The 113,840-nt window shown below is 68.0% G+C and carries 107 protein-coding genes, 3 rRNA genes and 1 other RNA gene (1 of these 111 cut by a window edge); 24 read left to right on the top strand and 87 right to left on the bottom strand.

The window, feature by feature from the left end; genetic code table 11:
- Window positions 1-289, bottom strand: the beginning of a protein-coding gene (locus tag EDD31_RS13345; protein ID WP_123304584.1) for a DNA gyrase/topoisomerase IV subunit B. The gene continues 1,850 nt to the left of window position 1, outside the view; the window shows 289 of its 2,139 coding nt (coding positions 1-289); the start codon lies at window positions 287-289; its stop codon lies beyond the left edge, outside the window.
- An 86-nt stretch (window positions 290-375) separates the two neighbouring features.
- Between EDD31_RS13345 and EDD31_RS13340 the strand changes: the two genes are divergently transcribed.
- Window positions 376-600 carry a DUF7455 domain-containing protein gene (locus EDD31_RS13340; protein ID WP_123304583.1) on the top strand — a complete coding sequence of 75 codons (225 nt, stop codon included), beginning with the start codon at window positions 376-378 and terminating at the stop codon, window positions 598-600.
- A gap of 108 nt (window positions 601-708) precedes the next feature.
- On the opposite strand, the gene EDD31_RS13335 is transcribed toward EDD31_RS13340, so the two are convergent.
- Window positions 709-1,236, bottom strand: a complete 528-nt coding sequence (locus tag EDD31_RS13335) for a YbhB/YbcL family Raf kinase inhibitor-like protein (RefSeq protein WP_123304582.1) — start codon at window positions 1,234-1,236, stop codon at window positions 709-711.
- 76 nt (window positions 1,237-1,312) lie between these two features.
- Window positions 1,313-2,284 carry an aldo/keto reductase gene (locus EDD31_RS13330; protein WP_123305559.1) on the bottom strand — a complete coding sequence of 324 codons (972 nt, stop codon included), beginning with the start codon at window positions 2,282-2,284 and terminating at the stop codon, window positions 1,313-1,315.
- Here EDD31_RS13330 and EDD31_RS13325 point away from each other — a divergent pair.
- Genes EDD31_RS13325 through EDD31_RS13315 form a run of 3 tightly spaced genes read left to right on the top strand, consistent with a single transcriptional unit; the run spans window position 2,283 to window position 4,895 of the window.
- Entirely contained in the window at window positions 2,283-3,875 is a 1,593-nt protein-coding gene (locus EDD31_RS13325) for an alpha/beta hydrolase (RefSeq protein WP_148058956.1), read from the top strand. The genes EDD31_RS13330 and EDD31_RS13325 overlap by 2 nt on opposite strands.
- A 21-nt stretch (window positions 3,876-3,896) precedes the next feature.
- Window positions 3,897-4,373, top strand: coding sequence for a hypothetical protein (locus tag EDD31_RS13320; protein ID WP_148058955.1), 477 nt, complete (start codon window positions 3,897-3,899; stop codon window positions 4,371-4,373).
- A gap of 51 nt (window positions 4,374-4,424) precedes the next feature.
- Complete coding sequence (locus EDD31_RS13315) at window positions 4,425-4,895, top strand: tRNA (cytidine(34)-2'-O)-methyltransferase (protein WP_123305557.1); 471 nt, start codon at window positions 4,425-4,427, stop codon at window positions 4,893-4,895.
- Here the strand turns inward: EDD31_RS13315 and EDD31_RS13310 are convergent.
- The 5 genes from EDD31_RS13310 to EDD31_RS13290 form a co-directional block, all read right to left on the bottom strand.
- Window positions 4,877-5,743, bottom strand: a complete 867-nt coding sequence (locus tag EDD31_RS13310; protein WP_123304579.1) for a TrmH family RNA methyltransferase — start codon at window positions 5,741-5,743, stop codon at window positions 4,877-4,879. The two genes, EDD31_RS13315 and EDD31_RS13310, sit on opposite strands and share 19 nt — an antisense overlap.
- Window positions 5,744-5,792: 49 nt before the next feature.
- Window positions 5,793-7,037 carry an SPFH domain-containing protein gene (locus EDD31_RS13305; protein WP_123304578.1) on the bottom strand — a complete coding sequence of 415 codons (1,245 nt, stop codon included), beginning with the start codon at window positions 7,035-7,037 and terminating at the stop codon, window positions 5,793-5,795.
- A gap of 57 nt (window positions 7,038-7,094) precedes the next feature.
- On the bottom strand, window positions 7,095-7,565 hold the full coding sequence (locus tag EDD31_RS13300) for an NfeD family protein (protein ID WP_123304577.1): 471 nt from the start codon (window positions 7,563-7,565) through the stop codon (window positions 7,095-7,097).
- A 60-nt stretch (window positions 7,566-7,625) separates the two neighbouring features.
- Entirely contained in the window at window positions 7,626-8,414 is a 789-nt protein-coding gene (locus EDD31_RS13295) for an ABC transporter ATP-binding protein (protein ID WP_123304576.1), read from the bottom strand.
- Between the two features lie 81 nt (window positions 8,415-8,495).
- Window positions 8,496-9,467 carry an IS481 family transposase gene (locus EDD31_RS13290; protein WP_123305383.1) on the bottom strand — a complete coding sequence of 324 codons (972 nt, stop codon included), beginning with the start codon at window positions 9,465-9,467 and terminating at the stop codon, window positions 8,496-8,498.
- A gap of 117 nt (window positions 9,468-9,584) precedes the next feature.
- On the opposite strand from EDD31_RS13290, the gene EDD31_RS13285 reads away from it, so the two are divergent.
- Complete coding sequence (locus EDD31_RS13285) at window positions 9,585-10,394, top strand: hypothetical protein (protein WP_123304575.1); 810 nt, start codon at window positions 9,585-9,587, stop codon at window positions 10,392-10,394.
- 15 nt (window positions 10,395-10,409) lie between these two features.
- Here EDD31_RS13285 and glgA read toward each other — a convergent pair whose 3' ends face one another.
- Window positions 10,410-11,645, bottom strand: a complete 1,236-nt coding sequence (glgA, locus tag EDD31_RS13280) for a glycogen synthase (RefSeq protein WP_123304574.1) — start codon at window positions 11,643-11,645, stop codon at window positions 10,410-10,412.
- A gap of 70 nt (window positions 11,646-11,715) precedes the next feature.
- Between glgA and glgC the strand changes: the two genes are divergently transcribed.
- The gene (gene glgC / locus EDD31_RS13275) at window positions 11,716-12,960 is read left to right on the top strand and encodes a glucose-1-phosphate adenylyltransferase (protein WP_123304573.1); all 1,245 of its coding nucleotides are present in this window, start codon (window positions 11,716-11,718) and stop codon (window positions 12,958-12,960) included.
- Window positions 12,961-12,986: 26 nt separating this feature from the next.
- Window positions 12,987-13,886, top strand: coding sequence for a phosphoserine phosphatase SerB (gene serB, locus EDD31_RS13270; RefSeq protein WP_245991217.1), 900 nt, complete (start codon window positions 12,987-12,989; stop codon window positions 13,884-13,886).
- A gap of 2 nt (window positions 13,887-13,888) precedes the next feature.
- On the opposite strand, the gene EDD31_RS13265 is transcribed toward serB, so the two are convergent.
- Genes EDD31_RS13265 through fabG form a run of 3 tightly spaced genes read right to left on the bottom strand, consistent with a single transcriptional unit; the run spans window position 13,889 to window position 15,933 of the window.
- A complete protein-coding gene (locus EDD31_RS13265) occupies window positions 13,889-14,392 on the bottom strand; it encodes a SixA phosphatase family protein (protein WP_245991215.1) in 504 nt (167 codons plus the stop codon).
- An 8-nt stretch (window positions 14,393-14,400) separates the two neighbouring features.
- Window positions 14,401-15,177 carry an enoyl-ACP reductase FabI gene (fabI, locus tag EDD31_RS13260; RefSeq protein WP_123304571.1) on the bottom strand — a complete coding sequence of 259 codons (777 nt, stop codon included), beginning with the start codon at window positions 15,175-15,177 and terminating at the stop codon, window positions 14,401-14,403.
- A gap of 45 nt (window positions 15,178-15,222) precedes the next feature.
- On the bottom strand, window positions 15,223-15,933 hold the full coding sequence (fabG, locus tag EDD31_RS13255) for a 3-oxoacyl-ACP reductase FabG (protein ID WP_123304570.1): 711 nt from the start codon (window positions 15,931-15,933) through the stop codon (window positions 15,223-15,225).
- 201 nt (window positions 15,934-16,134) lie between these two features.
- On the opposite strand from fabG, the gene EDD31_RS13250 reads away from it, so the two are divergent.
- Window positions 16,135-17,055, top strand: coding sequence for an SURF1 family protein (locus EDD31_RS13250; RefSeq protein WP_123304569.1), 921 nt, complete (start codon window positions 16,135-16,137; stop codon window positions 17,053-17,055).
- A gap of 6 nt (window positions 17,056-17,061) precedes the next feature.
- On the opposite strand, the gene EDD31_RS13245 is transcribed toward EDD31_RS13250, so the two are convergent.
- The 15 genes from EDD31_RS13245 to EDD31_RS13175 form a co-directional block, all read right to left on the bottom strand.
- Entirely contained in the window at window positions 17,062-17,382 is a 321-nt protein-coding gene (locus EDD31_RS13245; RefSeq protein ID WP_123304568.1) for a hypothetical protein, read from the bottom strand.
- 44 nt (window positions 17,383-17,426) lie between these two features.
- Window positions 17,427-17,849 carry a CrcB family protein gene (locus EDD31_RS13240; RefSeq protein ID WP_123304567.1) on the bottom strand — a complete coding sequence of 141 codons (423 nt, stop codon included), beginning with the start codon at window positions 17,847-17,849 and terminating at the stop codon, window positions 17,427-17,429.
- The gene (locus EDD31_RS13235; protein ID WP_245991213.1) at window positions 17,846-18,244 is read right to left on the bottom strand and encodes a fluoride efflux transporter FluC; all 399 of its coding nucleotides are present in this window, start codon (window positions 18,242-18,244) and stop codon (window positions 17,846-17,848) included. Before EDD31_RS13235 ends, EDD31_RS13240 begins: the two co-directional genes overlap by 4 nt.
- Window positions 18,245-18,276: 32 nt before the next feature.
- Complete coding sequence (locus EDD31_RS13230; protein WP_123304566.1) at window positions 18,277-18,642, bottom strand: hypothetical protein; 366 nt, start codon at window positions 18,640-18,642, stop codon at window positions 18,277-18,279.
- Window positions 18,642-19,277 carry a hypothetical protein gene (locus EDD31_RS13225; RefSeq protein WP_123304565.1) on the bottom strand — a complete coding sequence of 212 codons (636 nt, stop codon included), beginning with the start codon at window positions 19,275-19,277 and terminating at the stop codon, window positions 18,642-18,644. Before EDD31_RS13225 ends, EDD31_RS13230 begins: the two co-directional genes overlap by 1 nt.
- A gap of 49 nt (window positions 19,278-19,326) precedes the next feature.
- On the bottom strand, window positions 19,327-20,070 hold the full coding sequence (locus EDD31_RS13220) for a sulfite exporter TauE/SafE family protein (protein ID WP_123304564.1): 744 nt from the start codon (window positions 20,068-20,070) through the stop codon (window positions 19,327-19,329).
- 5 nt (window positions 20,071-20,075) lie between these two features.
- A complete protein-coding gene (locus EDD31_RS13215; RefSeq protein ID WP_123304563.1) occupies window positions 20,076-21,689 on the bottom strand; it encodes an ABC-F family ATP-binding cassette domain-containing protein in 1,614 nt (537 codons plus the stop codon).
- A gap of 6 nt (window positions 21,690-21,695) precedes the next feature.
- A complete protein-coding gene (locus EDD31_RS13210; protein WP_123304562.1) occupies window positions 21,696-22,037 on the bottom strand; it encodes a metal-sulfur cluster assembly factor in 342 nt (113 codons plus the stop codon).
- Window positions 22,034-22,549, bottom strand: a complete 516-nt coding sequence (gene sufU, locus EDD31_RS13205) for a Fe-S cluster assembly sulfur transfer protein SufU (protein ID WP_123304561.1) — start codon at window positions 22,547-22,549, stop codon at window positions 22,034-22,036. The genes EDD31_RS13210 and sufU overlap by 4 nt, the downstream gene beginning before the upstream one ends.
- Window positions 22,542-23,912 (bottom strand): SufS family cysteine desulfurase, encoded by a 1,371-nt coding sequence (locus EDD31_RS13200; RefSeq protein WP_123304560.1) that lies wholly within the window; start codon window positions 23,910-23,912, stop codon window positions 22,542-22,544. The genes sufU and EDD31_RS13200 overlap by 8 nt, the downstream gene beginning before the upstream one ends.
- 4 nt (window positions 23,913-23,916) lie before the next feature.
- On the bottom strand, window positions 23,917-24,675 hold the full coding sequence (gene sufC, locus EDD31_RS13195) for a Fe-S cluster assembly ATPase SufC (protein ID WP_123304559.1): 759 nt from the start codon (window positions 24,673-24,675) through the stop codon (window positions 23,917-23,919).
- A gap of 79 nt (window positions 24,676-24,754) precedes the next feature.
- Window positions 24,755-25,087 (bottom strand): non-heme iron oxygenase ferredoxin subunit, encoded by a 333-nt coding sequence (locus EDD31_RS13190; protein ID WP_123304558.1) that lies wholly within the window; start codon window positions 25,085-25,087, stop codon window positions 24,755-24,757.
- Window positions 25,084-26,307: a Fe-S cluster assembly protein SufD gene (gene sufD, locus EDD31_RS13185; RefSeq protein ID WP_123304557.1), complete on the bottom strand. Its 1,224-nt coding sequence runs from the start codon at window positions 26,305-26,307 to the stop codon at window positions 25,084-25,086. Before sufD ends, EDD31_RS13190 begins: the two co-directional genes overlap by 4 nt.
- On the bottom strand, window positions 26,307-27,755 hold the full coding sequence (sufB, locus tag EDD31_RS13180) for a Fe-S cluster assembly protein SufB (RefSeq protein WP_123304556.1): 1,449 nt from the start codon (window positions 27,753-27,755) through the stop codon (window positions 26,307-26,309). Before sufB ends, sufD begins: the two co-directional genes overlap by 1 nt.
- Entirely contained in the window at window positions 27,752-28,528 is a 777-nt protein-coding gene (locus tag EDD31_RS13175) for a helix-turn-helix transcriptional regulator (RefSeq protein ID WP_245991211.1), read from the bottom strand. The genes sufB and EDD31_RS13175 overlap by 4 nt, the downstream gene beginning before the upstream one ends.
- A 266-nt stretch (window positions 28,529-28,794) precedes the next feature.
- On the opposite strand from EDD31_RS13175, the gene EDD31_RS13170 reads away from it, so the two are divergent.
- Window positions 28,795-29,757, top strand: coding sequence for an ABC transporter ATP-binding protein (locus tag EDD31_RS13170; protein WP_123304554.1), 963 nt, complete (start codon window positions 28,795-28,797; stop codon window positions 29,755-29,757).
- On the top strand, window positions 29,754-30,524 hold the full coding sequence (locus EDD31_RS13165) for an ABC transporter permease (protein WP_123304553.1): 771 nt from the start codon (window positions 29,754-29,756) through the stop codon (window positions 30,522-30,524). The genes EDD31_RS13170 and EDD31_RS13165 overlap by 4 nt, the downstream gene beginning before the upstream one ends.
- Window positions 30,525-30,531: 7 nt before the next feature.
- On the opposite strand, the gene manD is transcribed toward EDD31_RS13165, so the two are convergent.
- From manD to EDD31_RS13150, 3 genes are all read right to left on the bottom strand, one after another.
- Entirely contained in the window at window positions 30,532-31,770 is a 1,239-nt protein-coding gene (gene manD / locus EDD31_RS13160) for a D-mannonate dehydratase ManD (RefSeq protein ID WP_123304552.1), read from the bottom strand.
- A 152-nt stretch (window positions 31,771-31,922) separates the two neighbouring features.
- Window positions 31,923-34,484, bottom strand: a complete 2,562-nt coding sequence (locus EDD31_RS13155) for a glycoside hydrolase family 65 protein (RefSeq protein ID WP_123304551.1) — start codon at window positions 34,482-34,484, stop codon at window positions 31,923-31,925.
- Window positions 34,481-35,224 (bottom strand): HAD family hydrolase, encoded by a 744-nt coding sequence (locus EDD31_RS13150; protein WP_123304550.1) that lies wholly within the window; start codon window positions 35,222-35,224, stop codon window positions 34,481-34,483. The genes EDD31_RS13155 and EDD31_RS13150 overlap by 4 nt, the downstream gene beginning before the upstream one ends.
- 111 nt (window positions 35,225-35,335) lie before the next feature.
- Here EDD31_RS13150 and EDD31_RS13145 point away from each other — a divergent pair, with 111 nt between their 5' ends.
- Window positions 35,336-36,310 (top strand): COX15/CtaA family protein, encoded by a 975-nt coding sequence (locus EDD31_RS13145; protein WP_170163303.1) that lies wholly within the window; start codon window positions 35,336-35,338, stop codon window positions 36,308-36,310.
- Between the two features lie 33 nt (window positions 36,311-36,343).
- Window positions 36,344-37,282, top strand: coding sequence for a PLP-dependent cysteine synthase family protein (locus EDD31_RS13140; protein WP_123304548.1), 939 nt, complete (start codon window positions 36,344-36,346; stop codon window positions 37,280-37,282).
- Between the two features lie 180 nt (window positions 37,283-37,462).
- Here the strand turns inward: EDD31_RS13140 and EDD31_RS13135 are convergent, their stop codons facing one another.
- The 15 genes from EDD31_RS13135 to EDD31_RS13070 form a co-directional block, all read right to left on the bottom strand.
- Window positions 37,463-38,077 (bottom strand): NUDIX domain-containing protein, encoded by a 615-nt coding sequence (locus tag EDD31_RS13135; protein WP_245991208.1) that lies wholly within the window; start codon window positions 38,075-38,077, stop codon window positions 37,463-37,465.
- 55 nt (window positions 38,078-38,132) lie between these two features.
- A complete protein-coding gene (locus EDD31_RS13130) occupies window positions 38,133-39,857 on the bottom strand; it encodes a CTP synthase (protein WP_123304547.1) in 1,725 nt (574 codons plus the stop codon).
- The gene (locus EDD31_RS13125; RefSeq protein WP_123304546.1) at window positions 39,854-40,813 is read right to left on the bottom strand and encodes a copper transporter; all 960 of its coding nucleotides are present in this window, start codon (window positions 40,811-40,813) and stop codon (window positions 39,854-39,856) included. The genes EDD31_RS13130 and EDD31_RS13125 overlap by 4 nt, the downstream gene beginning before the upstream one ends.
- On the bottom strand, window positions 40,810-41,997 hold the full coding sequence (steA, locus tag EDD31_RS13120) for a putative cytokinetic ring protein SteA (protein ID WP_123304545.1): 1,188 nt from the start codon (window positions 41,995-41,997) through the stop codon (window positions 40,810-40,812). The genes EDD31_RS13125 and steA overlap by 4 nt, the downstream gene beginning before the upstream one ends.
- A 4-nt stretch (window positions 41,998-42,001) precedes the next feature.
- Window positions 42,002-43,735 (bottom strand): DNA repair protein RecN, encoded by a 1,734-nt coding sequence (gene recN, locus EDD31_RS13115; protein WP_123304544.1) that lies wholly within the window; start codon window positions 43,733-43,735, stop codon window positions 42,002-42,004.
- Window positions 43,732-44,568 (bottom strand): NAD kinase, encoded by an 837-nt coding sequence (locus tag EDD31_RS13110; RefSeq protein ID WP_123304543.1) that lies wholly within the window; start codon window positions 44,566-44,568, stop codon window positions 43,732-43,734. The genes recN and EDD31_RS13110 overlap by 4 nt, the downstream gene beginning before the upstream one ends.
- Window positions 44,565-45,386: a TlyA family RNA methyltransferase gene (locus EDD31_RS13105; RefSeq protein WP_123304542.1), complete on the bottom strand. Its 822-nt coding sequence runs from the start codon at window positions 45,384-45,386 to the stop codon at window positions 44,565-44,567. Before EDD31_RS13105 ends, EDD31_RS13110 begins: the two co-directional genes overlap by 4 nt.
- A 9-nt stretch (window positions 45,387-45,395) precedes the next feature.
- Window positions 45,396-45,548: a hypothetical protein gene (locus tag EDD31_RS14820; protein ID WP_170163129.1), complete on the bottom strand. Its 153-nt coding sequence runs from the start codon at window positions 45,546-45,548 to the stop codon at window positions 45,396-45,398.
- A gap of 10 nt (window positions 45,549-45,558) precedes the next feature.
- A complete protein-coding gene (locus EDD31_RS13100; protein ID WP_123304541.1) occupies window positions 45,559-46,623 on the bottom strand; it encodes an HAD-IIA family hydrolase in 1,065 nt (354 codons plus the stop codon).
- Window positions 46,620-47,339: a hypothetical protein gene (locus EDD31_RS13095; protein ID WP_123304540.1), complete on the bottom strand. Its 720-nt coding sequence runs from the start codon at window positions 47,337-47,339 to the stop codon at window positions 46,620-46,622. The genes EDD31_RS13100 and EDD31_RS13095 overlap by 4 nt, the downstream gene beginning before the upstream one ends.
- Before the next feature lie 530 nt (window positions 47,340-47,869).
- Window positions 47,870-47,988 (bottom strand): 5S ribosomal RNA (rrf, locus tag EDD31_RS13090).
- Between the two features lie 211 nt (window positions 47,989-48,199).
- A 23S ribosomal RNA gene (locus EDD31_RS13085) occupies window positions 48,200-51,327 on the bottom strand.
- 392 nt (window positions 51,328-51,719) lie between these two features.
- A 16S ribosomal RNA gene (locus EDD31_RS13080) occupies window positions 51,720-53,250 on the bottom strand.
- Together the 16S, 23S and 5S rRNA genes form the textbook arrangement of a ribosomal RNA operon.
- 559 nt (window positions 53,251-53,809) lie before the next feature.
- Entirely contained in the window at window positions 53,810-55,072 is a 1,263-nt protein-coding gene (tyrS, locus tag EDD31_RS13075) for a tyrosine--tRNA ligase (protein WP_123304539.1), read from the bottom strand.
- Window positions 55,073-55,145: 73 nt separating this feature from the next.
- Complete coding sequence (locus EDD31_RS13070; protein WP_123304538.1) at window positions 55,146-56,378, bottom strand: arginine deiminase; 1,233 nt, start codon at window positions 56,376-56,378, stop codon at window positions 55,146-55,148.
- A gap of 112 nt (window positions 56,379-56,490) precedes the next feature.
- Here EDD31_RS13070 and argH point away from each other — a divergent pair, with 112 nt between their 5' ends.
- Together argH and EDD31_RS13060 are read left to right on the top strand one after the other, a co-directional pair.
- Complete coding sequence (gene argH, locus EDD31_RS13065; protein ID WP_123304537.1) at window positions 56,491-57,984, top strand: argininosuccinate lyase; 1,494 nt, start codon at window positions 56,491-56,493, stop codon at window positions 57,982-57,984.
- Window positions 57,981-58,601 (top strand): DNA-3-methyladenine glycosylase, encoded by a 621-nt coding sequence (locus tag EDD31_RS13060; protein ID WP_123304536.1) that lies wholly within the window; start codon window positions 57,981-57,983, stop codon window positions 58,599-58,601. The genes argH and EDD31_RS13060 overlap by 4 nt, the downstream gene beginning before the upstream one ends.
- Before the next feature lie 53 nt (window positions 58,602-58,654).
- Here the strand turns inward: EDD31_RS13060 and EDD31_RS13055 are convergent, their stop codons facing one another.
- The 4 genes from EDD31_RS13055 to EDD31_RS13040 are packed head-to-tail and all read right to left on the bottom strand — an operon-like array spanning window position 58,655 to window position 63,683.
- Window positions 58,655-59,590, bottom strand: coding sequence for a carbohydrate ABC transporter permease (locus EDD31_RS13055; RefSeq protein ID WP_123304535.1), 936 nt, complete (start codon window positions 59,588-59,590; stop codon window positions 58,655-58,657).
- Window positions 59,587-60,696 (bottom strand): carbohydrate ABC transporter permease, encoded by a 1,110-nt coding sequence (locus tag EDD31_RS13050; RefSeq protein WP_123304534.1) that lies wholly within the window; start codon window positions 60,694-60,696, stop codon window positions 59,587-59,589. The genes EDD31_RS13055 and EDD31_RS13050 overlap by 4 nt, the downstream gene beginning before the upstream one ends.
- A gap of 25 nt (window positions 60,697-60,721) precedes the next feature.
- Window positions 60,722-62,011, bottom strand: coding sequence for an ABC transporter substrate-binding protein (locus EDD31_RS13045; RefSeq protein ID WP_123304533.1), 1,290 nt, complete (start codon window positions 62,009-62,011; stop codon window positions 60,722-60,724).
- Between the two features lie 31 nt (window positions 62,012-62,042).
- Window positions 62,043-63,683: a GH39 family glycosyl hydrolase gene (locus EDD31_RS13040; RefSeq protein WP_123304532.1), complete on the bottom strand. Its 1,641-nt coding sequence runs from the start codon at window positions 63,681-63,683 to the stop codon at window positions 62,043-62,045.
- Between the two features lie 168 nt (window positions 63,684-63,851).
- Between EDD31_RS13040 and EDD31_RS13035 the strand changes: the two genes are divergently transcribed.
- On the top strand, window positions 63,852-64,889 hold the full coding sequence (locus EDD31_RS13035) for a LacI family DNA-binding transcriptional regulator (protein ID WP_211336127.1): 1,038 nt from the start codon (window positions 63,852-63,854) through the stop codon (window positions 64,887-64,889).
- A gap of 7 nt (window positions 64,890-64,896) precedes the next feature.
- Here EDD31_RS13035 and argF read toward each other — a convergent pair whose 3' ends face one another.
- Genes argF through argC form a run of 7 tightly spaced genes read right to left on the bottom strand, consistent with a single transcriptional unit; the run spans window position 64,897 to window position 72,178 of the window.
- Window positions 64,897-65,943, bottom strand: a complete 1,047-nt coding sequence (argF, locus tag EDD31_RS13030) for an ornithine carbamoyltransferase (protein ID WP_425453716.1) — start codon at window positions 65,941-65,943, stop codon at window positions 64,897-64,899.
- Window positions 65,940-67,154 (bottom strand): argininosuccinate synthase, encoded by a 1,215-nt coding sequence (locus EDD31_RS13025; RefSeq protein ID WP_123304531.1) that lies wholly within the window; start codon window positions 67,152-67,154, stop codon window positions 65,940-65,942. Before EDD31_RS13025 ends, argF begins: the two co-directional genes overlap by 4 nt.
- 30 nt (window positions 67,155-67,184) lie before the next feature.
- The gene (gene argR, locus EDD31_RS13020) at window positions 67,185-67,712 is read right to left on the bottom strand and encodes an arginine repressor (protein ID WP_123304530.1); all 528 of its coding nucleotides are present in this window, start codon (window positions 67,710-67,712) and stop codon (window positions 67,185-67,187) included.
- A complete protein-coding gene (locus EDD31_RS13015; protein WP_123304529.1) occupies window positions 67,709-68,932 on the bottom strand; it encodes an acetylornithine transaminase in 1,224 nt (407 codons plus the stop codon). The genes argR and EDD31_RS13015 overlap by 4 nt, the downstream gene beginning before the upstream one ends.
- The gene (gene argB, locus EDD31_RS13010; RefSeq protein WP_123304528.1) at window positions 68,929-69,864 is read right to left on the bottom strand and encodes an acetylglutamate kinase; all 936 of its coding nucleotides are present in this window, start codon (window positions 69,862-69,864) and stop codon (window positions 68,929-68,931) included. Before argB ends, EDD31_RS13015 begins: the two co-directional genes overlap by 4 nt.
- Entirely contained in the window at window positions 69,861-71,090 is a 1,230-nt protein-coding gene (gene argJ / locus EDD31_RS13005; protein ID WP_245991206.1) for a bifunctional glutamate N-acetyltransferase/amino-acid acetyltransferase ArgJ, read from the bottom strand. Before argJ ends, argB begins: the two co-directional genes overlap by 4 nt.
- Window positions 71,087-72,178 (bottom strand): N-acetyl-gamma-glutamyl-phosphate reductase, encoded by a 1,092-nt coding sequence (argC, locus tag EDD31_RS13000; protein ID WP_245991356.1) that lies wholly within the window; start codon window positions 72,176-72,178, stop codon window positions 71,087-71,089. Before argC ends, argJ begins: the two co-directional genes overlap by 4 nt.
- A 144-nt stretch (window positions 72,179-72,322) precedes the next feature.
- On the opposite strand from argC, the gene EDD31_RS12995 reads away from it, so the two are divergent.
- Window positions 72,323-73,054 carry a D-Ala-D-Ala carboxypeptidase family metallohydrolase gene (locus EDD31_RS12995; protein ID WP_123304526.1) on the top strand — a complete coding sequence of 244 codons (732 nt, stop codon included), beginning with the start codon at window positions 72,323-72,325 and terminating at the stop codon, window positions 73,052-73,054.
- Window positions 73,055-73,061: 7 nt separating this feature from the next.
- Here EDD31_RS12995 and EDD31_RS12990 read toward each other — a convergent pair whose 3' ends face one another.
- The 4 genes from EDD31_RS12990 to EDD31_RS12975 all read right to left on the bottom strand — a co-directional run bounded on the left by EDD31_RS12990 (window position 73,062) and on the right by EDD31_RS12975 (window position 78,263).
- Window positions 73,062-73,877 (bottom strand): SDR family NAD(P)-dependent oxidoreductase, encoded by an 816-nt coding sequence (locus EDD31_RS12990; protein ID WP_123304525.1) that lies wholly within the window; start codon window positions 73,875-73,877, stop codon window positions 73,062-73,064.
- A complete protein-coding gene (gene pheT / locus EDD31_RS12985; protein ID WP_123304524.1) occupies window positions 73,870-76,515 on the bottom strand; it encodes a phenylalanine--tRNA ligase subunit beta in 2,646 nt (881 codons plus the stop codon). Before pheT ends, EDD31_RS12990 begins: the two co-directional genes overlap by 8 nt.
- Before the next feature lies 1 nt (window position 76,516).
- A complete protein-coding gene (pheS, locus tag EDD31_RS12980) occupies window positions 76,517-77,608 on the bottom strand; it encodes a phenylalanine--tRNA ligase subunit alpha (protein WP_123304523.1) in 1,092 nt (363 codons plus the stop codon).
- A gap of 166 nt (window positions 77,609-77,774) precedes the next feature.
- Window positions 77,775-78,263 carry a DUF6328 family protein gene (locus EDD31_RS12975; RefSeq protein WP_123304522.1) on the bottom strand — a complete coding sequence of 163 codons (489 nt, stop codon included), beginning with the start codon at window positions 78,261-78,263 and terminating at the stop codon, window positions 77,775-77,777.
- A gap of 146 nt (window positions 78,264-78,409) precedes the next feature.
- Here EDD31_RS12975 and EDD31_RS12970 point away from each other — a divergent pair, with 146 nt between their 5' ends.
- Window positions 78,410-78,796 (top strand): helix-turn-helix domain-containing protein, encoded by a 387-nt coding sequence (locus EDD31_RS12970; protein WP_123304521.1) that lies wholly within the window; start codon window positions 78,410-78,412, stop codon window positions 78,794-78,796.
- Here the strand turns inward: EDD31_RS12970 and EDD31_RS12965 are convergent.
- The 13 genes from EDD31_RS12965 to EDD31_RS12905 all read right to left on the bottom strand — a co-directional run bounded on the left by EDD31_RS12965 (window position 78,693) and on the right by EDD31_RS12905 (window position 89,682).
- On the bottom strand, window positions 78,693-79,370 hold the full coding sequence (locus EDD31_RS12965) for a ClpP family protease (protein WP_123304520.1): 678 nt from the start codon (window positions 79,368-79,370) through the stop codon (window positions 78,693-78,695). The genes EDD31_RS12970 and EDD31_RS12965 overlap by 104 nt on opposite strands.
- Window positions 79,367-79,981, bottom strand: coding sequence for a ClpP family protease (locus EDD31_RS12960; RefSeq protein WP_123304519.1), 615 nt, complete (start codon window positions 79,979-79,981; stop codon window positions 79,367-79,369). The genes EDD31_RS12965 and EDD31_RS12960 overlap by 4 nt, the downstream gene beginning before the upstream one ends.
- Before the next feature lie 109 nt (window positions 79,982-80,090).
- The gene (locus tag EDD31_RS12955) at window positions 80,091-80,972 is read right to left on the bottom strand and encodes a TrmH family RNA methyltransferase (RefSeq protein WP_123304518.1); all 882 of its coding nucleotides are present in this window, start codon (window positions 80,970-80,972) and stop codon (window positions 80,091-80,093) included.
- Window positions 80,973-81,025: 53 nt separating this feature from the next.
- Window positions 81,026-81,406, bottom strand: a complete 381-nt coding sequence (gene rplT, locus EDD31_RS12950) for a 50S ribosomal protein L20 (protein ID WP_123304517.1) — start codon at window positions 81,404-81,406, stop codon at window positions 81,026-81,028.
- Window positions 81,407-81,446: 40 nt separating this feature from the next.
- Window positions 81,447-81,641 (bottom strand): 50S ribosomal protein L35, encoded by a 195-nt coding sequence (gene rpmI, locus EDD31_RS12945; RefSeq protein WP_123304516.1) that lies wholly within the window; start codon window positions 81,639-81,641, stop codon window positions 81,447-81,449.
- 87 nt (window positions 81,642-81,728) lie between these two features.
- Entirely contained in the window at window positions 81,729-82,382 is a 654-nt protein-coding gene (infC, locus tag EDD31_RS12940; RefSeq protein WP_245991204.1) for a translation initiation factor IF-3, read from the bottom strand.
- Window positions 82,383-82,661: 279 nt separating this feature from the next.
- A complete protein-coding gene (locus EDD31_RS12935; protein WP_123304515.1) occupies window positions 82,662-84,851 on the bottom strand; it encodes an NAD(+) synthase in 2,190 nt (729 codons plus the stop codon).
- 85 nt (window positions 84,852-84,936) lie between these two features.
- The gene (locus EDD31_RS12930) at window positions 84,937-85,743 is read right to left on the bottom strand and encodes an SseB family protein (RefSeq protein WP_123304514.1); all 807 of its coding nucleotides are present in this window, start codon (window positions 85,741-85,743) and stop codon (window positions 84,937-84,939) included.
- Entirely contained in the window at window positions 85,740-86,489 is a 750-nt protein-coding gene (priA, locus tag EDD31_RS12925; RefSeq protein WP_123305542.1) for a bifunctional 1-(5-phosphoribosyl)-5-((5-phosphoribosylamino)methylideneamino)imidazole-4-carboxamide isomerase/phosphoribosylanthranilate isomerase PriA, read from the bottom strand. The genes EDD31_RS12930 and priA overlap by 4 nt, the downstream gene beginning before the upstream one ends.
- A 38-nt stretch (window positions 86,490-86,527) precedes the next feature.
- A complete protein-coding gene (gene hisH / locus EDD31_RS12920) occupies window positions 86,528-87,214 on the bottom strand; it encodes an imidazole glycerol phosphate synthase subunit HisH (protein WP_123304513.1) in 687 nt (228 codons plus the stop codon).
- Entirely contained in the window at window positions 87,204-87,923 is a 720-nt protein-coding gene (locus tag EDD31_RS12915) for a hypothetical protein (protein ID WP_123304512.1), read from the bottom strand. Before EDD31_RS12915 ends, hisH begins: the two co-directional genes overlap by 11 nt.
- Window positions 87,920-88,528, bottom strand: coding sequence for an imidazoleglycerol-phosphate dehydratase HisB (gene hisB, locus EDD31_RS12910; RefSeq protein ID WP_123304511.1), 609 nt, complete (start codon window positions 88,526-88,528; stop codon window positions 87,920-87,922). Before hisB ends, EDD31_RS12915 begins: the two co-directional genes overlap by 4 nt.
- On the bottom strand, window positions 88,525-89,682 hold the full coding sequence (locus EDD31_RS12905; RefSeq protein ID WP_123304510.1) for a histidinol-phosphate transaminase: 1,158 nt from the start codon (window positions 89,680-89,682) through the stop codon (window positions 88,525-88,527). The genes hisB and EDD31_RS12905 overlap by 4 nt, the downstream gene beginning before the upstream one ends.
- Window positions 89,683-89,795: 113 nt before the next feature.
- On the opposite strand from EDD31_RS12905, the gene EDD31_RS12900 reads away from it, so the two are divergent.
- The gene (locus EDD31_RS12900; RefSeq protein WP_123304509.1) at window positions 89,796-92,081 is read left to right on the top strand and encodes a RecQ family ATP-dependent DNA helicase; all 2,286 of its coding nucleotides are present in this window, start codon (window positions 89,796-89,798) and stop codon (window positions 92,079-92,081) included.
- Between the two features lie 214 nt (window positions 92,082-92,295).
- Complete coding sequence (locus EDD31_RS12890) at window positions 92,296-92,718, top strand: YccF domain-containing protein (RefSeq protein ID WP_123304508.1); 423 nt, start codon at window positions 92,296-92,298, stop codon at window positions 92,716-92,718.
- Between the two features lie 192 nt (window positions 92,719-92,910).
- Here the strand turns inward: EDD31_RS12890 and EDD31_RS12885 are convergent, their stop codons facing one another.
- The 4 genes from EDD31_RS12885 to EDD31_RS12865 all read right to left on the bottom strand — a co-directional run bounded on the left by EDD31_RS12885 (window position 92,911) and on the right by EDD31_RS12865 (window position 97,249).
- Window positions 92,911-93,540, bottom strand: a complete 630-nt coding sequence (locus tag EDD31_RS12885; RefSeq protein ID WP_148058953.1) for a hypothetical protein — start codon at window positions 93,538-93,540, stop codon at window positions 92,911-92,913.
- Between the two features lie 668 nt (window positions 93,541-94,208).
- Window positions 94,209-95,567 (bottom strand): histidinol dehydrogenase, encoded by a 1,359-nt coding sequence (hisD, locus tag EDD31_RS12875; protein WP_123304505.1) that lies wholly within the window; start codon window positions 95,565-95,567, stop codon window positions 94,209-94,211.
- A gap of 193 nt (window positions 95,568-95,760) precedes the next feature.
- A complete protein-coding gene (locus EDD31_RS12870; protein WP_123304504.1) occupies window positions 95,761-96,618 on the bottom strand; it encodes a hypothetical protein in 858 nt (285 codons plus the stop codon).
- A gap of 100 nt (window positions 96,619-96,718) precedes the next feature.
- Window positions 96,719-97,249 carry an RNA polymerase sigma factor gene (locus EDD31_RS12865; protein WP_170163302.1) on the bottom strand — a complete coding sequence of 177 codons (531 nt, stop codon included), beginning with the start codon at window positions 97,247-97,249 and terminating at the stop codon, window positions 96,719-96,721.
- A gap of 158 nt (window positions 97,250-97,407) precedes the next feature.
- Here EDD31_RS12865 and rnpB point away from each other — a divergent pair.
- Together rnpB and EDD31_RS12855 are read left to right on the top strand one after the other, a co-directional pair.
- Window positions 97,408-97,790, top strand: an RNA gene (gene rnpB, locus EDD31_RS12860) — RNase P RNA component class A.
- A 21-nt stretch (window positions 97,791-97,811) separates the two neighbouring features.
- On the top strand, window positions 97,812-98,630 hold the full coding sequence (locus tag EDD31_RS12855) for a YaaA family protein (RefSeq protein WP_123304503.1): 819 nt from the start codon (window positions 97,812-97,814) through the stop codon (window positions 98,628-98,630).
- An 18-nt stretch (window positions 98,631-98,648) separates the two neighbouring features.
- Here the strand turns inward: EDD31_RS12855 and EDD31_RS12850 are convergent, their stop codons facing one another.
- The 3 genes from EDD31_RS12850 to EDD31_RS12840 form a co-directional block, all read right to left on the bottom strand.
- Window positions 98,649-99,404, bottom strand: coding sequence for a zinc ribbon domain-containing protein (locus EDD31_RS12850; RefSeq protein ID WP_123304502.1), 756 nt, complete (start codon window positions 99,402-99,404; stop codon window positions 98,649-98,651).
- The gene (locus tag EDD31_RS12845) at window positions 99,401-100,234 is read right to left on the bottom strand and encodes a Nif3-like dinuclear metal center hexameric protein (protein ID WP_123304501.1); all 834 of its coding nucleotides are present in this window, start codon (window positions 100,232-100,234) and stop codon (window positions 99,401-99,403) included. Before EDD31_RS12845 ends, EDD31_RS12850 begins: the two co-directional genes overlap by 4 nt.
- Before the next feature lie 84 nt (window positions 100,235-100,318).
- A complete protein-coding gene (locus EDD31_RS12840; protein ID WP_123304500.1) occupies window positions 100,319-102,016 on the bottom strand; it encodes a S8/S53 family peptidase in 1,698 nt (565 codons plus the stop codon).
- Between the two features lie 342 nt (window positions 102,017-102,358).
- Between EDD31_RS12840 and EDD31_RS12835 the strand changes: the two genes are divergently transcribed.
- A complete protein-coding gene (locus tag EDD31_RS12835; protein WP_123304499.1) occupies window positions 102,359-103,090 on the top strand; it encodes a response regulator transcription factor in 732 nt (243 codons plus the stop codon).
- Window positions 103,087-105,345: a sensor histidine kinase gene (locus tag EDD31_RS12830; RefSeq protein WP_123304498.1), complete on the top strand. Its 2,259-nt coding sequence runs from the start codon at window positions 103,087-103,089 to the stop codon at window positions 105,343-105,345. The genes EDD31_RS12835 and EDD31_RS12830 overlap by 4 nt, the downstream gene beginning before the upstream one ends.
- Window positions 105,346-105,384: 39 nt before the next feature.
- On the opposite strand, the gene EDD31_RS12825 is transcribed toward EDD31_RS12830, so the two are convergent.
- Complete coding sequence (locus EDD31_RS12825; RefSeq protein ID WP_245991202.1) at window positions 105,385-106,332, bottom strand: NAD(P)/FAD-dependent oxidoreductase; 948 nt, start codon at window positions 106,330-106,332, stop codon at window positions 105,385-105,387.
- A 73-nt stretch (window positions 106,333-106,405) separates the two neighbouring features.
- On the opposite strand from EDD31_RS12825, the gene EDD31_RS12820 reads away from it, so the two are divergent.
- Window positions 106,406-106,954: a helix-turn-helix domain-containing protein gene (locus EDD31_RS12820; protein ID WP_123304496.1), complete on the top strand. Its 549-nt coding sequence runs from the start codon at window positions 106,406-106,408 to the stop codon at window positions 106,952-106,954.
- Between the two features lie 148 nt (window positions 106,955-107,102).
- Here the strand turns inward: EDD31_RS12820 and EDD31_RS12815 are convergent, their stop codons facing one another.
- From EDD31_RS12815 to EDD31_RS12790, 6 genes are read right to left on the bottom strand one after another with little or no spacing between them, the layout of a single operon-like run.
- Entirely contained in the window at window positions 107,103-107,867 is a 765-nt protein-coding gene (locus EDD31_RS12815) for an SDR family NAD(P)-dependent oxidoreductase (RefSeq protein ID WP_123304495.1), read from the bottom strand.
- A 14-nt stretch (window positions 107,868-107,881) separates the two neighbouring features.
- Complete coding sequence (locus tag EDD31_RS12810; protein WP_123304494.1) at window positions 107,882-109,324, bottom strand: ABC transporter substrate-binding protein; 1,443 nt, start codon at window positions 109,322-109,324, stop codon at window positions 107,882-107,884.
- A 36-nt stretch (window positions 109,325-109,360) separates the two neighbouring features.
- Window positions 109,361-110,257, bottom strand: a complete 897-nt coding sequence (locus EDD31_RS12805; RefSeq protein WP_123304493.1) for a carbohydrate ABC transporter permease — start codon at window positions 110,255-110,257, stop codon at window positions 109,361-109,363.
- Between the two features lie 8 nt (window positions 110,258-110,265).
- Complete coding sequence (locus EDD31_RS12800; protein WP_123304492.1) at window positions 110,266-111,237, bottom strand: carbohydrate ABC transporter permease; 972 nt, start codon at window positions 111,235-111,237, stop codon at window positions 110,266-110,268.
- 21 nt (window positions 111,238-111,258) lie between these two features.
- Entirely contained in the window at window positions 111,259-112,098 is an 840-nt protein-coding gene (locus EDD31_RS12795; protein ID WP_123304491.1) for an aldo/keto reductase, read from the bottom strand.
- Window positions 112,095-113,822 carry a GH39 family glycosyl hydrolase gene (locus EDD31_RS12790; RefSeq protein WP_245991200.1) on the bottom strand — a complete coding sequence of 576 codons (1,728 nt, stop codon included), beginning with the start codon at window positions 113,820-113,822 and terminating at the stop codon, window positions 112,095-112,097. Before EDD31_RS12790 ends, EDD31_RS12795 begins: the two co-directional genes overlap by 4 nt.
- Window positions 113,823-113,840 lie beyond the last annotated feature (18 nt).

Raw genomic sequence — 113,840 nt, 5'->3', positions numbered from 1 at the left:
CGACACCCGAGAGGCCCACGGACTCAACCGTGTCCACCGGGATGCCTCGACCGTCATCGCGCACTTCCACCGACCCGTCCGGGTGCAGGATGATCCGCACCTCCTGGGCGTGCCCTTCCAGCGCCTCGTCGACGGCGTTGTCGATGATCTCCCACAGGCAGTGCATGAGTCCGCGGGAATCGGTGGAGCCGATGTACATTCCGGGCCGCTTGCGGACCGCCTCCAGGCCTTCGAGAACCGAGAGATGGCGGGCGGTGTAGCTGTCTGCGCGCGTGGTGGGTACTGACACGTAGCGATGGTAGGCGCCGGCCAGGCGCTACGCCGGGAGCGAACCGCCGGGCTTGCGCAAGCGGGGCGCGGGGCCGGGGTGGTTGTATGGGGCCCGTGACCACAGCGACTGAAGCCCCCACCATGACCGCCCAGGACCGTTGCGATGCGTGCGGCGCGCAGGCATACGTGCGGGTCCAGCTCGAGGCCGGCGAGTTGCTCTTCTGCGCACACCACGCGCGCCGGCACTCCGAGGCCCTGCAGAAGGTCGCCACCGACATTCACGACGAGACCGAACGGCTGCACGCCGAGGAACGTCCCACCGAGGACTAGATCACCCGATCTCCCTCACCCTGCGGGCCCGTTCCGCGCGGTGCCAAGACCACCACAGGCCGCCCTCCTCGCGGGAGGACGGCCTGTGGTGTGTTCGCCGCTGTACGTTCAGCGCTGGAAGGTGCCGGTCAGCGTGGCGCGCGCAATGGAGTGGAAGGCGCACAGGAAGTGCGCCTTCGCGGGCGTGTCATCCTCCGAGAGTTCCAAGGTCTCTGTGTCCAGAGCGTGAACGGCGAACACGTAGCGGTGGGCTCGGTCGCCCTGCGGGGGCGCGGAGCCGACGTAGGAGTGGGCGCCGCCGTCATTGCGCAGATGGAAGGCCGCACCGGGCAACATCAGATCGGACTCGCCCTCGCCGGCCTCCAATGAGGTGACATCCGCCGAGAGGTCGACCACCGTCCAGTGCCAGAACCCCGAGGGCGTGGGTGCGTCCGGGTCGAAACACGAGAGCACGAAGCCCTTGGTCTCGGCCGGGAAACCCGACCAGGAGAGCTGCGGCGAGCGGTTCTCACCGTCCTGCGACAGTTCCACCGGCAGGGCATCGCCCTCCGTGAAGTCCGCCGAGCTGAGCGAGAACCCCGGCAGGGCGGGAAGCTTGTCGTAGGGATGCTGGGCTTCGGGTCGTTCGAGGCTCACTGGCTGTCCTTTCCGGATCGGATGACCGACACCCTCACGCTACGCGGCCTCCTCGCCGCCGCCACCGCGCCACGCGTCACAGCGATGAGGTCCGCGGTGCGAAGATCTCGTCCAGGGCGGCTTCGTCCTCGGCCGTGGGTGTCCAGGAGACAGCCGCGGCATTCTGGCGCACCTGCTCCGGGCTCGTGGCACCGGCGATCACCGAGGCCACCTCCGGGCGGGAGGCGAGCCAGGAGAAGGCGACCTCGACCTCCGTCAGGTCGCGCTGATGGGCGAAATCACCGAAGTCACGAAGTCGGGTCATCAGGTCCTCGTTCTCCAGCATCTCCGTCCGGCTGCGAGTGAGCCGCGAGCCTTCTGGCGCCGTGCCGTGGGAGTACTTCCCGGTCAGCAGACCGTTCGCGAGCGGGAAGAAGGGCAGCAGCCCCAGCCCGTAGCGCTCACAAGCTGGAACAACCTCCTCCTCCACGCGGCGTTCGGCCAGGCTGTAGTGGTTCTGTGCCGAGATGAAGGGCGTGGCTCCGGTCTCAGCCGCGGTGTGCGCAGCCTCGGCGATCTGCCAGCCGGCAAAGTTCGAGTGGCCCACGTAGCGCACTTTCCCGGAGCGGACCAGGTCATCCAGGGCTGACAGCGTCTCCTCAATCGGGGTGAGCGAATCGGGCCGATGAATCTGATAGAGATCGATGTACTCGGTACCGAGCCGCCGCAGCGAGGCCTCGGCCGCCTTGACGATGTACCGCCGCGAACCGCGCGCGGCAAAGTCCTCGCCGTTCGCGCCCTTCATGTCCATCCCGAACTTGGTGGCCAGCACCACCTCGTCCCGGCGACCGGCCAGGGCTCGGCCGAGCAGTTCCTCGCTCAGACCGGGCCGGCCGCCGTAGACGTCCGCGACATCGAAGAGGGTGATGCCCGCCTCGATCGCGGCGTGCACGACGGCGGCCGCTCCCTCGGCGGACTCGGTGGCGGTTCCGGGCCGGCCCAGGTTGTTGCACCCGAGTCCGACGGTCGAGACGGCGAGGCCGGACTGGCCGAGGCGAACAGTGTCCATGACCTCGAGCATAATCGGCGGCCTCAGCTCCCGCTCCCCTGGGCCCACGGGCGCACCGGCGTGGGCCCAGCGGCCCTGGTGGTCCGAAGCGTCCCACGGCATCATGGCCGGGAGGACCGCACTCTGGGGGGATCACGTGGGACGCCAGCAACACGCCATCGCACCGCATGGTGCTCGCACGGCCGCGTTGCGGTCCGAGCGCGGCGCCGCCGGCATCGAGACCATGGGCATCGTGGTCGTCGCCGCGATCCTGCTCGCCGTGGTGGTCGCCGCGGCGTCGCCGTGGGGAAGCTCGATCGCCTCGGGCATCGACGCCGCGATCTGTCGAGTCACGCAAGGCGAATGCTCGGGCAGCGAAGGAGAGGAGGCCGTCTCCGACAGCGGGCCCGCCGCCGAGCCCGCTGGCAGCGGGACCGAGCCCACGCCTCAGGAGCGTCTCGCCGAGATCGCGGACATGGACGGCGAGGAACTCGCCGACTACCTGGAGCGGTTGCCCGCGCATGAGCGGGAGGCACTGCTCGAGGCGGCCCGCCGGACTCAGCTCGACAACAGTGTGTCCCAGGACGAGCGCGTCGGCGCGGCTCAACTGCTGATCGCCGAGGCCGCGCCACAGGTGCGCGCCTCGGCGGACGATTACGGCATCTGGGAGGAGTGGGCCACGGTCATGAGCGATCCCGGCCAGGCCCAGCGCCGCCAGGAACTCGAGAGACTCATCGCCGAGGCGCCGGACGGGTCACTGCTGGCGGATCTACGCGACGGCAGCATCCACTTCAACGCCGAGCCCACACCGGAGCAGTTCGATCGCGCGGTCGCCCGCGCCGAGGAGGGCCGCTTCGCCCAGGAGATCGCCGGCAACTTCGCCGGCTGGCTGGGCACCGACCGCAACTTCGTCCATTTTGAGGTGGACCTCGAGAACCAATCCATCCGGGCCGCCGAGCTGACCGGCGGGAATCTGGACACCGCCGAGCACGTGGCCGTCACGATTCCTGGCACTCTGATGGGTGATGGCATGGGCGAATACATCGACGGCTACACCCGTGGCCACGGCAACGCGCTGTACAACAGCTTGAGCGACATCGGCGTCGACAATACGGCCGTGATCTCCTGCGTCTGTTACGACCCCCCGCGAGGCCTGGTGAACGCCGTCAGCGGCTCGCACGCCGAGACCAGTGATCTCGCCGCCGTCGTCGACGCCCTACCGAGCGGGAACTCCCCCGATCTGCACATCCTCGGCCACTCCTACGGCGGCGTGGCGGTCGGCCATGACGTGGTGAATCACGGGCTCGAGGCCGCCAACCTCATCTGCCTGGGTTGTCCGGGCTTCGGCGGCGGCGTCACCGGCCCCGGTGATCTCCCGGGCGCCGCGACTGTCTGGGGCATCCGGCATCCGCAGGATCCCATCCAGGTGTCCGTGGGTGTCCACGGCACCCAGCCGGAGGCTCCCCGATTCGGGGGCGAGAGCTACGACTACGGTTCCGGCTGGGGCTGGAGCCCCGGTTCACACAGCACCTACTACACGGACGCCGTCTCGGTGCAGAACCTCGCGTACATCGTCTCGGGCCAGGAGGACCTGGTCACCGGACGGCGCTGAGGCACCGATAGAGTGATCACGATGCGCAGACAGCAGCAGTGGGTCCTCGCCCTCGCCACCATCACTGTGCTGGGCGCCTGTCAGAGCGGTGACCTGCCCACCGGCGCCGCCACCCTCGACGAGGCGGTGGCCGAGGCGAACGATCTCATCACGGACCTCATCGGCGCCGTCCCGGCCGAGCTCGTCCAGGAGAACGACCCCATCTACTCCCCGTGCCTCGTGGATGACGGACCGCGCGAGGAGACCGCACAGGTCTCCCAGCGCGTCAGTTTCGCAGCCGAGGACGCAGAACGCGTCCTCACCGACGCTCAGGAGTACCTCGCAGAGCGCGGGACGCAGGGGCTGCAGGTGACGGGCGCCGAGACCGACACTCCGCTCCTGGTCGGCGTCTTCGGGGACCAGGCCTGGCAGGTGGCGGTGCGGATGAACCGCGGAGCCGGGGTGGGCGGAGTGCTGGTCAATACGCCGTGCCTGCCCCACGGAGACCGCGAGGACTGATCGCCGGTGGGTGGCTGAGGCGCGGGTAGTCCGGGTCGGCAACCTGCGATGATGGGCGACGTGTTCCACGTCGTCTTCTACGAGCCACGCATCCCGCCGAACACCGGCAACACCATCCGGACCACCGCCTGCACCGGGACCAGCTTGCATCTGGTCGAACCGCTGGGTTTCCAGATGACCGATGCGCACTTGCGCCGTGCCGGCCTGGACTATCACGACCTCGCCCACGTCGAGATCCATCCCGATCTGGATACCGCGCTCGAAGCGCTGCCGGGCCGAGTCTTCGCCTTCACCGGGCATGCCTCGACCTTCTTCACCGAGATCAGCTACGAACCGGGTGACGCCCTGCTCTTCGGTCCGGAGCCCGACGGTCTACCCGAGCACGTCATGAGCCATCCGCGCATCACACAACGACTGCGCATCCCCATGCGCCCGGGAGTGCGCTCGCTCAACCTCGCGAACTCGGCAGCACTGGCCACCTACGAGGCCTGGCGCCAGCACGACTACGCCGGTGGCGTCTGACCTGTCACCCGGGTGGCCCAGAAGGCGACGGCGCTCGCGGCGGCGACGTTGAGCGAATCGACCTCGCCGGACATCGGGATCCGCACGGCGATGTCCGCAGCGTCGACCGTGCCCCGCTTGAGGCCGTCGCCCTCTGTTCCGAGCACCAGTGCCACACGCGAGCCTGGCCCGGCCACGCTCTGCGCGAACGCGTCGAGATCGACGGCGTCCTCCCGTAGCGCCAGAGCCGCGACAGTGAAACCCAGACCCTGCAGGGCGCTCACACCTGCGGGCCACTCGGGCACGCGGGTCCACGGCACCTGGAAGACCGTGCCCATCGAGACCCGCACCGCGCGCCGGTAGAGCGGGTCGGCGCAGCTCGGCGAGACCAGCACGGCATCCACACCCAGAGCGGCTGCGGATCGGAAGACGGCCCCGACGTTCGTGTGATCCACGATGTCCTCCAGCACCGCGACGCGGCGTGCGCCGGCTCCCCCGCGCGCGGCACCCAGGATCTTGGACATCGGCGCCAGATGCGGCCGGTGCATGGCCGCCAGCGCCCCGCGGTGCAGGTGGAAGCCGGTGATGGCCTCGAGTACCGGCTCCTCCGCCACGTAGACCGGCGTTGCTCCCCCGTCGGCGCTCCCGCACGAGGCTGCGATCGCCGGCTCCATGACCGGGAGCCAGCGCGGCGCCATGAGGAAGGAGCGTGGGCGGTGACCGGCGGCGATGGCGCGCATGATCACCTGCGTCGACTCGGCCATGTACAGGCCCTGCTCCGGCTCGAGCCGCGTGCGCAAGCGGACATCGGTCAGACGGGTGTAATCGGCCAGCTCCTCGGCCCGGGCATCGGTCACCGACACGATCATGGCCGGCTCCCCTGCGGGAACCGGCCATGGTCGCTGGTTGAGTTCAGGCTCACTGAGGCGGCTGCCCGGGCTCGCCACCGTCGCCCTGCTGCTCCCCGGCCGGGGGACCGAAGCGCGTGGCGTCCTCGGCCTCCGGCACGGGCGGCACGGCAGACTCCGCCTGCGGTGCGGCGCCGCCGGCCTCGCGCTTCTTCACGCGCGAGGAACTGGTCCGGTCACTGGCCTTCTCCGCGACGTCGGCAGCATCTTGCGCCTCGCCCTGGGCTCGCTTGAGCGCCGCGTCGGGGTCCTCCAGTGTGGCCTCGGCCAGCGCGGTGGCCATCGCCGGGCTCTCGTGCTCGCCGAACTCCACATTGGGGTGCTCGTAGTCCCCCCCGGAGTCACCGGAATCCCCGAAGGAACTGTTCGAGGAGCCCCCGCCGAAGCCCTGGGTGATGCCGTTCAGGGCTGCGGTGAACTCGGTGGGCACGATCCACATCTTCGAGGATTCACCATTGGCGATCTCAGGAAGCTTCTGCAGGTATTGGTACGCGAGCAGACGCGGGTCGGGCTTGCCGCGGTGAATGGCGTCGAAGACCTGCAGGATGGCCCGGGACTCACCCTGGGCACGCAGAATGGCCGCCTGCGCCTCACCTTCGGCGGTCAGGATCGCGGCCTGCTTCTCACCCTCAGCCGTGAGGATCTGGGACTGCTTGACACCTTCGGCGGTGAGGATCGCAGCACGCCGGTCGCGCTCGGCGCGCATCTGCTGCTCCATCGAGCCCTGGATGCTCTGCGGCGGGTCGATGGACTTCAGCTCCACGCGGTTCACGCGGATGCCCCAGCGGCCGGTGGCCTCATCGAGCACGCCACGGAGCTGACCGTTGATCTGGTCACGGCTGGTCAGGGTCTGCTCGAGGTCCATCGAGCCGATGACGTTACGCAGCGTGGTCACCGTGAGCTGTTCGATACCGGTGATGTAGTTGGCGATCTCGTACGTCGCGGCCTTGGGGTCGGTGACCTGGAAGTACAGCACCGTGTCGATGCTCACCACCAGGTTGTCCGAGGTGATCACCGGCTGCGGTGGGAAGGAGACGACCTGCTCACGCAGGTCGACGCCGGCGCGCACCTTGTCCACGAAAGGAATCAGGACGTGCAGGCCGGCGTGGAAAGTGGTCTGGTAGCGGCCGAGACGTTCCACGATCAGTGCCACGGTCTGCGGGACGATCCGCACAGCGCGCCAGATCGTGACCGCCGCAAAGATGACAAGCAGGATGGCGACGATCGTAAGAACCGGCCCTCCGATTCCGTTCATAGGTCCTCGCTTCTTGGTTGGACCACCCCGGAGCCACGACGGTGCGCGGCGAGGTGATCAGTAGGTGGGGTACGGGTTCTGGGGATCGTTCGGTGAGGCGGGCAAGGGCTTGACGATGGCAGTGGCACCATCAATGGCGGCCACCACCACGGTGCTGCCCGGGGCAAGCGGCGGCCCGGGCTCTTCCATGCGCGCCGACCAGATCTCGCCGGCGAGCTTGACCCGGCCATCGATTCCGGTGACCTCTGCCTCCACGATGGCCTGGCGGCCGGCCAGGGCGTCCACATTGGTGTTGGTGCGCGGCACGGTCCGCTCCACCCAGCCCTTGACGTAGGGGCGCGCACCCCAGAGCAGCAGCATCGACACCAGTGCCACCGTGGCGAACTGCGCCCAGAGCGGGGCGTCGAAGGCCGCCAGCAGGGCACCGGCCAGGGCCCCGATCGCGAGCATGAAGAAGACGTAGGACAGCGTCAGCATCTCGATGACGCCGAAGATCAGCGCGGCGCCGATCCACCACAACCAACCCATGGACCCGTCCCCCTCTCAGTGATCTGTCTCTCAGGGCAGCTTAACCCGGCCGGATAGCGCTCAGCGCACAGCAGCGCGAGCCGTGTAGCGACCACGATGCCGCTCGACCTCGAGCTCCAGCCCGAAGGCGTTCGAGAGATGTTGCGGGGTGAGCACGTCACCGAGCTCACCGGCCGTGACCACTTCACCATCGCGCAAGAGCAGGCCGTGCGTAAAGCCGGGAGGGATCTCCTCCACATGGTGCGTCACCATGACGCTCACCGGAGAGCGGGCGTCGCCGGCCAACTCGCTCAAGGCGGCCATCAGTTCTTCGCGGCCACCGAGATCCAGTCCGGCGGCAGGTTCGTCGAGCAGGAGCAGTTCCGGATCGGGCATGAGTGCGCGCGCCACCTGAACGCGCTGGCGTTCACCGGAGGACAAGGTGCCATAGGTGCGCTGTGCGAGGTGGGCGACGCCGAAGGCGTGCAGCAGTGCCTCGGCCCGCTCGATGTCCTCGCTGTCGTACTCCTCGCGCCACCGGCCGGTCTGGCCGTAGGACGCGGTCAACACGATGTCGAGAGCCCGTTCGCCCGGCGGGAGACGATCCGCCAAGGCGGCCGAGGTGAGGCCCACGAGCGTGCGCAGGTCTGCGAGGTCGGTGCGACCGAGCTGTTCACCGACCACCGTCACGGTGCCGGAGGTGGGGTGCATGCGACCGGCAGCCAGCTGGACCACTGTGGTCTTCCCGGCACCGTTCGGGCCCAAGATCACCCAGCGTTCACCGTCGTCCACCGACCAGTCCACGTGGTCGAGGATGGTGGTTCCGCCGCGGCGGACGAAGACGTCATCGAACTCGAGCACTTCACCCATGCCTCGACTCTATCGTCCGGCGGCCCACCCCATGACGGCGGGCGCACACAACCCCGTCCGCCTCCTAGGTGTACCCGGTCATCACGTTGGTGACAGGCGGCTGATCGGGGGCTTGCCTCCGAGTGAGCTATGGCGGCGTTCAGTGTTGTAGTGCTCGAGCCAGGGTGCAAGGGCGGCGGATCGGGAGGTGCTGGTGGTGAAGTTCTGCCGGTAGGCCCACTCGGTGGCGAGGGTGCGGTTGAGTCGTTCTACCTTCCCGTTCTGCCAGGGGCAGTGAGGCTTGATGAACTTCTGCGTGGCTCCTAGCTCGGCGCAGGCCTGCTTGACGTCGTTGGAGTGCCGGTAGGCGAACGCGTTGTCCGTCATGACGCGCTCGATCCTGGTGATGCCCTTTGCGGCGAAGTAGGCCGCAGCCCGTCTGAGGAATCCGGCGCAGGTGGCGCCCTTCTCGTCGGGCAGGATCTCGCAGTAGGCCAGCCGGGAGTGATCGTCCACCAGTGAGTGGACGTAGTCGTAGCCGATCTTGCCGCGTCTCATCTTCGCCGCCTGGGTCGCGGCGCGGCCGTTGGCGCGCCAGCCGCCGCCGTCGGGGATCCTGCCGAGCTTCTTGACGTCCATGTGGACCAGCTCGCCGGGGCGCTGGCGCTCGTAGCGGGTTGCGGTGTGTTTCGAGGAGCGGATCACCTCGCCGGTCATGGGGTCGCACTCACGCAGGTAGGGCACGCGGTGGCGGCGCAGGATGCGTGACACCGTCCGTGGCGCGACGCCGACTTTGGGGCTCAGCACGTCAGGGCCCTGGCGATGCTCGGCCCGAGCGGTGAGCACCGTCTGCTCGACCTCTTGCGGCGTCTTGGTCGGCATCGTGTGCGGCCGCGAGGAGCGGGTCTGAAGCCCTGGCTCGCCCTCGGTGGCGTACCGGTCGATCCAGGTCTTGACGCATTTGCGTGAGACGCCCATGGCGGCGGCGATGTGGGCTTGCTTCCAGCCGGCCTGGTAGCGCTGGACGATCAGCAGGCGGCCGTGGACGGTGAGACGGGCACTACGGTGGGACACGAGAACCTCTGGGTTGGAGTGGGCCTTCGACAAGCCACATCCCACCCGGAGGTTCTCCATCGTTCAAACCACCACGCTGCTACCAACCTCATGACCGGGTACACCTAGGCTGGCGTCATGTCCGCCGGCACACCCTCTCTGGAGCTACCCCTCTCCGTGCTCGTGGCCCTCTGGCTTCCCACCGTGCGGGACGAGGTCTCCGCGCGCCGCGCTGCCGAGAGCATCCGCGCGGGCGAGCATCCGCCACGAGTCCATCACAGCCATGGAAGCGAGTTCCCGGAGACCTCCGACAGCACCCAGGCTCTTGCCACAATGCTGCACGCGCTTGCCCCGGCTCAGCAGGTGGCGGCGGTACTCCCCCGACCGGGAGACCTGATGGGCTCGCCCGCGACCTGCTCCGCGGACCTCCTCGAGGCCGGGGAGGGCGTCGTGGTTCTCGGCGCAGCAGGTGCCGAAGCCCGGGTGGCCATACCCCATATCGAGGTCTTCGGCAGTGCGCTGGAGAGCGGGGAGATTGTGCACTGGCGATTCCACCGCCTCCATGCGGAGCCCGCCAGCGCGAGCCGGATCCTCGGGGGCATCGAATCTGTTGCTCATGCTCGTCGTGAGATCACGCGTGCTCTCACCGACGCGGTGGAGATTCTCGAGGCTCTCGATGTGGCCCGTGAGCGGCCCGACCTCGCGGACGATGTCCTCGACCTGTCCCTGGCGCACCTCGATGCGCAACTGATGCCACCGGATCTGGACACCCGGACCCTCGATCTGCTTGAACGCTCGGCCCGGCTCCTCGGGATCGTCGAACTCGCCCAGAGCGACACGGGTGCTGCCGTGACGGCCGTGAGCATCGACACCCGGGCGGGAGCGCTCGGGGAGATCGCCCGCCAAGCCCGCCACGCACTGGCTGCCGCCAGCGCGCACCGCGTCTAACCGGACCCGCGCGAACTAGCCCAGGACCGCGCGGTAGACCTCCAGCGTGCGCTCTGCGACTGCTTGCCACGAGAAGTGGTCCTCCACCCGGCGGCGCGACGCCCGACCCATTTGTTCGGCAGTGGCGGTGTCGGCGACAACCTCGGTCAGCGCCTGAGCGAGGTCGGCTTCGAAACGATCCGGGTCCGTCGGGGTACCGGTGCCATCGGTGTGCTGCTCGATCGGCACCAGCAACCCAGTGACGCCGTCCTCGACCACCTCGGGAATGCCTCCGGTGGCCGTGCCCACCACGGGCAGGCCCACCGCCATCGCCTCGAGGTTCACGATGCCCAACGGCTCGTAGACCGAGGGGCACACGAACACGGTGGCGGCGTCCAGCACCGCAACGAGTTCGTGCCGTGGCAGCATCTCGTCGATCCACAGCACCGGTGCCGTGCGCACCTGGCGGAGCTCCTCAACCAGCCCGGTGACTTCCTGGGCGATCTCCGGGGTGTCCGGGGCGCCCGCGCACAACACGAGCTGCACATCGTCTGGCAGGAGCCGAGCAGCGCGCAGGAGGTGCGGTAGGCCCTTCTGACGCGTGATCCGCCCGACGAAGACCACGGTCGGCCGGTCCGGGGCGATGTCGAGGCGCTGCACGGTCGCGGCGGACGCCTCGCGCTCGTCCTCGCGAGGCGCCCGCCACCCGTCGAGGTCGATGCCGTTGTGGACCACGTGCACGCGCGCCGGGTCGAGGTCGTAGGACCGCAGAATATCCGCGCGCATCCCAGCGGAGACGGCGATGATGCCGTCGGCGTGAGCGTAGGACGTGGCCTCAGCCCAGCTGGAGACTCGGTAGCCGCCGCCGAGTTGCTCGGCCTTCCAGGGCCGCAACGGTTCGAGGGAGTGTGCGGTGAGCACGTGGGGAGCTCCGGTGAGCTGAGCGCTGAGGTGCCCCGCGAGGTTGGCATACCAGGTGTGGGAGTGGATGAGGAGGTCGTCGCTGCCCAGCTCGGCCACGTCTGCGGCTATCGCGAGATCGACACCGAGCGTGCGCAGCGCGGCGTTCGCCGAGGCCAGCTCCGGCGGTGCGGCGTATCCGCTCACTGGCACCTCGCCCTCCGGCAGGTCACCGCGCGGCCCGTCGAAGGCCCGGACATGGACGTCGACTCCAGGAAGGCCGTGGAGCACCCTCGCGAGTTCGGACACATGGACGCCGGCTCCGCCGTAGATGTGTGGCGGGTACTCCCGCGACAGCATTTCCACCCTCATGGGCCTCAGCATGCCAGGCCCACTCGCCCTCGGCGAGCCTTCCGTGTGATCCAGGTAATAGAGTGTGCGCATGGCAGCACCACGAGTACTCGCGATCGTCTTAGCCGGCGGAGAAGGCAAGCGGCTGATGCCCTTGACGATGGACCGCGCCAAGCCCGCCGTCACCTTCGGTGGCATCTACCGGCTCATCGACTTTGCCCTGTCCAACATCGTGAACTCCGGGTATCTGCGGATCGTGGCGCTCACGCAGTACAAGTCCCACAGCCTGAACCGCCACATCTCCACCACCTGGCGCATGTCCACCCTGCTGGGCAACTACGTCACCCCGGTACCGGCCCAGCAGCGGCGCGGCAAGAACTGGTTCCTGGGTTCGGCTGACGCGATCTACCAGTCGCTCAACCTGATCGACGACGAGCGCCCCGACGTCGTGGTGATCGTGGGTGCCGACAACATCTACCGCATGGACTTCTCCCAGATGGTGCAGCAGCACATGGACTCGGGGTTGCCTCTGACCGTCGCGGGGATCCGCCAGCCACTGGAGGAGGCCGACCAGTTCGGCGTCATCCAGCCGGACAAGCACGACCCGCAGCGCATCGGTGAGTTCCTGGAGAAGCCCACGGATGCCGTGGGCATCCCTGACTCGCCCCACGAGGTGCTCGCCTCGATGGGCAACTACGTCTTCGACACCGCAGCGCTGGTCGACGCGGTCACCAATGACGCCGCCGACTCCTCCTCCAGCCACGACATGGGCGGCTCGATCGTCCCGCGTTTCGTGGAGGCCGGGCTCGCCGGCCTGTACGACTTCACCTTCAACGACGTCCCCGGCTCCACCGACCGTGACCGCAACTACTGGCGCGACGTCGGCACGGTGGACGCCTACTACGACGCCACCCTCGATCTCATCTCCGTCAATCCGGTCTTCAACCTCTACAACGACCTCTGGCCGCTGCACACGGGCTACACCGGCCTCGCGCCGGCCAAGTTCGTGCACTCCGAAGAACGCCGCCTCGGTCACGCCCTCGATTCACTGATCTCCCCGGGGGTGATCGTCTCCGGCGGTGAGGTGAACCATTCGGTTGTCTCACCCTTCTGCCGCGTGAACTCCTGGTCCACCGTCCACGAGTCCGTGCTCTTCGACGGTGTCGAGGTCGGCCGTAACGCCACCGTGCGCAAGGCGATCCTGGACAAGCACGTCATCGTCGAGCCCGGCGCTCAGGTGGGCATGAACGAGGAACACGACCGCGCCCGCGGTTACTGGGTCACCCCCGGCGGGGTGACCGTGGTGCCCAAGGGCTGGGTCGTGCGCGGCGACTGAGCCACGTCCACCTAGGCTGGGCGCTTGTGACCTCGCTTCGACTGAGCCTGATCTCCCCGCGCCCGCTCCCGGAGACACTGGCCGCGCACGCCTACGACCTCATGAGCGAGGTCGTCTCTGGCGATCTCCAGCACTCGTCGTCGAACACCGACTTCTCCGCGATGGCCATCAGTGGCCAGGCACGCCCTGGCGTGGACCTGGACACGCTCCGCGCCGAACTGCGCTCGCCCGCCATCGCGGTCGGCGTCGATGCCGCCGTTGTCTCCGGAGAGCTGGCGACAGCTCCGCCGTCGCTGGTGATCACGGACGTGGATTCCACCCTGATCACCGCCGAGGTGATCGAACTGCTTGCTGAGCATGCGGGAAGGCGGGCCGAGGTGGCGGAGGTGACCGAGCGAGCGATGCGCGGGGAACTTGACTTCGCCGCAAGCCTGCGTGAGCGCGTGGCGGCCCTCGCCGGCCTGCCCGTGCGCACGGTCGACCAGGTGCGCGCCGCGGTCCAGCTGATGCCGGGGGCACGTGAACTCCTCAGCGCGGTGCGGGCCACGGGCGGGCGTTTCGGTGTGGTCTCAGGTGGCTTCATGGAGCTCCTCGAGCCCTTGGCCGCCGAGCTCGGCATCGATCATGTGGCGGCCAACCGCCTCGAGGTCGCCGACGGCGTGCTGACCGGCCGGGTACGCGGCCCGATCGTGGACCGGGCCGCCAAGGCGGAGTACCTGCGCGCCTGGGCACAGGCCGATGGCATTCCCGTGGCGCGCACCATGGCCATCGGCGATGGCGCCAATGATCTCGACATGCTGCATGCTGCCGGTCTCGGCGTGGCGTTCTGCGCCAAGCCCGTTGTCGTGGCCCAGGCACCGGCAGCGGTGACCTTCCCGCGGCTCGATGCCGCGCTTGCCTTCACTGGCGCTGTCTCCGGCACCTGAGCTCAGACTCCGGCGCGCAGCACCTGGGTCATCGTGGCTCCGCCACGGTCCAGCTCCGCCCACGGCGCCTGCACCTCCAGGATGCAGGCGGTCGCGGTGGGCACACCCAGCGCGACCTGGGAGCCGAGCTGGTCCCGCCCACCGTGCAGATGTAAGGCCGTGGCCGAGATCGTCGGCTCATGCCCCACCACCAGCACGTGGCCCGCGCGCGGGTCTACCCCCCGGATCGCCTTGACCACGTTCTCGACGTCGGCTTCGTAGAGATCATCGAGGAACTCGTGTGCTCCGACATCGACCTGCTGTGCCAGCAACCGGAAGGTCTCCCGGGTGCGCAGGGCCGTCGAGACCAGAGCGAGATCGAAGTCCCCCAGACCGTCCTTGAGGCTCTGACCGATCACCGTGGCCTGGTCGCGCCCGCGCGTGGCCAGTGCCCGGGCGGCATCATCCAACGCGCCACGGGGTTCGGCCTTGGCGTGGCGGAGGAGGACCAGGCGGCGCTGGGTCACTCTCGACCTCATACGCCCATTGCGTGCACGCCGCCGTCGACGTGGACGATCTCGGCCGTGGTCTTGGGGAACCAGTCCGAGCACAGGGCCACCACGGCGCGGGCCGTGGGATCGGCGTCGCTGACCTCCCATCCCAGGGGCGCACGCTCCCCCCAGCCACCCTCGACCTGTTCGAAGCCGGGAATCGAGGTCGCCGCCGTGGTCTTCACCGGCCCGGCGGAGACGAGGTTCACCCGGATGCCGTCCGGGCCGAGGTCACGTGCGAGATAACGAGCCGTCGACTCGAAGGCGGCCTTGGCCACGCCCATCCAGTCGTACACCGGCCAGGCGAAGCTCGCGTCGAAGGTCAGTCCCACCAGTGCTGAGCCCTCACCCATGAGCGGCTTGGCAGCCACGGCGAGGGCCTTGAGCGAGTAGGCCGAGATCTGGATGGCGGTGGCGACGTCCTCCCACTCCCCCGCCAGGAAGTTTCCACCCATCACCGACTGCGGTGCGAAGCCCACCGAGTGCACCACACCGTCGAGCCTCTCCCCCTCACCGAGGTGCTCGCTGACGCGTCCAGCAAGCGCGTCGAGGTCCTCGGCCGAGGTGACGTCGAGCTGCACCACCGGCGCCGCATCAGGAAGGCGACGAGCAGTGATCTCGGTGAGCCGGAACTGGCGGCCGAAGGACGTCAGGATGACGCGCGCCCCCTGTTCCTGCGCCAGACGCGCCACGTGGAAGGCGATCGAGTTGTCCTTGAGCACGCCGGTGACGAGCAGTGTCTTTCCCTCGAGCAGTCCCATGGGTCTCCTTGCAGGTCGGTGGCGCGAGAGCGCCGCTGGATGGGGTCAGTGGCCCATACCGAGGCCGCCATCAACGGGGATGACAGCGCCGGAAATGTAGGCGGCCGCGGGTGAGGCGAGGAACTCCACAGCACCGGCAACGTCATCGACGCCACCGAACCGGCCTGCGGGGATAGCAGCGAGGTAGGCCTCCTGCTGCTTGTCGGGCAGCGCCTGAGTCATGGCGGTGTCGATGAACCCGGGAGCCACGACGTTGGCCGTGATACCCCGGCCGCCGAGTTCCCGGGTGATGGAGCGGGCCATACCGACTAGCCCGGACTTCGAGGCCGAGTAGTTCACCTGGCCGGGCCCGCCGTACAGGCCCACCACCGAGGAGATGAAGATGAGGCGACCACGACGGGCGCGGATCATGGCCTTCGAGGCGCGGCGCGCCACCTTGAAGGCGCCGGCGAGGTTGGTGTCGATCACGGTCTCGAAGTCATCGTCGCTCATGCGCATCAGCAGCTGGTCGCGTGTCACTCCGGCATTGGCGATGACCACCTCGACGGGACCGTGTGCTGCCTCGACCTCACTGAAGGCCGCGTCCACCGCCTGGGTGTCACGGACGTCGGCGGTGACGCCGAGCACGCCCTCGGGGAGATCGCCGGAGCGATAGATCGTGGCGACCTTGTCGCCGGCGGCAAGGAATCTCTCGGCGATCGCCCGGCCGATGCCTCGGTTGGCTCCGGTGACCAGTACGCTGCGGGCCTCGCTCACCTGTGTCTCCTTCGAGTCGTCATCACTGCTGCCTCGGGTTCTGGCTCTGCCGCGCAGGGCAAAGCCGAGCCTGGCACCGCACGTCACCCAGAGGACACTCCGCGGAAACCGTAGCCGACTCTAGTGCCGCGGCGGAAACGCGTGCTGTGCAGCACAACGCGCGACCAGCAGTAGCCGGCGGCGCGCGCGTACCCTAGCGAGGTGAGTGCTGCCGGCCGCGAAGGTTCTCGATACGCCTTCCTCATCTCGCGCCGCTGGGCCGGCCTGAGCGCGCTGATTGCCGGCTTCGTCGCGCTGAGCGTCGTGCTCGGATTCTGGCAGTGGGACCGGTTCGAGACCCGGCTGGCCGACGCCAGGAACGTCGAGGAGGCCTTCGATGCCGCTCCCGCCACGCTCGAGGAACTCTTCGGCCCGGACTTCACGGTCGCCACGGCCAATGAGTGGCGCCCGGTGGAGCTGACCGGCCGCTACCTGGATGAGGCGGACGGGCTCGCGCACCACACGGTCCTGCTGCGCAACCGCCCCGTGGACGGCACCGCAGCTGTCCACCTGATCGCGATGTTCGAAGCCGAACACCCGGACGGCCGGATGCTGATCCCGGTGAACCGCGGGTGGCTGGCGGATGCGAGTGTGGACTCACCACATTCACTGCCGGCGCCGCCCGCCGGGCCCGCACAGGTGGTGGTGCGCCTGCGCCCTGCTGAGCCACCACGGGTCCAGGAGCGCCCGGAAGGGCAGATCTACGCCTTGGATCCTGAGGGTGTGCTGGAGGCCCTCGGCGCCACCGATACCGCGACCGATGCCATCGTGCTCCATGGCTACGGCATCGCGGTCTCCGAGAGCCCGGAAGCAGGCGTTCAGCTCGGCACCGTGGACCGGCCTGCGGCGCGCTGGGGACTGAATCTCTCGTATGCCATCCAGTGGTGGATCTTTGCTGCGGGAGCGCTCGTGGCACTGGTGGTGCTCGCGCGCAGAGAGGCCGCAGAGCGCGCCGCCGAGCAGGATCCCGGAGCCGGGGACTCCGGCCTCCCGGGCTCGATGCGAACCGCGCGGGCGCCGAAGCGTCGGTGCAGCGCCGAAGAAGAAGAGGACGCGCTGATCGACGCCCAGCTGAACAGCTGAGGCGCGCTACTTCTTGGCGGCGCGCACCACGCCGCGAAGCGCTCGTCCGGTGACCCACACCAGAGGGATCGCCACGGCGACCAGGGCGACCGTGTTCGGCTCGAAATGCACCGCTCCGTGGCGCTGCACATAGGCACCCAGGGGCACCGACAGCCCGCCGCCACCGCCCCCCTCATGGAGTTCCCCAGCCGAACCGCCACCAAATCCGGTGATGCTCACCGCCACTGGCGTCACCTCATCGGCCGCCAGGCGCTGCGGTTCGCCGATCGTGTTCTTCACCCCGAGGGTGCTCACGAGCTTGCCTAGTTGAAGTGCGAAGTCAGCCACACCGCCACGCTAGTGCCTCGAGTGCACGTGGAGTGACACCCGCCTCAGACGAACCACATGCCGAGAAGGAGACCGAGCACCCCGGCGAGGAAGCCAAGGACGAGCTGGATGGTCAGCGCACTGAAGGCTCGCCCGGGGCGCCGGTTCCGCAGTTCGTCGGCCACGCTCACCATGAGGGTGCCGAAGGTGGTCAATCCCCCGCACAGGCCTCCGGCCACCATGAGAGGCACGACCGCCGGGAGGATCGGGGCGGCACCGAAGGCCAGGCCGGCGATGAAGGAACCCACGCAGTTCACCGCCAGCACGGCGTGATCGATCAGCCGTACTCGTGTCACCATCGTGCGGTCCGCACGTGCCCGGCGCCCGGCCTGCCAGCTGACCACGCTCCACCGCATGACGGCGCCGAGCGCACCGGCGACGGCCGCCAGGACGATAGCCACGAGGTCACCACCGGACAAGGCGATCATGAGGCACCTCGTGACTGGCCGAGGCTTCCGAGAACCAGCCCGCCCAGAGCCGCGGCGATGCCGAGGACTACTGAGAGACCGAGTTCGGCTCCCGCTTCGAGCAGCCTCCCGGCGAGGAGGTGACCGCCGGCGTCCATCGCCAATGCGGAGAACGAGGTGAAGGAGCCCAGCAGCCCGGCACCGAGGCCGGCACGCAACCATTCCGGGCGTTCGGGACGGCTGAGCACTCGGCCGGTGACGAGCCCGAGGATGAAGGATCCGAGCACGTTGGCGACCAGGGTGGACAGTGCCAGGGGCCCTCCGGTGGGAAGAGCGAGATCCAGACCCAGGCGCAGGCTGGTTCCGAGTACCCCACCAAGGAAGACGGCGGCGATGGTGAGGAGCATGGTGATCATGGTGCCAGGCCAGCGCGGCTGGCCGGACCGCGTCACCGGAGCATCATCCCGGCGAGCACGGCGATCAGTGCTGCCCACACGTAGCTCGCCAGGGTTCCGATGATGAATCGCTCGGCAGCCGGCCCACGTTGGTCGGCATCGGTGGCGCGCAGTTCGGGATAGCGGCCGAGACCCTTGATGGCGATGATCACCGCCACGGCCTCGGGCACTCCGCCCAGGATGGCGCCGGTGATGGCGACACGTTCCAGGATGCCGATCCACGTGCCACCGCGCAGCAGTCCGGGCAGCGCCGGGTCGGGCTCGATCACGCGCAGGAGCAGTGCCACCACCGCCCAGCCGGCCAGCGCCGAGACCAGAAGAGCTCCGACCACCACGGCGGTATTGAGCAGCAGGTCCATCACCTCTCCTCCTCGTTCTGCACGGATGCCGGCCCGGCGGCGGTCGTCACGAGTGCTGCGGCCACCGGCCGCGCGCGACGTTCTTCCTCGATCATGGCCGCGCGGACCCGCTGGCTGACCGCCTGCTCGGAGATCTTCAGTGCGCCCGCTGCCTCGCGTCGGCTGCGGCCCGCGCTCAAGAGATCGGCCACCTCCCAGCCCCCCGCGGTACGGCGTCTGAGCACCGAGGCGAGCAACTGCAGGATCGCTGTGGCCTGCGTGGCGGACTCACGGTTGCTCCCGTAGACCACCAGAGGGACTGGCTCCGTGCGCGTCTTGGCGCGCTCCACGGCATGGCGCGCATGGAGGAACGCCGGGCCAGTGCTGGCGCGCGCCGTCTCTGCGAGCGGCTCCTCCACTGCGCCCGCACCGATGCCGATCGCCCACTCGCCGGAGCGGCACAGCCACAGGGCGAGATCAACCGCCGCCTCGGCGGTGCCCAGCAGAGCCTGGACCTCATCACCTACTGTGCGTTCCATCGGGAGGACCACTGACCGCTGCGCCTCATCGCTCCACTGGGCAAAGCTCTGCAGCAGACCGTCGACCAAATCTGGCCTGCCGGTGCTGCCACGCTGATCGGCGGTCACCACGAACATGGTGCAAGGCTATGCCCTTGATACTCGAAGATCAAGGTCCAAACCTTGACTACTGTAGCAGCGCCACGATGCCAGTCGCCAGCGACAACAACGCCCCGATGACCGCGATACCCACCACGATACGACTCGCTGTCAGTGTGGACAGACGCCGCCCGACTCGTCTGCCGATCCGTAGGCCTCCGAGCGTCAAGGGCAGACAGGCCAGCCACCCCCACCAGGGCAGGGTGGGGAACTCCTCCCGGGAGAAGAGCAGCTTGGAACCGAGCCCACAGATCGACAGCGTGATCCACACCGGCTGCACCGAGGCGGCGAAGGCGCGCGGATCCCAGCCGGAGAGCACCTGATAGAAGGCCATGGCCGGTCCACCAACGCCGGCGAGTACCGTGCCCGCTCCCGCTCCGACGCCGGTGAGAATCCGCACCGCCGGCCCGTCGGCTCGTCGCCCCAGACGGGAGAGGAAGACCGCCAGGGTCAAGCCCGCTAGCACCAGGCAGGAGACGATGATGTACAAGGGCCCGCCGGGAGAGCGCGCGGCGATCCAGCTCGCCAGCGGCATCACGAGCACCGCAGCGGGGATCAGCAGCGTCAGCCGCCGCCATTCGATCCTGCGCCAGACACTGGCGAGCATCACCGCGGAGATGCAGCCGGCGAGGACATTGGTGAGCATCACCCCGCCGTGCGGTCCCAGCATCACCACCAGGAAGGGCGCCATCATCATGGCGGCACCCATCCCGGTGATCCGCTGCAGCACGGAAGCGAGCAGCACCAGCACCAGAATGGCCAGCGCCGTCATCACACTCACGCCATGGACACCAGGTCGCGGTAGGAGTCGTTCCAGAGATCCTCGTCCGCATCGGGCAGGAGCAGCACGCGCTCCGGGTCGAGAGCATCTACTGCGCCCTCGTCGTGCGTCACCAGCACCACGGCGCCCTTAAAGGTGCGCAGGGCGCCGAGAATCTCCTCCCGCGACGCCGGGTCGAGGTTGTTCGTCGGCTCGTCCAGCAGCAGCACATTCGCCGACGAGACCACCAGGACCGCCAGGGCCAGGCGGGTCTTCTCCCCGCCGGAGAGCACACGCGCCGGCTTATCGGCGTCATCACCGGAAAAAAGGAAGGAGCCGAGCACCGAACGCACCCGCGTATCATCCAGATCCGGCGCCGCCGTGCGCAGGTTCTCCACCACCGTGCGATTGAGGTCGAGGGTCTCGTGCTCCTGGGCGTAGTACCCGATCTTCAGGCCGTGCCCGGGCAGGATCTGGCCGGAGTCCGCCTCCTCGACATGCCCCAGAATGCGCAGAAGCGTGGTCTTCCCGGCACCGTTGAGCCCGAGGATGACCACGCGTGAGCCGCGGTCGATGGCCAGATCCACCCCGGAGAACACCTCGAGCGAGCCGTAGGACTTCGACAGTCCTTCGGCCATCAGCGGAGTCTTGCCGCACGGCGCAGGATCTGGGAAGCGCAGATTGGCCACCCGATCGGTCTGCCGTTCCCCCTCGAGGCCGGAGACCATGCGATCGGCACGCTTGAGCATGTTCTGCGCCGCCACGGCCTTGCTGGCCTTGGCACGCATCTTCTCCGCCTGCTTGCGCAGCGTGTCGGCCTTCTTCTCCGCGTTGGCTCGCTCGCGGCGGCGGCGGCGCTCATCGGTCTCACGCTGGGTCTGGTAGCGGTCCCAGTCCAATGCGTAGACATCGAGGCTGGCGCGGTTCGCGTCGAGATACCACACGTGGTTCACCACCTCACGCAGCAGCTCCACGTCGTGGGAGATGACCACCAGGCCCCCGGTGTAGCTGCGCAGGTACTCCCGCAGCCACACGATCGAGTCGTGGTCCAGGTGGTTGGTGGGCTCATCGAGCAGCAGGGTCTCCGCGCCGGAGAAGAGAATGCGCGCCAGCTCGACCCGGCGGCGCTGACCACCCGAGAGCGTCTCGAGCGGCTGATCGAGCACCCGGGTGGGCAGGGAGAGATTGGAGGTGATCGTCGCTGCCTCGGAATCGGCCGCCCAGCCGCCCAGGGCATCGAACTCCGCGTCCAGGCGGGCGTAGCGATCCATTGCCTTGGCCTGCTTGTCGCCGATCTCCTTGGCCATGGCCTCCTCGGCCTTCCGGATCCGCTGGCGCAGGGTGTCCAGGCCACGAGCGGAGAGCACACGGTCGCGCGCGGTGACGTGCAGGTCGCCGGTGCGCGGGTCCTGCGGCAGGTAGCCGATCTCGCCCGACCGGGTGATCTGTCCCGTGTGGTGGACCACCGAGGCGGTGGCGTCCTGGCCGGAGAGCAACTTGGTCAGCGTCGTCTTACCTGCGCCGTTGCGCCCCACCAAACCGATGCGCATGCCGGTGTCGATACGGAAGGAGGCCTCAGAGAGCAGCTCCCGGGCACCGATGCGGAGGGAGAGTTGGGATGCGGTGATCACCTGCGATCAGACGTTGAAGCCGATAGCACGCAGCTGCTCACGCCCGATGGGGGTGATCTTCTCCGGTCCCCACGGCGGCATCCAGACCCAGTTGATCCTGGCGCTGGCCACCAGACCCTCGAGGGCCTGGTTGGTCTGGTCTTCGATGACGTCAGTCAGCGGACAGGCTGCCGAGGTGAGCGTCATGTCGATGACCGCCTCGTTGTTCTGGTCGACGGTGACGCCGTAGACCAGCCCGAGGTCGACCACATTGATACCGAGTTCGGGGTCGATGACGTCGCGCATCGCCTCCTCGACATCCGCGGCCGTGGTCGGTGAGGGGCTGTGCGGACTCTGTGTCTCGCTCATTGGTCCTCTTCCTGGAGTGCGCCGCTGGTCGCGGCGCCGTCGTGGTTCGTAGCGGGTGTGGTCAGTGCGTGGGCGAGGGCGTCGCGGAGCGCCATCCAGCCGAGCAGCGCACACTTGATACGGGCAGGGTAGCGCGCCACACCCACGAAGGCGGTGGCGTCCTGCAAAGCATCCTGCTTGGCCGGCTCGAGCTCCTGACCGCGTCCGTGCATGAGCTCACGGAAGGTCTCCCCCAGCTCCTCACTGCGGGCGACATCCTGACCAGCCACGAGATCGTGGAGCACCGAGAGTGAAGCCTGGGAGATCGAGCATCCTCGTCCCATCCAGCCGAGCTCGGCCAGCCTGGCCACCGATCCGTCCCACTCGAGGCGAACCCGCAGGCGCACCTCGTCTCCGCAGGTGGGATTGACCTGGAAGGACTCCGCCGAGTAGGGCTCGATCTCACCGTGGCCGTGCCGTGCCCGGGAGTGGTCGAGAATCACCTGTTGGTAGAGCTGCTGCAGATCAGACATGACTGCCTCCGAAGAACTCACGGACCCGGTGCAGTCCGGCAATGAAGCTCTCGACCTCCGCGGCACTGGTGTAGAGACCGGCCGACGCCCTGGCCGAGGAGTGCGCACCCAGTGCGCGGTGCACCGGCTGGGCACAGTGATGGCCCACGCGCACCGCAATGCCGTCGTCGTCGAGGACCTGACCCACATCGTGCGGGTGGATGCCCTCCACCTCGAAGGCCACCACGGCCAGTCGCTCGCGGGTGTCGGCGGGACCAAGCACCCGCACGCCGGGCACCGAAGCCACCCCATCGAGCAACAGCCCGGTGAGCTCTGCCTCATGCGCCGCGAGGCGATCCATCCCGAGCTCGGCAAGGTAACCCACCGCTGCGGCGAAGCCCACAGCCTGAGCCACCATCTGCGTGCCGGCCTCGAAGCGCTGCGGGGGCGCGGCGAAGGTCGTGGATTCCATGGTCACGGTCTCGACCATTGAACCACCCATGAGCACCGGCGGCATCGCAGCGAGAAGCTCGCGCCGTCCGTAGAGCGCACCGACACCAGTGGGCCCGAGCATCTTGTGCGCCGAGACTGCGGCGAAGTCCACGTCCAGGGCCGTCAGGTCCAGCGGCAGGTGCGCTGCTGACTGGCAGGCGTCGAGCACCACGAGGGCAGGAGCGGAACTTCCTGCCGTCGCCTCGCGTGCCCGGCGCACGACCTCGGTCACGGGCGAGATCGCGCCGGTGACGTTGGAGGCGTGGGTGAGCGCCACGATGCGCGTTCGTTCGGTGATGACAGAGAAGCTGGCCGGATCGAGCCGTCCGTCGTCGGTCACCGTGATCCAGCGCAGGCGGGCGCCGGTTCGCGCAGCCAGCTCCTGCCAGGGCACGAGGTTGGCGTGGTGCTCGGCCTCGGTGATGACGATCTCATCGCCCTCGGCCAAGGTGAACCGCTCCCTGGCGAGGTCGGCACCCCGCCCCAAGCGCGCATCGAGTGTGGCGTTCAGGAACCCATAGGCCACCAGGTTCAGCGCCTCCGTGGCGTTCTTGGTCCAGACCAGTTCGTCGGCACCCACCCCGACGAAGGCCGCCACCGCAGCGCGGGCCGACTCGAAGGCCTCGGTCGCCTCCTCGGCCACCTGGTGCGCCCCGCGATGGACACCAGCGTTGCATCGCTCGTAGAAGTCCTGCTCGGCTTCCCACACGCAGGCCGGCTTCTGGGCCGTGGCGGCCGTGTCGAGGTAGACCAGGGGCCGGCCGTCTCGCACCGTGCGCTGCAGCAGGGGGAAGTCGGCGCGCACGGCCGCCAGCTCCGCCGCGGTCAGTGGCACGCCCGTGGGCTGCACTGGAGCGACGGAGCCGGTAGCCGATGCGGTGGAGGAGGTCATCGGCTCAGGCGCTGACCGGGGCGTACTTGTCGTAGCCCTCAGCCTCGAGCGTGGCCGCCAGCTCGGGGCCACCGCTCTCGGCCACGCGTCCGCCGATGAAGACGTGCACGTGGTCGGGCTTGATGTAGTTGAGGATCCGCGTGTAGTGCGTGATCAGCACGACGCCGAGCCCGGTGTCCTGGTGGACCCGGTTCACGCCGTCCGAGACCACGCGCAGAGCGTCCACGTCCAGGCCGGAGTCGGTCTCGTCCAGCACCGCGAACTTCGGCTGCAGGAGCTCCATCTGCAGGATCTCGTGCCGCTTCTTCTCACCACCGGAGAAACCGTGGTTGACGTCGCGCTGGGCGAAGTCGGGATCCATGCGGAGCTTGTCCATGGCGGTCTTGACGTCACCCACCCACTGGCGCAGCGGCGGAGCCTCACCGGTCAGGGCGGTCTTCGCGGTGCGCAGGAAGTTCGAGACGCTCACGCCGGGGACCTCGACCGGGTACTGCATGGCCAGGAACAAGCCGGCCTGGGCGCGCTCGTCGGCGGACATCTCCACCACGTTCTCACCGTCGACGAGAATCTCGCCCTCAGTGATCTGGTACTTGGGGTGGCCGGCCACCGCATAGGCCAGCGTGGACTTGCCGGAGCCATTGGGGCCCATGATGGCGTGGATCTCACCCGAAGCAATCGTCAGGTCGACGCCGTGCAGGATCGACTTCGGGCCGTCGGTGGTTTCCACCGACACATGGAGGTTCTTGATTTCGAGGGTGGACATCCTCTTGGTCTCTTCTCTCTCGCTGTGGGGTATGAGCTGGGCCCGCGCAGCGGGCCCGGTATTCACGGGGCAGGACAGGTCAGTCAGTACCGTCGACATCGACCAAGACGTTCTGGCCGTCGATGGTGACGGGATAGACCGGCACCGGCTGGGTGGCGGGCAACGCCGTCGGGCGTCCGCTGGCAAGGTCGAAAGCCGAGCCGTGCAGCCAGCACTCGATGGTGCTGCCCTCCACCTCGCCTTCGGACAGGCTCACCTGGCCGTGGGAACAGATGTCGGAGACGGCATGGAACGTGCCATCCTCGGCTCGCACGAGGGCGAGGGCGACGAGGGCGCCGTCCGGGCCGTCGAGCTCGAGGCGCATCGCCTCGCCGGGCTCGAGGTCGGTGACGTCGGCGACGTGCTGCATCATGAGGCGGGCAGTTCCTTCTCCAGTTCGGCTTCGATGGCGCCGAGCAGACGCTCGACCACCACGGGGACCCCGATCTGGTTGATGAGCTCGGCGAAGAAGCCGCGAACGACCAGGCGGCGGGCCTCGATCTCGGGGATGCCGCGCGAGCGGAGGTAGAAGAGCTGCTCGTCGTCGAAGCGGCCGGTGGCCGAGGCGTGGCCGGCCCCCTCGATCTCGCCGGTCTCGATCTCCAGGTTCGGGACCGAATCGGCACGCGCGCCCTCGGTGAGCAGGAGGTTGCGGTTGAGCTCGTAGGTGTCTGTGCCCTCGGCTTCCTTCCGGATGAGCACGTCACCGACCCACACCGCGTGCGCTCCGGCGCCCTGCAGCGCGCCCTTGTAGGTCACGTTAGAGGTGCAGTGCGGAACGGCATGATCCACGAACAGCCGGTGTTCCTGATGCTGGCCGGCATCGGTGAAGTAGAGGCCGATCATCTCGACCTCACCACCAGGAGCGGTGAACTCGGCATCCGGCGTCACGCGCACGACGTCGCCGCCGAGCGTGACCACGATGTGCTTGAGCTTGGCATCGCGCCCGATCTTGGCCCGGTGCGAGGCCACGTGCACGGCGCCTTCGGACCAGTCCTGGATCGAGACCACGGTGAGCTTCGCTCCGTCGCGGACGTCGATCTCCACGGTCTGCGTCAGGTGCGCGCCCCCGCGATGATCCAGCAACACGAGGGACTCGCTCAGTTCCTCAGCCACCACGAGCACGTGCTGCGCGGCCGGGGCGCCAGTGGAGGCGTCCTGGCTGCCGGTGAGGTTCAGCGTGGTGGGTGTGCTGGTGTCCGAGACGTGGTTCTTCGGCACAGTGACCACCGTGGCCTCGGAGAAGCCCGCCCAGGCGGCGGCCGCCGCACGGTCGCCGGGTGCACCGGCGGCGCCGAGACGAGCGTCGTCACGTGGTACGGATTCCACGGTGACAGCCTCGTGCGTGTCCGCGGTGACGTCCGGGGCCGCACCGCCCAGCTCGCCGGCGAAGATCTGCTGCAGCCGGTCAACCGGGGTGAAGCGCCAGTCCTCCTCGCGTCCGTTCGGCACGGCGAAGTCGGCCAGCTCGAAGGAGGTGGCGCGATCGGCGCGCGAGCCGGAGGGAACGTCGCCGTGAGTGTGGGCGTCATCCGCGGTGGCGCGGGTGTGGTCGGTCATCAGACCGGATTCGGTATTGGTGGTGGCGGTCATCAGCCGACAGAACCTTCCATCTGCAGTTCAATGAGGCGGTTGAGTTCGAGCGCGTACTCCATGGGGAGCTCGCGCGCGATGGGCTCGACGAAACCGCGCACGATCATGGCCATCGCTTCGGTCTCGTCCATCCCGCGGGACATGAGGTAGAAGAGCTGGTCCTCGGAGACCTTCGAGACGGTCGCCTCGTGCCCCATCTCCACATCGTCGACGCGCACATCCACGTACGGGTACGTGTCCGAGCGGGAGATGGTGTCGACCAGCAGAGCGTCACACAGCACGTTGGACTTCGAGTGCGCGGCGCCCTCAAGGACCTGGACCAGGCCGCGGTAGGAGGCTCGACCACCCGAGCGGGCCACCGACTTCGAGACGATGGAGCTGGAGGTGTGCGGCGCCATGTGCACCATCTTGGAGCCGGTGTCCTGGTGCTGACCCTCGCCGGCGAAGGCGATGGACAGGGTCTCGCCACGGGCGTGCTCGCCCATCAGGTAGACAGCCGGGTACTTCATGGTGACCTTGGAGCCGATGTTCCCGTCGACCCACTCCATCGTGCCGCCGGCGTCGACCGTGGCGCGCTTGGTGACCAGGTTGTACACGTTGTTCGACCAGTTCTGGATGGTCGTGTACCGCACGCGCGCATCCTTCTTCACCACGATCTCCACCACGGCGGAGTGCAGGGAGTCGGACTTGTAGATCGGCGCGGTGCAGCCCTCGACGTAGTGCACGTACGAGCCCTCGTCGGCGATGATCAGGGTGCGCTCGAACTGGCCCATGTTCTCGGTGTTGATCCGGAAGTAGGCCTGCAGCGGGATCTCCACGTGGACGCCCTTGGGGACGTAGACGAAGGAGCCACCCGACCACACAGCGGTGTTCAGGGCCGCGAACTTGTTGTCACCGGAGGGGATCACCGTGCCGAAGTACTCCTCGAAGATCTCGGGGTACTCACGCAGCGCGGTGTCGGTGTCGAGGAAGAGCACGCCCTGGCGCTCGAGCTCCTCGTTGATCTGGTGGTAGACCACCTCGGACTCGTACTGCGCGGCCACTCCGGCCACGAGCCGTTCCTTCTCGGCCTCGGGGATGCCGAGCTTGTCGTAGGTGTTCTTGATGTCTTCGGGCAGGTCTTCCCACGAGGTGGCCTGCTTCTCCGAGGCGCGCACGAAGTACTTGATCTGGTCGAAGTCGATTCCGGAGAGGTCAGCGCCCCACGACGGCATCGGCTTCTTGCCGAAGAGGTTCAGCGCGCGCATCCGGCGCTTGTACATCCACTCCGGCTCGTCCTTCAGTGCGGAGATCTCGGAGACGACGTCCTCGCTCAGACCACGCCTGGCGGTGGCGCCGGCGATGTCGGGGTCGGCCCAGCCGTAGCTGTAATTGCCGGTCGAGGCGATGATCTCGTCCTGGGTCATGGGCTCCGACGCGCCCTTGACCTCCTGGGTCGGTGACGTCATGAATTTCCTTCCTCTGCGTCGCTCAAGAGCGACGTACTGGGCTGCTTCGCTCGAATGGTCGTGGATGCGGCTCCCGGCCGCAGTCCCGGGACGGCGAGCGGGATGTGCGTGGTGCACACGTGTCCGCCTGCCGCCAGGGTGGAGAGTCGCTGGACGTGGACGTCCAGCAACTGGGAGAAGGCTTGGGCCTCGGCCTCGCACAACTGCGGGAACTGGCTGGCCACGTCCTGGACCGGGCAGTGCCCCTGGCAGAGCTGCAGGGCGATGGCCTGGCTTCCGATGCTGCGGGTGGTCGCCGCGTAGCCGTCCGCCGTGAGCGCCTCAGCGAGTGCCTCCACGCGGGCGGCCCGGGAGTCTCCCGCCTGCTCGACCACGGGCCGGTAGCGCCGCTCGAGCTCCTTGACGCGATCGGCGGCGAAGGCCTCCATCGCAGACTCGCCACCGATGTGCTGCAAGAAATCCAGCACGTGAGTGGCGAGATCGGAGTAGGAGTCGGTCAACCCAGCACGGCCGGCATCAGTCGCCACGTAGTAACGCGCCGGGCGACCGCGGCGCCGCGCGCCCCGGCCGGCGGGCTCGTGCACCACGATCTGGCCTGCCTCTTCGAGGTAGCCCAGATGGCGGCGCACCGCGGCCGGGGTCAGGTCGAGATTCTTGGCGAGCATCGCTGCCGAGACCGGGCCGCGTTCCACGATGAGCTCCAGCACCCGTTCGCGTGTGGACGCTTCGACGTCATGGACGGGCTGGCCGACCATGGCTGGCCTCGTGGACATCGCACACCCCTCCTCGGCTGGGATCGAACGGATTTCGCTGCTCGGCGGCCGATGCTGATTTACGCAACAACCTGTGATCCAATTGTCTGCCTCGCACGATGCTGGCGCAAGCAAGGCGAGGCTAACCTCTCTGGAACTATTCCAGTTTAGCCCGAGTATCCGCTCAGCCGTGCCGCTCGAAGTGGCCGCCGAGACACGCACCACAGTCCACGCACCGCGCACTGAGGCACCCGGTTCGCACTCCGGCGGCGTCTACGCTGACTCACGTGCCAGCTCCCGCCAGTGACCAGCCCGCCCTGCGGGCGCGCGAACTCCGGAAGAGCTATGGCGGCCGCGACGTCGTGCGCGGGCTGAGCTTCTCGGCTCTCCCGGGAGCCGTCACAGCGATCCTGGGACCCAACGGCGCCGGCAAGACCACCACCATCGAGTGTTGCGAGGGCTTGCGCCGTCCGGACGCCGGCACCATCGAGGTGCTGGGCGAGAGCGTGGGCCCGCGCGGTTACCCGCTGGGCCTGCGCCACCGCGTGGGCGTCATGCTGCAGGACGGCGGACTCCCCATGGCGCCGAAGGCCGGGTCCGTCCTGCAGCACTTCGCCCGGCTGCACGACGAGCCGGCGCGTCCCGAGGAGTTGCTCGAACGCCTGGGGATTACCGCAGTGGCCGGCACCTCGGTCCGCCGGCTCTCGGGTGGGCAACGCCAGCGCCTCGCGCTCGCGACAGCACTGATCGGCCGGCCAGAACTCGTCTTCCTCGATGAGCCCTCGGCCGGCCTGGACCCGCAGTCGCGCCTGGCCACCTGGGATCTCCTCCGTGAGCAGCGAACAGCCGGAGTGACCATGCTGCTGACCACGCACCTCATGAGCGAGGCCGAAGAGCTGGCCGACCACGTGGTCATCGTTGACGACGGCGCCGTGGTCGCCGAGGGGACGCCGGCCGAGCTCACCGGCGAGGACGAGGTGCGAGTGACCGCGGCGGCAGACCATCCGGATCCCGCGGGTGTTGTGGCGGCGCTCAGCGCTCGACTCGGAGACTCCTTCACGATCGTGGCCCGTGCGGACCACGTGGCGCTGCTCGGTGGCACACCGGACGCCCGCACCCTCGGGGCGATCGGGAGTGCTCTGGACGAGGTCGGATACGGCACGGCCTCCGTTGTCAGCCACCGGCGGAGTCTGGAGGACGTCTTCCTCGAGCTCACCGGGCGGCGCCTGCGCGAGGAGAGCACCCCATGAATCAGGCGCAAGGAAGCACCACCGCCGCCCACTCCCCCGGCTGGCGGCGCGTACTCGCCCAGACGCGGTTCGAGACCGCGGCAGTGATGCGCAACGGCGAGCAGTTGCTCCTCACGGTCATCCTGCCGGTGATCGCCCTGGTGGTGATGACGAAGACGAGCTTCATCCCCCTGCCTGAGCCCCGCCCCGCGGCAGCCCTGGCCGGGGCGCTGGCCCTGGCGGTCGCCGCCCAGTTCACCTCGCAGGCCATCTCGCTGGCCTTCGACCGGCGCTGGGGCGTCCTCCGGCTCCTGGCCACCACTCCGCTGGGCGCGCGAGGGCTGCTGACCGGTCGGCTCGGCGCCGTCCTGGGTGTTCTCACCGTCCAGGTCCTCGTCCTCGTCCTGGCCGCCGTGGCGCTGGGTTGGCGCCCCGGCAGCGTCGATCTCCTGCTGGTGGCAGGGGCCGCCCTCCTGCTTCTGCTCGGAGCCGCAGCCTTCGTGGCGCTGGCCTTCGCCATGGGTGGGGCGCTGCGCACTGAGGCGGTGCTGGCCGGCGCGAACCTGCTGTGGATTCTGCTCGCCGCCGGCGGTGGCCTGGTGGTGCCGGCCGACTCTCTGCCCCAGCCTGCCGACACCCTGGTGCGCCTGCTCCCCTCCGGCGCGCTGGGCGAGGGTCTGCGCAGCGCCGTCACGGGCAGCGGGCTGGATCTCTTCGCCCTTGCGGTCCTGACGATCTGGGTAGCAGTCGGCACCCGGCTGGCGACCCGGGTCTTCCGCTGGGACTAACCGCGCCTCACCAGTCGTGGACGGTGCCGTCGGCCAGGCGGTTGAAGGGCAGATAAGCGCGCTGGTAGGGATACCTGCCCGCCGCATCCGCATCGAGTTCCACGCCCAAGCCCGGCTCGTTCCCGGGGTGCAGCATGCCGTCGGTCCAGGTGAAGGACTGCCGGAAGACCTCGTTGGTCTTCTCCCCGTGCTTCATGTACTCCAGGATCCCGAAGTTGTGGATCGCCAGGCTCAGGTGCATCTGCGCGGCCATGCCGACGGGCGAGATGTCGGTGGGGCCGTGCATGCCGGACTTGATCTGGTACTGCGCGGCGTAGTCGAGCACCTTCTTCAGGTGCGAGATACCACCGGTGTGCGTGACGGCCGAGCGTACGTAGTCGATGAGCTGCTCGCGGATGATCTGCTGGTAGTCCCACACGGAGTTGAAGATCTCCCCGATCGCCAGGGGCGTGGTGGTGTGCTGGCGCACCAGGCGCAGCGCCTCCTGGTTCTCCGCCGGAGTGCAGTCCTCGAGCCAGAAGAGGTCGAAGGGCTCCAGGGACTTGCCCAGCCTGGCGGCCTGGATCGGGCTCATGCGGTGGTGACCGTCGTGCAGCAGCGGGACCTCGGGGCCGAACTCAGAGCGCACCGCCTCGAAGACCGTGGGCAGATGGCGCAGATAGCTGCGTGTATCCCAGTCCTCCAGGGAAGGCAGGTCACCGCGCTGGGCGGGCTCGTAGTCGTAGCGGACCCCGGAGTTCGCCTCGTAGGTGGCGTTCGAGGCGATGCCATAGATCGACTTCAGCCCGGGCACGCCGGTCTGCACCCGGATGGCTTGGTAACCCTGCTCCTGGTAGCTGCGGATGGAATCGAAGAGCTCGGGCAGCTCTTTGCCCGAGGCGTGCCCGTAGGCCAGCAGGCCTTCCCGCGAGGCGCCGCCGAGGAGCTGATAGACGGGCATTCCGGTGGCCTTGCCCTTGATGTCCCACAGGGCGGTGTCCACCGCGGCGATGGCCGCCATCGTCACCGGACCGCGGCGCCAGTAGGCACTGCGGTAGAGGAACTGCCAGGTGTCCTCGATGCGGTGGGCGTCACGGCCGAGCAGCAAGGGCACCACGTGCTCCTCGAGGTAGGCGACCACGGCGAGTTCACGCCCATTGAGCGTGGCATCTCCCAGACCGGTCAATCCGTCGTCGGTGGTGAGCTTCAACGTGACGAAGTTGCGGTCCGGGCTGGTCACGATGACCTCGGCCTTGTCGATGCGCATGTGCGCCGCCTCCTTGTAATGAGTGGATGGTGTTCAGACTAGGCGATGCGGAAGCGCTTTCGCATCAACCGCGTCCACCATGCCGTCGGGGAGACGACGACGGGCGGCGCCAATGCGGTGCCGCCCGTCGTGATGCTGCTCAGTCGTGCTGTTCAGTCGTAGAACTCGTCACTGCGTGCCTCGTCCACATGCTCATCCGAGCGCGCCTCGGGCACCGTCGCGCGGACCATCGTGCCGTCCTCACGGCGCAGTCCTTCGAGGTCGCGCACGCCGGGAGCACCGATGAGTCGCGGGCCCTGGTCGCCCAGGGGTACGGTCACCGGCTCGGCAGCCGTGACGGTCACTTCCTCGCCACGCACCTCGAGCGTGATCGCCGAGTCCGGCGCGTCCTCGTGTTCGATGCTGAGGGTGATCTCCTCCTGGCGCAGGTCCACCCGCAGCCGAGCGCCATCGATCGTCAGCCGGTAGGTCAGGCCCTCCCAGAGCTCCGGCAACCGGGGGTCAATCGTCAGATGACCGCTGGAGTCACGCACGCCGCCGAAACCGAAGACGAGAGCAGACCAGATGCCACCGGTGGAGGCCACATGCACGCCGTCCGCAGCGTTGGCGTGCAGGTCGGCCAGGTCCACGTACAGCGAATGGCCGAAGTGCTCCAGCGCCAGCTCCTGGTAGCCCACCTCGGCGGCCATGATCGACTGCACTACTCCGGAGAGCGTGGAGTCACCGGTGGTCAGCGGATCGTAGTAGTCGAAGTCGGCGCGCTTCTCCTCCGGGGTGAACTCGTGGCCCTGGAGGAAGAGCGCGAGGACCACGTCGGCCTGCTTGAGCACCTGGAAGCGGTAGATCACCAGCGGGTGGTAGTAGAGCAGCAGGGGCCGGCGCTCCGCCGGCGTGTTCTCCAGGTCCCACATCTCCTTCTCGAGGAACATGGCGTCCTGCGGGTGGATGCCGACCCGCTCGTCGAAGGGGATGTGCATGCCTTCGGCCGCCAGGGCCCAGCCGTCGACCTCCGCAGTGGACAAGTTCAGGCGCTTGACCAGGGCGCGGTGCGCCCCCGGGTCCTTCTCGGCGAGAGCTCGCACCGATTCGGCCCCGGCGCGCAAGTTAAAGCGCGCCATGACGTTGGTATAGAGGTTGTCGTTGACCACGGTGGTGTACTCATCCGGACCGGTCACCCCGTGGATGTGGAAGGTGCCTTGGCCCGGGCGCCCACGCCAGAAGCCCAGATCGGCCCACAGCCTCGCCGTCTGGACGAGCACGTCGATGCCCTCACGGGCGAGGAAGTCCTCGTCCCCCGTGGCCGTGACGTACTGCCGCAGCGCATACGCGATATCGGCGTCGATGTGGTACTGCGCGGTTCCGGCGGCGTAGTAGGCCGAGGCTTCCTCACCGTTGATCGTGCGCCAGGGGAAGAGCGCACCGGTCTGGTTGAGCTCCCCCGCACGGCGGATCGCTGCCTCGAGCATCTGATACCGGAAGCGCAGGGCATTGCGCGCGGCCCTCGGCATGGTGTACGTGAGGAAGGGCAGCACGTAGACCTCGGCGTCCCAGAAGTAGTGCCCGCTGTATCCGGAGCCGCTCACTCCCTTGGCGGGAATGCCGCTGCCCTCGGCGCGCGCCGCTGCCTGCGCGATCTGGAACAGGTTCCAGCGCACGGCCTGCTGGGTGGCGCTCTGCCCGTGGACGACGACGTCGCTGCGCTCCCAGAAAGAGGTCAGCCAGTCGCGTTGGGCGTCGAAGTACCCGTCGACTCCATCGGTCACCACCCGGTTCAGCGTGCCGTAGCACCGGTCCTGCAGTTCACGGGTGGGCACCCCGCGCGAGGTGTGATAGCTGACCACCTTGGTGAGCTTGATCGGCACACCCTGGCGCGCCCGGATGCGGTACACGTGCTTGGCGAGATCCGGCTCGATGTGCCCGGTAACGTGCACCTCGTTCTCAGTCTCCATCTGGTGATCCGCGGCCACGGCCAGCGTCATGCCGGAGTTCCGGCACTGGTAGCCCAGCAGGTACCGGCCGCCGTCGGCGTCCTGGCGGCGTGGCACCAGGACCCGGTCCTCGAAGGCTTTCGCCCGGCGCGGATCGAAACCGGCACCCAGGGCCTCGTCCTTGACGTCGTACTCGTCGCCGCCGTCCTGGCGGTTGAGGATCTGGCTGGAGATCGTCACCGGGGCGTCGGCGTCCAGCATGGTGACCTCATAGGTCATGATCGCCAGGTGACGCTCCGGGATGGAGACCATGCGGCGGGTGGAGATCCGTACGCGCTTGCCCGAGGGAGTACGCCAGTCGATCTCGCGCCGCAGCACTCCATCTCGGTAGTCGATGCTGCGCTCGTAGTGCAGCAGATCGGCCACCGGGAGCAGGAGCGGCTCATCATCGACATAGAGCCGGATGATCTTGGCGTCCGGCACGTTCACGATCGTCTGACCCACCCGCGCGAAGCCGTAGGCCTCCTCGGCGTGCTGGATCGGCCAGGTCTCGTGGAAGCCATTGATGAAGGTGCCGTGCGCGTGCGACTCGCGGCCCTCTTCGACATTGCCCCGCATGCCGAGGTACCCGTTACCCACCGCGAAGAGCGTCTCGGTCGTGCCCTGGTCCTCGCTGGAGAACTGCCTCTCGCGGAGAACCCACTCATCAACGGGGAAGCGCTCTCGGTCCAGGAAGGTGGGCAGGCCGGACTCGTCCCGCCCGGAGTGGCGCGTCGGCAAGCTCATGCCTGGGCCTCCTCGTCCAGCAGTTCGGCCAGATCGGTCACCACGAGATCGGCACCGGCGTCCAGTAGCGTCTGTGCGCCCACGCCACGGTCCACGCCCACGGTGGAGGCAAAGCTGCCGGCAGCGCCGGCCCGAACGCCGGAGACAGCATCCTCAATGACCACGGACTTCTCGTCCGGGACGCCGAGCTGCTTGGCCGCATAGGAGAAGGTGTCGGGCTCGGGCTTGCCGGGCAGGCCCAGCTCAGCGGCCACGGCGCCATCGATGACGACCTCGAAGCGGTCGTCGATGCCAGCGGCACGGAGCACGGCGGGTGCGTTCTTCGAGGACGAGACCACGGCCACGGCCACTCCTCGTGCGATGAGGGAGTCCACCAAGCGCACCGATCCCGGATAGGGCGTGACACCCTCAGCCTCGAGGACCGCGGAGAACTCGGCGTTCTTGCGATTCCCCAGACCGCAGATCGTCTCGGCCTCCGCGCTGTCGGAGGGCTCGCCTTCATCCAGGGTGATCCCCCGCGAGCTCAGCAGCGTGCGAACACCCTCGTACCGGGGCCGGCCGTCAATGTGGGCGAAGTAGTCCTCGTCGGTGTACGGATCGACGCCACGGGCATCGAGGTAGGGCGTGAACAACCGCGACCAGGCACGCATGTGCACCTCGGCCGTGGGCGTCAGCACCCCATCGAGATCAAAGAGGACAGCGTCGACACCGCGAAGAGCCGACGGCGCGGGAGTGGTCATGAAGCTCCTCGAGAGAGGGTGGGCTGGGCGCTCGATAAACGTAGTGGCCAGAAGGCGGAGAGGGAAACCGCAGACTCACCTACGACGGGGCGTAGGACGTAGTCTGTGGGGGTGCAGAAGACGGATCGGCTCACCTGGCGGCTGGCGCTCGCCAATCTCGTGGCTCAGATCGCCATCATCGTCACCGGCGGCGCAGTGCGCCTCACCGGCTCCGGACTGGGCTGCCCGGAGTGGCCGCTGTGCGAGCCTGGATCGTTGATACCGCGCGAGATGAGCTCGATCCACCCCTACGTGGAGTTCGGGAACCGGCTCATGTCCCCCGTGCTCCTGGTGATCACGGTCGCGCTGATCTGGGCCTTCTATCGACGGCCGCCGATGAGGTCACGCCCCCTGCGGCTCAAGCGCCTGCCCTGGCTCGTGCTCGCCGGCATCGCTGTCCAGGCTGTGATCGGTGGCATCTCAGTCTGGACGGATTTGCACTCCACCATCGTGGGCGTGCACATGCTGATCTCCTTGGTGCTGGTCGCCTTCTCGATGTATCTCATGTACCGGCTCGCCTCGCCCGACACGAGGCCGCAGGCACTGCTGAGCAGCGCGAGGCGGTTCCTGCCCTGGGCCCTGGCCGCACTCATCACCGCCGTGGTGGTGCTGGGCACCGTGGTCACCGGGGCGGGCCCGCACTCCGGCGACGCCGAGGCCGGGCACATCTACGACATCGACCCCGTGCTGGCCGCTCGGCTGCATGCGGTCAGCGTCTGGGTCTTCCTCGCGGTGGTGGTCCTCGTCGCCGCAGTGCTCTTCGGTCGCCAGCGCCCGGATCCGCGCCTGAGCGGTGCGCGGCGTGCCTGGTGGTGGGTACTGGCCGCCACCGTCTTCAACGGTGCTGTGGGCTACGTCCAGCATGCGACCGGGCTGCCCGAGCTGTTGGTCGGCCTGCACATGCTCGGTTCTGGCCTGATTGTCGCGGCCACCACCTGGTTGTGCGCGGCGCTGTACTACCGCCCCGAGCACGTTGGCACCACCGGTGAGACGACCGTGCGGGAGCGGCGCGACGCCCACGATGTGGCGATTCAGCACCGTCACTGACGCAAGCCTGGCCGCGGCCGTAGTCTCACTGACATGGCACGCATCTACTCGGACCTCACCGAGCTCGTGGGGAACACGCCCCTGCTCGAGATCAAGCGACTCACCGACCGGCCCCTGCATGGCCGCTTGCTGGCCAAGCTCGAGTTCTACAATCCGGCGTCCTCGGTCAAGGACCGCACCGCGCTGGCCATTGTGCGGGCGGCGGAGAAGGACGGCCGGCTGAAGCCCGGCGGCACGATCCTCGAGGCCACCAGCGGGAACACGGGCGTGGCCTTCGCATGGATCGGGGCCATCCTGGGCTACCGGGTCATGATCGTGATGCCGGACGACGTCTCCACCGAGCGGTACTCGCTCATGCGTGCCCTGGGAGCCGAGGTGCGGTTCACCCCCGGCGCCGAGGGCATGGCCGGCGCGAACCAACTGGCCAACCGGCTCGTGGAAGAGGACCCCTCCCTCTTCCTCTCCGGCCAAGGCGGTAACGCCGCGAACCCCGCAGTGCACGAACGCACCACCGGCCCCGAGATCTGGCAGGACACCGAGGGCCTCGCTGACGTCCTGGTCGGCACCACCGGTACGGGCGGCACCATCTCCGGCACGGGGCGCTTCCTGAAGGGCAAGAAGCCAGGCTTCGAGGTGTACGGCGTGGAGCCGGCCGAGGCCGCGGTGCTCAGCGGACAGGAGTGGCACCCGCACAAGATCCAGGGCATCACCGGAGGAAACGGCGTGCCGCCTGTGACGGACCTGGACGTGATCGACGGGATGCTCACGGTCCCTCAAGACGAGGCGATCGCCATGGCCCGCCACGCCTTCCGCGCCGAGGGACTGATCGTGGGGATCTCCTCAGGTGCCTCGCTCCACGCCGGCCTACAGCTCGCCACCGACGAACGCTATGCCGGGAAGACCATCGTCGCCATCGTCTGCGACACCGGGGAGCGCTATATCTCCAGCGAGCTCTTCGACCACGTGCGCTGACACCCCGGTGCCTCCCCTGGGCCCCTCCTCTGAGCCCTTGCTCTGTGCCCTTCCCCTGAGCCCTTGCTCTGGGCCCCTCCTCTGGGGCTGACTGCCGCCTGAGTCAGCCGATGCCGCGCGCGCACGCGGCAGTATCGGCACCACGCGGCAGTCAGCGACCGGCACCTTCGGCCGGAGAGGTCACTGCAGCCAGGTGGCCTCGACCGAGCGCAGTCCTGCCCACTTCTTGCTCCGCGCCGAGGCCGCGGCCAGGATCCCGATGACGGCAGACGGATTGTGGATGCGACCGGCGTGTACGGCCGCCACCGCCTCATCGAGCGGAACCCAGCAGGAGATCATTTCTGCCTCCTCCTCAACTCGCGTGTGCCGCTCCGGCTCGGGTACCTCGGCCACCTCGCGGGCGAGGTAGATCCGCAGTGACTCGTTCGAGGCTCCCGGTGAGGTGAAGTAATCGGTGAGCACATCCCAGCGCGACGCGGTGAGATCAGCCTCTTCGGCGAGTTCGCGCTGGGCAGCGGCCAGTGGGGCCTCCCCCGCCACGTCAAGAAGCCCGGCCGGCACCTCCCACAGCGCGGCGCGGACCGGATGGCGATACTGCCGGATCAGCAGCACCTCCGGCGCGCCCGATGGCTCGCGCAACGCGACGATCGCGACCGCCCCGGGATGATCGACGAAGTCGCGGCGGATCACGACATCGTCGTCCAGGCGGACCTCCTCGCGCACCAGATCGAAGATCGCGCTCTGGTAGAGGCGCTCGGAGGTGAGCACCTCACGTTCGAGCTTGGCGTCCGTCACCTGGGCCCGGCACCTGGTGCCCGCGGTGCCATCCCCCCTCACGCTCACCACAGGCCTAGTCGTCGAGATCGAGCAGACGCGTGGAACGCTGACGGTCCAAGGCGGCGCCCACCAGGCCGGCGAAGAGCGGATGTGCGCGGGTCGGCCGTGACTTGAACTCCGGGTGTGCCTGGGTGCCCACGTAGTACGGGTGCTGCTCACGATCGAACTCCACGTACTCCACCAACGAGGAGTCCGGAGAGCGACCCGAGATCCGCAGTCCAGCCCCGTGCAGCGCGTCACGGTAGGCGTTGTTCACCTCATAGCGGTGGCGGTGACGCTCGCTGACCCGGGTGGCTCCGCCGTAGATCTCGGAGATCAAGGAGCCCTCCTCGAGCACCGCGTCGTAGCGGCCCAGGCGCATCGTGCCGCCCAGATCGCCACCACCGCCGACGATGGCAAGCTGCTCGGCCATGGTCGCCACCACCGGGTCGGGCGTCTCAGGATGGAACTCCGAGGAGCTGGCCTGCTCCAGGCCCAGCAGGGTCCGGGCGGCCTCGATCACCATCGCCTGCAGGCCGAGGCAGATGCCCAGGGTCGGGATCTGGTTCTCGCGGGCGTGACGCAGTGCCCCGAGCTTGCCGTCGATGCCGCGCACGCCGAAGCCACCGGGCACCAGGACACCGTCGATATCGGCCAGGGCCTTGCGGGCGCCCTCGGGGGTCTCGCAGTCATCCGAGGCAACCCAGCGGATGTGCACCTTCACCCGGTGGTGGAAGCCGCCGGCGCGCAGCGCCTCGGTGACCGAGAGGTAGGCATCCGGAAGATCCACATACTTGCCCACCAGCGCGATCTCGACCTCGGCCTTGGGGTGGCGGACGCGCTGCAGCAGGGCGTCCCACTCGGTCCAGTCGACATCGCGGAAACTCATCCCCAAGCGCCGCACCACGTAGGCATCGAGCCCTTCCCGGTGGAGTACCGCAGGGATCTCGTAGATGGAGGAAGCGTCCGCAGCGGTGACCACGGCCTCCCGGTCGACGTCGCACATCGCGGCGATCTTGTGCTTGACACCTTCGGGGAGTTCACGGTCCGAACGGCACACCACCGCATCGGGCTGGATGCCGATGGAGCGCAGCGCGGCCACGGAATGCTGCGTCGGCTTGGTCTTCAGCTCGCCGGCTGCGCCGAGGTAGGGCACCAGCGAGACATGCAGGAAGAAGACGTTGTCCCGACCGATGTCTTGACGGACCTGCCGGGCGGCCTCGAGGAAGGGCTGGGACTCGATGTCACCGACCGTGCCGCCGATCTCGGTGATGATGACGTCGGGCGCTTCCTCGCCGTCGGCCGGTTCGGCCTGGGCCCGCATACGGGCCTTGATCTCGTCGGTGATGTGCGGGATGACCTGGACGGTGTCACCGAGATACTCGCCGCGGCGTTCCTTGGCGATCACCGTGGAGTAGACCTGCCCGGTGGTGGCGTTGGCCTTGCCGGAGAGCTCGGCGTCCAGGAAGCGCTCATAGTGGCCGATGTCGAGGTCGGTCTCCGCGCCGTCCTCGGTGACGAAGACCTCGCCGTGCTGGAACGGGTTCATCGTTCCCGGATCGACATTGATGTACGGGTCGAGCTTCTGCATCACCACCCGCAAGCCCCGAGAACGGAGAAGACGACCCAGGCTCGAGGCGCTGAGGCCCTTGCCGAGCGAAGATGCCACTCCACCAGTCACGAAGATCTGGCGGGGTACTGATGCCTGGTTCCCGGGCAGCCGGGTCGAAGATGTGACCACGGATTTTGAGGCTATCACTCGTCAGCCTCCGGCAGGCCATCAACGAGAAACTCGGGCAGCGGGCGCTCTGCGTCGTCCCTCACGCCGTAGTGACCACCCTCGCCCTGGGCTTCCGCGGCCACGGCCAGCGGGACCGTCACGCTTGCTGTCATCACACCGAGCGAATCGACAGTGCTCAGCGCGCCGCCGAGCTCGTCACGGACCGCGGTGACTGGATCGTGCTCTCCGCTACCGAGACCGGCGAACACCACATCGGTCACCTCAGCCGCACCCTGAGCGAGAAGAACGTAGGCGCGCAGCACATCCGCAGCGGTCTCGTCCTCACCCGGCGTGGGGTCACTCGAGCCAATGAGCACCACGGCTTCCGCCGGTGCCTCAGGAGCCTCACCCACGTCAATCAGTGGTGTGCCGGCGCCTTCGAGGAGCTCGAGGAGGACCTCGGCGTCCTCGCTGAGTTCCTCCGCGCCGTCCGGGTCGGTCAGGGCCGCGGCCAGCGCGCTGCCCAGGACGAGACTGGAGCCGGCATCGTCCGCGGGCTCCGGATCGATGTACCCGGCGAGCTGCCCGGCCAGGGACTGCCGGAAGGAGTGGACCTGTGGGTCCGACCAGGACTCCGTGAGGCTCACTTCCGCGGTGACCGATGCGCCGGCGAGTTCCAGGTGCTCGCGAATGCTCTCGACATCACCCGGCAGCGCCTCAGGGAGCAGGACCAGCGCCACCCGCTGGTTGCTGAGGGTGCCGGGGAGCAGCGCCCCGGAAGCCTCGGTGAGGAAGGTGTCGCGCTCGGCCAGGAGCTCCTCGGCGTCGGCGAGCTCGGCGCGGAGTTGCTCCCGGTCGGCGCGGAGCTCCTCCGTCTGACCGGTCAGGGTCTGCTCGACGACGTCACGCAGTGGACCGGCGCCCAGCACCAGGCCCACCGTGAGTGCGAGGAAGACGGCGATCAGGGAAACCAGGTGGTAACGGAAGTCGATCATGTCGAACCTTCGGACTCGGTGGACTGGTCGGGCCAGTCGATCAATGACGTCAGCAGTGGTGCCGCGCCTGTGGCCAGGGCGGCCCCGGCGAGGGCCAGGAGGGCGGCCACAATCAGCATCAGGATCGCGGCGGTGGAGATCCGCGGCTTGACCAGATGCGCCGCGGCGGAGGCCGGCACCACCACGCCCCCGGCACGCAGCCGGGTGAGGAAGGTCGAGGCAGTCTCGGCCAAGCCTGCGTCGAGGAGCTCATCGAGGGTGTGAGCGGCTCCAGCGATGACGATGGTCTGCGCGCCGGCGTCCGCGGCCAGCAGAATCGCCGCGTCCAGCGCGGTGCCGTGAGCGGGAAGCACGTGGTGGTCGAGGCCCAGCGCCTTGACACGCTCGCGGCCCGGGATGTCCTCCCCCTGGGAGAGCAGCACCACGTCACCCGCGCGCTTCAGTGCTTCGACGGAGACGCCGCCCAGGTCACCGAGCGCCACATCCGGGCGCCTGCGTGTGGCGTGGAGCACCTCGGCTCCGTCGTCCACCCCGATCACCACGGGCCGGTGCTCACGCTCATAGCGTTGGAGTTCCCGCAGCTCTCGGGCGCCACCCACGCCGCCGGCGACGATCAGCACAGGACGACCAGCCAGGCGTGTGGTGAGTGACGGGAGGTCATCTGCCACGGGCTCCACACGGAGCAGCACATCCTGGTCGCGATGCAGGTAGTCGGCCACCGTGGCTGCGAAGGCATCGAGCCGGGTCGCGGTACCGCTCTGCGCCCGGGTGAGCGATTCCTGAACAGACTCCGGAGTCTGCACCGTGCCCTCGGCGACGAGCGCGCCGCTGGAGTCGCGCACCTCTGCGCCCAGCAGCGTGAGCTCATGACCGTCCTTGACAGCCATGATGTCGCGGCCGAGATCGTCGATGAGGGGGATCCCCGCGTCGACCAGGATGCGCGCTCCCTGATGTGGGTAGCGGCCGGTGAGCGTGGGCGAGGCATTCAGCACCGCTCCTGGCTTCCGGGCAAGCAGAGCCTGAGCGGTCTCGCGGTCGAGATCTTCCTGGTCGATGACCGCGATGTCGCCCGGCTTCAGCGTGGCGTGGAGGTCACGCGTCCGAGCATCGACGCGAGCCGGGCCGCGGAGGGCGGATTCACGGCGCGCGCGTCGTCCCTGGCGGCGACTGGGGTCTGGTGGCACGGGCTCATGCTCGCACGCGGGCCTGCTCGATCAGCTCAGCGGCATGCCGGAGTGCCGTGTCGGATTCCTCATGCCCGGAGAGCATCCGGGCCAGTTCTCGCACCCGATCCTCCTCCTCGACCGCCCGCACCTCCGTGACGGTCTCGTGGTCGTCGGAGTGTTTCGCCACCACCAGGTGACGCTCGGCGAAGGCGGCGACCTGGGCGAGGTGAGTGACCACGACCACCTGGACGGTCTCGGCGAGCCGGGCGAGTCGGCGACCGACCTCCACAGCGGCGCGCCCGCCCACGCCCGCATCGACTTCGTCGAAGACGAAGGTGGCGCGTTCCTCGCTTCCGGCGCCCGCGTGGCTGGATGATGCCGGGCCGCCGGACAGGCGAGTGCTCTGAGCGAGGGCCACCTCCAGGGCGAGCATGACCCGGGAGAGCTCACCGCCGGAAGCGCCCTGGCCGAGGGGGCGCGGCGGCGCGCCGGGGTGGGCGCTGAGCAGAAGCTCCACATCCTCGCCGCCATGCGGGCCGGGCGTCTCCCGAGGGGTCAGCTGGACAGTGAGGTGCGCACCTCCCATGGCGAGGCCGTGCAACTCGGCATCCACGGCCGCTTCGAGCCGCTGAGCGATGGCTTCACGCGATGCCGTGAGTTCGGCGGCCGCGGACTGCAGCTGCTGCTGCGCCAGCGCTGCGGCAGCCTGGAGGCGCTCTGCGGTGTCCTCCGGGGCCTCGAGGTCGGTCAGCCGGGGGCGCGCCTCCTCGGCCCAGGCCAAGGCGGCATCCACGCTGCCGTGGCTGCGTGCGAGGTCCGCGAGGGCCGCGCGGCGCTGATGCACCTGCGCGAGCCGCTCCGGATCGGCGTCGAGGTCCGCGAGGTAGCTGCCGAGTTCTGCGGCGACATCCGAGACCAGGTAGGAGGCCTCGCCGAGTCGCTCGGCCCATCCCGCCAGGGCGGGGTCATGGACGGCGGCCTGGTCGAGGCTGCGCCGCGCGCGCCCGAGCAGGCCGGTGACCGTGGCGGCCTCGTCCTCGCCGGTACTCAGGGCGTGCGCCTGCGCAGCGGCCTCGCGCAGGTCCTCCACGTTCGTTCGGCGCATGGCTTCGGCGCGCAATGCGTCGTCTTCCCCAGGTTCAGGAGACAGCGCCTCAATGCGGTCGAGTTCGGCGCGCAAGGTGGCGGCTTCGGCCTCGCGTGCTCCGACAGTCTCCTGCCAGGTGGCGAGCTCCTCCTCGGCATGGCGCGCCACCCGGAAGGCCGTACGGAAGGCCTCGAGCAGGGCGGCGTGCTCGGGGCCGCCAGCCTCATCGACCACGGTGCGCTGCCGCGCCGGGGACCGCAGGCGACCCTGATCTGCCTGACCATGGACGGTGACCAGTTCGGCGCCGATCTCCCGCAGGACGGCGCGCGGCACGGTGCGGCCTCCCAGGTGTGCGCGCGCACGACCGGTCGAGGGCAGCACCCGGGTGATGATGAGGACGCCGTCCTCGACGCTGGCACCTGCCTCGGCTGCGCGCGCGGCCGCAGGGCCTTCAGCCGCCACGCTCAGCTCCCCTTCCACCACGGCGCGCTCGGCACCGCGACGGATGAGAGCAGGCTCGCCCGCGGCGCCGAGCAGCATGGCAAGGGAGGAAAGGACCATCGTCTTTCCTGCGCCGGTCTCTCCGGTGATGACGGTCAGCCCCGGGCTCAGCTCGAGATCGGCGGCAGCGATGACGCCAAGGTTCTCGATGTGCAGGCGTTCGATCATGCGCGCCGCCCGCGCCAGCCGGTCACCGGGAGGTCGAACTTGGCCACCAGACGGCCAGAGAACGGAGTTCGGTTCAAGCGGGCCAACCGCACCGGCTGACTCCCCCGGCGCACGATGAGCCGGGAACCGGCCGGGACCTCGAAGCGACGACGGCCGTCGCACCACAACACGGCGTCCGCGGCAGGTGCTGCGAGCAGTTCGACCTCGAGCGTGGAGGCGGGCCCGACGACCATGGGGCGAGCGAAGAGCGCGTGCGCCGCGAGCGGAACCATGAGCATCGCCTCGACGTCGGGCCACACGATCGGCCCCCCTCCCGAGAAGGCGTAGGCGGTGGAGCCGGTGGGTGTGGCAAGGATCAGCCCGTCGCAACCGAAGCTCGAGAGTGCCGAGCCGTCCACGCCGATGGTGATCTCCACCATCCGGCCCTGTTCGCCCTTCTCCATGGCGGCCTCGTTCAACGCCCATCCCTGATTGACACTGCCGTCAGGGGCCACCACGCTCACCTCGAGCGTCATGCGCTCCTCAACGTGATAGTCACGATCGACCGCGCGCCGGACCACATCGGGGAGCGCCTCCGGTTCCGCCTCGGCGAGGAAGCCCACATGCCCGAGGTTCACCCCGAGCAGTGGCACGCCCCGGTCATGGGCGAACTCAGCCGCACCAAGAATGGTGCCGTCACCGCCGAGGACCATGACGAGTTCGACGTCGTCCTCGGTCGCGACGTCGTGGATGACCTCGATGCCCTGTTCGGTGAGTGCGGCAGTGACACTCTCGGCAGCGTGGACGGCAGCGGGGCGAGAGAAGTGGGAGACCACGAGGATGCGACGCGTCATGACGTGATCTCCCTGCTGGTGGCGTGCTCGATGGCGGCGCTGAGCTCCGCCTCATCCAGTGCGCGGGGATGATCGCGGCGCATGGCGAGGAAGTACTCGACGTTTCCGGCCGGACCGGGGAGCGGTGAGGGCGTGACCGCCCACACCCCCAGCCCCATGGCCGCCGCGGCCGTGGCGACGGTGCGGATCGCGCCGGCGCGCAGGTCCGGTTCGCGGACCACGCCGCCGGGCCCGACCCGGTCCTTGCCGACCTCGAACTGCGGCTTGACCATGAGGAAGAGGTCGGCGTCCGGAGCAGCCGTCGCCACCAGAGCGGGCAGGACGAGGGTCAGTGAGATGAAAGAGAGGTCGCCGACGACAAGCTCGGGCGGCGCACCAACCTGATCGGCGCTCAGGGTGCGCACATTGGTTCGCTCCAGCACCGTCACGCGTGGGTCGGTGCGCAGGCGCCAGGCGAGCTGGCCATAGCCGACGTCCACCGCAATCACCTCGCTGGCGCCTCGGCGGAGCAGTACGTCGGTGAAACCCCCCGTGGAGGCGCCAGCGTCCAGGCACCGGCGCCCGCGGACCGTGGGCGCGTCGTCCCCCAGTGCGTCCAGGGCACCCGCGAGCTTGTGCGCACCGCGCGAGACGTAGTCATCGGCGGCGTCCTCGCGTACCTGCAGCGCCTGGGCCGGGTTCACCTGCCGTGCGGGCTTCGTCACGGCTTGCCCATCGAGCAGTACCTGACCCGCCGTGAGGAGTTCGGCCGCGTGGGCGCGGGAGCGGGCCATCCCGCGCCGGACGAGTTCCGCGTCGATCCTGGTGAGGCGAGCCACGTGTGCCTCCTAGTTCTCGGTCTCGCGCAGTCGCTGGGCAAGGTGATCGTGGATCTCCTCGAAAGCCTGGGCGCGTTCCGCCAGGGGCAGCTCGGCGATGTGGTCGAGCTGTCGGAGGGGGCCCTCGGCTGAGGGCTCCCGGGGCTCTGGAATCGCTGACACGCTGGCCAGGCTATCGCGGAGCGGAGATGCGCAGCTCAGGCAGCGCGGCTGAGTCGATCGGTGCGCCCGCATCGGCGGCCGACCAGGCGGCTGATGCCAGGCAGCGGTAGTCATCCATTGTCAGATCCGCGGACTCCAGCGGGAGATCGGAGCCGTCGGAACGGAGCTCGAGCGCGCCGTTCACCGAGCGGGCGGCTGATCCCCCACAAGTCCACCAGCCGGCCTCCTCCCGGGGTGCCGGATGGGGTCCGCTGAGAGCGCGGAGATCGGTTCCGAGATAGCTGGGCCGATGATCCGGCGGAGCGAGGAGCACGGCGCGCGCACGGTCCACGCCGGTCAGCACGTGCAGCGCCGGGAATCCTGCCGCCCGTGCGCCCGCGATATCGGTGTCGAGCCGGTCACCGCACACCACCGGGTTGCGGCCCCCCACTCGTTGCAGTGCCTGATGGAAGATCCCGGGAGCGGGCTTTCCTGCGGTGCGCGGGGTCACGCCGGTCGCATTGACCACCGCGGCCACCAGGGAGCCATTGCCGATCATCAAGCCCCGCTCTCGCGGAACGGTGGCATCGAGATTCGGCGCAAAGTACGTGGCGCCGGCCCGGACCGCCAGTGCCGCCTCGGACAACTCAGGCCACCCGATGTCGAGGGCGAGTCCCTGGACGACGGCCGCCGGATGATCCTCCGCGCTGTCCACCACCGTCAAGCCGGTCTCGGAGGTCGCTTCCCGGAGGCCGGGCCCACCGACCACAAGCACTCGGCTTCCGGCAGGAAGCTCCTCGCTCATCAAGCCGGCAATGGCCAGCGCCGAGGTGGTCACCTCACCGGCGCGGGCGGGAATGCCGACCGCCTGAAGCTCGTCTGCGACGGCCGCCGGTGAACGCGAGGCGTTGTTCGTGAGGTATCCGTGACGCACGCCCGTCGCGCTGAGGTCGGTCAGCGCCGCAGCCGCGTGTGGAACGGCACTGTGGCCCAGCAGGAGCACGCCGTCGATATCGAACAGGGCGACATCGTGGGCCTCGGCCAGTGGCGCCACGCTCTCCAGTAGTGCCGCAGGTGCGCCGTCAGATCCGGTCACCGGATATCGTCCTCGTCCTCGGATTCGAGGAAGACGATCTCGTCCTCAGAGGCAGCAGTGGCCGCCGGCTGCTGCGGGCGCACAGCCTTGGCCTCCTCGGTGCGGCCGAGCTCCTCGAGTCGGTCCGCGCGCACACCGTGGAATCGGTCGAGCTGCTCCGCGTTCAGGGCCTTGGTGCGGATCCGGTCCAGCAGCGCGAGACCGGCCTCTGAGGCGCCACGGTCGGCATGCGCACCACTGGCGATGAGAATGAGCTCCAGCCGCGTCTCGAGATCGAGGGTGGAGGTGTCGGTGTCCTTGATGACGTCGAGGGCGTCATCCGGGCGTTGCAGCCCGCGCAGACAGTCCGCCTCGAGGTGGCGTAGGTCCTGGCGCCCGCTCATGCGGCGAAGAGCCCGCAGTTCCCGCAACGCCTCGGCGAAACGCCCGGTGCGGTAGGCGGCGATACCCACCGCCTCACGGACCACGTCGACACGCGCTGCCCGGGAGAAGGCGGCCTTCGCATGGGTGTACGCCGCTTCCGGCTCTTCATCGAGCAACTGGCCTGCCATGACGAGGTGCCGGGCCGTGGCTTCGGCGTTTCCCTCCCCCAGCCCGCGCAACGCACGCTGCACCTCACGGTCGAGCATGGACGCCGTGATCTCGTCCGGGATCTCCGGCCCGGGATCGCGGCGCGGGCGATCATCCTGGCGCCGATCATCCTGGCGACCGCGCACCTGCGCCGGACGCTCGCCGCGTTCGCTACCGGACCCACCGGATCCGCGAGAGCCCGCGCCTGGGGTGCGCCATGAGTCGGGCCGCCTCGACGGCTGGTACCCGCGCCTGTCACCTGAGCGGCGTTCGTTGTTCATGCGGGACGGTCCTCTCACTGTTCAGAAATCCGACTGCACGATCGACACCCCGGCAGCTTCCCTCCATCGTAGTCAGGTGAGCAGACCGCTCATGGCGGAGCCTGACCAGAACTACCGGTTCAGGCTCTCCTCGAGACGTGACAGCGCCAGGTCCCGAGAAACCGGAGAACTCCGGCAGGACAGCAGCCTGGCGATAGGACGAGGGAGCTCCAACCCGCCCCGCGGGCTCGCCGGCGCTCGACAGAACACGGATACCCGTACAAGGCGCCGCCGCGGAGACACTCATGTACGCGTCAAAGCGACACATTTGACCACAATCGTGTGTCGTCACCAAGAATGTGCCTGGGAATGGCGAGAGCCCCGACCGTGGGGTCGGGGCTCTCGCTGTAAGTGAAGTTCGGCGGCGTCCTGCTCTCCCACACCGTCTCCAGTGCAGTACCATCGGCGCTGAGGGGCTTAACTACCAGGTTCGGAATGGATACTGGGTGTTTCCCGCCTCGCTATGACCACCGAAACAGATTTCGGGCTTTTTTGGCCGCTACGGCTGTCAACTCCGTGTCAACACTTCACCTGGGCGTCCGGGCCACGTGGTGTGTGTGTGGTCTGGATGCTTGGTGTGTGTTGTCGGTGTTGTGCCGGGGTGTGTTGCCCGGGAACCGTACAGTGGACGCGTGCGTTTTTCGCAGATTCGTTCTCGTTAGTGTTGCCTTACCACAATGGGTGTTGGTGGTAAGTCTTCGGCCAATTAGTACCGGTCAGCTCCACACCTTGCGGTGCTTCCACATCCGGCCTATCAACCCAGTGGTCTGCTGGGGGCCTCTCCCCACAATGTGGGATGGAAACCTCATCTTGAAGCAGGCTTCCCGCTTAGATGCTTTCAGCGGTTATCCCTTCCGAACGTAGCCAACCAGCCACGCACCTGGCGGTACGACTGGCACACCAGAGGTTCGTCCGTCCCGGTCCTCTCGTACTAGGGACAGCCCTTCTCAAGTTTCCTGCGCGCGCAGCGGATAGGGACCGAACTGTCTCACGACGTTCTAAACCCAGCTCGCGTGCCGCTTTAATGGGCGAACAGCCCAACCCTTGGGACCAACTCCAGCCCCAGGATGCGACGAGCCGACATCGAGGTGCCAAACCATCCCGTCGATATGGACTCTTGGGGAAGATCAGCCTGTTATCCCCGGGGTACCTTTTATCCGTTGAGCGACCACGCTTCCACAAGCCATGGCCGGATCACTAGTTCCGACTTTCGTCCCTGCTCGACCCGTCAGTCTCGCAGTCAAGCTCCCTTGTGCACTTGCACTCGACACCTGATTGCCAACCAGGCTGAGGGAACCTTTGAGCGCCTCCGTTACTCTTTGGGAGGCAACCGCCCCAGTTAAACTACCCACCAGGCACTGTCCCTGAACCAGATCATGGTCCGAGGTTAGATGCGCAATACGACCAGAGTGGTATTTCAACGATGACTCCACACCCGCTGGCGCGGATGCTTCACAGTCTCCCACCTATCCTACACAAGCCGCATCGAGCACCAATACCAAGCTATAGTAAAGGTCCCGGGGTCTTTCCGTCCTGCTGCGCGAAACGAGCATCTTTACTCGTACTGCAATTTCGCCGAGTTCGTGGTGGAGACAGCGGAGAAGTCGTTACGCCATTCGTGCAGGTCGGAACTTACCCGACAAGGAATTTCGCTACCTTAGGATGGTTATAGTTACCACCGCCGTTTACTGGGGCTTAAATTCACCGCTTCGCCAACCAAAGGCTGGCTAACAGGTCCTCTTAACCTTCCAGCACCGGGCAGGCGTCAGTCCGTATACATCGTCTTGCGACTTCGCACGGACCTGTGTTTTTAGTAAACAGTCGCTTCTCCCTGGTCTCTGCGGCCTACACACCCTAGCCCGTATAGGGCTTCAAGTGGTAGGCCCCCCTTCTCCCGAAGTTACGGGGGCATTTTGCCGAGTTCCTTCACCACGATTCTCTCGATCGCCTTGGCATACTCTGCCTGACCACCTGTGTCGGTTTGGGGTACGGGCGGCTAGGACCTCGCGTCGAGGCTTTTCTCGGCAGCATAGGATCACCCTGCTTCCACCATCAAGTGGTGTCACCATCGGGTCTGACCCTCGTGATCCGCGGATTTGCCTACGGATCGGGCTGCTCCCTTGGACGTACCAAGCCACTAGGTACGCGGTGGCTACCTGTCTGCGTCACCCCTCACGCTTACCTACTACCGGTTCGGGTCCCACGCTCACCAACCACCAGTCTCCCGAAGGAGACAACGGCGGCTGGATCGGGTGGTTAGCATCACCGGGCTCGGTATGGGCGGTCCTTCGCCGGTACGGGAATATCAACCCGTTGTCCATCGACTACGCCTGTCGGCCTCGCCTTAGGTCCCGACTTACCCAGGGCGGATGAGCCTGGCCCTGGAACCCTTGGTCAATCGGCGGACGGGATTCTCACCCGTCATTCGCTACTCATGCCTGCATTCTCACTCGTGCCGTCTCCACCACTAGCTCACGCTGCGGCTTCTTCGTCGGCACGACGCTCCCCTACCCAACCACACCCCTGCACACAACCCCTCAAGGAGGTCGCACGAGGGTATCGCATGGTTGCCACGGCTTCGGCGGTGTGCTTGAGCCCCGCTAAATTGTCGGCGCGGAATCACTTGACCAGTGAGCTATTACGCACTCTTTCAAGGGTGGCTGCTTCTAAGCCAACCTCCTGGTTGTCTTCGCAACTCCACATCCTTTCCCACTTAGCACACGCTTAGGGGCCTTAGCCGGTGATCTGGGCTGTTTCCCTCTCGACTACGAACCTTATCGCCCGCAGTCTCACTGCCACGCTCTACCCTGCTGGCATTCGGAGTTTGGTTGACGTCAGTAACCGGGTTGGGCCCATCGGCCATCCAGTAGCTCTACCTCCAGCAGGAAACACGCGACGCTGCACCTAAATGCATTTCGGGGAGAACCAGCTATCACGGAGTTTGATTGGCCTTTCACCCCTACCCACAGTTCATCCCCTCAGTTTTCAACCTAAGTGGGTTCGGTCCTCCACACGCTCTTACACGTGCTTCAACCTGACCATGGGTAGATCACTCCGCTTCGGGTCTAGAACGCGCGACTCAATCGCCCTCTTCGGACTCGCTTTCGCTACGGCTTCCCCACACGGGTTAACCTCGCCACGCGCCACTAACTCGCAGGCTCATTCTTCAAAAGGCACGCCATCACCCCAACTAGGGAGGCTCTGACGGATTGTAAGCGCACGGTTTCAGGTACTATTTCACTCCCCTCCCGGGGTACTTTTCACCTTTCCCTCACGGTACTTGTCCGCTATCGGTCACCAGGTAGTATTTAGGCTTACACAGTGGTCTGTGCAGATTCACACCGGATTTCACGGGCCCGGTGCTACTCGGGTGCCCCACCAAAGGCGCGCGCGATGTTTCGTCTACGGGACTATCACCCACTACGGTCCAGCTTCCCAGCCAGTTCGACTACACCACGACACATCACCTCACCGATCTCGGCAGAGATCAGTCGATAAGGTCCCACAACCCCGCACACGCAACGCCTGCCGGCTTGTCCACGCATACGGTTTAGCCTGATCCGCTTTCGCTCGCCACTACTCACGGAATATCTCTTCCTGCGGGTACTGAGATGTTTCACTTCCCCGCGTTCCCTCTACACACCCTATACATTCAGATGCGAGTGACCCCACATGACTGAGGCCGGGTTCCCCCATTCGGACACCCTCGGATCACAGCTCGTTTGCCAGCTCCCCGAGGCTTATCGCAGGCTACAACGTCCTTCTTCGGCTCCTGGTGCCAAGGCATCCACCGAACGCTCTTAATAACTTACAACCAAGACAAAAAAATCGAAAAGAATCAGCTAAAACTCGAAACAAAACACACAAACCAAAGGCTCATGTCAATTTTTGTTTCAGATGCTCGCGTCCACTGTACAGTTCTCAAACAACACACCAACACCGTCCCCCACCACCACAACGGCAGCAAGGACCCGGGCGGCCTCACGAAGAAACCCCCAACACCCCACCAGCCCCCCATCAGAGAGACCGTCGAAGCGCCAGGCCTGTTCCCTCAGGACCCAACAGCATGCCATCCCACCACCCACCAGTCATACAAACCGGCAGACAACAGGAACGCTTCTTTGATGTTCCACCCATGAGCACCACCACAACTCACAACCCGCATCATGCAGGCCGCTACCACGTGGTGTATCAAATGCTCCTTAGAAAGGAGGTGATCCAGCCGCACCTTCCGGTACGGCTACCTTGTTACGACTTCGTCCCAATCGCCAGTCCCACCTTCGACCACTCCCCCCGGAAGAACCGGTTGGGCCATGAGCTTCGGGTGTTACCGACTTTCGTGACGTGACGGGCGGTGTGTACAAGGCCCGAGAACGTATTCACCGCAGCGTTGCTGATCTGCGATTACTAGCGACTCCGACTTCACAGGGTCGAGTTGCAGACCCTGATCCGAACTGAGACCGGCTTTTTGGGATTCGCTCCACCTCGCGGTATCGCAGCCCTTTGTACCGGCCATTGTAGCATGCGTGAAGCCCAAGACATAAGGGGCATGATGATTTGACGTCATCCCCACCTTCCTCCGAGTTGACCCCGGCAGTCTCCCATGAGTCCCCACCACTACGTGCTGGCAACACAGGACAAGGGTTGCGCTCGTTGCGGGACTTAACCCAACATCTCACGACACGAGCTGACGACAACCATGCACCACCTGTAACCCGGCCCGTAAAGGCACACCCATCTCTGAATGCTTCCAGGTTATGTCAAGCCTTGGTAAGGTTCTTCGCGTTGCATCGAATTAATCCGCATGCTCCGCCGCTTGTGCGGGCCCCCGTCAATTCCTTTGAGTTTTAGCCTTGCGGCCGTACTCCCCAGGCGGGGCACTTAATGCGTTAGCTACGGCGCGGACTCCGTGGAAACAGACCCCACACCTAGTGCCCAACGTTTACGGCATGGACTACCAGGGTATCTAATCCTGTTCGCTCCCCATGCTTTCGCTCCTCAGCGTCAGTAACGGCCCAGAGACCTGCCTTCGCCATCGGTGTTCCTCCTGATATCTGCGCATTCCACCGCTACACCAGGAATTCCAGTCTCCCCTACCGCACTCTAGCCTGCCCGTACCCACTGCAGGCCCGGGGTTGAGCCCCGGGTTTTCACAGCAGACGCGACAAGCCGCCTACGAGCTCTTTACGCCCAATAATTCCGGACAACGCTTGCGCCCTACGTATTACCGCGGCTGCTGGCACGTAGTTAGCCGGCGCTTCTTCTGCAGGTACCCTCACCCGAAGGCTTGTTCCCTACTGAAAGAGGTTTACAACCCGAAGGCCGTCATCCCTCACGCGGCGTCGCTGCATCAGGCTTGCGCCCATTGTGCAATATTCCCCACTGCTGCCTCCCGTAGGAGTCTGGGCCGTGTCTCAGTCCCAGTGTGGCCGGACACCCTCTCAGGCCGGCTACCCGTCGTCGCCTTGGTAGGCCTTCACCCCACCAACAAGCTGATAGGCCGCGAGCCCATCCCCAACCGCATCAAGCTTTCCACCCACACACCATGCGGAGGTAGGTCGTATCCGGTATTAGACGCCGTTTCCAGCGCTTATCCCGAAGTCAGGGGCAGGTTACTCACGTGTTACTCACCCGTTCGCCACTAATCCACCCAGCAAGCTGGGCATCATCGTTCGACTTGCATGTGTTAAGCACGCCGCCAGCGTTCGTCCTGAGCCAGGATCAAACTCTCCGAATAATAAAACACCACAAACCCCCAAAAGAGAGCCTGCGCATCTTCAATACGAAGAACAAACCCAGCTCAACACACCACACCCGAAACGAGGCCGGGCACGGCGCATCAAACCAAAAAACACGAACACCCACCAAAGCAGATGAACGCGCACAAAAAATTGGCATCAAAAAAACTTGGCACACTGTTGAGTTCTCAAGAAACAGACACACACCGATGCACCAGGGTTTAACCCTGGCACATCCGGGGAAGTCTTCCAGCGTCTGAGCAAGGCCGACATCCTGCCGGTTCTCAGTCCTGGGGTGTTCGCTCGGGACCGTCCTGGAGCATCTCAGCTCTTGTCCGTGCCTCCCTGGCGACAAGGAAGACATTACGGCTCGGCACCCACGCCGTCAACTCCAGGTCCGAGACCCTTTCTCGCCTCTGTGGGCGCTTCTCGATGCTCTGACCTGCGGCGATACCCCCAGACGCAGCATGTGATGCTCTGCGGCGGGCGCACGTCACGTTGTTGAGACGTGACGCACAGCGGGCGCCCCGGAGGGCTCGCGGCGCCCGCTGGCCACGTCTACTGCACCGCCACGACCGCGAGATTCCGCCGTCCTTTGCGCAGGAGCGCAACGTTGCCCGGGAGAACATCCTCTGCGGCGAGGATCCGCTCGTCATCCTCGACCTTCTCGTTGTTGAGGTACACACCGCCGGAGCCCAGGGTCCGCTTGGCGGCATTGCGTCCCTTCTCCAACCCGGTGGCCACCAGCAAGTCCGCCACCGCGCTCTGCCCGACAGTGCCCGGTGCCGACGGGAGCTCGGCCACCGCATCACCCAGCGTGGTGGCGTCGAGCTCGCGGAGCTCCTCCCGTCCGAAGAGCGCCTGGGAGGCCTGCCGAACTCTCTCGGTGGCCTCGGCGCCATGCACCAGCGTGGTGACGTCCTCAGCGAGTGCGCGCTGCGCGGCTCGTGCCTGGGGACGGTCCACCACCGCCTGCTCGAGTTCGGCGATCTCCCCTCGGCTCCGGAACGTGAAGACCTTGAGGTAGCGCACCACGTCTGCGTCGTCGGTGTTGAGCCAGAACTGGTAGAAGGCGTACGGACTCATCATGTCCGGCGCGAGCCAGACCGCACCGCCCTCGGTCTTGCCGAACTTGGTCCCGTCCGCCTTGGTGATCAACGGTGTGGTGAGGGCATGAGCGGCGTGGCCATCCGCCTTGCGGATCAGCTCGACGCCCGCGAGGAGATTGCCCCACTGGTCGTTGCCCCCGGTCTGCAGCGTGCAGTCCTTCCGGCGATGCAGTTCCAGGTAGTCCATCCCTTGCAGCACCTGGTAGCTGAACTCGGTGAAGGAGATGCCCTCGGCTGAGCTCAGACGCCGAGCGACGATGTCCTTGGAGAGCATGGTCCCCAGGCGAAAGTGCTTGCCGACCTCGCGCAGGAAGTCGATGGTCGAGAGGCTCTCGGTCCAGTCGAGGTTGTTGACCAGTTCCGCTGCCGCTGGGCCCTCGAAGTCGAGGAAGCGTTCGATCTGGCCGCGCAGGCGCTCGGTCCACTCGGCCACCGTCTCCCGGCTGTTCAGGGTCCGCTCCCCGGACTCCCTCGGGTCGCCGATCATCCCGGTAGCACCACCGACCAGGGCCAGCGGCCGGTGTCCCGCGTTCTGGAGGTGACGCATGAGGACGAGCTGGACGAGGTGACCGTGGTGCAGGCTCGGAGCGGTGGGGTCGAAGCCGGCGTAGTAAGTGACCGGCCCCTGGGTGAGCGCCTCACGTAACGCATCGATGTCGGTGGACTGGGCTACCAGTCCCCGCCATTGGAGCTCGTCGAGAATGTCAGTCACTACTCGGTCCTTTCCTCCGGGGCCCGGGGTGGGCCGCAGACTAGTGTGCCGCGCATCGACGGCAGCCGGGCACTCATGTCGCATCGCGTACCACCGGGCAGCTCATACAACGTGGGCCGCCACGGCCTCGGCCCAGCTCCGCGCCGGGCATCTCGATGACCTCGATGCCGGACTCGCGCAGGTAGGCGTTCGAGGTGGGAGTGCGGTCGTAGGTGATCACCGCGCCCGGCGCGATCGCCAGGGCGTTGCACCCGTCGTCCCACTGTTCGCGTGCCGCGGAGTGCACATCCTGCTGCGCGGTCAGGATGCGCAGCCCGTCCACCCCCAGGGCATCCGCAATGGCATGGTGCGCGCGCCCCGGTCGGTGATCGGCGATGTCGAGCTCGACCTGCTCGCCGCTGCCGCGCGGGGTGATCGTGTAGGACGGCAGATCCCCCAGGCCGGCGTACTCGATGAAGGATCGTTCATCGACCATCGTCATGACCGTGTCGAGATGCATGAACTCGCGGGCACCCGGCAAGTGCAGAGCAACCATGCGGTCGGCCGATCCGGCCGCGAAGAGTCGCTGGGCTAGACGTTCCACACCCTGCGGTGTCGTGCGCTCGCTCATGCCCACCAGGACGGCGCCGTCGCCGAGCACCAGCACGTCCCCGCCCTCGACGGTCGCCGCAGCGTCGTCCAGCGCATCCGACCATCGCTGGAAGGCGCGACCGGCAAAGCGCGGATGCCATCGGTAGATCGCCTCGTAGGTATAGGCCTCCCGGATGCGCGCCGGCATCCGCATCGAGTTCACCGCGACGCCGTCGTAGACCCAGCAGGAGGCATCGCGGGTGAAGAGGTGGTTGGGCAGTGGGGCGAGCACCAGGTGATCCATGCCGAGGGTGTGCAGCACCACCGACGGCGGTTCGTCGGTGAGCTCGAGCAGTTCACGCTTGGTCAGCCCTCCGATGATCAGCTCCGCGAGAGCTGCATCGTCCATCCGGTCCGCCACCTCGCGCAGGACTGGAGCCAGCGCAGGGCCATGGATCCGCTCATCGGTGGCGCGGTCAATGAGGAAGGACCGAGCTTCGGCGTGGGAGAGCGTTTCGCGCAGCAGCTGGTCCAGGTGCAACACCGTCACGCCGTGCTCGACCAGCGCGCCGGAGAAACGGTCGTGTTCCTCCTGAGCGCGGTGCACCCAGATCAGGTCGTCGAAGAGCAGATCGTCTTTGGTCTGCGGGGTCAGGCGCAGCAACTCCACGCCCGGGCGGTGCACGATGACCTCGCGGAGGCGGCCCACCTCCGAGCCAACAAAGGGGTTCGGCATGCCGCCAGCCTGCCATGACCCTGGCCACATCCCTGAGCGCACACCGCCCCGGACGTCAGTTCTCCCCCGCCTGGGTTGGCTGACGGGGCCCTGGACACGGCAAGATCAGAGCATGACGACACCCGCAGCCGACGGCACCACCGCATCAGCGAACCTCAGCCTCTGGGGCGGGCGGTTCTCCGGCGGGCCCGCCGACGCACTCACCGAGCTCTCGCGTTCGACGCACTTCGACTGGCGCCTGGCGCAGTACGACGTCGCCGGCTCCCGGGCGCACGCGCGAGTGCTCCACCGCGCCGGCCTCCTGAGCGAGGCGGAGCTCGACGGCATGATCGCCGCGCTCGACCGGCTCTCAGCGGATGTGGCCTCCGGGGAGTTCGCTCCTCAGCCCCAGGACGAGGACGTGCACACCGCCCTGGAGCGCGGGCTGATCGACCGGGCTGGCCCTGATCTGGGTGGGAAGCTACGGGCAGGTCGCTCACGCAATGACCAGATCGCCACGCTGGTGCGGATGTATCTGCGCGACCAGGCCCTGCGCATCGCGGGCGGGGTGCTCGACGTGGTCGAGGCCCTGTGCGAGCAGGCGGCTGCCCATCCCGAGGCCGCAATGCCCGGGCGCACCCACCTGCAGCACGCCCAGCCGGTGTTGCTGGGCCATCATCTGCTGGCCCACGCCTGGCCCCTGTTGCGCGACGTCGATCGGCTCCGTGACTGGGACGCCCGCGCAGCGCTCTCCCCCTACGGCTCCGGAGCACTGGCCGGCTCGTCATTGGGGCTGGACCCGGCGGTCGTGGCTGAGGAACTCGGGTTCGATGGGCCGGTGCCCAACTCGATCGACGGCACCGCCGCGCGAGACGTGGTGGTTGAGTTCGGTTTCGTGACCGCGATGATCGCCGTCGACCTCTCCCGGATCTCCGAGGAGATCATCCTGTGGGCTACCAAGGAGTTCGGGTTCGTCACCCTCGACGATGCCTTCTCCACGGGCAGTTCGATCATGCCGCAGAAGAAGAACCCCGATGTCGCTGAGCTGGCCCGCGGCAAAGCCGGTCGTCTGATCGGCGACCTCACCGGACTGCTCGCCACGCTCAAAGGCCTCCCCCTGGCGTACAACCGGGATCTGCAGGAGGACAAGGAGCCGGTCTTCGACGCCTGTGACACGCTCGAGGTCTTGTTGCCGGCGGTTGCCGGCATGGTGGCCACGCTGACCTTCCACCCGGAGCGGATGGCCGAACTCGCTCCGCAGGGCTTCTCCCTGGCCACCGACATCGCCGAGTGGTTGGTGCGTGAAGGCGTGCCCTTCCGCGAGGCCCACGAGGTCGCCGGGGAATGCGTGCGGCAGTGCGAGGCCCAGGGCAAGGAGCTGCACGAGCTCACCGACTCCGAGCTCGCCTCCATCTCCCCCGCGCTGAGCCCGCAGGTGCGCGAGGTGCTGACCGTCAGCGGCTCGCTGGCATCGCGCGACGCCGTGGGCGGCACCGCCCCCGTTCGGGTGGCCGAGCAGCTCGAGCAGGCCCGGACGGAGCTGGAGCGCTGGCGTGCCGGCATCGCCGCCATGCGTCCGCGCGCCGGTGGCGCCGGAGTCAGCGACGTGGACGACGCTGCGGAATGACCCTGGCCGGCGCCCTCGCCCGGGAGGCCGTGGAGGTTGCTCCGCGACTGCTCGGAGCACTGTTCCGGGTGCGGAGCGAGGACGGTGAGGTCGCGGTACGGATCACCGAGACCGAGGCCTACGCCGGCGCGGGTGATCCCGGCTCCCACGCCTCGCGGGGCATGACGCCCCGCACCGCCACGATGTTCGGGCCGCCGGGCACCCTCTATGTCTACTTCAGCTACGGGATGCACTGGTGCACGAACGTCGTCTGCGCGCCCGACGGCGTCGCCTCGGCGGTGCTGCTGCGCGGCGCCGAGGTGATCGCGGGGCACGAGCTCGCCCGGTCGCGCCGTGCCGCGGCGCGCACCGACCGCGACCTGGCCCGCGGACCGGCGCGATTGAGTCAGGCGCTGGGCCTCGGCGGCTCGGACGACGCTCTCGCCCTGACCGCAGGTGGCCGGGCGGAGTTGGAGCTCACCGGGCGCCCCGTGCCTGCCAGCGAGATCCGCACCGGGCCGCGCGTGGGTGTCTCCGGCCCCGGTGGTGAGGGCGATCGCTTCCCGTGGCGCTTCTGGCTCGATGGCGAGCCGACCGTCTCGGTCTATCGCCCGGCCGTGACGCGCGGGCGCCGCTGAGCGCACGTCCCCGTGCGCCCAGAACTGACCGCTCGCCACAGCATGGGCATGACTCAGCCCTTCACGGCGCCTGACATCACCCCCGAGACCAGTTGCTTGCCGAGGAAGACGAAGACGATCAGCAGGGGCAGGGCGATCAGCAGCACGCCGGACATGACCAGCGCGTGGTCGGCCGTGAAGGCACCCCGGAGCTGCGGGACCACCAACGGCAAGGTCATCTGGGAGCGCAGCACCACCGATGGCCAGAAGAAGTTGTTCCAGGAGCCGACGAAGGTGAACAGCGCCAGCGTGGCCGCTGCGGGCCGTGCGGCTGGCATCGCGATGGACCAGAAGGTGCGGAACATCGATGCTCCGTCCACGCGGGCCGCCTCGACGAGTTCGTAAGGCAGCGCCTCGGTCAGGTACTGGGTCATCCAGAACACTCCGAAGGCGATGACCAGGTTCGGCACGATGAGCGCGGTCAGCGTGTCGATCCAGCCGAAGGTGTCCATCATGATGAACATCGGCACGGTGCCGAGCTGCATGGGGATCGCCATCGTCGCGATGACGAATACGTAGAGCGGCCGGCGCCCGCGGAAGGTGAGTTTCGAGAACGAGTAGCCCGCCAGGGTGGAGAAGAACACCGTCGCCGCTGAGACCACTACCGCCACCACGACCGAGTTGAGGAAGGCACCCCAGAAGTCCAGCTGGTGGTGCCGGATGATCTCTCCCAGGTTGTGGAGCAACTGGGGCCCGGGCACCCACCGGGGTATCGGCGACTGCGCGATCTCCAGACGCGTGGACGAGCCCAGCAACGCGGTGTAATACAGCGGGAAGACCGAGACCATCACCACGATCCCGAGGAAGAGGTAGGTCAACCAGCCGGGCCGCCGGTGGGCGGGATCGTGAGACGGCGAACGCTGCTTGATGGGACGCCCGGCCGCGGCGCGCTTCTGTGCGTAGCGCTTGGCGCCCTTGCCGGCGAGGTTCTCGATCAGTGCTGTGCTCATCGGTCCGAGTCCTTTGACGGCGTGGGTTCCTCCGGGTCACGCCTGGTCCGCACCAGGCTGGGGACACCGGCCTCCGCGGCGGCACGAGCGGAGGCATCGGCGGAGGCCTGCGCCTGCGCAATGACGGCCTTCGTCACCGAAGCCGGGACCTGAGGAGGCCCGGATCGGCTGGAGGCGATGGACCGGGTGAGTGCGAAGTTGATCAGGGTGAACACCACGATCACGAGCGCGAACAGCCAGGCGACGGCCGCAGCATGACCCATCCGGTCCGGCCAGTCACCGAAGCCGAGGTTGAAGAGGTAGAGCACCGTCGTCAGCCACTGGTCGTTCGACCCGCCGGTGCCGGTGCCGTCGTACATGCGCGCCTCATCGAAGATCTGCAGCCCCCCGATCGTCATGGTCAGGACCACGAAGATCATGGTGGGGCGGATGCCGGGGATCGTGACGGAGATGAACTGCCGCAGCCGACCGCCCCCGTCGATGGTCGCCGCTTCGTAGAGCTCCCGGGGAACAGCCTGCATGGCAGCCAGGAAGATCAGGGCGTTGTACCCCGTCCAACGGAAGGTCACCATCGTCGCGATCGCCACGTGCGAGAGCAGCCGATCCTGGAAGAAGGGCGAGTTCACGTCTGCGAACAGCCCGAGGTCCTGAATCAAGGGTGTGATCAGGCCGAACTGACCGAAGACCTGACCGAAGATGAGCGCCGTGGCCACGGGCATCACCACGAAAGGCACCAGCACGCTCATCCGCCAGAAGGTCCTGGCCCGCAGGTTCTGATCCAGGAAGGCCGCGATCGCCAATGCGAGGACGAGTTGCGGGACCATCGACAACAGGAAGATGGAGAAGGTGTTCTGCAGTGACGTCCAGAACGCCGGTTGCTCGAGAACCCACCGGAAGTTGTCCAGCCCCACGAAGTCCCCGCGCCCGAGGCGGCGGTGCCAGGAGTGCATCGCGACGACAACATTGAACGCGATGGGAAAGAAGCCGAAGATCGCGAAACTGATGAAGAACGGTGAGATGTACAGGTAGGGCGAGAGTCTGATGTCCCAGCGGGACGATCGACCTGCCAGGCCGATCCGACGCGGTGGGCGGGTGGTGGTGTCCATGGGAGGTGCCTCGTCTGGACCCGCGTCAGTCCGTGGGCAGGCCCAGGCTGTCGAAGTTCGCGACTACGGACTCCCACGCCTGCTCCGGTGTCTGGCTGCCGTCCTCCACCCGCAGGATCCCGTCAGTCACGAGCGTCTGGATGCCGGCGAAGTTCACTCCGCGATAACCACCCGCTGCGGCGTCCCCGGCCTCAGCGGCGAGCTGCCCGTAGATGCCGCCCACCTCTTGATCGTTGAAGAACGGGTTGGCGGTCTCGGAGACTGCCGGATCGTCCATGGCCTCCAGTTGGGAGGGGAACTGGCCGTTCTCGTGGAACATCGCGACCGCGGCCTCGGCGGACGTCAAGTGGGCGGCCAGCTGGATGGCCTGCTCGACGTGGTCCCCGGTGGCCGGCACCGACACGAAGGATCCACCCCAGTTGCCGCCGCCTTCGGGAAAGACATCGGCGATCATCCATCCCTCGATCCCTGCGGCGTTCTCCGCGATGATGCCCGTCATCCACGCCGGAGTGATCACGGTCGCCCACTGCTGCGCCTGGAAGCCGGCGCCCCAGTCGGCGTGGCCGATGGGGATACCTGCCGATGCCTGCCCCTGAGCCTCCTCGGCGAAGCGCATGAAGATCTCGCGGATCGGCTCGTTCTCGCTCATGGGGATGGCGTTGCCGGTGTCCGGGTCCTCAAATGCCGCGGGGAGGAGGTTGATCGCGGCCTGCATCGGCGTGGTCATCGAGTCGGTCCAGTAGGCATCGGAGGCCTCGGTGAACTGCCGTCCGGCCTCCAGGAAGGACTCCCAGGTCGCGTCCCGACCTCCGACGAACTCGGCGAAGCCCTCCGGATCCGACGGGAGTCCTGCCTCCTCCATCAGCTCGGAGTCGAAGGCGATGGCCAAGGGACCGATGTCCGTGCCGTAGCCCTTGATCTCATCCTCGACGCTGCCCTGGGTGACCTTCCAGTCCACCCACCGTCCCTCGACCTCAGGGAGCGTGGCCCAGTCTTCGGGGACAGCCATCATCTCGGTCCACCAGTCCAACTCCACCAGGTGGACGTCCGAGAGGCCGGCACCATCGGATGCCAGTCCGTTGCGCAGCACGGTCTGCGCGGAGGCGCCATCAGGGAAGGAGTTCACCTCGACGGTGATCCCCGTCTCCTCCGCGAAGCTCTCCAGGAGTTCTTCGGGGATGTCCATCCACGCAGCAACGGTCAGGACATCGGGGTTGTCCTCAGCGCCGGGCTCACCGGAGGTACTGCAGGCGGCAAGCACAAGCGTGGTGACGGCGGCGAGGGCGGCGGTCCCGGTAGTACGAACGTGCCTCATCGTTGAGGTCCTTTCAGGAGTGTTTCCGGATTCAGTGGGTTGATTCCTGGGCGATCGAGGCGACTGCCCAGGGCGAAAGCACGAGGTCAATCTCCAGCACGCCGTGATCCGATGCGGTCAGGAGACGACGATCGAGCCGGTCGGCGATCTCGCGCAGCTCAGCGGTCTGTTCGCGTGAGAGATTCAGGGGTGAGCCCATCTGGTACCAGGCCTCGGCGACGTTGCCGTGCTCCCAGTCGAGGACCTCGAGCTCGAAGCTGGCCCCCGGCGGCAAGCCCTCGACGGTGTGCCGGACCCGGAGCTCAGGACCGATCTCGGACAGTGCCCGGGCATCACCGTAGGTCCGTTGGGAGGCCAGTCCTTCCGAGCCCATGTCGGCCGGATAGTTGTAGAAGATCGCTGAGACAGCACCGGTGCTGGACGAAGCGGTGATCGCACCGTGCGGCAGCTCGGCGAGAAGACGGTCGCCCAGGCGGTTGAGCATCGCCATCGCGTGGAAGGTCGGCTTGTGCAGGCCCTGTTCGTTCACGAAGCCGAAGCCCCCGTGGAAGGGGCCGATTCCCCCGCCACCCTCCTCGAAGACGTCCGTGAAGGTCCAGTAGGCGATCGAGTCGGCCAGCGGAGCGCCCCGGAGGAAGGCCCGCACGATGTACGGCGCCGCGAACAGGGTGTCGTGCATCGCGTCCCGGCTGGACGGCGAGGTCGACCACTCCGTGATGTGCAGGCCGGCGTCGGGGTACGGGCTGTTCTCGATGACCGTGCGCATCACCTCGAGATCGCGGTGGGTGGCGTCCTTCTGGCGGGTGATGGCCCTGACCTTGTTCAGGGAACTGGCAGCGAAGTCCGTCGGATAGAGATGGGTGGAGAAGAAGTCGATCGGCACCTCACGCTGGGCGCAGTACTCGATGAACTCGTGGATCCACACTGGCCGCCAGTCGAGCTCATCGGGTGACTCCGTCTCGGCGGTTGAGGACTCATGCGCAGGGTCGTGGTACTCCCCGGCGTATCGGTCATCCGGCACGAACACACTGGTGGACGGTCCGCCCACCGCGAGGCTCGGGTCGACCGACTTGATGGCCCGAGCGGTCGCCTCATAGAGCTCGAAATACTCGGTCCGGGTGCCGGTCCAGAAATGGGGAACGAGGTTCGGTTCGTTCCACACCTCGAAGGGCCACTGCCGCACCTCCTCGATCCCGTAGCGCTCCACCCAGTGCACGACCGTGGTGGTCACCAGTTCGACCCAGCGCCCCATGTCCGTCGGGGGACTGCAGTGCGCCTTCCACCAGAACAGCGTCTCGGTCTGAGTCGCCAGAGCGCGGGGCATGAAGCCCAGTTCCACGAAGGGCCGTGCCCCGGCATCGAGGATCGCATCGAAGACTTTGTCGACGTAGGCGAAGGTGTACACCGGTTCCGGTAGCGGCTCCGGTGGAGCGAAGCCCCCGCCGTCCTCGACCCGGTAGACGAACATGTCATCGTGGAACAGGCCATGGAACCGGACGAACCGCACGCCCAGGACGTCGACCGCCTCGCGGAACTGCGCCTGCCAGTCGGCCCGCAGCGCCTCGTTGGCCCGCCCGGCGCCCACGCACTCGTTCCAGACGTGCCGCAACGCGAGATCGGTCGGAGGCCGCCCATCGATCATGAGGGTGGGCAACGACGAATCGCGTGGCATGCGGAGCTCCTTTGGTCTGCTGTTCGCGCTCGACGACCGTACTCGAAATAGTTTCGCACCGATCGCGCTGCGTTTAGATTAGGACAGCAGCACTATCCGCGCAATAGGCATTCTCGCCGGCTTCTTTCGCCACCGCGCAGCCGAAATAGTTTCGGGGTACTATGGAGTATGGAACGAACACGCGCCCGGCGAGCAACCCTGGCGGACGTCGCCGCCGCCGCCGGCGTCTCGAAGGCCACAGTGTCCAAGGCACTCAACGGTCGTGACGACGTCGCCGGTGACACCCGAGAGCGAGTGCTCGAGGCCGTCGCGGCACTCGACTACAAGCCAACGACCTCCCACGGCCCACCTCCACAGCGCAGCGCGCTGGCCGTGGTCTTCGACATCCCTGCCTCGCCCTACATCCTCAGCGTGCTCCAGGGCGTGCTGGCCGCCGCGACCGGTGAGGACCTCGACCTGCTCACCCGCCTCGCTCCCGACCGTGCGCGCCGGACCCAGCGCCGTGTTGCTCGCCAGTGGATGTCGGATCAGCATGCCGGCGGCGTGACCGGCGTGATCGGCTTGACCTTGTCCGAGCCCGACGCGCTCCTGGATGCCGCTGCCGAGGCAGAGATCCCCTTCGTCATGGTTGATCCGGTGGACACCTCTCACCGGCGCATGGTCAGCGTGGGCTCGTCCAACTGGGCCGGTGCCCGGGAGGCGGCCGACCACCTCATCGCCCTCGGCCACCACCGGATCGCCTGGATCGGCGGGCCGGAAGCTTCCGACGCCGCCCGAGACCGCTTCTACGGTTTCAACGCCGCCCTGGACGCCGCAGGCCTCACGGTCGACCCCTCATTGGTGCGCGTCGGCCAGTTCGATGTGGCCACCGGCTCTCGCTACGCCCGCGAGCTGCTCGAGGCGCCCCACCCGCCGACCGCGATCATGGCGGCCGACGACGAACTCGCCGTCGGCGTACTCGCCACCGCTCACGAGCTCGGTGTCCCTGTGCCGGAACGCCTGAGTGTGACCGGGTTCGATGACACCCCACAAGCAGCCTGGACCACGCCACCGCTGACTACGGTGCACCAGCACCTCAGCGACATGGGGCGGATGGCCGTGCAGGCGGTGACCGACATGGCCGCTGGCAAGGCTCCGGCCTCGCGCCATGTCGAGCTCGCCACCACCATGACCATTCGAGGGAGCACCGGCCCCGCGCCCACCTGAGGCGTACTCAGGACAGGAGCGCGACCAGGACCGCCTTGATGGTGTGCATGCGATTCTCAGCCTGGCCGAAGACCACGGAGGCCTCGGACTCGAAGACTTCGTCGGTGACCTCCAGCCCTTCGAGACCGAAGCGCTGGTAGATCTCACGGCCCACCGCGGTCTGGAGGTCGTGGAAGGCCGGCAGGCAGTGCATGAAACGGACGTCCTTGCCGGTGGCGGCCATCAACTCCGCGTTGACCTGATAGTCGCGCAGCAGCCCCACGCGCTCGTCCCAGGCCTCCTGCTTCTCCCCCATCGACACCCAGATGTCGGTGGAGAGGAAATCCGCACCCCGGACCCCGCGCGCGATCTCGTCGGTGACCGTCACGCGGGCGCCGGTCTGTGCGGCGATCTGCTCGGCGGTGGCCACCACCTCGGGCGCGGGCTGTAGTCCGCTCGGTGCCACGACGCGGATGTCCATCCCCAGCAGCGCACCGGAGACCAGGATCGAATGCCCGGTGTTGTTCCGGGCATCGCCCACGTATGCATGGGTGAGTTCACCGAAGGGCACCGCGGAACCGCTGGGCCCACGTGGCGCGTGCTCGCGCATGGTCAAGGCATCGGCGAGCATCTGCGTGGGATGCCAGTCATCGGTCAGCCCGTTCATCACCGGCACGCCCGCGTGCTCGGCGAGCAGCTCCACGTTGCGGTGCGCCGCACCGCGGTACTCGATGGCGTCATACATGCGCCCCAGCACTCGCGCGGTGTCCGCGATGGACTCCTTGTGCCCGATCTGTGAACCAGCCGGGTCGAGGTAGGTGGTCTGCGCCCCCTGGTGGAAGGCCGCGACCTCGAAGGCTGCGCGGGTCCGGGTGGAGGTCTTCTCGAAGATCAGCGCGATGGTCTTGCCGCCCAGGCGCGCGATCTCCGAGCCCGAAGCGCGCTCAGCCTTCAAAGCCTCTGCGAGGTCGACCAGGCCCACCCACTCCTGGGGGGTGAAGTCCGCTTCCTTGAGGAAGTGCCGGCCCCGCAGTCCCAGCGATGCGGGATCGGGCACTGCCGCGGCCGGCGTCACGACGCGTTCTCACGCGCCGCGGCGAGCTTGGCCGGCAGGCCGTAGATGTCGATGAAGCCGCGCGCGCTGGACTGGTCGAAGCTGTCGCCCGTGTCGTAGGTGGCGAGGTTGAAGTCGTAGAGGCTGGAGTCCGAGCGACGCCCGGTGACGACGGCGCGTCCGCCATGCAGCACCAAGCGGATCTCGCCGGTGACGTGGCGCTGAGTGTCCTCGATGAAGGCATCGAGGGAATCCTTGAGCGGGGAGAACCACTGGCCGTCGTAGACCAGCTCGGTCCAGCGCTGACCCACGGTCTTCTTGAAACGGGCCTGCTCCCGCTCGATGGTGACGTTCTCCAGTTCCTGGTGTGCGGCAATCAGCGCCATGGCACCGGGCGCCTCGTAGATCTCGCGAGACTTGATGCCCACCAGCCGGTCCTCGACGATGTCGATGCGACCCACGCCCTGAGCACCCGCGCGCCGGTTCATCTCCTCCACGGCTCCCAGGGGGGTCACGGACATGCCGTCGATGGCCACCGGCACTCCGCGCTCGAAGGCGATGACGACCTCATCGGCGGGCGGCGGGAAGGTGGGGTCGTCGGTGTAGCTGTAGACATCCTTGGTCGGGCCGTTCCAGATGTCCTCGAGGAATCCGGTCTCCACTGCGCGCCCCCACACGTTCTGGTCGATGGAGAAGGGGTTCGACTTGGTGGTCTCGATCGGCAGGTTGTGCCGGTCCGCGTAATCGATGGCCTTGTCCCGGGTGAGGGCGAGGTCGCGGACCGGTGCGATGCAGGTCAGCTCCGGGGCCAAGGAGGTGATGCCCACCTCGAAGCGCACCTGGTCGTTGCCCTTGCCGGTGCACCCGTGGGCCACGGTGGTGGCCCCGAACTGCTTGGCGGCGGTCACAAGGTGCTTGACGATCACCGGCCGCGAGAGCGCGGAGACCAGCGGGTAGGCGTCCATGTACAAGGCGTTGGCCTTCAGGGCCGGCACGCAGTACTCGCTGGCGAACTCCTCACGGGCGTCAGCCACGTAGGCCTCGACGGCGCCGCAGTCCAGGGCGCGCTGACGGATGACCTCGAGGTCCTCGCCGCCCTGGCCGACATCCACGGCCACCGCGATGACCTCGGCGCCGGTCGCCTCGGCGATCCAGCCGATGGCCACGGAGGTGTCGAGGCCTCCGGAGTAGGCCAGGACGACCCGTTCCCGCGTGGTGTTCTGCTCGCTCATGTTGCTCCTGTCTGGGTCAGAGAACGCCGGTCAGCCGGCGAGGTCGATCAATCGGGTGGTGAGCCGCTCCGCGGTAGCGTCATCACGAGTGATGACGAGCACCGTGTCGTCTCCGGCGATACACCCGAGCACCTCGGGCAGCACCGCATGGTCAAGAGCTGAGGCCAGGATGTGCGCGGCACCCGGCGGCGTGCGCAGGACGACCAGATTCTGGGCGGCCTCGGCGGTGACCAGCACTTCGGCGCACCACCGTTGCAGTCGAGCACCGAGTTCCTCCACCCCTGCCGGTGACGTGGTCTCGTTCCCGCCGCCCTCGACCGGCAGTGCGTAGATCGCGGCGCCCTCCGGGCCGCGCACCTTGTGCGCCCGCAGTTCGTCGAGGTCACGGGAGATCGTCGACTGCGTGGCGTGCAGCCCGCGCTCGGCCAGCGCCTCACTCAGTTCGGCTTGGGAGCGCACGGCACGGTGGGTCAGGATCTCCGCGATCAGCGCATGCCGGGCCGTCTTTGTTCCCGCGGTGCGCGCCCCCACGGCCGCGGCGGACTCCGGGGCGCTCATCCCGTCACCCCGGCGGCACGAAGCGCAGCCGGCAGTGCCTGCAGCACGGTGTCCGCCTGCTCGGCATCCAGAATGAGCGGCGGGGCGAAGCGCAGCGCGGACTCGGTGGGGGCATTGACGACGAAGCCCGCCTCGAGCATCGCGGCCACAGCAGCCTTGGCCTGCGGGGCGGCGAGCTCGGCAGCCAGGAGCAGTCCGGCTCCACGAACCTCGGTGACGCCCTCGATCTCGGCGAGACCGGCACTGAGCTGACGGCCGACCTGCCACACCTGGTCCAGGAGGTCCTCGGTTTCCAGGGTGCGCAGAACCGCCAGGCCGGCGGCGGCCGAGACCGGGTTCCCGCCGAAGGTCGTGCCGTGCTGACCTGGCGCCAGCGCGGTGCCCGGCCCCTCACCCAGGGCGACCACCGCCCCGATAGGCAGGCCGCCACCCAGGCCCTTGGCGAGAGTGACCACATCCGGGACCACCTGCTCAGCGCCGGTGATCGCGCCCTGGTGGTGACCCATCCACTCACCGGTACGGCCGATACCGGTCTGGACCTCGTCGAGCACGAGGAGGGCGCCCGCCTCGGTAGTCAGATGCCGCGCCGCACTGAGATAGCCGGGCGGCAGCGGCCGCACACCTGCTTCACCCTGGATCGGTTCCAGGAAGAGCGCGGCCACATCGTCGCCCAGTGCTGCCTCCAGGGATTCGAGGTCACCGAAGGGCAGGTGCTCGATCTGCGGCACGAGCGGTTCGAAGGGTTCGCGTTGCGCGTGCTTCCAGGTCAGCGACATCGCCCCGTAGGTCCGGCCGTGGAAGGCGCCCTCGAGAGCCAGCACACGCCGCCTGCCTGGCCCACCGTGCCGTCGTGCCAGCTTGAGCGCTCCTTCATTGGCTTCCGCCCCGGAGTTGGCGAAGAAGACCTTTGAGCCATGGGGCGCTCCTCCGGGCGTCACGAGGCGCAGGATCTCCTCGGCGAGACGCACCTGGGGAGGAGTGGAGAAGAAGTTGGAGACATGACCGAGTTCGCCGAGCTGGCCGGTGACGGCGTGCAGCACCGCCGGGTGCGCGTGGCCGAGGGCGTTGACGGCGATGCCGGCAAGCAGGTCGAGGTAGCGCCGTCCCTCGGCGTCCCAGACGTAGGCTCCCTCTCCCTTGACCAGAACGCGCTGCGGGTCCCCGAAGACGTTCATCAGCGCGGAGCGGTGACGCTCCATCCACGCATCGGCGGAGGTCATGTGTTCTCCTCGCTCTCGGCGGTCCGGGGTTCTTCCAGTGTGACCAGGGTGCCCACGCCGGCGTCGGTGAAGATCTCCAGGAGCATGGAGTGCTCCTGCCGGCCATCGATGACGTGGGCCTGGGCGACGCCATCGCGCACCGCCTGCAAGCAGGCGGCCATCTTGGGCACCATGCCGGACTCCAGGCTTGGCAGCAGCGTGGCCAGCCGCTCCGAACCGATGTGCGAGACCAGCGAGCTCCGGTCGGGCCATGCAGCGTAGAGGCCCTCGACGTCGGTGAGCATCACGAGCTTGGTGGCTCCGAGAGCGCTGGCCAGCGCCGCCGCAGCGGTATCAGCATTGACGTTGAGGACTTCGGTGGGTTCCTCGGCATCGACCGCGATGGTCGAGACCACCGGGATGCGCCCGGCGTCGAGCAGATCCATCACAGCGGTCGGATCCACGGCCGCCACGTCGCCGACGTGACCGAGGTCAATGGCCTCGCCCTGGGCGTCGAGTCGGCGCCGCGTGGCCTGGAAGAGGCGCCCATCCTCCCCGGAAAGTCCCACGGCGTGGGCGACGTCAGCATTGAGCAGGGAGACCAGTTCGCGCTGCACCTGACCGGTGAGCACCATGCGCACCACCTCCATCGCCTCCTTGGTGGTGACCCGGAGCCCGGCGCGGAACTCGGTGGTGATCGCCAGACGCTGCAGCATGGCTGAGATCTGCGGTCCTCCGCCGTGCACCACCACGGGGCGCAGTCCGACCTGGTGGAGAAAGAGCACATCGGCGGCGAAGGCGCGCTTGAGCCGCTCGTCGACCATCGCGTTGCCGCCGTACTTGATGACCACGCGGGTCCCGGCAAAACGACGCAGCCACGGGAGCGCCTGGATCAGGACCTCCGCCTTGCTGTGGGCGGGCAGCCCGGCGACGGACAGGGAGTGTTCGCTCATGTGGAGTACGCGCTGTTCTCGTGGACGTAGTCGTGCGTGAGGTCGTTGGTCCACACCGTGGCGGTAGCGTCGCCGGCGTGCAGGTCCACCTGGATGCTCACCTCACGTGCCGCAGCGAGATCCACGAGAGAGCGGTCCTCCCCCACGCCCCCGGCCCGGCACACCAGCACCCCGTTCACCGAGACATCGACCTCGTGGGGCTCGTACGGGGCGATCTCTGCGGGGACAGTCCCAGCCGAGGCCAGGATGCGGCCCCAGTTCGGGTCGTTGCCGAAGATCGCGGTCTTGACCAGATTGGAGCGCGTGATCGCCCGTGCCACCGCCAGGGCAGCTGTCTCGCTGCTCGCACCTCGCACCTCGACGGCGATGTCGTGGCTGGCGCCCTCGGCATCAGTGAGGAGCTGCTGGGACAGGCTCGAACAGACCTCGGTCAGGGCGGCGGTGAACTCCTCGGCACCGGGAGCGATCCCGGAGGCACCCGAGGCCAGCAGGATGACGGTGTCATTGGTGGACATGCACCCGTCGGAGTCGATGCGGTCGAAGGTGCGCGACGTCGCTGCCTGGAGAGCTTCACGAGCGACGTCCGGAGTGAGCACGGCATCGGTGGTGATCACGGAGAGCATGGTGGCCATGGCCGGAGCGAGCATGCCCGCACCCTTGGCCATGCCGCCCACGGTCCAGGCGGAGCCGCCCGCGGTTCGCGTCACGGCGGCCTGTTTCGCCACCGTGTCGGTGGTCATGATGGCCACGGCAGCGTCGTGTCCCGCACCAGGGTCGAGAGCGGCGACGGCCTGATCCAGCCCGGGCAGAAGCGCGGCCATATCGAGCTGCTCACCGATGAGGCCGGTGGAACAGACGAGTACGTCGATGGGACCGATCTCCTCCCCGGCCGCGGTCAGCAGCGTCGCAGTCCGCTCGGCCGTGGTGTGCGTGTTCTGGAAGCCCGGCGCACCGGTGCAGGCGTTCGCGCCACCCGAGTTCAGCACGACGGCGCGGGCCTGCCCATCCGCCACCGCCTGGCGGGTCCAGAGCACCGGCGCAGCTTGGATGCGGTTCGTGGTCAGCACAGCGGCTGCGACGTGCTCGGGGCCGTCGTTGACGACCAATGCAAGGTCGGGCGCACCGGAGGTCTTCAGACCTGCGGTGACTCCTGCGGCACGAAAACCTGCGGCGGCGGTCACCCCGGTCGGGTGGTCCTGCGCGGCCATCTCGGGCGGGTGACTCATGGCGCGACTCCTGTGGTCGGCAGGCCGGTGGTCTCGGGGAGCCCGAGGGCCAGGTTCATGGACTGGATGGCCGCACCGGCGGTGCCCTTACCGAGGTTGTCCAACGCGCACATGGCCACCACGCGGCCGTGGGCACCGCCGGCCCCGGAATCCAGGGCCACCTGCACGGTCGCACGGTTCGTGCCCGAGACCGCCGCCGTACTCGGCCATGTGCCAGCAGGAAGCAGATCGACAAAGGGCTCGTGCTCCCAGTGCTCGGTCCAGACCTGGCGCACCAGATTTGCGTCCCCGACGGTCAGCGGCGCCGTCACGGTGGCCAGGATTCCCCGCGACACCGGCGCCAGCATCGGTGTGAACGAGATCCGCGGAGCGATCGCACTGTTGCTCGCACTGCGCAGGTTCTGAGCGATCTCCGGGATGTGCCGGTGCGTGCCGCCCACGCCGTAGGGCTGGAGGTTTCCGGCGGCCTCGGAAGCGAGGAGGTGCGGCTTGAGGGACTTGCCTGCTCCGGAATAGCCGACCGCCAGTGCCGCCACGATGTCGCCCGGATCGATGATCTCTGCCGCGACACCCGGCTGCAGGGCAAGGGTGACGGCGGTGGCATTGCAACCAGGGACAGCGATGCGCCGCGCGCCGCGCAGATCCTCCCGTTGCCGGTGGGCGGCCTCTGGGCTCCCCGTGAGGAGCTCGGGCATGCCGTAGGGCCAGGTGCCCGCGTGGTCACTGCCGTAGAACCGCTGCCAGTCCTCTGCCGAGATCAACCGGTGGTCCGCGCCACAGTCGATGATCAGCGGCCCAGCCCCCTCGGCATGAGCACTCAGGGCATCCGCGAGTTCGCCGGAGGCGCCGTGGGGCAGGGCAAGGACCACCACATCGTGGCCCGCGAGGGTGCCGGCGCTGGTGGGTTCGATCACCCGGTCTGCCAAGGCGGGCAGGTGCGGCTGGTGCACCCCGAGCCGGTCACCGGCGCTGGAGTGTGCCGTCAGAGCTCCGATCCTCACGTCGGGATGATTGAGCAGGAGACGCAGGACCTCGCCCCCGGCATATCCGGAGGCGCCGGCGACAGCAACAGAGAAGCTCACTCGCATAACCATACAGGCACTCGCATACTCTGGATACACCGAGGCGAGGAGGTCAGGCGGCACCCCTCCGTTTGACAGCCCTGCGAGGTTCCATGAGGCTCAGGGCACCGGCACTCAGAGACCGACATCACAATCCAGGGGGGATTGACCATGACCGATCTGACTCGCCGCACCGTCATCGGTGCCGCACTCGCCACGCCCGTTCTCGGCGTCGTGACGGCCGGGCTTGCCGCACCGGCCTACGCTGCGGGATACACCTGGAGCCGTACGCTCCGCCAAGGAAACTCCGGTGAGGACGTGCGTCAGCTGCAGATCCGCGTGGCGGGACGGACGAACAGCACCACCCGCCTCGCCATCGATGGCTCCTTCGGCCCTGCCACCCACAGCGCCGTGCGAAACTTCCAGAGCGCCTATGGTCTCGGCGTTGACGGTGTCGCAGGCCCGCAGACCTTCGGCCGCATCTACGACATGCAGAGTTCGGACAACTCGCCACGCAACTTCACCTTCAGTGAGATGACCGGCTCCGGCCAGTGGTCGGGCGGCAACACCTCGGCCGCCACTGCCCGGGCGAACGCACTGATCGTCATGTGGCAACTGCAGGCGCTGCGTGACGCGATGGGAAACAACCCTCTGGTGGTGACCTCCGGCTTCCGCACCATCTCCGGGAACGCCGCGGTGGGCGGTTCGACCAACTCCCGGCACACCTACGGCGACGCCGCCGACCTCGTCTCGCCGGCCTACAGCTTCTGTCAGATCGCCCGGGCGGCACGTTCGCGCGGCTTCTCCTGCATCCTCGGTCCGGGTTTCCCCGGGCACGACGACCACATTCACGTCGACCGCGGCTCCACCACGATCTCCGCGCCGAACTGCTCGGGGTTCTGAGCGGGCGCTACTTCTCGGGCCAGTCCGCCGCCCGCAGTCGTCGCACGTGGTCCTGGAGTACCTCGGCACCCCGGCCGAGCTGGAAGCGCAGCGAGGCCGGGGTGTCGGTGCCAGCGCGCACATAGCGCCCAGAGAGTTCATCGATGCCGCCGCGCGCGATCATGACTGCGAGCTCCACGACCTCCGCCACATCGTTCCATTCCGTGCGGTCGGCGTGCATCGCGGTACCCGAGGTCATGTCGGTACGGACCACGCCCGGGGCGAGCTCGAAGATCCGCAGTCCGCGCGGGTATCCGGCCTCATGGATCGAGCCGCCCAGGCGGAAGAGTGCGGTCTTGGAGGTGTAGTAGGCGCTGGAGGCTGCCGTGTCGCGCACGGCAGCGCCGGAGGACAGGTCGATGATGCGGCCGCCGCCACGAGCGAGCATGCCTGGGATGATCGCGCGATCGAGCAGGAAGGGCCCGAGCACGTTCGTCTCCATGATGGCCCACCACTCCTGCGGGTCCGCTTCCCACGGTGGCACCTCGGCGTCGAAGCGGCCGGCGTTGTTGACGAGCAGGTCGACCGGTCCGATGCCCGCTTCGATCGTGGCCACCGCCGCACTCAGCGCAGAGGCGTCGGTGACATCGGCCGGAGCGGCCACCGCCGTGCGCCCCAGCGCGCGGATCTCACCGGCGACCTCCTCCAGCCGGACGGCGTCGCGGGCCAGCAGGCCGACATTGAGCCCGGCACGGGCCAGCCCGAGGGCCAGCTCGCGTCCGATCCCCCGGGAGGCGCCAGTGATCAGCGCAGTGCGCGCTGCTGGGGGGTGCTTCTCAGCCACGGAGCACCGCCCCGACGCGCTCGGCCGCCGAGGCCACCACGCGCTCTCGCACCGCGGCAGTCTCCTCGGCCGTCAGGGTGCGGTCCGAGGCGCGGAGGCGCAGGCTGAAGGCCAGTGACTTCTTGCCCGCGGCCAGCTGAGCACCGGTGTAGACGTCGAAGAGCCCGATCTCCTCGGCAAGCTCCCCCGCTCCCTCGCGCACGGCCGCGAAGACCTCGGCAGCGGGGACGCTCTCATCGACCACCAGTGCTACGTCCTCTTTGGCCGGCGGGAAACTCGAGACGGCACGCGCTGGGGGCGGGGTTGTCGCCATCGCCCCGAGCAGGGCGGACAGGTCCATGTCGAAGGCGCAGGAACGTGCAGGGAGCTCCAGCCGGGCCACGACCTGGGGGTGGAGTTCACCGGCATGACCCACAATCCCCTCGTGACCGGCGACGCGGAGCTCCGCGCAGCGTCCCGGATGCCACGGTGCGTGACCCCCCTCCGGTCGTCGCAGCTCGAGTTCCAGCCCGAGGGTGGCGGCAACGGTTTGGGCCGCCTCGATTGCGTCTGCCCAGTCTGCGGTGCGCCCGGTCTGCGGCAGCTCCGCGACGCCATCGGGCAGGCGGCGCCCGGTGAGGACGCCTGCGATGTGCCATGGCTGGGCCGGCACCGCGCGAGCCAGAGCCTCGAGCTCACCGGCGCTGGGCCGCTGATCCGTGCCGGGCGAGGGCGCTGCCTGAATCCCGGCCGGGTGGGTAACCAGTCCCATCTCGAACAGGGCGAGATCGCTACTGCCCGGCCGGCCCGAGCCACGGGCCACATTGAGCCGCGCGGTCGGCAGCAGCGTGTCCAGCAGTGAGGTGCGCAGCGCTGGGGCGTCCTCGGCGAAGGGGTTGGCCAGGCGGAGGGTGATGCGCCGTGGGTCGGCGGACGGGATCAGCATGCGGTCGTGGACGTCGCCGATGAAGGGGTAGCTGAGCACCTCCACGTACCCGGATTCGGCCAGGGCGCGGGCGACGTCGCGCCGGCCACGCTGCTCCGGGGTGAGCCCGCGCCCGCCCGGGGCCTTGGGCAGGATCGAGGCGATGGCGTCGTAGCCGGTGATCCGGGCGACCTCTTCGACGAGGTGCGCCGGGCCGGTGAGGTCGGGCCGCCAGCTCGGCGGAGTCACGCTCACCGCAGCGGTGGCGTCATCCGTGCTGGCTTGAGGCGCCTCGGCCACGGTACAGCCGATGGTCTCCAGCACGGCGAGGGCATCCTCGCGGCTGTGCGCCACGCCGGTGAGTCGCACGACCTCGGCCGGGTCGAAAAGGATCGGGGCCGGGAGCGCCTCCGCGCTGTGACCGAGGTCGCCGACCGCTGGGTCGGCGGTGCCACCGCCGTGCGCGACGAGCAGGTCGACTACGCGCTGGGCGGCCACGGCCTGCAGCCTGGGATCCACGCCGCGCTCGAAGCGCTTGGCGGCTTCCGAGGGCAACTTGTGCCGGCGTGCGGACCTCGCGATGGAGACGGGCGCAAAGTGGGCGGACTCGATGAGCACGTCGGTGGTGGAGCGCGACACCTCGGTCTCGGCTCCTCCCATCACTCCGGCCAGGCCGAGGGGCCGTGCTGCGTGCCCGCCGCGGGAATCGGTGATCAGCAGGTCCTCGGGGTGGAGGGCGCGCTCGACATCATCGATGGTGGTCAGCTTCTCACCGGCCTGCGCGCGCCGGACCACGATCGGAGCGGTCAGTGCACCGAGGTCGTAGGCGTGCAGCGGCTGGCCGAGATCGAGCATGACGTAGTTGGTGACGTCCACCGCCAGCGAGATGGGCCGCATGCCGGCCTGCACCAGCCGGGCGCGCAACCACGCCGGGCTGGATGCTGTGGGGTCGATGCCGCGCACGATGCGCGTGACGAAGCGGTCACAGCCGGGTGAGGTCAGGCCGGAGGACGCCGGGACGCTGTCGTGAACCTCGACGGCGAAAGCGTCCTCAGTGGCGCTTGGCAAGCGAAGCGAGAGGTTCTCCTCCACGCCGGGGTCGGTGAAGGCCTGCCCGGTGGCGTGGCTGTACTCCCGGGCCACACCACGCATGGAGAAGCAGTAGCCGCGGTCGGGGGTCACATTGATCTCCAGGACCTCCTCCCCCAGGCCGAGCAGATCCAGCGCGCTGGTACCGGGACCGGGAACAGCCTCGGAGCCGAGGTACTGCTCGAGGACCAGGATGCCGTCGTGATCCTCTCCCAGGCCGAGTTCTTTCGCGGAGCAGATCATGCCGTCCGAGATGTGACCGTAGGTCTTGCGCGCCGCGATCGGGAAGGGGCCGGGCAGGACAGTCCCCGGCAGAGCCACGACGACGTGATCGCCGGGGCCGAAATTGTGCGCACCGCACACAATGCCGCGCGAGGCGACCTCGGCACTCTCCGAGCCTTCGCCGGGTGCATCGTTGTGCTCGCCGACGTCCACCCGGCAGTAGTTGATCGTCTTGCCGTTGGAGTGCTCCTCCTTCACGGCGTTCAGGACCCGCCCCACCACGAGCGGCCCGGTGACGACGGGAGGGAGGATCTGCTCCTCCTCCAGCCCCACGCGCACCAGGGTGGCGGCCAGCTGCTCGGCCGTGGTGTCCTCCGGGACGGCGACGTGGTCGCGCAGCCAGGACATCGGGACGAAAGGCATGTCAGTTCCCCCTGCCGGTGGTGCCGAATTGCGAGGAGAAGCGCACGTCTCCTTCGATGATGTCGTGCATGTCGGCGATGCCGTGGCGGAGCATCAGGGCGCGCTCGGTACCCACGCCGAAGGCGAAGCCGGTGACCTTCTCCGGATCCAGGCCGGCGGCGGCGAGCACGCGGGGGTTGACCATGCCGCAGCCACCCCACTCGATCCAGCCCGCCCCACCCTTCTTCTGGGGGAACCACAGGTCCATCTCAGCGCTGGGCTCGGTGAAGGGGAAGAAGCTGGGCCGCAGCCGGGTACGCGCCTCGGGCCCGAAGAGGGCGCGCGCGAAGTGATCGAGGGTGCCCTTGAGGTGGGCCATGGTCAGGCCCTCATCCACGGCGAGCCCCTCGACCTGGTGGAAGACGGGCGTGTGCGTGGCGTCGAGGGCGTCGTTGCGGAAGACCTTGCCCGGGCAGGCGATGTACAGCGGCGCGCCGCGGGAAAGCATCGAGCGCAACTGGACGGGTGAGGTATGCGTGCGGAGCAGCAGTCCCGGGGTCGCCGCGCTGAGCTCAGCGTCCGTGGCGCCGGTGGTCACACCCTCGGCATAGAAGGTGTCGGCCATCTGGCGGGCCGGGTGGTCCGGGCCCTGGTTGAGGGCATCGAAGTTGTACCACTCGTGCTCCACCTCCGGGCCTTCGGCGATCTCCCAGCCAAGTCCGACGAAGAAGTCGGAGACCTCCTCCATCAGCGTGGACAGGGGGTGCCGTGCGCCACGCGGGCGGCGCGGTGAGGCGGTGGTGACGTCCACCGTCTCCTCACGCAGCACGCGCTCCGCCTCGGCCGCCTCGAGCTCGGCCTGGCGCGCGGCGATCGCCTGATTGAGCCGGCCACGAGAGCTGCCGACGAGCTTGCCCGCGGCGGCCTTGTCCTGCTTGTCCAGGGAGCCGATGGCCCGGTTCGCCAGGGCCAGCGGACTGCGATCACCGGCATGGGTCAGCCGGGCGGCCTTCAGCTCGTCCAGGCTGTTCGCCGCGGACACGGCGTCCACAGCGCGCGCCAGCGCAGCGGCGACGCCGTCTTCATCGAGGGGGTGCAGATCAGTGGAGGACATTCCTACCTTCCAGGCGGCTCAGCTGGCAGGCCACAGGGCACTGCCGGGGATCGAGTCTAGTTCGCTGCCCGCCCGGGCTCGCAGGATGTCTCAGGCTCGCTGCATAAGGCCCTGGGCGGGCCTGATAAATCGGCTCTCACGGCCGGCGAGTCGCTGGATCACGAGGTCACTCTAACGGGTCGCTCCGGCCAATGCGCCAGGGCAGGCCGAGCCAGAGCGCCAGCAGCAACACCGTGCAGGCCGCGGCAGCGATCCAGGTGGCCGGCTCCCCCAGCACGATGTCGAAGACGAAAGTCGTCGTTCCGATAACCACGAGTGCGAGCGTGATCAGGCCAACCCGGGTCAGCCGATCGGCGACCCGCACCATCTCCGGCTTGCGTCCGCGCTGAAAGAGGAACCGGTGCAGACTCACCGGCGCCACCATGAGCGCAGTGGTGAGGACTGCCAGGCCCACCAGCACGAGGTAGTGGGTCTCCTGCCGGGAACTGAGATCGGCAAATCGCGGCTGGAAGGGCAGGGTGAGGAGAAAGGCAGTGAGGATCTGGGTGCCGGTCTGGGTGACCCGCAGTTCCTGGGCGAGTTCGTTCCAGTTCCGATCGGCGCGTTGCACCGCGGTCTCGTCGCGGCCGGGTACAGGCTTGCTCGCGGTGGCCATAGGGCTATCGTCCCCCGGCAGCGTCGCTCACGCATCGCGCCACGTCCCGCCAGTGCAGGCCGCCGTGGTCACCGTCCGGCTGGGCCGTTCCTCTGCTCTCAGCAGAACTCCCTCGGGGGCGTGCCCTCGTGTGGTGGGCTTGCGGTATGTCGATCCTGACCTTCCGCCGGATGACCCGCCGCGAACGCTTGTGGCGGGAGGTTCTGGGTGAGCAGTTGCGCGAGCGTCGCCGCGATCAGGGCCGCACGTTGACGGACACCGCACGGGCGGCCGGCCTCTCTCCCCAGTACCTCTCCGAGATCGAGCGCGGGCGCAAGGAGCCCTCGAGCGAGGTGGTCGCAGCGGTGGCGGAGGCCCTCGGAACCACGCTGCTTGAACTCACCGGCCAGGTCACCGAGCAGCTGCGGCGCGACGCCGCGGCAGCCACGCTCACCTCACTGTCCTCGGCGCCTCGCCACGCGGCGCATCGCCAGCGCCCAGCGTCGGCTCCGAGCCTTGGCTCCGGCGAGGTCCAGCTGAGCCTCGCGGCCTGAGGACCTCATCGACCAGGCCGTAGTCACGAGCCGCCAACGCGCTGAAGACCCGATGCCGGTCAGTGTCCCGGCGCAGGTCATCCAGTGGCCGGCCCGTGTGCTCGGAGAGGATTTCCTCGAGCTCGGCGCGCAGCCGGATCACCTCATCGGCATGCAGGATCAGGTCCGGAATGGTGCCGCGCCCCTGGATCGCCGGCTGGTGCAGGATGACCCGCGTGTGCGGCAGCACCGCCCGCTGACCGGGTGCGCCGCCGGCCAGCAGGACGGCCCCCGCAGCGAAGGCCTGGCCCACGCAGGTGGTCGCCACGGGAGCCTGGATGTACTGCATGGTGTCGTAGATGGCCAGTGTGGCCGCGGGATCTCCGCCCTCACAGTTGATGTAGAGGTTCACCGGGCTCTCCGGTGACTGCGACTCCAGATGCAGCAGCTGGGCGATGATCGTGTTCGCCACTCCGGCGTCGATGGCCGTGCCGAGGTAGACGATCCGTTCGGAGAGCAACTGGGAGTACACGTCCATCATGCGCTCGCCCCGAGGGTGAGCAGCAATGACGTGGGGGATCGGATACGCGCTCATGAGAGCACCCCCAAACCGGCGGCCCGGCGCCGTGGTGACGGCACGAGCTGAGTGAGATCCGGGGCCAGGTGGTCGATGAAGCCGTAGTCCCGGGCCTCCTCGGCGGTGAACCAGCGATCGTGCAGCGAATCCTCGAAGACCCGCTCGGGCTCCTGCCCGGTGTCCTGCGCGATGAGCCGCAGGACCGTGTCACGGGTGTGGCGCAGGTCGCCGGCTTGGACCTCGACCTCGACGGCGCTGCCACCGATGCCGGCGGAACCCTGATGCATGAGGATGCGGGCGTGCGGCAGGGCGAAGCGCTTGCCGGGAGTGCCCGCCGACAGCAGGAACTGACCGGCGCTGCAGGCCAATCCGAGAGCCACTGTCGCGACGTCGCAGGGGAGCATCTTCATGGCATCGCGGATGGCGAGCATCGCGGGCACGGAGCCGCCAGGTGAGTGGATCCATAGAGTGATGCCGGTCCGGGGATCCTCCGCGGACAGCAGGAGCAGGCGGGCGAGCAGCTCGGCACCGTTGGCGTCATCAAGCGGGCCGTCGAGGAGCAGCACTCGGCGGTGGGCGAGCTCGTCGCGCAGGCGAGGATTGAGCTGGGAAGCGTCGTCATCGGTCATGCCCTGAGCCTGACTGGCCTCCGGGCCACGAGCGCCCCGGCGCTGCTGAGAGCAGATCTGCTCTCAGCAGCGATCTCTCAGCACGGCTGGGCCTGACGCCACACCGCGTTCAGCGCTGTGCTCGCGCTGAGGCGTAGAGGCATAGGGCGGCTGCCGTGGCGAGGTTCAGCGACTCGGCCTGACCGTGGATGGGGATGCGGATGGCGGCATCGGCCAGGGCGAGCTGCTCGGCATTCAGTCCGCGGGCCTCGTGCCCGAAGAGCCATGCCGTCGGCGCGGTCAGGGCCGGGCCGGCGGTCTCGAGCATCGCGACCTCATCGGCCACCGAGCCGACCAGGGCCGGGGCACTCCCCTGTGCTGCGGCGGCGTCCAGGAGTTCATCGAGGTCATGATCCCCCTGGCCATCGGCCGCGAGCACCTGCAGGCCGCGCTCGTGCACCGCCGCGATGGCCGCGGACAGAGTCACCCCCGTGAGCACAGGAAGGTGGAAGCTCGATCCGGCGCCGGCGCGGACCACCTTGGGATTGGTCACGTCGACCGACCCGTTGCAGAACACCACGGCGTCCGCGCCAGCGGCGTCTGCGGCGCGAATCAGCGTGCCGGCATTGCCCGGATCGGTGACCTCAGCACAGATGGCAAGGAGACGCGGCGGTCGAGAGGGCAGTTCGGCCAAAGCCTCGAGGCCGCGATGCTGGGGGATCTCTGCCACCGCGAGGATCTCCTGCGCGTCCGGGCTCATGGCACGGAGCACTTCAGGGCTAGCGAGGTGGACGTACAGGCCGGACTCATCGGCTGCCTGCGGGATCTCGGGATACCGATTAGCAGCACCCTCGGTGAGGTAGACGTCGCGCACCGAGCTCGCGGCGTACTGCACTGCCTCACGAACGGCCTGCGGGCCTTCGACGAGATATCGGCCCTGCCTGGCACGCGCAGAGCGCCCGGAGAGTCCGGCCACCCGCCGCACCCTGTCGGCGCGGGGGTTGGTCAGCATCTCCGGGCGCTCCTCTCGAGACCGGTCAACGACCGGCCAGTCCCACTTCTGCGTCAGGCAGCGGGAGCGTTGACGTCGTCGGGCAGAGCCTTCTTCGCGGTCGCGACCAGCGCCTTGAAGGCCTCCGGCTCGTTGACGGCCAGCTCGGCCAGCATGCGACGGTCGACCTCGACCTCAGCGGCCTTCAGGCCCTGGATGAGGCGGTTGTAGGTCATGCCCTCGGCGCGGGCCGCCGCATTGATGCGCTGGATCCACAGCTTGCGGAACTCACCCTTGCGGGCCCGGCGGTCGCGGTAGGCGTAGGTGAACGAGTGCGTCACCTGCTCCTTGGCCTTGCGGTACAGCCTCGAGCGCTGACCCCGGTAGCCGGCGGCGCGCTCGAGGGTCGTGCGGCGCTTCTTCTGGGCGTTAACTGCCCGCTTGACGCGTGCCACGATTCATCTCCTTCAGTCGTTCAGGTTGGGTGCGCGTCGGTTACTTGCCGAGCAGGCGCTTGATCTTCTTCACGTCAACCGGAGCGACGTCCTGGTCCTGGGCCAAGCGGCGGGTCCGGCGGCTCGACTTGTGCTCGAGCAGGTGACGGCGGTTGGCCTGTTCCCGGCGCAGCTTGCCGCTACCAGTCAGCTTGAACCGCTTCTTCGCACCGGAGTGCGTCTTGTTCTTCGGCATATCAGCCTCGTCTCTCAATCTGCACGCGCGCGGACGCGTGCGTCGTCCTTCCCGGGTCTGACGCCCCGGGTCGTCTGTGGGGGCCGATCAGGCCTCGCTGGGGGCCTTGCCTTCTGCCTTGGCTGCGTGCTTCTCAGCCCGGCGGGCAGCTCGCTCGTCCTCACGGCGCTTGCGCTGCTCGCTCGTGGCCTCGGACTTCTTGCGGGTGGGGGCCACCACCATGGTCATGTTCCGGCCATCCTGACGCGGCGAGGACTCGACGGTACCGAGCTCGGCGATGTCCTCAGCCAGGCGCTGCAGCAGTCGCATGCCCATCTCGGGGCGGGACTGCTCACGACCACGGAACATGATCATGACCTTGACCTTGTCGCCGCCCTTGAGGAAACGCTCGACGTGACCCTTCTTGGTCTCGTAGTCGTGGTCGTCGATCTTCAGCCGGAAACGGATCTCCTTGAGTTGCGTGTTCGCCTGCTTACGGCGGGCGTCACGCTCCTTCACGGCGGACTCATACTTGAACTTGCCGTAGTCCATGAGCTTGGCCACGGGTGGGCGCGCCTCGGGCGCGACCTCCACGAGGTCGAGGTCGGCTTCCTGCGCGAGGCGCAGGGCGTCCTCAACCCGGACCACGCCGACCTGTTCGCCGCCGGGCCCGACCAGCCGGACTTCCGGTACGCGGATCCGGTCATTGATACGGGGTTCGCTGATGCTGAGCTCCTTCGTCCTTCGTGTTCCCCAGGCCACCGCACACACGAAGAAGGCCTCCGCCGTGCAATCGCACGCGGAGGCCTCAAACGGTCAGTGAAGCGACGGGACTCAACCCGCCACCACAACAGCACCACACCGGAGCGTCGTGCTGCTTGACCAGAACCCGGCCCCGTGAGGAACCCAGGTGGGAGAGACTCCGCTTGCGTGCTGGATCCTCGAGGTCACCAGCCGGTCGGACATCAGGTTACCACTGCCCTACCATCCACGTCCCGGTGGTGCTGCGCCGAGTATTCGTGGCGCTGGTCTCACCGGAGGTCAGCTCGCCCCGACGTCGCGGCCGGCGTCGTCGGTCTGTGGGACGCCGTCGCTGTCGGTGGCGTCCTCGAGCCCGAGCTCGGTCGCGAGAGAGTCGAGCTCCTTCAGCCAGGCGCGTGCGGTGCCGTCGGACGGGGCGCGCCACTCGCCGCGGGGGGACAACGCACCACCGGCCATGACCTTGGGACCATTGGGAATCGCCGAGCGCTTGAACTGACTGAAACCGAAGAAGCGGTCGAGGAAGACGCGCTCCCACGTCACGATGGTGGACAGCTCGTAGGAGTAGCGGCCCTCCTCGGGGAATCCGGGTGGCCAGGAACCCGAGTCGGCATCGCGCCATGCATGGTGGGCGAGGAAGGCGATTTTGGCGGGCCGGAAGCCGAAGCGCAGCACGTAGTAGAGGATGAAGTCGTGCAGCGAGTAGGGACCGATGGCGTCCTCGGTGGACTGCACCTCTTCCTCTTCGCCGGCGGGCACCAGTTCCGGGGTGATGCGCGTGTCGAGCACGTCGCGCAGCACCTCCGCGGCGTTCTCGTCGACCTCTCCGGAGGAGATGACCCAGCGCACCAGGTGCTGGATGAGGGTCTTCGGCACCCCGGTGTTCACCGCGTAGTGCGACATCTGGTCTCCGACACCGTAGGTGCACCATCCCAGTGCCATCTCCGAGAGATCCCCGGTGCCCACCACGATGCCGCCGCGGTCATTGGCCAGGCGGAAGAGGTAGTCGGTGCGCAGCCCGGCCTGCACGTTCTCGAAGGTCACGTCGTAGACCGGCTCCCCGCCGGCGAAGGGGTGCCCGATCTGGGTGAGCATCTCCTCGGCTGCCGGCCGGATGTCGATCTCCTCGAAGCTGATGCCAAGAGCCTTGCCCAGCGCGTGAGCGTTGGAGCGGGTGCGCTCGCCGGTAGCGAAGCCGGGGAGGGTGAACCCGAGGATGTCGCTGCGTGGCCGCCCGAGGCGGTCCATGGCGCGCACGGCCACCAGCAATGCGTGCGTGGAGTCCAACCCGCCGGAGACGCCGATCACGAGCTTGGGCTCACCGATGGCCTGCATGCGCTGGGCCAGAGCGGTGACCTGGATGGCGAAGGCCTCGTAGCAGTCCTGGTCGAGCTGGGCCTCGGAGTTGGGCACGAAGGGGAAGCGGTCGATCGCGCGGCGCAGGCCGACGTCCGTGACGGGCGGCTCGACCTCGACCATCAGGCGGCGGTAGTGCCCCTCGGAGGTCGTGTCGCCCCGGGAATGGTGATGCTGCTCCACCGAGCGGGCGTTGTCGTCGAAGGTGCCCATGCGCTGGCGCTCCTGGCGGAGCAGGTCGAGATCGACATCGGCCACCGAGCGGCGGGGCCCGTCGGGGAAGCGGTCGGTCTCAGCGAGCAGCACGCCGTTCTCGTAGATCATGGTCTGCCCGTCCCAGGAGAGGTCATTGCTCGACTCCCCCTGCCCGGCAGCGGCGTAGAGGTAGGCGGCCAGGCAGCGTGAGGACGCAGACTTCGCGAGGAGGTGCCGCTCCGCGGCACGGCCCACGGTGATCGGCGAGCCGGAGAGGTTGACCAGCACCGTGGCCCCGGCCAGTGCCGCCTGGGCACTCGGTGGCACCGGAACCCACATGTCCTCGCAGATCTCAACATGGATGGTCAGGCCGGGAACGTCGACCGCCTCCGTCAGCAGATCGACGCCGAAGGGCACCTCGAGAGGCCCGAGATCTTCGTCCGAACTGCCACGGCCTGGCCGCCTGGGTGCGCCGACGGTGATCCACTGGCCTCGGATGCCGGCACCCGAGGCGAAGTGCCGGGCTTCGTAAAACTCCCGGTAGGTGGGCATCATCTGTTTCGGGACCACGCCGAGGATCTCGCCCCGGTGGATGAGCACCGCGCAGTTGTAGAGCCGATGCCGCCAGCGCAGCGGCGCACCAACCACGATCACCGGGAGGAGGTCGGCCGAGGCCCGGGCGATCGCCGACAGCGCCGCTCCGGTGGCCTCGAGCACGGCGTCCTGCAAGAACAGGTCGTCGATCGCGTAGCCGGTCAGGCACAGCTCCGGGAAGACAGCGAGGGCCACTCCCTCCTCGTGGCATGCGCGCACCTCGGTGATGACCGCGTCGGCGTTGGTGGCGGGATCAGCGATGGCGACCGGGATGGTGCAGGAGGCCACGCGGGCGAAACCATGGGAGTAGACCGACTCGAAGCTCATGCGCCGAGTCTGTCAGGTGAGCGGCGTGCTCTCATCCGGAGGACGACGCGCCGGGCGTGGCCCAGCGCGACCGAGCAGCCCTGCGCTATCCGGCCATGACCTGCGGGGCCAGCTCCAGCGAGTCCGACCGCTCCCGGATGAGCGCATCGTTGCTCAGTGCCTGGGAGGCCGCATTCAGCACCTCACGCAAACGCTCGGGGGTGACGTCGGCGCGCACCGCGAGCCGGATGCGCAGTTCGGATCGGTCACCCGGCTCGGTCCGCAGGCCGACAAGTTCGGTCAGTCCGCGCAGTGCCTGCGTGGCCGCGTGTGTGACCTCGGGATCCTCCCAGGACGGTGTCCACGGCTGCTGACGGGCAATGGCCCACACGGCCGGTCGCGGCACCAGCACGGTCAGCTCGTTGCCCGGGTCGAGGACGAGCAAGGAGTCCGACTCCTGAACCGCCGCCAGCGCAGCGCGTGCGCCCTCAACCGGGACCGGGCGGGCGGTGGCATCCCAGGCCTGGAGCGCGTCCACCGAGGAGAAGACCGGCACGGCCGACCGCCCATCCGGGGTGCGGACCGAGACCAGGTTGGCCGAGGCCATCGCGTCCCCTGAGCGGTCACCGAGCCGGAACGTGTCCGCGGCGTGCGGCTTGGGGTTGCCGTGCTCGTCGGTGCCGGGATGCTCGTGGGCAACGATCGGGGCGAGCACTCGCGTCTCCCGCAGCGCGGCGACGACTGCCACGACGCGCTGCGGGCGGCTCTCCAGGGCGAGCGCCGCCGCCATCGCGGGCTGGATAGCGCCGTCATCGCCGGAGAAGGGGTTGGGCTTGAGATGCCGGCCGGCCCAGGGCTGCCCTGCGGAATCCGCCCGGTGCTCGGGGCCGGGGCCGCGGTGCTGTTCGGTCACGGGCGTCCCGCGAGGTCGAGCGCCTCGACGAGCGTGAAGTTCCCGGCGTACAGCGCCTTGCCAACGATGGCCCCCTCCACGCCCTCGCCCGTGAGCTCACGGAGCGCGGCGATGTCGTCCAGGGAGGAGATGCCGCCGGAGGCGACGACCGGGGCATCGGTACGGGCGCACATCAGCCGGAGCAGGTCCACATTGGGGCCCTGCAGGGTGCCGTCCTTGGTGACGTCGGTGACCACGTATCGCGCGCAGCCGTCGGCTTCGAGCCGCTCGAGGACCTGCCAGAGGTTGCCGCCTTCGCGGGTCCATCCTCGGGCAGCCAGGGTCTCGCCGCGCACGTCGAGGCCGACCGCGATCCGCTCGCCGTACTGGGCGATGGCTCGTGAGGTCCATGCGGGATCCTCCAGGGCTGCGGTCCCGAGGTTGACTCGTACGGCACCGGTCTCCAGCGCTCGTTCCAATGAGGCGTCGTCGCGGATCCCACCGGAGAGCTCGACCTTGACGCCGAGTTCGGCCACGATGCGCGCGAGGAGATCATGGTTGGAGCCACGGCCGAAGGCGGCGTCGAGGTCGACCAGGTGGATCCACTCGGCACCCTGTTCCACCCAGGCTGCTGCCGCATCCGCAGGATCGCCGTAGGAGGTCTCTGAGCCGGCCTCGCCCTGCACCAGGCGCACCGCCTGCCCATCGACGACGTCGACCGCGGGCAGCAGCTCGAGGCGGGGTGCGGATGGGTCAGTGGTGGTCATGCGCTCTCTCTCATCGGGGATGGTCATGTTCTCGGAGTTCACAGGCTCTGGACCCAGTTGCCCAGCAACCGGGCTCCGGCATCGCCAGACTTCTCCGGGTGGAACTGGGTGGCTGCGAGCGGGCCGTTCTCCACGGCCGCCACGAAGCGACCGCCATGCTCGGCCCAGGTCACCAGCGGCGGTGTCAGACGGGGGTTGTTCAGACTGGCGGCGGGGTCGGACTGCACGGCGTAGGAGTGCACGAAGTAGAAGCGTTCGCCGGACAGCCCCTCAAAGAGCACCGAGCCCTGCGGGGCCTCCACGGGGGACCATCCCATGTGCGGGACGACAGGCGCGTCGAGGCGCGTCACCTCACCGGGCCACTCCCCCAGCCCCGGCGTGCGCACCGGCTCGGCGTGCTCGGGCGTCTCGCGACGTCCTCCGTTCTCGGTGCCGGCCTCGAACAGGATCTGCAGGCCCACGCAGATGCCCAGCACCGGGCGCCCGCCGGCCAGTCGCCGCTCGATGAGTTGATCGCCGCGCACCGAGCGCAGCGCCGTCATGACCGCAGCGAAGGCTCCCACGCCCGGCACGACCAGACCGTCTGCCGCCATCGCGGCGCCGTGATCGGCAGTCAGTTCGACCTCGGCTCCCACGCGCTCCAGAGCCCGGACCACGGAACGGACGTTACCCGAGCCGTAGTCGAGAACCACGACCTTCTTGGCGGGCTGAGAATCAGTCGCCATCCTGCTGGCCTCCCTCGGATCTCTTGCCGCGCCCACGCATCAGGCGCCCGAGCACGCCCAGGGCCTTGCGGCGCGGCAGTTCGCCGGAGCGAAGGCGGCCCGGGACGTCACCGGGGCGCGCGCGACCCAGGATCAGGTCCTCGACCACTTGATCGGCGCCGGCGAGGATCAGGCCGGCCGGCACGTCCTCGGTCTCCCCCTCGACGGCTTTGCCTTCCGGCACGCTGTAGCGGCGCGCGGTGAGTTGCCCGGAGAGTCCGGTCTCGATGCCCACGTCATTGGCCAGATCGCCGCAGATGAGCACCACGTCGTGGCGGACCACGCGAACCAGATCGCGCGCGAGGGTCTCTGCTGCCGGCGGGAAGCCTTCGTTGTGACCGCCGAGCAGTTCAGCGATGTCCCAGTCGCCGTCGCTGGCAGCCTTCTGGGGGGTGACTTCGAGGACGACGACGGCGCCGGTGCGTGCGGGCACGATCTCGACGTCGAGGCCGGCCACGGAGCACAGCGCGCCGAGAGCTTCCGCTGAGGCCACGGGCGTGAGGATCAGCGCCAGCCGGCCCGGCTCCTGGGCCGCGCCGGAGGCCGGCGCCTCTGTCGAGGTGGGACCCTCGGCATTCAAGGCGGCGATCATGCGCTCGACCTCGGCCTCGGTCAGCGGGTTCTCTCCCTCAGCACCCTGCTCGCGCGGGGCATCGCCGGAGCTGGTCACAGGGCGCCCTTGGTGGAGGGCACACCCTCCACCCGCGCATCGGGCTCGATGGCGGCTCGGAGGGCTCGTGCGAGTGCCTTGAACTGTGCTTCCACGATGTGGTGGGGGTCGCGCCCGGCGAGCACCCGGACGTGCAGACAGATCCCCGCGTGGTGGGCGATGGACTCGAAGACGTGGCGAGTCAGCGAGCCGGTGAAGTGCCCGCCGATGAGGTGGAAGGCCTGCCCTTCGGGTTCGCCGCTGTGCACCAGGTAGGGCCGGCCGGAGACGTCCACGACCGCCTGGGCCAGTGCCTCATCGAGAGGCACCAGGGCGTCGCCGAAGCGGGAGATGCCCGCCTTGTCGCCCAGAGCCTGCCTGAGCGCCTGGCCGAGGCAGATGGCCACGTCCTCCACGGTGTGGTGGGCGTCGATGTGCGTGTCACCGGTGGCGCGCACCGTCAGGTCGATCAGGGAGTGCTTGGCCAGAGCCGTGAGCATGTGGTCGTAGAAGGGCACCGTGGTGGAGATCTCGGGGCGCCCGGCGCCATCGAGGTTCAGTTCGACGGTGACGTCCGACTCCGACGTCGTGCGCGTGATGCGCGCTGTGCGGTCCGTGTTGCTCACCGGGGATCAACCTCCTGTAACGCGGCTGTGAATGCCGCCATTTCCTGCGGTGTGCCGACCGACACGCGCAACCAGCCCGCTGGTCCAGTCTCCCGGATCAGCACGCCACGTTCCAGCAGACCATTCCACACCGCGTGGCGGTCCTCGAACATCCCGAAGAGTACGAAGTTCGCATCCGAGTCGGCGACGGCGTGCCCACGCGCGCGCAGCCACTCCACCAGATCGTCCCGCTCCTGACGCAGCGAGGCCACCTGGGCGATGAACTCCTCGCGATGCCGCAGCGCGGCCAGTGCCGCCGCTTGGGTGACGGCCGAGAGGTGGTAGGGCAGCCGCACGACGCGCAGGTGCTCGACCAGCGCCGGTGCAGCTGCCAGGTACCCCAGGCGCAGTCCGGCCATGCCGAAGGCCTTGGACATGGTGCGGCTGACTGTCAGGTGCGGGTGCTCATGGAGGAGCGTCAGGGCGCTCGCCACCCCGGCGCGACGGAACTCGCCGTAGGCCTCGTCGACCACGACGACGGAATCGGTGTGCCCGCCATCGGGCCCGGCCGGTCCTGATCCGCGCGCGGCATCGAGCACCGCTACCACGGTCTCCAGTGGCAGGGCTGTGCCCGTGGGGTTGTTGGGGCTGGTCAGGACGATGAGCGCGGGGTGGTGCCGGCGGATCAGGTCCGCGGCGTGTGCGGGATCGAGGGTGAAGTCGGCGCTACGCCGGCCCGTGACCCAGGTGGTGTGGGTATCCCGGGCGTACTCGGGGTACATCGAGTAGGTGGGGTCGAAGGAGATCGCGGTGCGGCCCGGCCCGCCGTAGGCCTGGAAGAGGTGGAGCATCACCTCGTTCGACCCGTTGGCGGCCCAGATCTGCTCGGCCGGCACCCGCACGCCGGACTCGATGCGCAGGTACTCGGAGAGCTCGGCGCGCAGTTCGGCGAACTCACGGTCCGGGTAGCGATTCAGTCCGGTGGCGGCCTTGGCCACGGACTCGGCAATGTCCGAGACCACCTCTTCTGAAGGTGAGTGCGGGTTCTCGTTGACGTTGAGTAGCACGGGCACGTCGAGCTGGGGGGCGCCGTAGGGGTGCAATCCCTCCAGGCCTGGGCGGAGAGGGAGCCGGGCCTCGGGACCGGGCCCGCTGGCGTCGACGTCGCTGGTCACGCGGCCAGTTTAGTGATCGCGTGCGTGCGCGGTTGCCCGGCCCACGGATCGGGCATGTGGCCTCGGCTACGCGTCGGCGCTCCAGCGTCGGTGGCGCGTGAGACGGTGACGCCATGACTGACACCGTAGCGACCGCATCCGCCGGCTCTCTGCGCGAGCAGGCCGAGGCTGCCCTGCGAGCCCTGGTGGGCCATGACGCAGCGCAGCTTCGCGAGGATCAGTGGCGGGCCATCGAGGCCCTCGTGGCCCAACACCGGCGTGCGCTGGTGGTGGAACGCACGGGCTGGGGGAAGTCTGCGGTGTACTTCGTGGCGACGGCGCTGCTGCGTTCCGGCGCTGCCGGCCACCGGGCCGGCCCCACCGTCATCGTCTCTCCCTTGCTGGCGCTGATGCGCGATCAGATCGCGGCCGCCACCCGGGCGGGCATCCGGGCGGTGACGATCAACTCCGCGAACGTGACTGAATGGGAGGCCGTTCATGCCGGCATCGCCGCCGGTGAGGTGGACGTGCTGCTGTGTTCTCCGGAGCGACTGAACAACCCCGCCTTCCGGGACGAGGTGCTCCCCCGGCTGGCGGCCAGCGCCGGGCTCGTGGTGGTGGACGAGGCGCACTGCATTTCCGATTGGGGTCACGATTTCCGGCCGGATTACCGTCGCATCCGCACGCTGCTCGCTGAGCTGCCCGCGGGCATCCCGGTGCTGGCCACCACCGCGACGGCGAACGCCCGGGTGAGCGCCGACGTTGCCGAGCAACTCGGACTCGGGGCGGGGCCGGTCGCAGACGCCCACTCTCCGGGCGCGGATCCGGGCAGTAGCAACGGCGTCCTGGTGCTGCGCGGGAGCTTGGACCGGGACTCCCTGCACCTGGCGGTGGTGCGCCTGCGCGACCAGGTGGCGCGGGTGGCCTGGTTGGGGAGCCAGCTCTCCCGCTGGCAGGGATCGGGAATCATCTACTCCCTCACGGTGGCCTCGGCCGAGACAGTCGCCGCTCAGCTGCGCGAGGCGGGGCATGAGGTGGCCGCGTACACCGGCCGCACCGACCCGGCCGAACGGGAGCGGCTCGAGGCTGATCTCAAGGAGAATCGCGTCAAGGCTCTGGTGGCCACTTCCGCTCTGGGGATGGGCTTCGACAAGCCGGATCTCGCTTTTGTGGTGCATCTCGGCGCGCCGTCCTCGCCCATTGCCTACTACCAGCAGGTGGGACGGGCCGGCCGTGGTGTCGACCGCGCCGACGTGGTGCTGCTGCCGGGCGCGGAGGATCAGGACATCTGGGCGTACTTCGGGTCCATGGGCTTCCCGCCGGAGCTGGAGGTTCGCCGCACCCTCGACGCGCTCGCGCAGCACGGCACGATGTCGACCGCGGCACTGGAGACCCAGGTGAATCTGCGCCGCACCCGGCTCGAGACCATGCTCAAGGTTCTCGATGTGGACGGCGCCGTGCGGCGCGTGCGGGGAGGCTGGGAGAGCACCGGGCAGGAGTGGCATTACGACCAGGAGCGCTACGACCGGGTGGCGCGCGCACGCGAAGCCGAACAGCGTTCCATGCTCGAGTACGTGGCCCTCGAGGATGCCTGCCGAATGGCCTTCCTGCGCGGACTGCTCGATGATCCCGAGTTGCCGCAGGGGTGGCGTTGCGGGCGATGCGATCGCTGCGGCGGCATGGAGCTGGATCGTGAGGTCGAAGCCGGTGCCCTCGAGCAAGCACGGGCCGCACTGTATCGCCCCGGTGTGGAGATCGCGGTCCGCCGGCAGTGGCCATCGGGGATGGGCGCACTGGGCGTGGAACTCTCCGGCAAGATCCCGGAGAGCGAACGCGCCGAGGCCGGCCGCGCGGTGGCGCGCATGGATGGCCTGGGCTGGTCTTCGGCGCTACGCGAGCTCTTCGAAGCCCGGTACGCCGAGGATCACCAGGGCGCGGATGCCAGTCCTGTCCTGGACAGCGCGGACGCAGTGGCACGCGGAGGCCGAGACGGTCTCGTTCCCCCGGCGCTGCGCGGCGCGGTCAAGGAGGTGCTCGGCTCCTGGCAGGCAGGTCGCATCGACGGCGTGGTGATGGTGGCGTCTGCCAACCGGTCGCGGCTAGTCGAGCACCTGGCCCGCGGTGTCGCTCAGGTTCTCGGGGTTCCGCTGGTGGGGGCGATCGGCCCCAAGACCGACGCGGGTAGCGGTGAGGCGACTCCCCCGTCGCGGCATGACGTCAACTCCGCCCAGCGCTTGGCCGCGGTGAGCCGCCGACTCGGCCTCCAGCTGAGCGAGGGTGCTGCTGACGGGCTGCCCGGGCGGCGTGTGCTGTTGATCGATGACTACACAGACTCTGGATGGACGCTGACCGTCAGCGCACGCCTCCTGCGTCACGCGGGAGCCGATGCGGTGTTGCCCTTCGTGTTGGCCCAGAGGTAGCGGCCCCGAGGCGACTCGTTCCAGCGGGTCGCGCCAGGGCCAGCAGGGCCAGCAGGGCCAGCAGGGCCAGCAGGGCCAGCAGGGCCAGCAGGGCCAGCAGGGCCAGCAGGGCCAGCACGATGTTGCCGCGCGCGGCCCGTGCCACGAGGCTCAGGAGGGCTGGCTGGAGTGCACATCCCGCGGACGCTCACACGATTCGTGCCAGACTCTGCCCGTGCGCGCCATCCTGAACATCATCTGGCTGGTTTTCGGCGGCTTCTGGCTTGCTCTCGGCTACTTCCTCTTCGGCCTTCTCGCCTGCCTCTTGATCATCACAATTCCGCTCGGTGTGGCCTCCATGCGCATGGCCAGCTACGCGTTGTGGCCCTTTGGGCGCACGGTGATCCGCCGTCGCCGCGTCGATAGTGTCTCCACGGTGGCCAATGTGATCTGGGTCGTGATCGCAGGCGTCTGGCTCGCCATCGGCCACCTCGTCACCGCCGCCGCCCAGGCCGTCACGATCATTGGCATCCCCCTGGCGATCGCGAACATCAAGATGATCCCGGTGACGATCTTCCCGTTCGGTAAGGACATCGTGAGCACGCGCTACCTCCCCCAGGGCACCTCCGTCGCCCATCAGGTCGACCTGCGACCCTGAGGGATCCCTCACCGCGCGTCTAAGCCCCATGACCGGACCCGCACCACGCTGACTGCCGCCTGAGTCCGTCACTGCCGCGCGCGCGGGCGGCGGTGTCTGCATGAGGTGGCAGTCAGCAACATGGGAAGCCTGAGCCAATCCGGATGGCTGGTTCGGAGGCTTCAGCTGGTCCAGGCAAACGTGGCGCTCCTGTCACCGTGAACGGGCTCGACCCGTCGCGGCTTCGATTCTGCGACGCACCAAGGCGACGTCGCCAAGGGAGCGCGCATCGAACCGGACTATCTCGTATCCCAGGTCCCGGATCGCGTGTTCGCGGTCCTTCTCCCTGCGGAGTGTGCGCGCAGCCGCCTTCCCATCGTCATCGAGGTACTTCGAGAGACCGTCAACCTCGACGACGACCATGCCGCCCTTGAGGCGTAGATCGACGCGGGCAACGAACACGCCTTGCGGGGTCATCAGTTCAGGTTGCGGCTCGACCGGGTAGCCAAGTTGTTCGAGCAAGACCCGAGCTCGAGATTCTTGCGGCGACTCCGCCCGTCCATCGGAGTGCTCGACCGCCGCCTCGGCAGCGCGGACTCCGCGGTGCCCACCCAGTCGTCGAAGCCAGCGCCACGCCTCGTCCTTGGTCGCGACACCCTGATGCAACACCGCATCGAGTGCGGCCACTCCCGCCGTCAAGCCATGCACCTGGGCGACCCCGACGGCGGCAAGCGCCGGAGGCACACACATCACGCCGTCGACCTTCTCGGTGCGGAGTCCCTCGAGCCGCTGGTGCAGGATGAACCCGCGCCGACAACGCGGCGGTCCACCGTCGGTTCGCATCATATGAACTCGGCGCGGTGATGCGAGCAACGGCAGCCCGTGAACCGCAGCCGCTGACGAATGGCTCAGCGCAGGCCCCTCTGGCTCATCTGCCCTGTTCTCCATGTGAGCCAGGACTGCCCGCGAGCGAAGCGCGTGCTTGCGCTCAGGCTTCGCTGCGGTCCAGAGCTGGAGAGTGGTGAAGACCCCTGGCACGACGCGCACCAGAGTGCGGGACCCGACGAGAGCATTGAGGTCGTGACGGCTCAGCCCTTGCCGCCTCGCTTGCGCCACGGAAAGGAGGCCAGCGTGATCGAGAAGCGGCGCATACTCGTCGGTGCTCTCGCGCCGGTCCCGATCCAGCGCATCCGTTGAGATAGACATGCCAGGAGGATGCCGCTTCCCGCCCGCCCGGCACGCGGTCGAGCGAAACTCTGTGGAGAACCCGGTTTCGTCCACACCCCGCCCCGTTCCCTTCGGCATTACATCGTGACGACCGCCCCGACGACCGCGGACGCCCTCCACACGACCGCGGACGCCCTCCACGCTGACTGCCGCCGATACCCGCTATTGCCGCCCGCACGCGCGGCATCATCAGCATCGAACGGCAGTCAGCGGGCGGGCGGGCGCGTACAGCGCGCGAGTGGGCACAAGGAGCGAGCGGAGGCGCGCCGGGGCAGCACTCGCCTCTACTCGAAGCGGGCGTTCACCGATTGCGCGTGGGCGGGCAGGTCTTCCGAATGCGCCAGGGCCGTGAGCGGAGCCGCCAAGGTCTTCAGGGCGCGCTCGCCATACTCGACCTGCTGCACCGACTTGATGAAAGCCATCACGCCGAGCCCACTGGCGAACCGCGCTGTGCCACCGGTGGGAAGCACGTGGTTGGAGCCAGCCAGGTAGTCCCCGAGCGGAACCGGGGAGTACGGGCCGACGAAGATCGCCCCGGCATTGCGGATCCGTCCCGCGACGGCGGCAGCATCAGCCGTCTGGATCTCCAGGTGCTCGGCACCGTAGGCATCAGCCACCTCGATGGCACGGTCGATGCTCTCGACCAGCACGGAGGCAGACTGCGGTCCGGAGAGCGCCTGGCGTATCCGCTCGGCGTGGGCGGCATGGGGCACCCGCGCCGCGATCTCAGTGTCGACCGCGTCTGCCAGTTCCACCGAATCGGTGATGAGCACAGAGGCGGCGTGGGGGTCGTGCTCGGCCTGGGAGATGAGGTCCGTCGCTACGTAGGCCGGGTTCGCGTGGGCATCGGCGATGACGGCGATCTCGGTGGTGCCGGCCTCGGAGTCGATGCCGACGGTGCCCATCACGGCGCGTTTGGCCGCCGCGACATAGATGTTGCCGGGCCCGGTGATGACGTCCACCGGCTCGCACAGCTGGCCGGTGCGTGTCCCGGCGCTGCCCGCCAGCGCCGCGCGATCCTCCTCGCTAGAGGCAGCAGCGCCGTAAGCGAACATCGCCACCGCCTGCGCCCCGCCGACGGCGTAGACCTCATCGATGCCGAGGAGACCGCAAGCGGCCAAGACCACCGGCTCCGGCAGTCCCCCATTACTCTGTTGCGGTGGTGAGGCCACAGCCAGCTCTTCCACCCCGGCCACCTGTGCGGCCACCACGTTCATCGCCACCGATGAGGGATACACCGCCAGTCCGCCGGGGGCGTAGAGACCCACTCGGCGTACCGGGACCCATCGCTGACGTACGACGCCGCCGGGCATGATCTCGGTGGCACGATCCTCGGGAAGCTGGGCCGTGTGGCCGGCGCGCAGGTGGGCGATCAGTCGCTCCAGGGCATCACGGACCTCCGGGGCGAGGCTGTCGACGGCTTCGTGGATCGCAGCGATCGGCACTCGAAGATGCGTGGGGCGCACCCCGTCGAACCGCTCAGCGAGATCCCGTAGCGCCGCGGCGCCCTCCTGCCGCACCTGGGCGATGATCGGCTGCACTCGGCTGAGCGCCTCGTCGACGTCCATGGCCGCACGCGGCAGGGCCGAGGTGAGCTCCGCTCCGGTCAGGGGTCGTTCCCGCAGGTCGAGTCGAGTGAGCATGCTCCGATCCTAATTCCGCTAGCCACGCGCTCTCGACCCGCGCCGACTGCCCGGGCACCACCGAAGGTGGGGAGACACGTCGCCCCCGGCGCCAGCTGATCCGCCGGCGCCGGGGGCGTCGTCATCGCCAGGTCAGGCCCTCCACCTGCCCCGACGGGAGTTCATGCCAGAGCCTCCCCCGGCACGAACAGCTCTATTCGATATCGCTCAGTTCGGCGACGGCGAGGACATTCCAGATCTGCTCCTGGGAGTCGGTCAAGGCATAGGCGGGCACGAGCAGGAGGGAGCCGTCGGCGTTCTCGTAGGTCTGCCAGGTCAGTTCGGCGTCGGCGATGGTCAGGATCCCGCCGGGGGCCTGCGTTCCTGGCGGTCCGGGCGGGACCGGGTCGATGCGCGCACCCATGGACGGATCGTTGAGCATCTCGACGGCGTCCTCCGGGCTGATGAGCTCGACCTCGCCCAGATCGAGGAGCTCTGCGCTGCCTGCGTCCGCATCATCGACCTGCAACTGCCACGCCGCAGCCGTGCTCGGGCCCGCAGACAGCTCGGAGGCGAGGAAGAGCACCTCGGTGCCCGACTCCACCTCGTCCTGCATGGGCGCCGGCACGTCCTCCTCGTCGGCGGCATCGTCAGAACCTGCGGTGTCATCCGCCGCCTCGTCGCCATTCTCGTCGGGCTCCGCGAAGACTTCGGCCTCAGGCTCAGCATCCTCCTGCACCGCCGTGTCGAAATCCTCCCCCGCGTCACCAGCCGGGGCCGCGTCGAAGGCCCCCTCACCGAGCCCGCCGGAGCCGAGGAGGAGACCGCCACCGCCGAAGATGACGGCGGCCGCAGCCGCGGCAGCCCAGCCGCTGCCGGTCATGCCACGACGCCGGCGGGCAGCCAGCTCATCCACCGGCTGTTCCGCTCCGTGGCCTGCGACGGAGCGTGCGCCGCCCTCAGCTCGCCGGGCTTCAACTCGCGCGCGCAGTGCTGCGAGGTCCACGTCACCGGTTGCCGGTGCGGCAGCGCGAAGACGCGCCATCGCCTCCGAGTTCCGGTCCGCGGTCATCGTGTGCTCTCCTCACGCTGGGGCAATGGCGCAGCGCACCGCGTGATGACGGGCCTGCTACGGGGTATCTGTTGCTCCGAGAGGCGGTGTTGCAGCGCCTTCATGAGTGACCTCCGGCTCGCTCTGCCCACACGGCCTCCAAGCGCGAGCGTGCTCGGGACAGGGCAGCCGCGGCTCCCCCGCGCGAGATCCCGAGAGCCTCGGCAAGTTCGCTGCCGTCGAGCCCTTCCCAGGCATGCAGCAGCAGGATCCGGCGATCACGTGGGCTCAAGGTCTGCAGTGCGGCCGACACTGCGTCGTCCTCAATCGCCACGGTGGCGGGATCCTCCGCAGAGGTGTCACTGTCGTCGACCTCCTCGACCGGCACGGGCTGCTGCTTGCGCCGGTGGTTCGCGAGCACGAAACCCGCCGTGCGATAGAGCCAGGGCAGCTCGTGCCCCTCGGGGACGTCCGCGCGCCGGCGCCAGGCGGTGGCGAACACGTCGGCGGCCAGATCCTCGGCGTCCTGCCGACCGGCCCGGCGCGCGAGGTAGGCGTGCACAGCTCGCGCATGGTCAGTGAAGAGCGCGTCAAACCACGCCTCGTCACGGGGTGCCGGGTCACCGCGCACACCGCTGGGCTGTTCGTTCACGTCTGCTCCCCGGGAAGATCGGCCGCCTGGAGGGCTCTTGGCTACTGCGTGCCCCGCGACGATGGTGGCACGAACGACCGCCGATTCCGCCGAGGCATGCCCACATGGGTATTGGTTGGCTCTGACAGCAGCTCCGGCCCGTAGACTGAGGGCGCGGATGAGTTGGCCAGGCGGCCGCGTTGCGCCCTTCGGGGCGCACCGAGGAACGTCCGGGCTCCGTAGGGCAGGGTGGTGGGTAACGCCCACCCGGGGTGACCCGCGGGACAGTGCCACAGAAAGCAGACCGCCACCGGGAGGGATTCGTCTCGCCCGGTGGTCAGGGTGAAACGGTGGTGTAAGAGACCACCAGCGCGGCAGGTGACTGTCGCGGCTCGGTAAACCCCACCCGGAGCAAGACCAGACAGCAGGCGCATGAGGGCTGCCCGCCCGATGCCTGCGGGTAGGTCGCTAGAGGCGTGCGGCAACGTACGTCGTAGATGGATGGCCGTCACCAGGGCGTGAGCCCTGGCTACAAAACCCGGCGTATCGGCCAACTCATCCGCACCCGGGATACGATCCGGCGGTGCTTCTCTTGCTGCCGCCCTCGGAGGGCAAAACCCCACCCGACGACGGCCCCCCGGTGGACCTGCAGAGCCTCATTTACCCGGAACTAGCCGGGGCACGGCAACGGGTGCTCACCCGCCTCGCGAAGGTCTCGGCGCAGCGGAATGCCGCCAGAGTGTTGGGCGTGGGCGATTCGCTCTCCCAGGAGGTCGCCGCGAACACGCAGCTGCTCGCCGCGCCGTCCGCACCGGCAGCCGAGGTCTACACGGGTGTGCTTTTTGCCGCTGCTGGGCTGTCGGAGCTGAACGGGGAACCGGCTCGTCGGGCGGCAGAGCATGTGCGGATCTTCTCCGGGTTGTGGGGCGCGCTCTCCCCCGCCGATCACATTCCGGCGTACCGGCTCTCGATGGGAGTGGCCCTGCCGGGGCTGCCGAAACCGCGGGCAGCAGCTGCCGGTCCCGTCAAGCTCGCCACCTACTGGAAGCAGCACCTGGCGGGCGTGCTGGACCGCGGAGAACCGGGGGTCATCGTCGACTGCCGCTCAGCGGCGTATGCGGCTGCGTGGAAGCCTCCCGCCGGCGGCGCCACCTACGCGAGCGTGCAAGTAGTGCGGGAGCGTAATGGCTCGCGCACGGTCGTGTCGCACAACGCCAAGCACGCCCGGGGCCTACTGACCCGGCACCTGCTGACACGCGCTGGGGACATGCCCCGGAGCGCGGAGGAGCTGGCTACCGCGAGCGAGGAGATGTGCGCTGACCCGCAGATGCCGGTACACGGTGTGGAGCTGCACGACGGTCCTGCGAGCAGGCACACGCTCACCCTGATCGAGCGTGGGTGAGACCAGGGCACTGCCCGCTCAGGCTCTGCCGGAGGTCTCTCCGGCGTTCAGCCGCACGAGGATGAACCCGTGATCCTCGGAGACCAGCACCTCATTCTCGGGAGCGGACTCCAGCCATGAACGCTCGGAGAGCGTGAACTCGATGTTCACTCCCTCGGTCTGGAATCCGTGGACGGCAACGGCGCCGAGTCCGCCGGTCTGCGAGCGAGCCTGCTCGTACAGGTCCACCAGTTCGGGATCCAGAGAGCTTGCACTCTGCTCGCGCTCGGCTCGGATCTGATTGACCTCGCCGTCGATGCGGGCGAACTCCGCATCCCTGGCAGCCGTGTGGTGCACGACATCTGCGCGGATGGACTGTTCCTGCGCCTGAAGGGCGTTCACCCGCTCCTCCGCGGATTCCAGGCGCTCCATGACCTCGAGCTGCGCCTCTTCGAGCACCCCTTGGCGCACGGCGAGCTGCTCCAGTTCCTGCTGCAGTGCGAGCAGTTCGCGGGAGAGGCCCTTGCCGGAATCGAGCGTGGCCTGGTGGCGTGCGGCGCGGGTGCGCACCTGCTCGACGTCGGCCTCTGCTTTGGCGAGTTCACGCCGGGCATCATCGGCCTCGGTGCGAGCCAGGGCCAGCTCGCCGTGCAGGTCCTCACTGCGCCCGGCAAGTTCCTTGAGGGTTTCCAGCACCGGAAGTGAGCGTCGCTGGTGGGCGAGTTTGGCCAGCTTGGTGTCGAGCGCCTGCAGATCCAGCAGCTTGCGCTGATCGGCCGGGGATGCGGTGGTCATGGTGTCGATCCTCCCACGGTGAGCGCCCAGGGATCCGTGACCCTGGTGGAAACGTGCACCTCGAGGGTGGCTCCGCGAGTTCGAGCGGCCTCGTCAAGGAGTGCTGCGGCGCGCGGGAGCCAGGGCCACTCGCTCGCCCAGTGCGTCGCATCCACCAGGTAGGGCTTTCCCTCGGCGAGGTGCTCCGATGCGGGATGGTGCCGCAGGTCGGCAGTCAGATACACATCCGCACCCAGTTCGCGCACTGCCCCGAGCAAGGAATCACCGGCTCCGCCGCACAGCGCCACGGTGCGGACCTCCGCCTCGAGGTCACCGCCCACCCGGATACCTTGCGCGGTGGCCGGGAGCACCTGCGCGACGAGCTCGGCGAAAGTGCGCAGGGGCATGGGCTCGGGGAGCTCCCCGATGCGTCCGCTGCCAGTGGTGCCGCCCTCCTCGTGTGGGGCGATCGGACGGCGGCCCTGAAGCCCGATCAGGTCCGCCAGCGCCTCATTGACGCCGTCGATGGCGGCGTCAGCATTGGTGTGGGCAGTGTAGAGCCCGCAGCCACCGCGGATGAGCTGGTGCACCACGCGGCCTTTGGGCGAGGTTGCCGCCACGCTCGAGGTTCCGCGCAGGTAGAGCGGGTGGTGGGTGAGGAGAAGCCCAGCCCCCAGCTCCAGAGCCTCACGCGCCGTCTCCTCGGTGGGATCAACCGCCAGCGCGATACTGCGCACGGGCTGCTCCGGATCGCCCGCCACCAATCCGACCGCGTCCCATTCCTCGGCCGTTGCGGGCGGGTAGTGCTGTTCGAGGATCGCGACGACGTCGCCCAGGGTCAGGTGGCTCATCGTTCCAGCCTAGGTGGGGCGTCCGCCGCGAAGCGATCGCGGTCACGCCGGTCCAACTTGACGGCCACTCTGAGGGATTCTCGCTCATGTCAGCTCCTCCTTGTCGGCTCCGCCGGGACCATCGCCTGATGAGCGCGCGCGACGGACGAGCACGACGGCCGCGAGGACACCGGCGATGGCCACCAGGCCGAGCACGGTCATCCAGACGGGAGTCACGCCTCTCGAGTGACTCTCCGTGACCTCACCGGACTGGGCCGCTTTCCCGGCGCCTTCGCTGGATTGCTCGGTCGGGGGATCATCGGGCTCTTCGGTCGAAGGGCTGCCGGAGCCTGGCTCGCCATGCTCCGTCCCGTGAACATCGTCATCCACCCCCTCGAAATGCTCTGCGTAGTAGTCCTCGTACAGCTCTTCCCTCGCCGGACCTCGGGGGAAGCCTGCGTCGAGTTCCTCTTGACTGTACGTGGGCAGCCATTGCCAGAAGATCTCGTCAGTTTCCACCGGGTGCATGACCGGCGGCGGATCATCGTCGAAAGCCCAGCGCAGACCGCCATAGGTGGGGTGGAAATCGGGGTACTGGGTGGGATCTATGGTCAGAAGCGCATCAAGATCCACGGCGCCGAATCCCCGACGTAGGTCATAGAGCACGTCGTCGGGGCGCTCCGCGTTGCGCACCAGAGACTGCAGAATCTGATGGGGAGTGGCTTCTGGCCAACGCTCCAGAGCGAGAGCCAGGAGCCCGGACACCTGCGCCGCGGAGGCAGACGTCGATCCGGGCGCCACCAACGCGGAACTCCACTCACCGTTCACGATCGCACCGGAGATGGTCATGTGGGTGTGGGTCCCGATAGCGGGCCGGCCACGGTCATGAACGTAGGGATCGGGCGCGATCCCGTTCTCCGCATCCTCCACGAGCCACTGCTCACCGGGATGGTCGTCGACGAATTGACCGCGCTCGTCGCGCATCTCCATGGGCTGCGCGCCGGAGGAATTGGACGCCCAGAATGCGTCGCCCGGAGCGAGCGCATGGGCCCTGACACCACCGTCCAATGCGTACCCCCCTCCCGGAAGTGCCTCAGCACCGGAGTTCCCTTGCGAATTCACGATGATCACCTGATCTTCGAGCACCGCCTGAGTGAGCAGGTCCATCCACTCCCAGTCTCCGCTCTCACCGTCATATGCGTCTTGGAAACCTCGCATCGACAGCGAGATGATGTCTGGATCGGACTCGAGCGCCGAACGCAGTAGGTCAGTGACGCTCTCCCGCTCACCCCACTCGCAGAGCCTCGAGATGGATTCATCACCTAACTCCTCAAGCGCCACGAAAGCCGTGATGGTGGCTCCGGGTGCCATTCCTTGCACCCCCCTCCCGCCGGGCCCGTTGCCACGCCCATTGCCCGCGATCCGCGCCGCCATTGCCGTGCCGTGGGACGCCTCATCGCGGACGGCGCCCAAGGCCGGTGACGGGGAGTCATCGTCAGGGCCTGCAGCGCACACCGAGTCGCCGTCATGGAGGTCCGCGTCCGCCAGTTCCGGCACGTCGGAAGCGACCGGCGTATCGATGAGAGCAATACGGACTCCGCTACCGGTGACTTCCTGATGCCAACGGCCCAGGTTCAAATGATCCACGTGCCACTGCGCATCGTCGAACTCCGCCTCGGTGGCGGCACGCGACCACTCGCCGGCCGGTGCGTCGTCGGGGTAGGCCGCAGCCGCGGCACCGCAGACGACAACCGCTGTCAACGTTCCCACGGCCACTGCTGGAACCCGCCAAGAAGTAGCCATGATCTGCTGTCCTTTCGTCTCCGAGTGAGCGGGCGCGGTCAGCAGGCCTCAGGATGTCTGCGGAAACTCCGACGGTCGTGATCGGTCACCAAATCCGCCCCCTGCCGGTTGTTCCGATACTCGGCAAGCTACCCGCAACGGAGCAGGTCGTCGAGACGTGCGCTGCGCAGCGAGGCATCATCCAGCCTGCGTGAAGTGATCCGGTGGTCTGAGCCGCGCACCCCGGGAATGGGCGGCGTTCGACGACTCCGGGGTTAGGCTGATCGTCGCGAGGTTGCCTCACTATCCTGCCCGCGACGGCATCCCGCGTCACACGACGAGCACCTGAGGAGGGCTGCGCTGATGACTCCCGCGCCCGACCATGAGCGTGTCGAGTCCCGTGCGATATCCACTCCCGCCGGCAGGAACGTCACCGCGCAGCAGCCACGCCCGCGCGGCCCGCGTCGCGTGGGCATCGCCGAGGATCACAACCTCGTGGCACGTGGCCTGATGGGGCTGTTGCACGCTGCCGGCGTGGACGCAGTGCTCGCAGCGACCGTGCCGGGCCTGCTACACATTCACCGCTCGCAGGCCCGGCTCGACCTGGCTGTGCTGGACCTGCGCCTCGCCGACGATTCCTCAGTGACCGATAACGTCCACGCCCTTCGGCAGGCCGGGCTTCCCGTGCTGGTGCTCACCTCCGCCGAGTCTCCTGCGCTGCTGCGCGAAGCCGCACGGGCCGATGTGCTCGGCATCGTGCGGAAATCTCTCACCGAAGGTGAGATCCGTGACGCGGTGCTGGAGGCGCTCCATGGCCGGCCCGTGACGTCCCTGGAGTGGGCGGCAGCCGTCGACGGCGATCCACTGATCCAGGACGCCGGACTCACCGAGCGCGAACGCGAGATCCTCGGGCTCTACGCCGCCGGTGTCCCCGCCAAGGCAGTGGCCCGAGCCACCGGACTCTCAGCAGGCACGGTGGCAAACTACATCTCGCGCATTCGGGCCAAGTACACAGCTGTCGGTAGACCCGCAGCCAGCCGCGTGGATCTCTACCGCCTCGCTGCGGAAGATCACCTCATCGAAGGCCGCGAGTGAGCGAGAGCGCCGTCTTCGAGACCCGCACCGCGGAATCGAGAACACGGCGCGTCCTCGGCGTAGCACTCGGAGTTGCCGCGTTGTTCTACGCGATCAACGGCTACGGCACCGCCACGGCGCAGCTTGCGCTCATGCCTCCCGTGGCAGTGGTGCTCTATCTGGTCGTCAGCATTGCTCCGATCGCGGTGGGCCTGGCCAGTGTGTGGGCGCCGGACTGGGGCATTCGCGCACTGGGCAGCGTCCACTGTCTGGTGTATGCGGTGAGCCTGGTCTCCTTCGTGCCGCTGTTGGGAACCTCCAGCCTGCCGCTAAGTACCACCCCGTGGACCTACGAGGTCACCGTCGTGGCCACTGCGGCGTCCGCGCTGTGCTGGCCCGCCCGCGCTGCCTGGAGCTACGCGGTGCTGATTTCCGCCGCTGCCGGAGTGGTCCGCTATGCCACGCTGCCTGGAGAGGACCTCACCCGCGGATTCCAGGACGGGGCGATCATCCTCGCCGTCGCCGCCATCTTCGTGGCCCTGCCCCAGCTCGCACTCCGGGCGGGGCAGGAGCTCGATGCCGCGGGCGCTCGCGCTCGGGAGGAAGCCACCAACGATGCGAGAGTACGGGCCGTCCAGAGCGAGCGGATCCGGTTAGATGCGCTGATGCACGATCACGTGCTGGCGCTGCTGCTCGCAGCCGGCCGTTCCGGTGACCAACCCGCAGAGCGAGCGGAACTCCAGGCGCGAGCCCAACGGGTCGTCGAGCTACTGCCCGCCCCCGACAGTGCCACGCTCGACAGCCACATGACCGCCACCGATTTCCTTCAGCGGCTCCATGAGAGCACCCCAACGGCCTTTGAATGGCGCGAGGCGGTCCTCCCCGAACAAGATCTCGCAAGCGTGAGGCTGCCCCAGAGCGCCGCGCATGCTCTCCTGGGTGCCGCGGCAGAAGCCGTGACGAACTCTGTGCGCCATGCCGGCCCGGCCCAACGGTCCATCGAGGTGCACATCACGGCTCCGACTCGGGTGGACGTGGTTGTCGCCGATGACGGCCGCGGCTTCTCGCGCGATGCCGTTCCGGCCGAACGCCTGGGTGTCCAGCTCAGCATGGAGGCGCGTGTGAACTCCGTGGGCGGGAGTGCTGACCTGCAGAGCCGACCGGGCGAGGGCACCACCGTGCGGCTCGCCTGGCCGGCGCTCCACGAGACCGGGCGAATGCGAACGAGAGCGGTCGCGAAAGACCCGTCCGAGGTCAGCACACCCACCGACATCTCTTCAGCATTGCGGCTCGGCGCATGGCCGGCCTGGCTGCTGATGGCGGCCTTCACCGTCGCCAACGCGCTCAATACGCTCAGCACCCTGTCAGAGGTCTACTGGCCTCCGTACGCCATCCTGACGCTGCTCGCGGTGACCACCGGTGCGTTCCTGCTGTGCCAGCCGGCGCCGGACCCCTACGTGCGCCTCCCGTCGATCCTCGTCGTTCTTCTGGTCATCGGAGTCTCCTTCGCAGCGTGGAACGTGCCGCCAGGTCACCTGGGCACGCCCACCTCGTGGTTCCTGCTCTCCTCCGCGATCCTGCTGTTCTTCCTCGCGGTACGGGGCCGCATCGTGCTCGCGTGGTTCGGCTTCGCCGTGCACATGGTCATCGTTACCTGGGCCGCGCTCGCGGCGGGTTTCACCCCCACCGCAGCCCTCAGCTTCACCATCCCTCACGCCGTCCCCATCCTGGCCGCCAGCGTCTTCGTTCCGCTCCTGCGCAGCACCCTCGCTCAGGTGCGGCAACTCCAGGAGGAGGCGCGCACCCATGCCGCAGCGCAGGAAGGCGCCCGCGCCGGGCTCGCCGAACAGGAAAGGCGCATGCGCCGACTCTGGGACATCTCCGAGGAAGCACTCACGCACCTGGCCTCCCCGGCGCCGCTGACTCCGGCGGATCGCCACGACTTCCTGCTCACTGAGGCCGCTGTCCGGGACTGGCTGCGCGGCGGTCCGCTGGCCACGCCTGAGGTGCTTGCTGCAGCTCGCACCGCTCGAGAGCGAGGAGTCCGCATCAGCCTGCTGGATGACTCTCACGGCTCAGCGAGCCCCCAGATCCTCGCCCGAGTCACCGGGGAGGCGGTCGCCGCCCTGGCGGAGGCGAACTCCGGGGACGCCGTGATCCGGCTCCTCCCCGCGGGCCGATCCCTGGCGGCCACCGTTCACACCGGGGCACGGACCCTCATCATTCCGGCCATCGATACCAGCATTTCCGCCGACGTGGGAGATTCCACGGCGTGATCCGGGCTTCTGATCTGCGCACCTCCGCAGGTCCGGCAGTCAGGCGACAGCGAGATCGAAGTCCTCGGTCACCATGGCCATGTTCGCCATCGCGCCTGCCATGGTGCCGGCGGAGATCGCCATGGGCACGTTGCCCATCGGTACAGACAGGTTCCCCGGCGCCCAGATGCGGGCGTGGCTGGTCTTGCTCGACGCGTCTACCTGAAGGAAGCTCCCGACAGGGCCCTCGGCTCGCTCCAGGTTGAGCCCGGCGAGGTAGCCGTCGTTCGGGATGAGCTGACCGCCGGTGAAAAGGGCATCGATGGCGATCTCGCGGCCATCGCTGAGGACGACGGCGCCGATATCGGGCGCATCGCCGCGAACGTCGATGACCTCCGCGGGTTCGATCACGACGCCTCGCGAGCGGAGTCGCCCCGCCGTTGCGTCGTCGAGCTGACCGGCGCCGGCGCTGAAGAAGGTCAGGTCCTCGGTCCACTGCCGCAGCAGCTCGGCCTGGTGCAGATTCATAGGACTGGTTGCGAGGACACCGAGCCGCTGACCGCGTACCTCCCAGCCGTGACAGTAGGGGCAGTGCAGCACCGTCCTGCCCCACCGTTCGGCCAAGCCGGGAATCGGGGGGAGCTGATCACTCACACCCGTGGCGGCGATGACGGTGCGGGCCGTCAGGCGCTCGCCTGAGTCGAGCTCGAGCTGGAGCAGCCGAGGCCCGCTATCGGCGGGTTGCTCTCGGACCGTGCTGACGTTTCCTTCGCGCAGCACGACGCCGTACTGGGCGACCTCGCGCGCGCCGCGACGGAGGAGTTCCCGCGGTGGCAGGCCTTCATGGCCCAGAACGGTGTGCATGTGCTCCGCAAAGCGGTTTCGAGGGCTACCGGCGTCCACGATCAGCACACGCCGCAGTGCCCTGCCTAGTGTCAATGCTGCGGCCATGCCGGCGGCTCCGCCACCGACGACGATGTTGTCCCAAGGGGTGGTGTCTGTAGTCATGGAGACATCATGTCCACGGTTTGCGATATCAGGGTACGCTCTTGCGGTATCTGCAAGAGGTGAGGAGAGGCGCATGGACGAGCTCGCCCAGGTCGGACCGCGATTGCGGGCCGCACGGATCGCCAAGGGCTGGACCCTCGAACGCCTGGCCCGGGCGGCCAGCATCTCCGCGAGCACCCTCTCGCGCTTGGAGTCCGGCAAACGTCAGGCCAGCCTGGAACTGCTGGTGCCGCTCACCCGCCAACTTGGGATCGCCATCGAGGATCTGATCGTGACGACGATGGCCGATCCGCGCGTGCGGCGCCAGAGCTGGGAATCGGACGGGATGGTCGTGCATCCGCTCTCACCGGAGACCTCGCCGGTCAGCACCTACAAGGTTCACTACCGCCCCTCACCACCGGTGCAGGAGCTCCGCTCTCACGACGGCTACGAGTGGCTCTACGTCCTGTCCGGGCGGATGCGGCTCCAACTCGCCGATCGCGAGATCGTGCTCTACAAGGGCGAAGCCGCAGAGTTCGACACGCACACTCCTCATGCACTCACCGCCCTGGGTCCGGAGGACGCCGAGGTGATCTCGATCTTCAACGAGGCCGGCGCCCGCTTCCACACTCAGGCGCCGTAAGGCGAGGAAACCGAGGTCCAGCCCATCCCGACTCCCCCACCACTGCGGTTGTGCTCACTCGATGTCGTTCCGCAGGGCCTGGGACCACCTGAGAACGACGCGAAGTGAGCACAACCGCAAGGGGGACGACATCGGCGTGCGCCAGGTCTCAGTGCATGTAGAGGCCGCCGTCGACGTTGAGGGTCTGACCAGTGATGTAGCCGGACTCCTGCGAGACCAGGAAGGCGATGGCCGCAGCGACGTCCTCGGCGGTGCCGACCCGGTCCACCAGGAGCTCCTGGGCGAGCAGTGCCTTGCGCTCCTCGGACAGCCGTCCACCCATGATGTCGGTGTCGATCGGACCAGGAGCGATGGCATTGGCCGTGATCCCACGCGGACCGAGTTCGCGCGCCACCGCACGCGTCAGTCCGATCACGCCTGCCTTAGCCACCGAGTAGGGCGTCTTGGAGTAGGTGCCGCCACCGCGCTGCGCCGAGACCGATGACAGGGACACGATGCGCCCGACGCCGTCCATCAACCGCGCGGCGCTCCGGGTCACGTAGTGCACACCGAAGAGGTTGATACGCAGCACGCGATCCCACTCCTCGTCACCGAGTTCCTCATACGGCACCGGTGAGCTCACGCCGGCGATGTTGGCCAGCGCCACGACCTGCGGAAGATCCGACCCCGCAATCCGTGTCATGGCGGCGTCCACCGCGTCAGGGTCGCTGACATCCACCCCCAGCCCCAGAGCAGGCCTGCCATAGTGCCGGCCGAACTCTGCGGCAAGCTCCTCCACCGCGACGGCATCAACATCGAGCAGCGCAATTGACCAGCCATCGTCGGCCAGTCGCCTCGCCGTGGCCCGTCCGATGCCTCGGCGAGAACCGGCTCCGGTGACGATCGCGGTGCGTTCAACAGGGAACGTCTCCATGGTTGCCTCTCCGCTCAGTAGGTGTAGTCGACGCCGCGTTCCCAGTCAGGGAACTCCCAGTCACTCCGGGACACATTCGCGCCTTCATCCGCTGCGCGCTCGATCGCCGAATCGCGCATGCGGTTGTGCGCGTCATTGAGATCGATCAGCTGCTGACGCAGGTCAGAGATGTCCCCACCGAGGTATCCCTGGATGATGTCTCCCAGCGCGGGAGAGACCGGCTGCTCCAGCGCCAGCGCCTCGCCCACCTCGACATTGCGCACCTGAGCCTGCGGAGCGCGGAACACACGCTGCTGGAACTCCTCGACGAGCCAGGCCCAGGGTTCGATGACGTCAGCGTCAGCCACGACATCGAGGTTCAGCGGCGGCTGATCCATCCCCACAGCGAGAGCGGTCTGGTAGTCGTCCCGCGTGAAGGTCTCGATCAGTGCGCTCGCCGCCTCGGGATTGTCCGTGGTGCCGCTGATCAACCAGTCCGAGCCCCGGGCGCCGCGCGTGGCGACGACATCCTCGCCCTCGGGAGTCAGCATGCCGGCCACTGCCATGGATGGCAGGAAGTCCTCGTTCAAAGACCTGACACCACCGGGTGAGTACGGGCCATCGATGTGGAAACCGATATTGCCGGCCGCGAAGCGTCCCCGAGCATCGGGAATCTGCAGTGAGTTCGTTCCCGGCAGTAGCCAGCCGTTGTCAGAGATCTCCTTGTACAGCTCGATCGCATTGATGTAGGTGTCATGGTCGTACGCGTACTCGCCGGTGTCGTAGCGCATGCCCTCGAAGCCGGGGAACCCGCCGGCTTGGGCCAGGTCATTGATCTGTTCCCCCATCCGGCCGGCAGAGCCCAGGGCGATGGTCATCGGTGCGTACTCACCGTGATCGGCGATCGCGCGGAGCGCCTCACGCATTTCGTCATAACTGTGCGGCGGCTCGAAGCCCACCTCCTCGGCGATCTCGGAGTTGTACCAGGTGCAGGCGATGTACTGCTTGTCGGTGAAGGCCGGCAGTCCGTAGATGACGCCGTCCAGCATCGTGAGACCCTCGACGAAGCTGCCCTCCGGAAGGCGGTCCATGGCCTCGTCGGAGAGCTCCAAGGGGTGGACCCATCCGGCATCGACCAACGCCGGCAGTGGCAACCCGAGCAGGTTGGAGTAGACATCCGGCAAGGAGTTGCTCTGATTGGCCAGCTGGAGGGCCTCCGTGGCACGCCCCGGCTCGTTGTAGGAGTACGTGATGGCGGTGCCGATGCGCTCACCTTCCTGCGCCGCCCACTCACGGTGGAGGTTCTGCAGACCACCGAAGTGGTCCCACCACTCGAGGCTTCCGCCACCACCTCCCCCACCGCCGCCACCGCCGTTTCCGCTGGTGGGTGGCGGACTGTCCGAACAGGAGGCAAGGAAGGCGGCCACTGATGCTGCACTGACGCCGCCCAGAAAGGTACGGCGAGTCCATGGGGACATGAGATCTCCTCGTTGAGATAGATGGATCAAGACGAATCAGGACTTCACCGCTCCCGCGATGCCCTCGACGAAGTAGCGCTGCATGAAGGCAAACAGGGCGACCACGGGAAGCATGGACAGCACGCCGGCTGCGGCCATGCCGGTCCAGTCGGTGGAGTTCTCCCCGACGAAGGCCTGCATTCCCACGCTCACCGTGCGCAGAGCCGGATTGGAGAACGAGAACACCAGCGGGAGGAAGAAGGCGTTCCACGTGAAGAGAAAGGTCAGGATCGAGACGGTGGCGGTCACCGGCATCGACAGGGGCAGCATGATGCGGCCGAAGGTACGGAAGAAGCCCGCGCCATCCACGATCGAGGCTTCCTCAAGTTCTTTGGGCAGGCCGCGGAAATAGCCGGCGTACACCAGGATGAACGCGACATGGGATCCTCCGGCGAGCGCGAGGATCATGCCGAGGTGGGTATCGAGAATGCCCAGGCTCATCGAAAGGTGCACCACCGGGATGATCGTGTACCCGGTGGGCACGAACATCGTGGCCACCAGGATCACGATGATGATCCGCGAGCCCGGGAACCGGTAGCGACCAAGCACGTACCCGGCCAGAGCGCAGCGCACCACCACCAAGACCGTGGTCGCGACCGTCACAATCACGGTGTTGACCAGATAGCGGCTGAAGTTCCCATCGGTCCACGCCCGGCGGTAGTTCTCCCACTGCATGACCTCGGGAATCAATCCGAGGCCGCCGCCGAAGACCTCACCGGGCGTCTTCAGAGAGGTGGAGAGCATCCAGATGAAGGGATACACCCAGAGGAACGCGAGCCCGAGCAAGAGGGCGAAGGCACCCCACCAGAGCGTCCGTCGACTGATACGACGGCGGCCGTGCTGGGCCGCAGGGCTGGGCTGCTGACTCACCTGCGCCTGCTGCTTCGGCGTCATGACTGCACTCATCGCTGCCCCCTCATGCGACGTGAGACTGTCAGGCCCCACACCTGGAAAATGACGAAGACCATGACCAGCAACCCGAAGAGCACCGCTGCCGCTGAAGCGAAGCCGAGCTGCGGGATCGAAGCGGCGAAGGCCCACCGGTAGATGAAGATCTCGATGATCTCGGTGCTGTAGTAGGGACCGCCGGCCGTCATGGTCTGCATGAGGTCGAAGGCCCGGAAGCAGTCCTCGATGGTCAAGATGGTGATGATCAGCAGGAAGGGCAGCAGCATCGGCAGCGTGATGTACCGGAACAGATTGACCGGGCCGGCGCCATCGATGCGGGCAGCCTCGTACAGGTCTTTCGGGATGGTCTGTAGCGCAGCGAGCCAGTAGACCAGCGTGATACCGAAGAACTTCCACACGTACACCACGGCCGAGGTCAGGAGCGCCGTCGAGGACGAGCCCAGCAGGTCGACGGGCCCGAGCCCGAGGAACTGCGCCACCACCGAGGGCGGCCCGTTGGCAGGGTCGAAGATGAATCGCATGACCACGCCGACGATCGCCGTCGTCGTCACGACCGGGATGAAGAACGCGGTGCGGAAGAAGCCGGAGAAGGGCAGCCGAGGGGAGTTCAGGACCAAGGCCAGGAGGAACGCTCCCATGACGCGCAGCGGCGTCACGATGAGCATGAAGACCACCGTGATCCGCACCGCCGACCAGAACATGGGATCGGCCAGCACGGCCTCGTAGTTGCTGATGCCGACATAGCGCTGTTCAGCGCTGAACCCGTTCCACTCCACCAGGGAGTACCAGTAGCTCGCCACCATCGGATAGAGGGTGTACAGGCCGTAGAGCACAATCGTGGGCATCAAGAAGGCGTAGATCCAAAGATTGCGGCGCCTCAACCGCTTGCGGAACTCAGGCCGGTCACCGGCCGCCGCTGGGGGCGGCATGGTGGCGACCGGTGTGCCGAGTGTCGGGCTCGCCATCGGAACCACACTCCTGACAGGTCAGCGGATTTGACTGAGGGAGAAGGAGCGGGGGTCGTTCCCCGTCCGTTGCCCGGCTTCGAGCGCATCGATGGCGCTGATCTGATCCGGGGTGAGCGCGACGTCGAGCGCCGCGTTGCTGCGCATGCGCGCACTGGAGACGGTCTTGGGGATCACGATGCTCCCCTGGTCCAGATGCCAGCGCAGGATCACTTGGGCTGGACTCATCCCGAGCTCTCTCGCGAACCCCGTGATGGTGGGGTGCTGCAGATCAGCTCCCTGGCCGAGCGGCGAGTACGCCTCGACGGCGACTCCCCGGGCACGACACCAGTGGACCAGGTCGTTCTGCTGGAAAGTGGGGTGCCGTTCGATCTGGTTGACCGCGGGCAGCTCGCTGGCGAAAGCCGTCAACTCCTCCAGATGTTCCACCAGGAAGTTCGAGACTCCGGCAGCGCGCAAGGAGCCGGTAGCCACCAGGCTCTCCAGGGCCCGCCAGCTGTCCTGCCAGAGTCCCGCCGCAGGGTTGGGCCAGTGGATCAGGTAGAGGTCCAGGTACTCGAGGCCAAGCTGCTGGCAGCTCTGGCCGTAGGCACGCCGGGCGCTGTCGAAGCCCTGGTCCCCGTTGCGCAGCTTCGAGGTGATGAAGAGTTCCTCACGTGGCAGCCCCGAAGCGCGCAGAGCTGCTCCGACCCCCTGTTCGTTGACGTAGGCCGCAGCCGTATCGATGTGCCGGTACCCGATCTCGAGTGCCTCCTCCACTACCCGCTGCGCCTCGTCCGGCGGGACCTGGAAGACTCCGAGTCCCAGTTGCGGGATGGTGACGTCTGCGCCGATCCGGACGGTGCGGTTCAGAGCACTCATCCCTGCGGCTCCAGGACCAGCAGGGACAGTGACGGCAGTGGGAGCGCGATAGTCAGTCCGGCCGAACCTGATTCCGGCGTCACTGTGCTCGGCGCTGCGAGCTGCTCCAAACCCTGCCGTTCCTTGATGGCGCGCAGCTGGTCAGGGCCGGGCACTTGCGGAGAGCCCTGCTCCTTCCATGCAGTGTGGGAGTTGCTGTGCTGGCCGTCGATGCGGAAGTGGCGGAGCTGGTAGCGCGCCGCCCGCAGACCCGAGAGTTCGAGCGCCACCTCCGCCAGAGTCTCGTCGTGTTGGTACTGGTCGTCGGTGTGGCGCCACACCAGGACCGCAATGGTTCCGGACTCGGCCCGCGAGGCCAAGGCATCGATCTCCTCAGGCATGGAGGCACCACTGGCATGGTCAATGCCGGCCACCTCCTGCGCGGCGTCCGAAGTGGCCTCGATACGCCGCTCACCCAACGTGGCCAGCGCGCGGTAGGCGTTCAGGAATGGCTTCTCGATCCCGCCGGCGGTGAGGAAGGAACGCGTGCCCTCGAAGTAGCGCTCCCCTTCGAAGTAGAAGCTCCATGAGGTGGCGTGCGCGACCGAAGCTTCCTCGAGCTCGTTCAGGTCAAGGAGCTTCTTCATGAGCTTGACCTGGAACACCGGGTAGTACTCGGTGTTCTGGAACTCGAAGTTCGCGTTGTCATAGAAGGTGTGGTGGGCCGGGACGCCGGCGTCACATTCATCGACGATCGCGGGCAGATCGCGATACTCCTCGAACTCGGCCATCACTCGGAGCAGGCGCTGGACCTCGAAGATCATCTTGTTCGCCGAGGGGTTCTGCTTCTCCGGAGCCGGCCCGCCAGTGGGCCCATACACCCGCCACGGGGTGAAGGCAGAACCCTTGGTGTGGAAGGAGACGAAGTCCAGAGGGTCCTGATGGTCGCGAGTGTGCTGCAGGAATCCGCGCAGGAACTGCACGCCGCCGCCGGTGACGGAGGGCCCACCCACCTTGGCCTCGGGGATGGCCTTGCGCACCGCACGTGCCGTGACGGAGTAGAGCTCGTAGAACTCCTGCGGGGTTCCCCGCCAGTAGAAGATGTCCGGTTCGTTCCACAGCTCCCAGAGCCAGGTGCTGACTTCCTCGAGCCCGTAGCGCTCCAGGCAGTGCTGGGCGTGGGCGGTGATGAGGTCACCCCAGCGTTGATAGTCCTTGGGCGGATAGGCCCAGGTGCCCGCTTCGTAGTTGCTGTAGGCGGTGGGGCTGGGAACCACCTCGAGCTCTGCGGCATGGTCAGGAACCAGATCGCGTGGGGTGAAGGCCAGCTCCACCAGCACATGGTTCCCGGCTTCGACGATGGCGTCGTAGGCCTGGTCGACCATGGTGAAGTCGTAGAACGGATTGCCTTGGGCGTCCTCGTGGTAGACGTTGCCGTTGCCCCAGTGCGGGATGGCGAAACCGTTGCCCGAGCAGAAGACGTAGTGCGGTCGCACATGGACGCCTTGCTTCGCCAGGCCGCCGAAGGTCGTGAGCAGCTCACGCCCGGTCGGCATGTACGTCCAGTTGAACTCGTCGTAGCCGATGCTCTCCCAGATTCGGGCAAGCTTTCCGCGGTCGACGGTGGCGTCCACGCGGATCGTCGCGGCATGAACGTGGGGGGCGTCTGGGTCGCTGGGGGCGGCCTGGGGGTAGGGCGATTCCGTCTTGCCGATACCGGGATTGAAATCGGTGTCCGTAGTCACGTCGTCGTGCACCCTTCC

Source organism: Bogoriella caseilytica (assembly GCF_003752405.1).
In the GTDB taxonomy this organism is placed as follows: Bacteria; Actinomycetota; Actinomycetes; order Actinomycetales; family Actinomycetaceae; genus Allobogoriella; species Allobogoriella caseilytica.
The sequence above is the reverse complement of the archived record's forward strand: the minus strand, read 5'-3'. Positions and strand labels throughout refer to the sequence as shown.

Coding starts and splice junctions, on each gene's coding strand:
- sufD (WP_123304557.1), bottom strand. CDS start 26,307: ATGACCGCCACCACCAATACCGAATCCGGTCTGATGACCGACCACACC.
- argB (WP_123304528.1), bottom strand. CDS start 69,864: ATGAGCGAACACTCCCTGTCCGTCGCCGGGCTGCCCGCCCACAGCAAG.
- sufU (WP_123304561.1), bottom strand. CDS start 22,549: ATGTCTGATCTGCAGCAGCTCTACCAACAGGTGATTCTCGACCACTCC.
- argJ (WP_245991206.1), bottom strand. CDS start 71,090: ATGAGTCACCCGCCCGAGATGGCCGCGCAGGACCACCCGACCGGGGTG.
- EDD31_RS13125 (WP_123304546.1), bottom strand. CDS start 40,813: ATGATCGACTTCCGTTACCACCTGGTTTCCCTGATCGCCGTCTTCCTC.
- EDD31_RS12810 (WP_123304494.1), bottom strand. CDS start 109,324: ATGTCCCCATGGACTCGCCGTACCTTTCTGGGCGGCGTCAGTGCAGCA.
- recN (WP_123304544.1), bottom strand. CDS start 43,735: ATGATCGAACGCCTGCACATCGAGAACCTTGGCGTCATCGCTGCCGCC.
- pheS (WP_123304523.1), bottom strand. CDS start 77,608: ATGTCCTCCACTGATCTGCACCCCCTCGATGAAGACGGCGTCGCCGCT.
- EDD31_RS13295 (WP_123304576.1), bottom strand. CDS start 8,414: ATGGGTGAAGTGCTCGAGTTCGATGACGTCTTCGTCCGCCGCGGCGGA.
- EDD31_RS13310 (WP_123304579.1), bottom strand. CDS start 5,743: ATGATCGTGTCGGTGACCGATGCCCGGGCCGAGGAGCTGGCCGATTAC.
- EDD31_RS13285 (WP_123304575.1), top strand. CDS start 9,585: ATGTCCGCCGGCACACCCTCTCTGGAGCTACCCCTCTCCGTGCTCGTG.
- rpmI (WP_123304516.1), bottom strand. CDS start 81,641: ATGCCGAAGAACAAGACGCACTCCGGTGCGAAGAAGCGGTTCAAGCTG.
- priA (WP_123305542.1), bottom strand. CDS start 86,489: ATGACCACCACTGACCCATCCGCACCCCGCCTCGAGCTGCTGCCCGCG.
- glgA (WP_123304574.1), bottom strand. CDS start 11,645: ATGAGGGTGGAAATGCTGTCGCGGGAGTACCCGCCACACATCTACGGC.
- EDD31_RS12825 (WP_245991202.1), bottom strand. CDS start 106,332: ATGACTACAGACACCACCCCTTGGGACAACATCGTCGTCGGTGGCGGA.
- EDD31_RS13150 (WP_123304550.1), bottom strand. CDS start 35,224: ATGACCACTCCCGCGCCGTCGGCTCTTCGCGGTGTCGACGCTGTCCTC.
- glgC (WP_123304573.1), top strand. CDS start 11,716: ATGGCAGCACCACGAGTACTCGCGATCGTCTTAGCCGGCGGAGAAGGC.
- argC (WP_245991356.1), bottom strand. CDS start 72,178: ATGCGAGTGAGCTTCTCTGTTGCTGTCGCCGGCGCCTCCGGATATGCC.
- EDD31_RS13300 (WP_123304577.1), bottom strand. CDS start 7,565: ATGGGTTGGTTGTGGTGGATCGGCGCCGCGCTGATCTTCGGCGTCATC.
- EDD31_RS13200 (WP_123304560.1), bottom strand. CDS start 23,912: ATGACCTCCTCCACCGCATCGGCTACCGGCTCCGTCGCTCCAGTGCAG.
- EDD31_RS12845 (WP_123304501.1), bottom strand. CDS start 100,234: ATGAGCCACCTGACCCTGGGCGACGTCGTCGCGATCCTCGAACAGCAC.
- EDD31_RS12840 (WP_123304500.1), bottom strand. CDS start 102,016: ATGGCTACTTCTTGGCGGGTTCCAGCAGTGGCCGTGGGAACGTTGACA.
- EDD31_RS13210 (WP_123304562.1), bottom strand. CDS start 22,037: ATGAGCGAGACACAGAGTCCGCACAGCCCCTCACCGACCACGGCCGCG.
- EDD31_RS12815 (WP_123304495.1), bottom strand. CDS start 107,867: ATGGAGACGTTCCCTGTTGAACGCACCGCGATCGTCACCGGAGCCGGT.
- EDD31_RS12995 (WP_123304526.1), top strand. CDS start 72,323: ATGACCGATCTGACTCGCCGCACCGTCATCGGTGCCGCACTCGCCACG.
- EDD31_RS13190 (WP_123304558.1), bottom strand. CDS start 25,087: ATGATGCAGCACGTCGCCGACGTCACCGACCTCGAGCCCGGCGAGGCG.
- EDD31_RS12795 (WP_123304491.1), bottom strand. CDS start 112,098: ATGAGTGCTCTGAACCGCACCGTCCGGATCGGCGCAGACGTCACCATC.
- EDD31_RS13165 (WP_123304553.1), top strand. CDS start 29,754: ATGAATCAGGCGCAAGGAAGCACCACCGCCGCCCACTCCCCCGGCTGG.
- sufC (WP_123304559.1), bottom strand. CDS start 24,675: ATGTCCACCCTCGAAATCAAGAACCTCCATGTGTCGGTGGAAACCACC.
- EDD31_RS13040 (WP_123304532.1), bottom strand. CDS start 63,683: ATGCCACGCGATTCGTCGTTGCCCACCCTCATGATCGATGGGCGGCCT.
- EDD31_RS12885 (WP_148058953.1), bottom strand. CDS start 93,540: ATGCGAACCGACGGTGGACCGCCGCGTTGTCGGCGCGGGTTCATCCTG.
- pheT (WP_123304524.1), bottom strand. CDS start 76,515: ATGCCTTTCGTCCCGATGTCCTGGCTGCGCGACCACGTCGCCGTCCCG.
- hisD (WP_123304505.1), bottom strand. CDS start 95,567: ATGCTCACTCGACTCGACCTGCGGGAACGACCCCTGACCGGAGCGGAG.
- EDD31_RS13240 (WP_123304567.1), bottom strand. CDS start 17,849: ATGATCGCCTTGTCCGGTGGTGACCTCGTGGCTATCGTCCTGGCGGCC.
- EDD31_RS12870 (WP_123304504.1), bottom strand. CDS start 96,618: ATGACCGCGGACCGGAACTCGGAGGCGATGGCGCGTCTTCGCGCTGCC.
- EDD31_RS13325 (WP_148058956.1), top strand. CDS start 2,283: ATGACCTCGAGCATAATCGGCGGCCTCAGCTCCCGCTCCCCTGGGCCC.
- EDD31_RS13035 (WP_211336127.1), top strand. CDS start 63,852: ATGGAACGAACACGCGCCCGGCGAGCAACCCTGGCGGACGTCGCCGCC.
- EDD31_RS13070 (WP_123304538.1), bottom strand. CDS start 56,378: ATGCCGAACCCCTTTGTTGGCTCGGAGGTGGGCCGCCTCCGCGAGGTC.
- EDD31_RS12955 (WP_123304518.1), bottom strand. CDS start 80,972: ATGCTGACCAACCCCCGCGCCGACAGGGTGCGGCGGGTGGCCGGACTC.
- EDD31_RS13025 (WP_123304531.1), bottom strand. CDS start 67,154: ATGAGCGAGCAGAACACCACGCGGGAACGGGTCGTCCTGGCCTACTCC.
- EDD31_RS12975 (WP_123304522.1), bottom strand. CDS start 78,263: ATGGCCACCGCGAGCAAGCCTGTACCCGGCCGCGACGAGACCGCGGTG.
- EDD31_RS12805 (WP_123304493.1), bottom strand. CDS start 110,257: ATGACGCCGAAGCAGCAGGCGCAGGTGAGTCAGCAGCCCAGCCCTGCG.
- EDD31_RS13015 (WP_123304529.1), bottom strand. CDS start 68,932: ATGACCTCCGCCGATGCGTGGATGGAGCGTCACCGCTCCGCGCTGATG.
- EDD31_RS13230 (WP_123304566.1), bottom strand. CDS start 18,642: ATGGACCTGCTGCTCAATACCGCCGTGGTGGTCGGAGCTCTTCTGGTC.
- EDD31_RS13225 (WP_123304565.1), bottom strand. CDS start 19,277: ATGTTCGTGGTGACCGCCGATCAGCGTGGCAGCACCGGCAGGCCAGAT.
- EDD31_RS13320 (WP_148058955.1), top strand. CDS start 3,897: ATGCGCAGACAGCAGCAGTGGGTCCTCGCCCTCGCCACCATCACTGTG.
- EDD31_RS12960 (WP_123304519.1), bottom strand. CDS start 79,981: ATGACCGATGACGACGCTTCCCAGCTCAATCCTCGCCTGCGCGACGAG.
- EDD31_RS13055 (WP_123304535.1), bottom strand. CDS start 59,590: ATGAGCACAGCACTGATCGAGAACCTCGCCGGCAAGGGCGCCAAGCGC.
- EDD31_RS13305 (WP_123304578.1), bottom strand. CDS start 7,037: ATGAACGGAATCGGAGGGCCGGTTCTTACGATCGTCGCCATCCTGCTT.
- hisH (WP_123304513.1), bottom strand. CDS start 87,214: ATGGCGACTGATTCTCAGCCCGCCAAGAAGGTCGTGGTTCTCGACTAC.
- EDD31_RS13340 (WP_123304583.1), top strand. CDS start 376: ATGGGGCCCGTGACCACAGCGACTGAAGCCCCCACCATGACCGCCCAG.
- EDD31_RS12970 (WP_123304521.1), top strand. CDS start 78,410: ATGTCGATCCTGACCTTCCGCCGGATGACCCGCCGCGAACGCTTGTGG.
- EDD31_RS12850 (WP_123304502.1), bottom strand. CDS start 99,404: ATGACCACCGCATCCCCGGCCGATCAGCGCAAGCTGCTGGATCTGCAG.
- EDD31_RS12965 (WP_123304520.1), bottom strand. CDS start 79,370: ATGAGCGCGTATCCGATCCCCCACGTCATTGCTGCTCACCCTCGGGGC.
- EDD31_RS12835 (WP_123304499.1), top strand. CDS start 102,359: ATGACTCCCGCGCCCGACCATGAGCGTGTCGAGTCCCGTGCGATATCC.
- EDD31_RS13060 (WP_123304536.1), top strand. CDS start 57,981: ATGACCCTGGCCGGCGCCCTCGCCCGGGAGGCCGTGGAGGTTGCTCCG.
- EDD31_RS13155 (WP_123304551.1), bottom strand. CDS start 34,484: ATGAGCTTGCCGACGCGCCACTCCGGGCGGGACGAGTCCGGCCTGCCC.
- EDD31_RS13050 (WP_123304534.1), bottom strand. CDS start 60,696: ATGGACACCACCACCCGCCCACCGCGTCGGATCGGCCTGGCAGGTCGA.
- EDD31_RS13220 (WP_123304564.1), bottom strand. CDS start 20,070: ATGACGGCGCTGGCCATTCTGGTGCTGGTGCTGCTCGCTTCCGTGCTG.
- sufB (WP_123304556.1), bottom strand. CDS start 27,755: ATGACGTCACCGACCCAGGAGGTCAAGGGCGCGTCGGAGCCCATGACC.
- EDD31_RS13110 (WP_123304543.1), bottom strand. CDS start 44,568: ATGACGCGTCGCATCCTCGTGGTCTCCCACTTCTCTCGCCCCGCTGCC.
- manD (WP_123304552.1), bottom strand. CDS start 31,770: ATGCGCATCGACAAGGCCGAGGTCATCGTGACCAGCCCGGACCGCAAC.
- EDD31_RS12800 (WP_123304492.1), bottom strand. CDS start 111,237: ATGGCGAGCCCGACACTCGGCACACCGGTCGCCACCATGCCGCCCCCA.
- EDD31_RS13315 (WP_123305557.1), top strand. CDS start 4,425: ATGGGCGACGTGTTCCACGTCGTCTTCTACGAGCCACGCATCCCGCCG.
- argH (WP_123304537.1), top strand. CDS start 56,491: ATGACGACACCCGCAGCCGACGGCACCACCGCATCAGCGAACCTCAGC.
- EDD31_RS12820 (WP_123304496.1), top strand. CDS start 106,406: ATGGACGAGCTCGCCCAGGTCGGACCGCGATTGCGGGCCGCACGGATC.
- EDD31_RS13330 (WP_123305559.1), bottom strand. CDS start 2,284: ATGGACACTGTTCGCCTCGGCCAGTCCGGCCTCGCCGTCTCGACCGTC.
- EDD31_RS12900 (WP_123304509.1), top strand. CDS start 89,796: ATGACTGACACCGTAGCGACCGCATCCGCCGGCTCTCTGCGCGAGCAG.
- EDD31_RS13235 (WP_245991213.1), bottom strand. CDS start 18,244: ATGATCACCATGCTCCTCACCATCGCCGCCGTCTTCCTTGGTGGGGTA.
- EDD31_RS13175 (WP_245991211.1), bottom strand. CDS start 28,528: ATGTCCACGAGGCCAGCCATGGTCGGCCAGCCCGTCCATGACGTCGAA.
- EDD31_RS12935 (WP_123304515.1), bottom strand. CDS start 84,851: ATGAGCTTCGAGTCGGTCTACTCCCATGGTTTCGCCCGCGTGGCCTCC.
- argR (WP_123304530.1), bottom strand. CDS start 67,712: ATGAGCGCCCCGGAGTCCGCCGCGGCCGTGGGGGCGCGCACCGCGGGA.
- EDD31_RS13140 (WP_123304548.1), top strand. CDS start 36,344: ATGGCACGCATCTACTCGGACCTCACCGAGCTCGTGGGGAACACGCCC.
- fabI (WP_123304571.1), bottom strand. CDS start 15,177: ATGGGACTGCTCGAGGGAAAGACACTGCTCGTCACCGGCGTGCTCAAG.
- EDD31_RS13045 (WP_123304533.1), bottom strand. CDS start 62,011: ATGAGGCACGTTCGTACTACCGGGACCGCCGCCCTCGCCGCCGTCACC.